Here is a 114,270-nt window from a genome sequence, read left to right on the forward strand (position 1 = left end):
TGCAATTTGCACTGCTTCGGTCGCGGCTTCTCGTCGTTTCTCAATGTGTCCTCGCATTGCAGCCTCCGCAGCAGCTGGATCTCGGCCTGACAGCGCAAGGAAAATTCGGCTATGCGCTGACAATTCACCCGGCACCCGTTTGCCGGTTTTGTCGCGTAGGCGTTTGAGATCAATCAGACGGATATAGCGGATGCGATCATTCAGGTTTCTCAGCATCCTTCCCAGTTCATCATTCCCTGACAACTGCGCTAACCGTAAGTGGAATGCCTCATCCATCGCAAGTTGCTCCGCCGGATCAGAGCCGCTCTCGTAATCCGGTTCTATCTGTTCAAGATAATCTCCGAGTGCCGTGATCTCATGATCTTTTGCGCGTCGACAGGCTAGCCGTAACGCCTCACATTCAATCGCCACCCGCGCTTCATACAGGTCGAGAATGTATTTTGGCGTCAACGAGCGACAGAAGAACCCCCGGTTATTCTGAAAGGTAAGAAACCCCTCTGCGACCAGACGGTTAAGCGCCTCTCGCAATGGCGTACGACTGGCACCCAGCAGTTTGGACAACTCGCTTTCGTTTATGCGCTGATCAGGTTTGAACGCAAAATCCGCCGCCATCTGACGCAGCGCTTCATACACTCTATCCACGTTGCTTAACTGCTTGGACATTTTGCGGCTCACCTTGAGTTTAGGTAACGCTACAAGGGAATTGACATGAGCGCAAGTTTGTATTCTAAATTGTATACAATTCTGTATGCGCCACTTTCCAGAGCGCATTTTAGTCAAAGGAAATCGGAATGACATCCAAATTGAATGGCGCCGAAGCCATGGTTCAAATGCTCGAGGCGCACGGGGTAAAACATATTTTCGGGCTTTGCGGCGACACGACACTGCCCTTTTATGATGCAATGCTGCGTGGCGATCATGGCATGACACATGTGCTGACCCGCGACGAGCGGAGCGCGACATACATGGCTGATGGCTATTCGCGCGTGACCGGCCGGGTTGGTGTTGCAGAAGGTCCATCTGGCGGGGGCGCAACCTACATCCTACCCGGCCTGATTGAAGCGACTGAGAGCTCTTATGCTGTGTTGGGCATCACCACAGACATATCAGTTGGGTCGTATGGGAAGTATCCGCTGACCGAAGTCGACCAAGACAGGTTGATGCAGCCACTGACCAAGTGGAACACGGTGATCAAACAGTCGGCGCATATTCCGCGTATGGTACGCACTGCGTTTCGCGCCATGACGACCGGTCGTTCAGGGGCCGCGCATCTTGGCCTGCCCTACGACGTTCAATACGATCAGGTCGACCCGTCAGATATCTGGGCTGATCCAAAGCACCAGAGCTACCCCGCCTATCCACAGGCTCCGGAACAAGGCGCTGCTGAAGCCGCCGTGGACGCAATCTTATCCGCTAAAAATCCGCTGATCGTCTGTGGTGGTGGCGTTGTGATATCCGGCGCAATGGAGGAGTTGTCTCGCCTCGCGACCCGACTCGATATTCCTGTGGCCACCTCGATCTCCGGTCAAGGCTCGCTCGCCGAAACCCACCCCAACTGTCTGGGTGTTGTTGGCTCGAACGGCGGCACAGATCAAACCTGGGAGCTGATGGAGCAAGCCGATCTTGTGGTCTTCATGGGATGCCGTGCAGGCTCAACCACAACCTCCCGCTGGGAAGCCCCCACTGCAGCCGCTCGGATCGTACACTTTGACAATGACCCCATGGTGATTGGTGCAAACTACCGGACCGAAGTGGGTGTCGTTGGAGATTTGCGGCTGGCCCTCGCTCAGGTAAACGCAGTTTTAGATGCGGGCGATCAGGGTGCTGATACCTTCGGTGGCGCAACCGCCATTGCCGACATCAAAAAGCGCAAGTTTGACGTGTTCCGGAAATTCGCTGCCAGCGATGAAGCACCAATTCGCCCCGAGCGGGTGATCGATACCTTGATGAAGGTGCTGCCGCCTGATGCAACTGTAGTGTCAGATCCCGGCACCAGCTGCCCCTATTTCTCGGCCTACTACCAGCTGCCTCAGGCAGGGCGTCATTTCATTACCAACCGCGCACATGGGGCACTTGGGTATTCGCTATCTGCGGCTCTGGGCGCATGGTTCGGGCGACCTAGCAGCAAGGTCGTGGCCCTGATGGGGGATGGTTCGTTTGGGTTCACAGTGGGTGAACTGGAAACCGTGTGCCGGTGTCGCGCGCCAATTACATTTGTTGTGTTCTCCAACTCAAACTTTGGCTGGATCAAAGCGAGCCAGCATGCAGACAAGGATGCGCGCTATTACAACGTCGACTTCAACCGCACCGATCATGCGGCTATCGCTGCTGCCTATGGGGTGAAAAGCTGGCGGGTTGAAAACCCTGCGGATCTGGAACGAGTGATGCGGGAAGCGGTTGACCATGACGGGCCGACATTGATTGATGTGGTGACACAGCCGCTAGAAGAAACCAACGCACCTGTTCGGCGTTGGATGGGCTAAACGGTCTCTGCACCTGCAGTCCATGCCCAATAAAAAGACCGCCCCAGCCAATGGCCGGGGCGGTCCTTTTTGTTTTCGGTTTTCTGAGTTAGCTTCCAGGCCGCGAGCGGATGTTTTCTGGTAACCACGTGGCCAGTTCAGGCCAGACCACCAAGATCACAACCATCAGCAACATCAGGCCAACCATCGGGATGGCGGTTTTTGAGATGTAGGAGATTTCGTGTTTGGTCATGCCCTGCAGCACAAACAGGTTGAAACCAATCGGTGGCGTCACCTGTGCCATCTCGACGACCACAACAATGAAGATACCAAACCAGATCGGGTCAATTCCAGCCTGACGGATCATCGGCTCGATGATCGCCATCGTCAGCACAACCGAGGAAATCCCATCCAGGAACATACCAAGGAAGACATAGAATATGGTCAGCGCAACGATGAGCGCCAATGGTGACAGGTTCAAAGTATCAATCCAGTCAGCCAGCGCCCGCGGCAGGCCAGTGAAGCCCATTGACAGTGACAGGAAAAAGGCCCCCATCAGGATCAAGGAGATCATCGCCGACGTTCGTGTGGCCCCCATGAGAGACTCGGTAAACGTGCTCCAGCTAAGCGAGCCCTGCATAAAGGCAAGCGTCAGGGAGCCAAGCACACCAACAGCGGCAGCTTCTGTGGCTGTGGCAAAGCCAAGATACATCGAGCCAATGACAACCGTAACCAACATAAGTACTGGCACTAGGAAACGGCTCTCGGCCAGCATGGTTCCAAAACTCATCGGTGGTTCCGGATCTGGGCGCGGCCCCTTGGTGAAGAAATGCCAACCCATGATGTAGAGAGTGAACAGGCTTGCCAGCACCAGCCCAGGAAGGATCCCAGCCATGAACAGTTTGGTGATCGATTCATTGATCGTGACCCCATAGACGATCAAGGTCAGGGATGGCGGGATCATCAGGCCCAGTGTGGCTGCGCCAGCCAGGGTACCGATGATCATGTGCTCGGGGTAGCCGCGTTTACGCAGCTCCGGGATCGACATTTTGCCAACCGTGGTCAGGGTAGCGGCAGATGACCCGGAGACCGCAGCAAAGATCGTGCAGCCGGCAATATTGGTATGGAGCAACCCACCCGGCAACCAGCGCATCCAAGGCGCCAGTCCGCGGAACATATCCTGCGATAATCGGGTTCGATATAATATCTCCCCCATCCAGATGAATAGCGGCAGAGCGGTCAGCGTCCAGCTTGAAGAGCCAGTCCAGATGGTTGTGATCATCGCATCCCCAGGCGGGCGAGAAGTGAACATGACCATGCCAACCCAGGCCACGCCCATCAGCGCCAGCCCGATCCAAACTGAACCACCCAAAAGGGCGAACAGTACGAACAAGAAAATAATGGTAGTGTAGAGCTCGCTCATTCGACCGCCTCCGAAATAATGCTAGACTGGCGGGTGACCAGAAGCCGGGTCAGATAGTCCCAAATGGCGACAGCCAGCAGGACCGTGCCAATCGACATCGGTAGTTGTGGCAGCCAGACTGGAGTGTAGACCCACTCTGATCCGGTTTCGGCCCAAATCTGCGCCCATTTGCTGGGTGCGTTTGCGAACATGGAAAAAAAGGACAAAAGCCACTCGGGCACAAAGTCCTGCCCTTGCGTGCGATCGTTCAATAGTTTCGATAGCACGTTAGTCTTGATCGCGTAGCGCGCAAAATACGTCGCTGTGATCGCGGCAATCCACATCGCCAATGCATCCAACCAAAAACCCAAAAAACGGTTCATATTCAGGAATATAGACACCCGGATATGGGCGCCACGGGTCAGCGCATGGGCCATCGCCAAGAACGATGTGGCCGCCATCGCATAGCCTGCATACTCGGTTGATCCGGAAAATGTCACGCTACTCCAGCGGGAAATCATCTGCCCTATAATCAACAGAAGAATGGTTACCATAAAGCAGGCCGCCACCACTCCGGCGCCTAGATAGATACGATCAAGCACGCGCCAGACAGGCGTCAGCAACCGCTCCGCTGGTTTTCGATAAAGCAGACAAAACGCTGCCAATATGGTTGGAAAAATGAAAAGCCATACCCATAACGGCAGGCCCAGAAAAGGTTGCCAGTCGCGCAATACCCTATCCCCCGGTCAGATGAGACACGGCCCCACGCATAGATGCGAAGGGCCGTGAAATTTGTGTGGCTTTAGTTGGCGTTATAAGCGTCAAGGATCGCTTGACCATCTGCGCCGGTGTCCTTCAGCCAAGTGGCCTGCATGTCAGCACCGATAGCTTCCAGTTCTTTCAGGAAATCAGCGCCAGCGTTTTCAACTTTCATGCCGTTTGCTTCAAGCTGCTCAAAATACCAACCTGCAAGCTCCTCTGACTTGGCAGAACATGCAGCACCCGTTTCGTCGGCAGCCTTTTGCACAGCAGCCTGTGTGTCAGCGTCCAAGCCTTCCCAAACACCTTTGTTCACCATCACATAGTTGCGTGGCAACCAGGCGTTGACCTTGTAGTAGTTGGACAGATGTTCCCAAACTTTACGGTCGTAACCAGTAGACCCTGACGAGATGAATGCCTCGGCTACACCTGTGGCTAGGGCTTGGCTCAATTCTGCCGCTTCAACCTGAACTGGGACCATACCGAGTGCCTCAGCAAAGGTGGCAGTTGCTGTGTTGTATGAACGAAACTTGACGCCCTGGGTGTCAGCAGACGAGTTCACGTCTTTGTTGAAGTAGAAACCCTGCCCCGGCCATGGGCAGGTGTACAAAGTGACAAGATTTATATCTGCCAGCTGCCCGTTGACTGTATCCTTAGCTGCTTCCCAAAGCTTAGCGTTGTCAGCATAGGTTGTGGCAACAAACGGCAGGTTATCCCAACCCAGAAGTGGCACTTCGTTAGCGTGGGCTGCCATGAAACGTTCCCCGATTGGCACCTGTCCAGTTTGAATAGCCCGCTTGATTTCGCCGCCTTTGAATAGCGAACCACCCGGGTGCACAGTGATGTCCAGGTCACCGCTTGTGTACTCACGCACTTTGTCTGCAAACACGACACCCATTTCCGAGTGGAAATTGGTGGCCGAATAGGCCATTGGCATGTCCCATTTCTCTGCCGAGGCTGCGGTAGCGCCCAGTGCAATGGTCGAAACAGTTAGCGCGGCTTTTACTGAGTATTTCATGATCATTTTGATCTCCCTGTTGATTATTTTATTGTTCTGTTGGCCTTTTAGGCGAACCGTTTTGGCTCGTAAGGCTTCATATCCATATTGTTGCGCTGGCCGCAGATCATATCCGCCACCATGCGTCCGGTTTTAGGTCCGCCCGTCAACCCGATGTGATGGTGACCAAAGGCAGCGTAGACCCCGGAAGTCCCCACTTCGCCGATCAACGGCAGGCTGTCAGACGGGGCTGGCCGAAAGCCCAGCCACTCTTCTTCGCTGCTGGCCGTCATGTTAGGAAACACTTCCCGAACCTTTTTGCGCATCAGCTTAAGTGGTGCCTTTGACGGAGTATCCTGTAACCCACCAAATTCAACAACACCTGCGCACCTTAGCCCCTGATCCATTGAAGTCGCAACGAATTTCCCAGACGTTAGCATCAGCGGGTTGTTGGGGGTCTGTGAAGGATCTTTGAACAAGATGTGATACCCTCGTTCAGCTTCGAGTGGAACATTAAGGCCCAGCTTCTGCATCAGAGGTTTTGACCAGACCCCTGTTGCAAGCACCGCTTGATCGCAATCAAACCGCCCCTGCGTGGTTTCAACCGCACTGATACGCCCGCCACTTAGGTCAAAATCTTTGACCTCGGCCTGAACAAATTGTCCGCCCAACTGCTTCAACAGCTTGACCAGATCCTGGACATAGTGGCCGGGATTATGGATAAACCCATGGTTCTTGTTCACAGCCAGCAGTTTAACGGTCTTCGCCAGAATTGGTTCTTTTTCCTGAACGGCGGCCCCTTCGATCAATTCAGGCACAAAACCAGCTTCGCGCCGCAGCTCCCATGTGTAAGCATCTGCTTCAAAGGCAGCCCGATCTGCATAGGCAATATTGTATTCGCTTTCCTGCACCCATCTGGCCGCTTCGGTACCCGCAGTGAGCGCTTGGTGCTGTTCCAGGCTATCTCCAACGATATGGGTAAGCCCTTGGGCAATGCGACGGGTGTCACTGTCATTGGCATTTGACAGGTAGCGTAGCAGCCAAGGCAGCAGTTTGGGCGTGTAACCCCAGCGCAAAAACAGTGGGAAATTTGGGTCCGCCAGATACTTGGGGCCCTTGGTGATCAGGCCCGGAGCAGTCACTGGCACCATGGAGCATGCAGCCAGGATGCAGCCATTTCCATAAGACGCGCCCATACCCGGCTCGCCTTTATCGATTAGCGTCACTTGGTGCCCAGCGCGGGCTAGCCAGATCGCAGTGGCAGCACCAACAATACCTGCTCCAACAATTATTGTATGCGATTGGGTCATTTACAGGCTCCGGCAGGTTTTCCGGTCAGGGGTTTGATTAGTCGTGGCACATTGATTTCCATAATTTTTTGCTACCATGCCCGCAGGGATGTATCATTTCAAATATGAATTTCTGGCCATGCCATCATTTTTTATGATATATATGTGTCATGCACCTTAGATTTCGCCAATTACAGGCCTTTCACGCCACCATCGAAACCGGCACCGTTACCGGCGCGGCCTCTATACTTGGGGTATCGCAACCTGCGATTTCCAACTTGCTGCACCAGCTAGAACGCCAGACCCGTTTCAAGCTATTCGAGCGTATCAAAGGCCGACTGGTCGCGACCCCAGAGGCCAGTCTTCTTTATCAGGAAATTGACACCGTTGTGCGGGGTTTTGATCATGTAAGTCAGGCGGTTATCGATCTGCAAAACAAGCAAGCTGGACAGCTCCAGGTGGCCTCACAACACTCGATGTCATTTGGTTTTATGCCCAAACTGATCGCTCGGTTTGCTCATGGCCGACCGGATATGACAATTTCTTTTCAGTCGCAATATTCAGCCAAGATCCAAGAGTGGGTAATGTCGGGGCTATTTGAAATCGGCGTCTGCGAAATTCCTGTCCTGCATGACACCCTGGAAGTGCATCCGATCACCGTCGAAACCCTGATCGCGATGCCAGAAGATAGTCCGTTGGCGCAGCACCAAGTCTTGACCCCAGAGCTATTGGATGGCGTGCCATTTATCGTCATGGGGCCTGATCATATGACCCACCGCCGTACACGAGAAGCCTTTCACAGTGCAGGTATCCCATTGAAAACAAGGGTTCACTCTCATTTATTCAAAAACCTGCTGAGTTTTGTCAAAGAAGGTATGGGCGTATCAATCCTCGATCCCTTTGTGTTGGACTTTGATTTTGAGGGCGGCTTTATCACCCGCCCCTTTCGTCCCTCTATCATGATGGAAATGGCAGTAATTACTTCCAAAACACGCCCTCTGTCTGCAATTGGACAGGACTTTCTATCTTTGCTTCTATCTGAATTAGAGACCTATTCGCCACCTGTCCGATAGCCCACACTCCCCTTTAGCAAAGCCGAAAAGTTAAGGTCTTACGCATCAGATCTTGGCAAGTCTGCGATACTGTAAGACTTGTTTGTACTGAGCCCGGCCAAGTGTGGATAGAAAATGAGCTTTACCACATTCCCAGATGACATTTTTGCAAGATAAGAACTCATGTGGAGTTTCGCGCTGGCTCAATCCCCCTCAGTCCAAACCCACCAAACGCCCATACCCTTTCGCCGAATACCTTCTAACTGCACCCACTAGCGTAAAATCAAATGCGTGATGGATTGTTACGTTGGGCGGCATTGATGTAGGTATGAACAATTAGAACCTGCTTGATACTTGGTAATTAGGATGGGTAACGGAAATGAATCCAGTTGTGGCAGCACTCCGTACGGCAGCATCGCCCAGAATACGTCTTTCAGATCTTGCGACACAATCGTGTCCATGCTGTCGAAGAAAAGCCACCTCAGTCTCTCGCTATCCTGCATTTGTCAGCAAATTTTTTTCTGGATTGCTACTCGCTCATTGCGACAATTGCGGGACCGGATGGGTACCGATCCCAAATCTCGATCTCGATACCTACTATGAAAAACACTACGCGAAAGAGGTTCGTAAAGATCGATTGTTCGAAGGGAAGTTTTACGGGCCGGACAATCCGGTCTGGTCAAAAGAAAAACACGCAGTGCGCGACCGTGCAAAGCGACACGCTGATATACTTCACCGAATTGCCCCAAACGCGCAGGACGTGCTCGATATTGGCTGCGGCGAAGGTTACTTGCTCCACAATATTAACGTGCCGCGAAAATTTGCGCTGGAGTCAGACGAGAACGTCCAGGGTATTTTGCAAGAAGAAGTGGGCGCAACAATGATCGGACAGCTACCAGAGAAACCCACGTTTGACGTGATCGTGGCATCCCATGTTGTGGAGCATTTTACCTATGACACTGTGCGCGATTATATGTTGGGTTTTATTGCAGCGCTAAAACCAAATGGCGTTGTTTTAATAGAAGTACCGCCGGGTGCCTGGCAACTAGAGGAGTTCGCGGCCGGAAATCGCCCTCCCAACCAAAGGCTTGAACCGCATACGTTGTTTTTCTCCTCTTACGCCATGAATATGATGCTGCTGGATTCAGGCTTCGAGATCGTGCAATCGATACGCTGCCCATGGACTAAAAATCATATGAATGATTTCAAAATTAAGAAACAAGTGCCCGAAAATGTTTACAACGATGCCGACTATGTTTTTGTTGGACGCAAACCAGCAGGACAGACAGTTTGGCCAGGGTTGGTTAGAAAGTTACGGGCCTTGACCTGAACCACCTTGGCTTGGGTATCAAACACACAGATCACAGCACTACTTGTACAATGGTCCTAGTAGTCAGCAATTTTGCCCATCCCCGCAGACCGAAAATCCGTAGAACCGACGCGCAAAGAGATTGAGGGAATGGAAATCCCACAACAAATATCATTTATCAAGAACAGGGAAAGTAGTTGGTGCGGTCGAGAAGACTCGAACTTCCACGGGTGTTACCCCACAGCGACCTCAACGCTGCGCGTCTACCAATTCCGCCACGACCGCACTGTCAGGCTTGGTAGGGCGGCGTATAGACGAGGTCTGCAATGAAGTGAAGTCGAAAGTTGCCTCCATTGGAAAATTGTTTTCCAACAGCCCATTCACTGAACTCAAATTTGCATGCCCGTTCTAGAACTATAGTCAGAACATTGAATTAAAACACAAATCCAGACCAAGAAAGTGGTCCGGATTTGCAATTCTTCGCCCTCTTACAAATAGATCATCAATTGCCAGATCCCTGCGCTGTGCGGGCCAGAAACAGATCACCGGACATCTGATCGTAGTAGGCTGGAAACTGGTCGTGATTGACCTCAGACGCCAGAACCTGAACATCTCGGCGAACCTGCTTGGCCAACTGATGCAGCGTCATGCTTGGGTCCTGCAACCGGGGCAGCAGCGCTCGGGTAAACACCGAGTTTGGATTGGCATCATTGTCAGACAGGCGATCAAGTGCGGTCTGCCCTGCCCCGGCGGAGTAAAGAATAAACGCTCCTTCAGGCGGATCCATCCGTACCAGTCCCCGGCTTCCACCCACCGAACGTTTGCCATCGGATGGGAAGGGATTGTTGCGACATGCATCAAGAATCATAACAGTGGTGCGTGCGCCTCTTTTTTGAAATGTCTCAAGAACGCGATCAGCTGCAATACTTTCTCCAGTCAGAAAGCTCTCATCTCCCAAATTGATCACTGGCACATCAGATGGCAGCAAAAAATTTCGCCCTTCAACTTCAACGCCGTGCCCCGCGAAGTAAAACAGAACTTCGTCTCCGGGATCGATTTTATTGGCCATAGTGGATACAGCACCATTTATGTCTCGACGACCGGCATCGTACAATGTGCTCACTTCAAAGCCCAGACCAACCAATGTCTGGCTGATTGCCTGGGCGTCATTGCGAGCTTTTTGCAAAGCTGTAACATTATCATAGTTGTCTACACCGATGACCAACGCCCACCGCTTGTTCTGAGGCACAACAGCCGGCTGCGTTTGCTGAGGCGTGGCAGAGGCTGTTACGATCTCTCCGGAATTTGGCAATGCGGCAACAACAGTACCCAATGGTGCGGCCTGTGTTTGTCCATTTTGGAAGACTTGACCTTGTGGGGCAGTCTGTCCCTGAGCCGCAAACTGTGCCTGTGGAACAAATTGCCCTTGAGGTGACTGCTGCACTTGCGGTGCGTATTGACCTTGAGGCGCGGTGTATTGCCCCTGCCCTGCATACTGCCCTTGAGGAGCATATTGACCCTGAGGCGCTTGCTGTCCCTGCAGTACGTATTGTCCTTGCGGGGCATATTGTCCTTGCGCGCCATAGGTCTGCACGTTTGCCTGGGCACCTGCGTTATAGTTCGGCTGCTGCCCTGACTGTCCATACTGCTGTGGAGCGCCATATATGTTTGGGTTTGGGTTGGTGTTCACCATCATCGTTTGAGGTTGATTAAACTGTTGCTGGTTTTGCATCGGCATATTTGGCTGCGGCACCATGCGTTCTGACAGATAGATCTTCAACAACCCTCGTGGTCCGTCCGGATGAGCCATCGCTTGTTGCGAAGCCAAATAGCCGCTGGAAACCGCTCGCTTGTACGAACTGATCAAGAGTTCCTGCCCGTAAGGGCTAAGCTGGCCCGAGACAGGATATCCGAGATAAGCTTGATATTGAGAAACCGCCGTTTTGGTCTTTCGTCCAAGCTGACCGTCAACCGATCCTGCATCAAATCCAAAATAATTGAGAGAGGTTTGAATCTCTTTCCCTTCCTGAGTGGAGGGTAACCTCGATCTCTGCGTTCCACCTCGTTGGCGACGTTTACCGCCATTGGAAAGCGCACCGCCAATCAATCCACCAATAAGAGCCCCGGCGGCAAAATCACCGGCATCTGCTGATACCCGCTCTACGGGTGCTAATACCAAAGCACAGGAAAATATTGCTGTAGTTAAGAATTTAAGTTGCATTTCAATCTCCAAAATCACTCGCGTACCAACAACTGACTTAACAATAACTGATAAACACATCTTGAAAAGGCTGGAATTCACCACCCCAAAACACCTATGAAGGCATAAATGGCAATAACGAGATTAAATATGGTTGAATGGATCACCAGCGACGGGCTGACCGACTATGATGAAGCCGTGACTTTTATGGAAAATCGGGTCGCAGCCATAGCATCCGGCAAAGCCGAAGAATGCATCTGGTTGGTCGAGCATCCACCGCTTTACACTGCCGGGACCTCTGCCAAGCGTGAAGACCTGACCGATCCAGACCGGTTCCCTGTCTATGAGAGCAAACGCGGCGGCCAATATACCTATCACGGCCCGGGCCAACGGGTTGTCTATGTGATGCTGGATGTTGGCAAGCGCGGTCGGGATGTGCGGCGTTTCGTGCAACAGCTAGAACAGTGGGTGATCTTGACCTTGGAGCAGTTCAATATCACCGGGCACATCCGCGAAGGTCGCGTCGGCGTTTGGGTAGAGCGAGACGACAAGCCGCTGACTGCCTTGGGTGCAAAAGCCGAGGACAAGATAGCAGCAATAGGAATCCGGCTACGAAAATGGATCAGTTTTCACGGCATTTCTATCAATCTCGACCCTGATCTCAGCCATTTTGACGGCATTGTGCCCTGTGGCATCACTGAGCATGGGGTTACAAGCCTCGTTGATTTGGGCCTGCCCGTCAGCATGCCTGATGTTGACGTCGCTCTGCATCATGGCTTTGGACAAGTTTTCGAAACGGACTGAGCGAGCCCCCCCTACCTGTCCGCCAATTCCTCTAACGCTGAGAATACCAATTCCGGGCGGGTGTATAACAGCAACCCTCCGCCGCCATGGCACAGCCGGACCTGTACATTACTTCGCCCTATCATTGCTCGCTGCAGGCGCTCAGTCGAAGTGACCTGATCGCCTTCACCATGCAGGTAGATTACCGGCGCTGTAGGGCCATCAATGTGACGTCGCCAATCGTTAACAATCCAATGAAAGTCGGCCATTAGCCCCGTACACTGCTGTATCAAAGACATGTCATGACTGGACTGAAGAAGCGCCGTCATCGTTGGGCTTTCCAACAGATCATTTGCGTCGCCATCAATTCCAGACTGCGATCGAGCGAGTGTCATTAAACCATTCTGGCGAATTGACCTTGCCCAGTGCTTAACCACTAAGGGCATAATCTTTGGGCTATAGCTTGCAGTCAGCGCCATCATCCGCAGATGCCCTGTCAGGCTGGACAACTCTCGCAGGTTCTGTGTTGGCCCCATGCCTGAAACAATTACAGCCCCGGCGACCCGGTCGCGCAGTCGACGTGCTGCTATATGTGCAAATGAGGAGCCCCCCCTGTGCCCCAACAGAATCGGACGCTGCAGGTTCTCCTGTTCCAGCAACCCTTCGAGCTGGTCAATGAAAATGTCAAAACTGCGTTCTGGCATTGGCGTAGGGCCGGAACACCCATAGCCACAGCGCAGCGGAGCATACACACGAAACCCGCGTTTCCTGAACTGTGATTGCAGCCGTTGCACCCCAGCAATGCCATCCAATAGGCCGTGCAGAAAGATAACCGGTTGCCCGGTGTCCGCGCCTATCTTGTAAAACTGTAGCGGATGATTGCTCGAACGCACCAACCTTCCTTCTGGGGGTGGTTCGACACCGCTTGCAATCCGATCATCCGTAGCAAGCTCGTCAATGAGAAAGCAGAACAGGCGGAGCATTTCAGCCAACCCCGGGGCGCCGGTCTTGGCAATGATCACTTGTAGCTGTGCATCAATGTCAGCCAACCCGCCTCGGGTGGTTTGGGCTAAATCCTCGAGGCTTACCCCCTCGAATACCTTACCTAACAACTCCAGTTCTTGTAGATGCAGCCCAAACGTCGCCCCTAACATTTCTTTCGCACGTTTTGTCCAATCAAAATCCAAGGCTTCTATCATCACACCAAAAGAGGCCTGTAGACCGTATCCGCTGCTGACAGATCTGCACAGCAACCTGCGCGTCCCATCGAGCCTTAGCAAAACCTCAGGACCTTCTCGGCTGTAGGCAGGCAGCCCCAAATGTGACAATCGGCGTTTGATACTGGCTTGACCCGCCAGGTTAAGATCTAACGCTGTCAGCACATCAGCATCACGCTTTTGCAAGAAGACCCTTGCGACGCGACTGGCACGGGAAACTTTTCCGTCTACGTCCAATAGTATCCAAAAATTATCGCCTCCTTCGAAAAATTGCGTAGGCTTTGGGCGACCGGATCTACTCCACTGTTGTTCCAGGATCTCGACAGCACGGGCAAAATGCAACGCAAGATCCCGATCTGCTCCTGGCTTTTGCAGCTGTGAGTGTGGAGTAACTTCAGCGGGCCTAGAAACGTCTTCTTCCGTCGGCTTCAAAAAGAAATCGCACAACTCAGATCGAATTACGGTTTCATATATAGCAGCAATAGTCTGATGCTGAGACAAGGCATGTACACGCTGTAACAATGTCACATCGCTCCTCAAAGAAGTCTTCGAATCAATTATTAACTGGCCAATACGGCAAGCCTGATAAGCAATATTTGAACGTAAAAAGCTATCAGCATTATATGAATAAACTATTTATCAAGAAATTGCATTATCGAATGTCAACTCAACGTATAAATGTACGTAACACCAGCAGAAGCCAAAAGGACTTCCGCGCCGCGAAATTCAGATCAACGCTTTTCGAGCAATGATTTTTACAACTCTAGCAACGTGTTGCGAATTTTTTCCGCATTTTTCTGAATAACACCTTGATCGCCCATCGTTCCTGGCGCCCTAAGGTGATCACCAGCCTGCCGTGGGAGCAAATGGAAATGCAAATGGAAGACTTCCTGTCCACCGGCGGCTTCGTTGAATTGTTGCAACGTGATTCCGTCAGCGTCAAAACACGACATTAGCGCACGGGACATTTTCTGAACGGTCTTCATCACCGCCGTTAGCTGGTCAGGTGTTGCATCAAGAACATTACGGCAAGGTGTCTTGGGAATAACAAGAATATGTCCATCAGCACGCGGCATAATATCCATAAACACCAGCGTTTCACTGTCCTCGTAGACCCGAGTAGCTGGAATTTCCCCACGTAGGATTTTGGCAAAAATGTTGTCCGTATCGTAGTTCATGGTGCGTCCTTGCAAGATTGCGAGCTGAATTGACCCTTTTAGGTTCCACATTCAGACCGTCAAGACCTGGTCCTTTAGATGACCGCGCAGACGACAGCCTGTTCGCAGTACGTACCAATGCACTACGAAAACTCCCATTCCTTAATTCCGGCCGGTCAGTTTTCAACCAATACAGAGGGGGGCGCGTCAATTTATCTTGATCCAGATCAAACTCCGCCATTGAAGGCACAGCCTTGCCACTCTAAAAACCCTATGAATCAAGGTGCCCGGAGTCCGCTCTCGGGGCCTTTCTATATATAACAGGAGGCACCAAATGGCAGACGCAGCCATTCATGGTCACGATCACGTGGACGAGCGGAGCTTTTTTACCCGCTGGTTCATGAGTACGAACCATAAAGATATCGGCATTCTCTACCTGATCGTTTCGGCACTTGTCGGTCTGATCTCTGTCACGTTCACCGTTTACATGCGGCTAGAGCTGATGGATCCGGGCGTTCAGTATATGTGTGCCGAAGGCGCACGGTTGTTTGCTGATGCTTCAGCGGAATGTACCCCGAACGGCCACCTCTGGAACGTTCTGATCACGGCCCACGGCATCCTGATGATGTTCTTTGTGGTCATCCCAGCTCTGTTCGGTGGTTTCGGCAACTACTTCATGCCGCTGCAAATTGGTGCGCCAGACATGGCCTTCCCGCGGATGAACAACCTGTCATTCTGGCTCTATGTAGCTGGTACCTCGCTGGCAGTTGCTTCGGTACTGTCACCTGGTGGTAACGACCAGCTTGGTTCAGGTGTTGGCTGGGTTCTGTACCCTCCGCTGTCGGTGAACGAAGGTGGTCTTTCGATGGACCTGGCGATTTTCGCTGTTCACGTCTCGGGTGCCTCTTCGATCCTTGGTGCAATCAACATGATCACCACATTCCTGAACATGCGTGCCCCTGGCATGACCCTGTTTAAGGTGCCGCTGTTTTCATGGTCGATCTTTGTCACGTCTTGGCTAATCCTGCTGTCGTTGCCTGTTCTGGCTGGCGCTATCACCATGCTGCTGATGGACCGCAACTTTGGTTTCGCCTTCTTTGACGCTGCCGGTGGCGGGGATCCAATCCTGTATCAGCACATCCTTTGGTTCTTTGGACACCCCGAAGTGTACATCGTGATCTTGCCTGGCTTTGGTATCATCTCTCACGTCATCGCGACCTTTGCGCGCAAGCCAGTCTTTGGTTACCTGCCAATGGTTTGGGCGATCATCGCAATTGGTGTTCTGGGCTTCGTCGTTTGGGCGCACCACATGTACACAGTTGGCATGTCGCTGAACCAACAGGCCTACTTCATGCTGGCAACGATGGTCATCGCGGTTCCAACCGGTGTTAAAGTGTTCTCTTGGATTGCCACCATGTGGGGCGGTTCCATCGAATTCAAAGCCCCTATGATGTTTGCCTTTGGCTTCCTGTTCCTGTTCACCGTTGGCGGTGTAACCGGTGTGGTTCTGTCGCAGGCTGCCGTGGATCGCTTTTATCACGACACCTACTATGTTGTGGCGCACTTCCACTACGTGATGTCCTTGGGTGCGGTCTTCGCTATCTTTGCTGGGGTTTACTACTACTTCGGCAAGATGACTGGCCGTCAGTACTCTGAGAAGCTTGCACATGTGCACTTCTGGATGTTCTTCATCGGTGCAAACGTGACCTTCTTCCCACAGCACTTCCTGGGTCGTCAGGGCATGCCACGTCGTTACATCGACTATCCTGAGGCCTTTGCCTACTGGAACTATGTTTCGTCAATCGGCGCATTCATCTCGTTTGCTTCCTTCCTGCTGTTCTTTGGTATCGTGATCTACGCTATGATGCGTGGAGCCCGTATCACCCAGAACAACTACTGGAACGAATACGCTGACACGCTGGAGTGGACCCTGCCGTCACCTCCACCAGAGCACACCTTTGAAATCCTGCCAAAGCAGGAAGACTGGGACAAAAGCCACTCCCACTAAGGACGGGCAATGTTAGAAAAGGCCCCGAAGCAGACTGCTTCGGGGCCTTTTTCGTTTTCGCAGTATCCTTGCTTTCTCACTCACTACTCAATTGGCAAAACAAACCAGCGCATTCTGCAAAGGCTGGGTTGGCTGCGGATAAAGTGTGTAAAAAGCACTCCCACTAATGATGCGGCGCTTTATGATGAACGAAAACGCCGCAACACAGATTGATCTCTCAATGCCATACAACTGGATCACTCCTGCCACCACCGACGACGGTGAACTACACCTTTGGCCCCATCAGTCTCTCCCTGTTAGGGGCTATGTAAATATTCTGGCCATGGCGGCCGTTCTGATCTGCGCTCCTCTGCTGCCAGTACTAGGCAGTGTCATCTTGTGGGGGGTGTTGCCGTTCCTGCTGGCCGCCCTGTTTGGATTAAAATGGGCGTTGGACCGCAACCGACGCGACCAGCAGATACTGGAGATCCTGACCTTGGATTCCGAAACTGCGCGCCTGATACGCAATTCTCCGCGCCAAGAGGAACAGTCTTGGAACTGCAATCGATATTGGACTTCAGTCCAGTTACATAAAGAAGGCGGCCCGGTCCCCAACTATGTCACCCTGCGCGGCAACGGTCGTGAAGTCGAAATTGGTGCCTTTTTGTCTGAGGACGAGCGCAAGTCACTCTACCAAGAACTAGCGACATATTTACCAGTCCATGCCCCACCGCCAGCAGCCCCGTCAAATGAACTTTGACAGGCCGAACAACTTGGACTACTCAAACCCTATGCAAATGCTGACCAACCACCTTCTAACCAGCTATTATCCGCCCTTCACATAACGGCGGTCCCTTCATCTATTTCATGTTCAACCGCCGCGTACCGGCGGCAGAACACACACTCTTGGCTTGGTATCGCGGCCCACTGGAGCGAACCAATGCCCCCTGTCCCAAATATCAAAACCATAGGCCTGTTTGGTTTTGGCCAGTTTGGCCGCTTGATCGCCAAGCATTTGTCCCCGCATTTTCAAATGACGGTGCATGACCCTCATCCCATCGCATCAGAGACAAAGGCATATCATTTTGACACGGAAGCCAAGACCGCAAATAGCGACTTGGTGATCCTTGCTGTCCCCGTCAGCAGCATAGCCAGTACCTGTCAGTCCATTCGCAGTCACCTGAAACCCGGCTGCATCGTGATGGATGTTGGCTCCGTCAAAATGACAACTGCAAAGGCGATGCAAGACCACTTGCCCGCCGATGTCGACCTGATTGGAACCCACCCTCTGTTTGGTCCACAAAGCGCAACTGGATCTCTGGCCGGGCGCAAAATCGCACTCTGCAATATCCGTGGTCAGGCAGATCGTTCTATAGGTGCCTTCTTGCGGCGAGTTCTGCATCTTCAGGTCTACAACCTGAGCCCGGAAGATCACGATCGTGAGGCCGCAGTCACTCAGGGTTTGACCCACCTGATCGCCAAGGTGTTGACCCAGATGGGCCCCTTACCCACCAGGATGACAACGGTTAGTTTTGATCTATTGCTTCAGGCTACATCTATGGTGCGTCATGATCCGCCGAATGTGTTTTCCGCAATTGAGGAAGAGAACCCTTTTGCGGCAGACGTACGAAACGAATTCCTTGCCCTTGTAGCAGACTTGGGTGCCAATCTTAGGGTAACATCGCCTGAGCAATAACGTTCTCAACGCACAGAAAAGGCGGCCTCAATTGGGCCGCCTTATTCAACGTATCACACGCTATTCTCCGAAAGCTCCCTCAAAGGGAGATTTCAGCAGTCTCCACCCGAACAAAGCTGATCCTTGACCAATGGGCCAACTTTACCAAAGTCCATTTGGCCAGTGTACTTTGCCTTCAGTGCTCCCATCACTTTACCCATGTCGCGAATCGAACTGGCGCCTGTTTGGGTAACGGCCGCTCGAACCGCTTCAACCACTTCACTGTCAGCCAACTGCTTGGGCAAAAATTCTTCAATAATGGCAATTTCTTCAAGCTCTCGCTCGGCCAGATCCAACCGCCCACCTTCTTCGTAGGCGCGGGCGCTTTCATTGCGTTGCTTTGTCATTTTGCTAAGAATCGCCAATACATCGTCATCTGCAACGACAATCTCTTCACCGTCGCCGCGGGCTGCGATTTCCTTGTCCTTGATCGCAGCATTGATCAGACGCAAAGTGGCCAAGCGACTGGCGGCCCGATCTTTCATCGCCTGTTTCAGGGCCGTGTTGACCCGTGTGCGCATATCCATTTTACTTCCATCCCCATGGCATTGGAAATCACAGCCTTACCCAATGAACTGTCGCGAGACAAGACCGCACAGTCCAGCCCGGCGTGATAGGGCGTTCCGCATGGGCAATAAGTGGCCGGGCTTGACCCGCTCCCGCCCTCCCCTTAAGTACCCCTGAATTTATCCCACATGGAGACTCGCGCAATGGCCGATACTGCCCCGTCCAAGCCCACCGCATGCCTGGCAATGGCTGATGGTACCGTGTTTTACGGCGTTGGCTTTGGTGCCACCGGACAAACCGTAGCCGAGCTCTGCTTTAACACCGCAATGACTGGCTATCAGGAAATCATGACTGACCCATCTTATGCGGGCCAGATCGTGACCTTCACCTTCCCACATATCGGCAACACCGGTGTTACCCCCGAAGATGATGAAACAGCTAACCCAGTGGCTGCGGGCATGGTGGTCAAATGGGATCCAACTCTTGCCAGCAATTGGCGTAGCACAGAAGAGCTGAAAAGCTGGCTGACCCGGACCGGCCGCATTGCCATTGGCGGTATCGACACCCGTCGCCTGACACGCGTCATTCGTCAGCAAGGGGCTCCACATGTCGCGATGGCCCATGATCCCGATGGCAATTTCGACGTCGATGCACTGGTGGCTGCCGCCCGTGCCTGGTCTGGCCTGGAAGGGATGGATTTGGCCAAAGAGGTCACCTGTGCCCAAAGCTACCGCTGGGATGAAATGCGGTGGGCTTGGCCTGATGGATATCCACGTCAGGACGCCCCCAAGCACAAAGTTGTCGCCATCGACTATGGTGCCAAACGCAACATCCTGCGCTGCCTCGCGTCTGCGGGCTGTGATGTCACCGTGTTGCCCGCCACAGCCACCGCCGAAGAGGTTTTGGCCCACAACCCGGATGGGGTCTTTCTTTCCAATGGTCCCGGCGACCCGGCAGCGACGGGCGTATATGCCGTACCGATGATCAAAACCATTCTGGACACCACTGACTTGCCGGTCTTTGGTATCTGCCTCGGACACCAGATGCTGGCGCTAGCGCTGGGTGCAAAAACCATCAAGATGAACCATGGCCACCATGGCGCCAACCACCCAGTAAAAGAGCTGGAAACCGGCAAGGTCGAGATCACATCAATGAACCACGGCTTTGCCGTCGATGCACAGTCCCTGCCAGAAGGTGTGACTCAGACACATGTGTCGCTGTTCGACGGATCTAACTGTGGTATTCGCTTGTCCGGCCGCCCTGTTTTCTCGGTACAGCAGCACCCCGAAGCCAGCCCTGGCCCACAAGACAGTTTTTACCTGTTTGAGCGGTTTGCCGAAGCTATGGAAGCCCGCAAAACAGTCGACGCGTAAGCTTAGAGTAAAACCCAGCCACCAAGCCATTTGGTTAATGGGCTGTTAACCACCGTTCGCCACGCTGCCCTATGAGCTAAATGGCAAACGGTGGGGATATGCAGGATCGTTCAGCAGGGATTCTTCATCATCGCCCTAAGCGACCCCCCCCCTATCCACGCCTACCGCTTGGCCGCCACCTTTTAGACATTCAAGCGATCCAAGACACTGACTTGTTGCGGGCACTGGTTCTACAGCGGCACCAGAAAGCCCCGCTAGGCCATATTCTGATCAGTCAGGGTTGGGCCAACAAGGATCAGGTTCTACATGCCCTGTCCCGTCAACACGGAATCCAACAAGTAGACCTGTCCAAACACACACCAGATCCCCGACTATTGGGCCGCAAACCGGCGCAATTCTGGATTGGACATAATGCCCTGCCCTGGCTGCAACTTGGGCCAGTTACCGTAATCGCCATCGCCCACCCGGAACACTTTCACGCGTTGAAGCAGTCGTTGAAAGGCAGCTTCGACCAGATCCGGCCGGTTTTGGCTGCTGAGGATCAGATTACAGCCCTGCTTACCGCATATTTCCGCGAGGAACTGGCTCTGGCTGCCAACACCCGGGTACCCCTGCACAACAGCATCCGCCATTGGCAAACCTCAAACCAGCACCACTTACCTCTGATTTTAGTTACAACTCTCACTGGGTTGATGTGGTGTGCGCCAGTTCTGACATTCACCTTTTTCTGCGCTCTGTCAGTCCTCCTTCTCAGCCTGTTCGTCGGGTTGAAGATGTGTGGGTTCATCACCCACCTAAGCCACGAAGGACAGGTAGCAACCACGCCGCTGTCACATGAACTCCCCCATACACCACAACGACTGCCCCGGATCTCAATGCTGGTTCCCTTGTTCCACGAACCCGAAATCAGTCGAAAATTGGTGCATCGCCTCCAAAAGCTGACCTACCCCCGTTCGTTAGTCGAGGTGGTTTTGGTGCTTGAAGAACATGACATCGTGACCCGTGCTGCGCTGAAGGCTGCGTCCCTGCCGCGTTGGATGCATATCATCGAGGTCCCGCATTTAGGAACGCTTACAACAAAACCCCGGGCCATGAACTACGCGCTAAATTTCTGTCAGGGCGACATCATTGGGGTTTGGGATGCCGAGGACGCACCAGTACCCGATCAACTGGAAAGGGTCGCCCGCAGTTTTGAACAAACTGCTGACAATGTGGCCTGCCTGCAAGGCGTACTAGACTATTACAACCCCCGCACAAACTGGCTGTCACGGTGTTTTACACTGGAGTATGCCAGCTGGTTCCGTGTTGTCTTACCCGGTTTGGCCCGACTGGGGATGGTGTTGCCGCTTGGTGGCACCACCCTATTTGTGAAGCGCGCTGCATTAGAAAGCCTGGGCGGTTGGGATGCTCATAATGTCACCGAAGATGCGGATCTGGGTGTCCGTCTGGCCCGGTCTGGCTATCTGACCGAAATGATAGACACGGCAACGTTTGAAGAGGCCAACTGCCACCTCTGGTCATGGATCCGGCAGCGTTCTCGCTGGCTCAAAGGCTTCATGGTGACGTATCTCGTGCATATGCGACGACCACGCTTATTGTTGGACGAGCTGGGCTGGAAACGGTTCCTGGGGTTTCAGGCTTTCTTTCTTGGTACAGTAGGTCAATTCCTACTGGCACCATTCTTATGGTCGTTCTGGCTGATGCTATTGGGGGTGCCACACCCTAGTGCAAGCATACTCCCAATGAACGTCCTTTATGGCACCGCAGCATCGCTGATGCTCTTCGAGCTGCTAGGGATCAGCATTGCCATCACAGCGTCTTTTGCTTCAAACCGGCCCAGCTTGGCTTTCTGGGCGCCGAGTATGATCTTATACTTCCCACTGGGCTGTATTGCCGCATTCAAGGCCCTGCATGAACTGGTTTGGCGTCCCTATTACTGGGATAAAACGACCCATGGTCACAGCGATGCTGAATCGCAGACGCCACACCAGCAACATTAATTGTTGCTGCGCTTTCCGGCATCCTGTTTTAGCCGCGTCATAAAGGCGACTGAGATGTGATCGTTGAGGGCTTGCCCAGCGGCCTCTTCATCGCGTTTCTCGATGGCACTGACGATTTTCTTGTGTTCACTTTGTGCAATCTCTCCTCGACCGTGAGCCGCAAGAGAGGTTGTCGCCATAAGAGCCATCGTCCGGTGCACAAGGTTCAGTTGCTGAACAAGATATCGGTTGTGAGACGCAAGGTGGATTTGCTCGTGAAACCGGCGGTTGGCCTTGGCCAGCGCCACCGGGTCGTCAACCAGCGCATCATCAGCCGCCACCATATCGCGCAGCACTTGGATCTCTTCTTCCGTCGCATGACGCGCTGCCAACTGCGCTGCCAGCCCCTCCAACTCACGACGGACCACATATAGCTCTGCCATTTGGTTGTGGTCTAACGAAGCAACGATGAGTGAACGGCCGTCGCGTTCCAGCAAGGATTGGGTCTCAAGGCGCTGAAGCGCTTCGCGGATTGGCGTGCGTGAGACGCCAAACCGTTCTGCCAGGTCACTTTCAACGAGGCGGTCACCGGGTTTATAAACACCGACATCGATCGCTTCGAGGATCAGGCTATAGGCATCTTTCTGATTGTGTCGGCTCTGGCTCATGATCACTCTCGATTTGGGTTATGCCTGTTTACATGGCCCGTTGCCTCTCAATCAAGCCCACGGCGAACTTGCGGGGCAAATCGACACAGCAGCCTACGCTTTTGTTTGCAAATCAATCACGTGCTGCCTAAGCCTGCGCTATGGTCAAAGATAACTTCTCACATGTCACTCATTGGGTATTCGATCTCGACAATACCCTATATCCGCCATCCGACCGTCTGTTCGATCAGATCGAGGTCAAAATGACGCGTTACGTGATGGACGCGCTGAAGGTGGATCAAGCTGAAGCCAATCGCCTACGCAGCCTGTACTGGCGCGAACACGGAACAACCTTGGCGGGGTTGATGCGTGAACATGATCTGGACCCAGTGCCCTATATGATCGAAGTGCATGACATTTCGATGGACCATATGAAGAAAGACCCCGCTCTTGCGTCCAGAATCAGCGGCCTACCTGGACAAAAAATCGTCTATACCAATGGCAGTGCCCCCTATGCGGAACGTGTACTGGCGGCGCGTGGACTGAACGGATTGTTTGACGGGATCTATGGTGTTGAGCATGCAGGCTATCTGCCAAAACCAGAGCGCAGCGCGTTTGATCGCGTGTTCTCCCAGGCGGGTGTTGTCCCTGAAAAGGCGGCAATGTTCGAAGATGATCCGCGTAATCTGGCAGCACCACACCAGATGGGTATGCGCACCATACATGTCGCACCGGATCCGCTTGATGCGGGTCACATTCAGTATCACACCGACGATCTGACAGAGTTCCTGCGGCATTTCGACTAACATCAATGCTTTGAGGTAAGCGTCACTTTTCCTCGTCACACAAATACATATATCACAGTCATCTTTCACCCATTTCAGGACTGCACGATGACCGACACCACCGTTGCCAAACCTCTTTTGCCAACCGCTAAGAGATCACTATCTCCTGACGCCAAGATGTTTCTGGCCATCGCAGTTTTTTTGCTTCTTTGGGCGCTGTCTGTCGTCACTTGGGGTATTCCCGGCCTATACATGCCTGCAGTTGCCATGGTCCCGGTGATTTTTGCCATTCTCATGCTGATCACACGCGGTTGATCACAATCCCTGCGACCGCTTGGCGCTTGCCATTTCCCTGTTCTCAGGCCTAGATCAGCCCATAAACAGAGGGCTGAAAAATGGCTGATACCTGCGACATCCTGATTTCTGGCGGCGGCATTGCGGGTCTCACCGCAGCCGCTGCTTTTGGCTCGGCTGGTTTTGACGTGATCTGCGTTGATCCTACTGCACCTGTGACCGAACGCGACGCCGAAGGGTCAGATCTGCGCACAACCGCCTTTTTACAGCCAGCACAAGAGTTATTGCAGCGCTGTGGATTGTGGGATCGGCTGGCCGATCACGCCTCCGCCCTGCAAATCATGCGTATTGTGGATGCCGGTGGTGAAGTGCCCGAACCTCGGGTGGTCAAGGATTTTGACGCCGCTGACCTCTCGGACAAACCCTTTGGCTGGAACCTGCCCAACTGGTTGCTGCGACGCGAGATATTGGCACGATTGGACAAGCTGCCCAATGTCGATTTCCGCCCTGGTGTTGCCACCACCAGCCTGTTCACACGCACTGCCGAAGCCCGTGTTGGCCTCAGCGATGGCAGCAGGGTCACAACTAAATTGGTCATCGCCTGTGACGGCCGCAGCTCTCCGATGCGCGAAGCTGCCGGAATTGCGGTAAGCACCACCCGCTACGGCCAAAAAGCGTTGGCTTTTGCGGTCACTCACCCAACGCCACACGACAATGTGTCGACAGAAGTGCATCGGTCCGGTGGGCCATTTACAATGGTCCCCCTGCCCGACCACAACGGACTGCCAAGCTCGGCAATTGTCTGGATGGAACGCGGCCCAAAGGCGCAAGAACTGCAAGCCCTGCCAACCGAAGAATTCGAAGCCGCGATGACACGGCGTTCTTGTGGTCAGTTGGGTGATCTGAAACTGGCTTCGCGTCGCACCATATGGCCGATCATCAGCCAAGCCGCCGAACGGCTGAATGGCGAGCGCCTGGCATTGATGGCCGAAGCCGCCCATGTGGTGCCGCCCATTGGTGCGCAGGGCTTGAACATGTCGTTGGGCGATCTCGCCAGCCTGCTGGAATTTGCCGAAGCCCGCCGTGACGGGCTGGGGGATACTCAGATGCTAGAGGCCTATCACAAGGCGCGCCACACTGAGATCAAGTTACGGGTCAAGGGCATTGATATGCTGAACCGGGCCTCGATGCTGGAAGCGCGCCCCTTGCGGGATATGCGGGCAGCCGCACTGAACGCTTTTTACTCCATCGCACCAGTTCGCAAGACGCTCATGCGTACCGGGCTGGGCACGAAGTGAGCCTGCGCCGGGTCAAACGGTTTTGCACCGGTCACTGGCAGTTGATGCTGCTGACTGCGCTGATCTTTGCGTTTTGGTCAACGCCCGTAGTTGTGCCGCTAAAAATCCTGATCGTGCTGCTACACGAGCTGTCCCACGCTGCAATGACACTGCTGACCGGCGGCTCCGTCGAAAGCCTGACAATCGACCCACAACAAGGCGGAATGGTCATTTCTCGCGGAGGTAGCCGCTTCCTGACGCTGAGCGCAGGCTACTGCGGCTCACTGCTGATTGGAGTGACACTGTTCCTGATTGCGGTGCGTGCAAATTGGGACCGTTTTGTCATGGGGTTGCTTGCGGCAGTGATCCTTACCGCTGCTGCCCTATACGTGCGCGACCTTTTCGCCCTGTCATTCTGCATCATCGCCGGCCTGCTGATGTTGGGCAGTTCCAAATATCTGTCGCACGGATTCAACGATCTGGTGTTGCGGGTGATCGGACTTAGCAGCATGATTTTTGTGCCCTATGACATCTTCAGCGACACGATTGCCCGATCCTACCTGCGCTCTGACGCCCGGATGTTGGCCGAGGAATTCGGCGGCCCCACTCTGTTCTGGGGCGGAGCCTGGTTGATTATCTCGGGTCTGATCATCATGCGCTGTTTGCGCCGTGGCCTTGGCGCAAACAGCAACATGTCATTGCGTCAACTCAAACGCATTCGACGTCAGAGAACCTGATCCAGCGCCGTCTTGAGACGAGCCATAGTGGCATCCACATCATAGAGCTTGTCCAGACCAAACAGGCCCAGTCGGAAAGTCTGGAAATCCCCGGGCTCGTCACATTGCAGCGGCACACCGGCGGCGATCTGCATACCCAAAGCGGCGAACTTCTTGCCGGTGCTGATCTCCGGATCACTGGTATAGCTAACCACCACACCCGGTGCGCCAACCCCATCAGCAGCAACCGAGGTCACGCCTTTTTCCTTAAGCATGGCCCGCACGCCATTGCCTAGATCCCATTGCGCATCACGCAGCTTGTCGAACCCATATTCCTTGGTCTCGGCCATGGTATCGCGGAAATCCTTGAGCGCATCAGTCGGCATGGTGGCGTGATAGGCATGGCCGCCGTTTTCATAGGCCTGCATGATGGTGCGCCACTGTTTCAGGTTGATGGCAAAACTGTCAGACTGTGTCTCGGCCATCCGGGCCTCTGCCCGTTCTGACAACATCACCAGACCAGCACAGGGTGATGCCGACCAGCCCTTTTGCGGGGCCGAGATCAACACATCCACTCCGGTGCCTTTCATGTCAATCCAGGCGCAGCCCGAAGCGATGCAGTCCAGAACCATCAGCGCGCCAACTTCATGCGCAGCCTTGGCCATAGCTTTGACGTAAGTATCCGTCAGGATGACCCCAGCCGCCGTTTCCACATGCGGCGCAAACACAATGCTCGGTTTCTTTTCTTTAATGGCCGCAATGACCTCGCCAATGGGTGCAGGAGCAAACGGTGACGGGCTAGTATTGCCGGTCTGACGCGCCTTCATCACTGTGGCAGATGAGGTCAGACCACCTGTTTCGAAGATCTGGCTCCAGCGATAGGAAAACCAACCATTGCGCACCACCAGCACGTCTTCGCCGCGTGCAAATTGACGGGCAACGGCCTCCATCGCATAGGTGCCCCCCCCTGGGATCACAGCCACGGCCTCGGCCTTGTAGACCTCTCTGAGCATGGAATTGATATCCAGCATTACCTTCTGAAAGGTTTTAGACATGTGATTAAGCGAGCGGTCCGTGAAAACGACCGAAAATTCATCCATCCCATCCGGGTCGACAGTTTGCAAAAGTGCCATTTCTGATCCTCCAAATAGCGTTGCACAATGGCTATCCTTCTGGGGGCAACTTAGCAAAGCCTTCTTTGGTCGGTACTGTTTGAAAGTGTATTTGCGAACAGCGGATTACCCCAAAGGCCCCGGCCGCCTTTCTTCACTTAGCAGGACATTGGCCTCAACATCCCCCACCCCCGGCAAGGTCATCACCCGGCGGCGCAGCACTCGCTCAAAATCAGTAATGTCACGAGCAGTGACGCGCAGACGGTAGTCATACATGCCCAATACGTGCTCCACCGTCTGCACTTCGGGAATTGCGCTGACCGCGCGTTCAAAGTCATCCAGACTGACCCGCCCCTTGGTGGCCAATTTGATACCCAGAAACACAGTGACGCCAAAGCCAAGCTTTTCACGATCCAGATCCAGACGACGCCCGGCAATCACACCGCTGTCTTGCAACCGCTTAATTCGTCGCCATGTAGCGGGTTGGCTGAGCCCCAATTGGCGTCCTAAGGCCCCAGCCGACAAGTTAGCGTCCTGCGTCAATGCCAGCAGCAGTTTTTGATCGAACTCGTCGAGATCATTCATAGCGGCAGCCCTTCATCACTTTTGATCCGGGCCACATGCATCAGAGCCTCGATGTCAGCGATATGCGGTAGGGTCAGGATCCCCGCACGATAGATCTGCTGATAATGGGCCATATCCCGCGCTATGACGGACAGGCGCACATCCACCCGGCCCAGAAAGGTTTGGATTTCGATCACTTCGGGAATGCCGCGTGCTGCCTCGATAAAATCATCAAAAGCGCGCGTCTGAGTCTTGTCCAGTGTCACCCGCAGGCTGACCTCGACTGCGTAACCAAGCGCCCGCCAGTTGATAACCGCCTGCTGGCCGCGCAGCACACCTGTTTCACGCAGCTTGTCCAACCGGCGGGTCAGGCGCGAGGTTGAGACACCCAAACGGTCCCCAAGTTCGGGAATCGACTGGGCGGGATCACTTTGTAGGTTGCGCAGAATTCGTCGATCCAGGTCATCAAGCATGATTCAGTCGATATACCGACAATTAGCGGATGAATAGTGCAAAAATTCCCACTAATACCTCAACAATGCTCTCGAACCTTGTGGGCATATCACTATGATCGCCGCAGACATCAAACAAAGAGGACGTGGACATGCGCGTTTATTACGATCGCGATTGCGACATCAACCTGATCAAAGACAAAAAAGTAGCCATCCTGGGCTACGGTTCGCAAGGCCACGCGCACGCGCTGAACCTGCGTGACTCAGGTGCCAAAAACCTCGTCGTGGCTCTGCGCGAAGGTTCCGCATCCGCCAAGAAAGCCGAAGGCGAAGGCCTGAAGGTTATGGGCATTGCAGAAGCTGCTGCCTGGTGTGACGTGATCATGTTCACCATGCCCGACGAGCTGCAGGCTGAAACCTACAAGAAATACGTCCACGACAACATCAAGCCGGGTTCGGCAATTGCGTTCGCCCACGGCCTGAACGTTCACTTTGGTCTGATCGAGCCTAAAGAAGGCGTTGACGTGATCATGATGGCGCCAAAAGGCCCAGGTCACACCGTACGCGGCGAATACACCAAAGGCGGCGGCGTGCCTTGCCTTGTTGCAGTGGACAACGATGCAACTGGCAAAGCGCTGGAAATCGGTCTGTCCTACTGTTCCGCAATCGGTGGCGGTCGTTCCGGCATCATCGAAACCAACTTCCGCGAAGAGTGTGAAACCGACCTGTTCGGCGAGCAGGCTGTTCTGTGTGGTGGTCTGGTAGAACTGATCCGCTGTGGCTTTGAAACTCTGGTCGAAGCTGGTTACGCACCAGAAATGGCCTATTTCGAGTGTCTGCACGAAGTGAAGCTGATCGTTGACCTGATCTATGAAGGCGGCATCGCCAACATGGACTACTCGATCTCGAACACTGCTGAGTACGGCCAGTACGTCACCGGCCCACGCATCCTGAACTACGACGAAACCAAAGCCCGCATGAAAGACGTTCTGTCTGACATCCAGTCCGGTAAGTTCGTTCGTGACTTCATGCTGGAAAATGCCGTTGGTCAGCCAACTATCAAAGCATCGCGTCGTGCCAACGACGAGCACCAGATCGAAGAAACCGGCGCCAAGCTGCGTGGCATGATGCCGTGGATCTCTGCTGGCAAAATGGTCGACAAAGAAAAGAACTAAGGATTGCGGGTCTAGGCCCGCATTCAACTTGAATACCCAGGGCGTCCCCGACCGGGGCGCCCTTTTTCTCTGGAGAACCAAATATGACTGCGCCTGTTGGAATGATGAACTGGGTCAAGCTGTTGAGCCTTGGCCTGATTTGGGGCGCGTCTTTCATGTTTATTTCGGTGGCGCTGCGCGACTTGGGACCTCTGACCATCGTGGCTGGACGTGTTGGACTGGGTGCAATTGTCCTGCTGATCATCGTTCAACTCAAGGGCATTGGCCTGCCTGACTGGCGCAACAACACAGGACAACGTGTTTGGGCTGCAGCTCTTGCCATGGGTTTTTTCTCCAGCGCCATGCCGTTTGCCCTGCTGAGTTGGGGGCAAAAATACGTCGCCAGCGGGTTCGCGGGGGTTTGCATGGCCGTGGTGCCTCTATTTGTCCTGCCATTGGCGCATTTTCTGGTGCCAGGCGAACGGTTGACCTTACAACGCGGCATCAGCTTCCTGGTTGGCTTTGCTGGAGTTGTTGTGCTGATTGGACTGGATGCTTTTAAACTGGTTGGCAGCGATTTTGAGGCCCTGGCTAGAGTTGCCTGCCTTGGTGCAGCTCTTTGTTATGCCTTCGGGGCAATCATAACCCGATTGTGCCCCAAAACAGATATGCTTTCCCTCTCTGCCGCTGCTCTGCTTTCGGCAACAGTTATGATCCTGCCTTTTGCACTGATCCTCGAAGGTGTCCCACAAATGCCATCTGCACTGTCTTTGGCGGCTATTTTGTATTTGGGTCTGCTCCCAACTGCCTTGGCACAGGTTTTGCTGGTACAGGTTATTCGGGACGCAGGCCCGAGTTTTATGTCCTTGGTGAACTATCAGTTGCCCGTTTGGTCGGTGCTGTTTGGTGTTGTGCTGTTGAATGAAATCCTGCCACCTCAGCTCTATGTGTCACTCGCGCTGATCTTAGGTGGGTTACTCCTCAGCAAGAAACGCCGCAGAGCCATCGTCGCCACCTGAAAAAGCCAACACTTCGACCCAGCACGAAGGGATGGCAATTGACCCTGCCCACACTTTGACCTCATGTACCTGCACACCCGCGAGGAGCACACATGACTGATATCACTGGGCGACATTGGCTAATGGTCGCTATTCTGGGCCTGACCTGGGGTGGGACATTTCTGGTGATTGAGATCGCGCTGCGCGGCATCACACCGTTTTGGCTGGCCGCGGCCCGGATTACCCTTGGTGCGCTCTTTACCACTGCTATTTGGCAGTTTCGCGGTGGCAAGCTGTTTTCTGCGCCCCCTGCCCCGTCCAACAAAATTGCTCTATGCGCCCTTGGACTTCTCAGTTCAGCACTTCCGTTCATTCTGCTGAACTGGGGACAGCAATATGTTACCTCTGGTTTCGCCGGGGTGTCGATGGCCTCAGTGGCCCTGATCGTGCTTCCCTTGGCACATTTCTTTGTTCCGGGGGAACGGCTGACATGGCGCCGGGCCCTGGGGTTTATCATTGGCTTTGTTGGGGTTGGCATCCTGATCGGTGGTCAGGCCTTTAGCTCGAATGGAGCTGAGCTAGAACTGTTCGGACGAATTGCCTGCATGAGTGCAGCCTGTTGCTACGCCTTCAGCTCAATTTTGATACGGCGGATGCCCAAAATCGATCCTATTGGAATGACAGCCGTTCTTTTGATCATTGGCGCCATGGTGGTCATCCCCTTGGCGCTGCTCGTCGAAGGCCTGCCACCAATGGTAGATGGGAAGACATTGATCGCAACAGCCTTTCTCGGCCTGATCCCGACCGCAGCGGCCAGTATTTTGCGGGTTTCGGTCGTGCGCAGCGCAGGACCGGTGTTCATGTCCTTGGTAAGCTATCAGGTGCCGGTTTGGTCGGTGCTGTTGGGCACCCTATTCCTAGCAGAACCGTTGCCCAGTGCAATGGTATGGGCGCTGGCGCTGATCCTGTGCGGAATGGGGCTCAGCCAATACGGCGCACTGATGCGACTGTTTGGGCGCACACAACCAACAGCCAGCGTTACCCAACATATTGAGCGGAAAAGCCTCTAGGTCGTCACCGCAGAGGTGACCGCATCGACAACTGAATCCACAGTTTTGCTCAGCAAAGCTTCGTCCTCGCATTCAGCCATCACCCGGATCAGCGGCTCGGTCCCCGACTTGCGGATCAGCAATCGCCCCTGCCCGTTCAACACCTGTTCAGCGGTCTGGATGGCGTCTTGCACCAGTTCCGCCTCAAGTGGGGTTTGCCCCGCTTTGAAACGGACATTCTTCAGCAGCTGCGGCACTGGCTGGAACTGTTCTGCCAACAGCGAGGCCTTCTGCTCAGAGCGCACCATCTCAGCCAGGAAATGCAGCCCGGCCATCAACCCATCTCCAGTGGTCGCATAATCGGACATCACGATATGGCCGGATTGCTCGCCGCCCAGATTAAAGCCGCCGCTGCGCATTCGCTCGACCACATAGCGGTCGCCTACAGCTGAACGTTCCAACCCAATTCCTTGATCATTCAGGAATCGCTCAAGACCCAGGTTGGACATCACGGTGGAGACCAGTGCACCGCCCGTCAACAAACCCTGTTCGGCCCAACGCGAAGCCAAAAGCCCCATCAACTGATCACCGTCCGCCACTTTCCCGTTTTCGTCGATCAGAATGACCCGATCGGCATCCCCATCAAGACAGATCCCAACGTGGGCACCATGGGCAACCACGGCCTCGGCGGCGGTTTGCGGCTTGGTGGACCCACAGCCATCATTGATATTCACACCATCCGGCGAAACTCCGATTGGCACCACTTCGGCGCCCAGTTCCCACAGGATTTCAGGCGCAGCACGATAGGCTGCACCATTGGCGCAATCGATCACCACCTTCAGCCCATCAAAGCGGATATCCTTGGGCAGTGAGCTTTTGACCCGTTCACCGTAGCGAAAGCGCGCATCATCAATCCGCTTGGCCCGGCCAATATTTTCGGTTTGAGCGGGCTCAACCCCGGCTTCTATCAGCGCCTCCAATTCCAGTTCCGCACTGTCCGATAATTTGAACCCATCCGGGCCAAAAAACTTGATGCCGTTGTCTTCAGCCGGGTTGTGACTGGCTGAAATCATCACCCCAAGATCGGCCCGCATGGACCGTGTCATCAAACCCACAGCCGGGGTTGGTACCGGCCCCATCAACAGTACATTCATGCCCGTTGATGTCAGCCCTGCGGTCAATGCACTTTCGAACATATAGCCAGACAACCGCGTATCTTTTCCGATCACCACTCGGTGCACACCCGAGGCATCTCTGCGGAAATAACGCCCAACAGCGGCGCCGATACGCAGCGCCATTTCAGCGGTCATGGGGTGAATATTGGCGGTGCCACGCACGCCGTCAGTACCGAATAGTTTGCGCATATTGGTCTTTCTTTTCAGGTCTTAACGAACAGCTTGCCAAAGGCGAATGGCCTGCGCTGTTGCCGCGACATCATGCACCCGTAGGAATTGCACGCCTTGGGCCAGTGCCGCAAGCCCCACCGCAATTGACCCCGGCGCCCGCGCGGTCGCCTGCGGTTCTTTGCCGATTGTGCCGATAAATCCCTTACGCGACACACCTAGTAGAATGGGACAGCCTAGCCCATGAAACAAAGCAATACCCTGCAGCAGAGCTTGGTTATGCTCAAGTGTTTTGCCAAACCCGATACCCGGATCAATAACAATCTGATCACGCAAGACGCCAATGGCTTCCAACCGCTCTATCTGGGCAGACAAAAAGTCATAAACGTCGAGCAGGACGTTTTCATAGCTGGGATCCTGCTGCATCGTCGCCGGATCGCCCTGTGCGTGCATCACACAGACGGGCACCCCTGCTGCAGCCGCGACCGGTCCCAACTCCGGGTCAAAAGTGAACCCGGAAACGTCATTCACCAGATTAGCGCCCGCCTCCAACGTTGCAGCTGCAACGCCAGACTTTCTTGTATCGATCGAGATTGGTACGTCGCTGACCTCACGCAGAGCTCGAATTACGGGTGCGGTACGAGTGATCTCTTCACTTTCGGGAACAAGAACCGCCCCGGGACGTGTAGATTCACCGCCAATATCTATTAGGTCAGCACCTTGCTCAACCATTTGCAGCGCGGCTTGAACTGCTACACTTGGATCATCATGATCACCGCCATCAGAGAAACTGTCGGGCGTCACGTTGAGAATTCCCACAACTTGTGGCTGGCTCAGATCCAATCCGGCAAAGGTAGGGCGATGGCCAGACAGGCGGCGCAGAACAACGTCAGGTACCAACCCAGCTGGTATGATATGAGATGGTGTGTCACGGCTAAGCACTTCAGCATGACTGAACCACAGTGTTCCCCCGGCCAGCTCAACCGCGCCTTCTGGACGGGCCTCGCCATGTTGAACAAGGGGACGGTAATAGGTCATAGCTCGACCTGTGTCTCAGCAATCGCGCGCACTGGTACGCCCGAGGTTCCGGGCAATTCTGCACCAATCACCATCATTTCTCCGGCCTCTAGCAGGGTGGCGAACCACGCCGCAAGCTCTACTGGCTCAGAGGGCGGCACTGACGGGCCATCCACCGCATCAAGAACAATTTTGGACGGTGCCCAGACACTGATCTGGCCATTCTTCATTGCCCAGTCCAGCTCGGTACGGGTCGCCACAACGACACAGCGGTCATCGCGCGCGGCCAGACGCCAGGCATTTTGTTCAATGGCCAACAAATCAATCCGCCGTTCCGTCATCCCATGCCCGGTGCGTGGCACCGCGAGTTCATGCGCACCAACACAAAGGATCAGTGGTCGCTCGCGCGATTGCATCTGGTCGATCCAACCACGCAGATTACCGCTATCCACCGCAGCATTCCCTAGGTACAACAACCTCGGGTGTGGGCGCTCCTCAACTTCGGTGTTGTGCAGCAATTGATGCCGTGCGCGGACAATCTCAACGCCCAACGCACCCGAGCCGCGATCCAGTTTCTCAATCCGAACAAAAACCCGCACGGCCTGAGGTTCCAGTAAAATTCGATCGGCGATCCGTTCAGCAAGTGTTTCCAGAAGATTCAGACGTTCTTCTGACAGTTCATGGGCGATGGCCTCGGTTACTTTGTCGTAGGATAGAATACGATCAACGTCATCGTCGACGTCATCGGGCAATGGTTCAACTTCGACCACGACATTAAAGCTGATACGCTGTGTATTTCCGCGCTCCGCTTGAAAGGCACCAATTTCGACCTCAACGATGTGGTCGCGCAGGGAAATTCGGTCTAACGCCTGATCAGTTGCTGTTGCCGCAGCCCTCTCGGAAGGATGTGCAAAAGCAAGGGGGATTTCTGAATTCATAGGGTCGCGCCTTTGGCTGGCAGTGGGAGAGCTAGGTCTCACAGTCTAGAACATACGCCCACTGATAACAGCCCGACATACGCCACACCAGTGTCCAAAAACGGCGATGGAAAAAGGTTAGTCGCTAGACGCGGTACGATAACGCTCATCACGATAGAACAGATGCACTCCAATTTGCGCAGTATTCGTAAACGTTCGGCTCCAACGTGGCCGAACTGCTGTGGTGTGATAGTAGGTGGCGCCTTCTGTCAGCTCCTGCGCGTTTCCGTCCAATACGGCTCGGGCAACCTTGGCAACCCGTTCGTAGGACTGGCGCTCACCAATCGCTTCTGAACGACCGTCGCATGTGTAACTGAACTGGCACTGATGACGACGGCCAGTTCCTTGCTTGATAACACCGCAAACACTGTTGGGGAACTGCGCACTCGCGACCCTGTTCATGACCACTTCGGCAACCGCAAATTGCCCTTTTACGGTTTCTCCGCGTGCTTCAAAATACAGGGTTTGGGCAAGACATTCAAAATTAGCATCACCACTGGCTGCAGGCTGGGAATCCAGCCAAGCCGTTGTGTAGGTTATGGGTTCAACCTTGGCAGGTTTCCTGCCAAAAAATAGAAACCCACGCTGACGCCGTTTAGGCGCAGCAGCCGACGCCGACTGATCCCTCTGGAACAGGCGAGCAAACCCCGTTTCTGCGGGGGTAACGTCGGGCATTGCCAAAGATGCCACTAGAAAAGCGGCAAAAGCAAAAGTTCTCATGTCAGATACCCCAGGTACCAAATGGTCGCGCCAACCAGCTAAATTCTGCGCGCTGATGGTCTACCCCAGAACAGCGCAAAGGTCCAGTTTTCGCGAATTTTGCAACCCTAATCTGAGAGTTAAGGGACTGTTTATCAGCAAAACTGCCCTTTAACCTTTGACGCAACCGCAAGATCTAGGTGACTTCAGCAACCGCTTGCCCAATGTTATGTGCAATCGCCAATTGAGCAGCAGCCAGCCGCGCAACGGGTACCCGAAACGGAGAACACGACACATAGTCAAACCCAGCATCCCGGCAAAAGGCGATTGATTCGGGGTTACCGCCGTGTTCCCCACAAATGGATAGGGTCACACCTGGGTTGGTCTTTCGGCCTCGTTGCACCCCAAGTTTCAATAATTCACCGACGCCTTCGATATCCAGCACATGAAAAGGATCCTCGGGAAACACCCCTTGGCGCACATAATCGGACATGAACCGCCCCGCATCATCGCGAGAAAGACCATAGGTCATTTGAGTGAGATCATTGGTCCCAAAACTTAGAAATGCGGTGTGCGGCGCGATATCATCTGCACGCAGCGCAGCGCGCGGTGTCTCGACCATGACCCCCAGGCGATACTCAAATTCAATACCACGTTCGGATTTCACTGCGGCTGCAACCGCGTCAATGCGGGCCTTCACCAGCTCGACTTCTCGCTTAGCCGAGACCAGGGGGATCATGATTTCAGGCACCACTGGAGTCCCGCCCTTTGAAACATCCAATGCCGCTTCAAAAATGGCACGCGCCTGCATGTCATAGATTTCAGGCACCGTTACACCCAACCGAACACCACGGAGTCCCAACATGGGGTTATACTCGCCCATCTCCTCGACGCGACGGGTAACATCGCGAACAGGAATACCCAGTGCCTCGGACAGCTCCCGCTGACCGACCTTGGTAGCAGGCAGGAATTCGTGCAATGGCGGATCAAAAAGGCGGATGCAAACCGGCATCCCTGCCATGATGCGGAATAGCTCGCAGAAATCGCCACGTTGCATCGGCAGCAGCCGCGCCAGCACCGCAGCACGCCCAGACGAGGTTTCCGCAAAGATCATCTCACGCATTACGATAAGGCGGCTGGGATCGAAAAACATGTGCTCGGTGCGGCAAAGCCCGATACCCTGAGCGTTAAAATTTCGCGCAACCTGCGCATCAGCCGGCGTATCCGCATTGGCGCGGATACCAATGTCGCGCTCAGCATCCGCCCAGCCCATCAATGTCTGAAAGGCATCATCCAACGCCGCTTCCAGCATTGCGGGCTGCCCGGCCAAAACCTGCCCCGAGCTGCCATCTATGGTGACGATCTCGCCAGCTTTGAAGACACGGCCTTCTGCCGTAACCAGTTGTTTTTCCTTGCTCAGAAACTTCAACGTCGACGCGCCTACGATGCACGGCAACCCTAAACCACGGCCAATCACAGCCGCATGGCTGGTCATGCCGCCTTTTTCGGTCAGAACCGCAACCGCGGCATGCATGCCGCGAATATCTTCGGGGGAGGTTTCGCGGCGCACCAGAATACAAGGCTCACGCCGTGCCGCGCTGGCCTGTGCCTCCGCGGCTGTAAACACCAGCCGTCCGGTTGCAGCACCAGGACTGGCAGCAATACCCGTGCCGATCACTTCACGGTCCGCTTCTGGGTCAACCTGACGGTGCAGCAGCTCATTCAGGGCATGTGGATTGATCCGCATCACTGCTTCTTGCGGAGATATAATGTTGTCCTCCGCTAGTGCCACTGCAATGCGAACCGCAGCCCGCGCCGAGCGTGCCACCCGCACCCCATCCAAAATATGAACGCGGCCGTTCTCAATGACAAATTCAACCTGCATCGCTTCACGCAAACGCTGGCGCATCAGGGCTGCATGGGCCTTCAGTTCGGCAAACGCCTCAGGTGCGACATCAGCCAGCGCTGTCCCACGCGGATCCTGCTCCAGATACAACGCCGCCGCTCCGGCCCCAAGTGCATCGCGCCCCTGCGACTGGCTCAGATACCGTCCGGTAATCTGCGGCTGCCCGGTTTGTGAGTTGATCAGCTGCAAAACACCAGAGCCACATTCGCCCTGCCCCAGCCCGGGTATCATTTCCTGTACCACCAGCCCAAGCCCGGCATCAACCGGTGCACCTTTGGCTTGGCGCAACAGACGCGCCGATGTGCCATCCCAGGCCCGCGCCATTGACCGCAGCACAGCGGCCAGCTGCTCGCCACGATCTTGTGGGAACACCTCATCCGTTTCAGCTTCGTAGGCCTGCAAAATGCCACTCAAAGCCTCTGGGCCGTCGTCGCCTGTCTCATCAAAGACATCCGGGTCCAATCGCGCAACATGCACCGCATAAGACTGAACAAAGCGCAGATACAGCGCCGCAGCCGCCGGAGCACCCAGGCTGTCGCACAGGTCAACATAACGGGCATCGTTCATGCCCACATTCAGCACCGCACCGGGGCCACCCCAATCGGGGTCTTCCGAAGATGGGCGCACACAGAGCAGCGCATCTTCCGGGAACTCCCCCAGAACAGCCGCCAATTCCGGCATCTGACCTTCGGCAATGGCCTGTACCGCATCAAATGACAGCGCAACGGTGCGCGGTACCGGTAAATCCAGTCGCACCAGCCGTTGCAGGCATTTGGCACGCCCGCCATGGCTTTGCGCTGCAATTGGGGCGTTTGGCGTGATCAGTGCGGCAAACGGGGTCTCTGATGGTTGTTTCTGCACTGCAGCACCTTTCCTTTGCCCTGCAGCATAAGGCCAAGCCGCTATGGCGCAAGCATCTTGTCGCTATCAACAAGGATCACCTCGCAGTATTCAACGAAAAAGGGGCTTTCCAATAGGAAAGCCCCTGCCTCCGGCGGGAGTATTTTTAGCAAAAAGAAGCGGCTTGTCAGCCTTCCACTTTGGTCAAATCCGCGACCTGGCCACATATCTGGCGAATTTGGTGCAGCAGGTTCAACCGGTTGCGGCGGACCACGTCATTGTCAGAGTTCACCTGCACCGCTTCAAAAAACGCATCAATCGGCGCCCGCATCGCTGCCATGCTGCCCATGGCAGCCGCGAAATCTTCGGCCTCGATGGCCGACGAGATCGCCCCCTCGGAGGCTGCTAGCGCCTCGAACAAGGCAATCTCTGAGGGTTCCTCGGCAAATTTCACATCACCGCCATAGGAATATTCCACCCCGTCCTTTTCCTCGGCTTGGGTCAGGATATTGTTGGCGCGCTTATAGCCCTGCAGCAGGTTGGTGCCGTCGTCGGATGTCATGAAATCCTCCAAAGCACGGGCGCGTTTGACCAGCAGGGTCAGATCGTCGTTGCCGTCCATGGCGATACAGGCGTCGATGACATCGTGGCGGATACCTTGATCACGCAAGAAGACCTTGAGGCGGTCGTGGAAAAAGGAAAGGAGATCTTCGACATCCGTACCTTCATATCCTTTAGCCATTGCATCCCGCATTGCTGGACGCAAATCATTCTCCAAAACCAACCGAATAACACCCAGCGCAGCGCGGCGCAGCGCAAAGGGATCCTTCGACCCGGTCGGCTTTTCATCAATCGCCCAAAACCCGGTCAGCGTGTCCAGCTTATCGGCCAGTGCGACCGCAACCGAAACCGGCTCTGTTGGCACATCATCCGATGGGCCCAGCGGCGAGTAGTGGTTTTCGCAAGCATTGGCAACTTCTTGCGGCAGGCCTGCGGCCTCGGCGTAGTAGCGGCCCATCAGGCCCTGCAGCTCGGGGAATTCATATACCATTTCCGAGGACAGATCGGCTTTGGCAACCCGTGCCGCCTGCTCGGCCAAATCAGCGTCAGCACCCACAACCGGGGCTATCTCGCGCGCCAGTGCAGCGATGCGGTCAATCCGTTCGGCCTGAGAGCCCAGCTTGTTGTGGAAGGTGACGTTTGACAGCGCCTCGGTCCAGACCTCCATGCCTTCTTTGGCAGTGCGCAGGTCGTTCTCCCAGAAGAATTTCGCATCTGCCAAACGGGCGCTCAGAACCTTTTGGTTGCCCGCCAGAATGGTTGCACCATTGTCGGCAGTGTCACGGTTGGCAACGGTAACGAACTTTTCAATACGCTTGGTCTTGGGGTTGCGAACCGAGAAGAACTTTTGGTGTTCCTTCATCGAGGTTTGCAACACTTCAGGTGGTAGGCTCAGGAATTCGTCGTCGATGGATCCCAACAGCACAACTGGCCATTCGACCAGACCCGCGACTTCAGCCAGCAGGCCCTTATCTTCGACCACTTCCAACCCATTGGCAAAGGCCTGATTGGTGGCGTCCTGCCAAATCGCATCGGCACGCTCCGCCGGGTCCAACACCACATTGGCGCGTTTCAGCTTGGCAGCGTAGTCGTCAAAGCCACTCACTGTAATCTCATCCGGTGCCATGAAACGGTGTCCATGGGTGGTATTGCCCGACTTGATACCGTCGATGTCCAACGGGACAACTTCTGATCCGGCCTCATCCGACAGCAGGCACAGGATCGAATGCAGCGGGCGCACCCACTTCAGGCTGCCCGATCCCCAACGCATGGATTTTGGCCATGGAAAGTTGCGGATTGTAGCTTCCAGAACTTCGGCAATGATGTCCGCCGCCGGTCGACCCGGCTTTTCGATCGAGGCAAAATAGACCGCGCCTTTTGGGGTCTCACGCTCTTCCAACTGTTCACGGGTCAGACCTGCACCGCGCAGGAAACCCTCGATGGCTTTATCAGGCGCACCGACCTTTGGTCCTTTGCGCTCTTCGCGCACGGTGGGCGACGCCGCCAACAAACCGTCGATGGCCAGTGTCAGGCGACGGGGTGTAGTCAGGGCGTGCGCCCCAGCATAAGTCAGACCTGCTTCGACCAAGCCATCGGTCATTCGCTTTTTCAGATCCTCACCTGCGCGGCGTTGCATGCGGGCGGGAATTTCCTCGGAAAACAGTTCAATCAGCAGGTCGGGCATCTGGGGGTCCTCAGAAATTCACTATCATCTGGATGACGATGGCGTTGGCGATGTCTACAAAGAAGGCGGATACAAGGGGCAGCACAACAAAGGCAATAGGCGATGGGCCATAGCGTTTGGTGACGGCGGTCATATTAGCGATGGCTGTGGGGGTTGCGCCCAGCGCAAACCCACCAAATCCAGCCGCCAAAACCGCACCGCGATAACCACTGCCCAGCAGCGGAAACAGAACATAAAGAACAAAGACGACGGCAAAGGCGGTCTGAGCGGTCATGATCACAGCAATCGCCAGGCCAAGTTCTGCAATAGTCCACAGTTGCAGCGCCATCAGCGACATGGCCAGAAAGGCCCCCAACGAGAACTCCGACACCAGCGCCAGCGCGGGCGTGCGTGACACCGCGGGCGCATTGGGGCGAAGCCATGCGCGTAGATTGGCTATCAGGATACCCGCGATCAGACAGGGGACAAACAGCGGCAGTTTCAACCCGGCGGCCTCGATCAACTGTGACCCAATGTAGCCCAAGATGATGGCAAAGTTCAAAAACAGCATCACCCGCATCAGGCTCAGGTGATCGATTTGCGCAGCAGGGGCAACGTCCGCATCCGGCAACCCGACAGTGGCCCCTTCGTCCGGGCGCGCAGGGGCCAGATTGTTGCGCGTGATCAGAATGCGCGCCACGGGTCCACCAACCAACGCCGCCAAAACCAAGCCCAGCGTCGCAACCGCAACACCCAGCTCGGTTGCACCATTCAGACCCGTTGCCTCGGCAACATCGGGGGCCCAGGCAATCGCGGTGCCATGTCCACCGATCAGCGAAGCAGAGCCAAACAACACCCCGGCCTGCGCAGGATATCCAAACAGCACGGCACCAGCGGCGCCAATTATGTTTTGCGCGATAATGGTCATCAGGGTTAGCACCAGCAGGATCGCTAATGGTTTCCCCCCAGCAATCAGGTCGCTGAGGCGTGCGTTGAGACCAATCCCAGCAAAAAACAACACCAGAAAGAAATCGCGACTGGCCATTTCGAACTCAACAGCACGACCGGAAAACAGATAGACCGCCAACACCACCAGTGCTGCCAGCAAACCACCCGTCACCGGTTCAGGGATATTAAAACGGCGCAGCACCTCGACGCGGGCATTCAACCGCGCGCCCATCAAAAACACCGCAAACCCAAGGGTCACGGTGATGAACTCCGGGATGATGAAGGCTGCACTCATATCACTCTCCGTCACACTACAGGGCCAAGTTTACTGACTTGCCGCAGGCAATTCAGGGCAAGTTTCACCGATCACAGTGCCGTCATAAGCCTTTTTGCCGCAGTTGTTAGAGTCATGCCAGACGTATCCCATGCCTTCATCAGTGACGGCGACAATGCGATCATAGCCATGTTTAATGTTTTTGACCGAGAGAAAGGCCGTAGCAGTACCGGCCTCAAGTGCTGCACCAATAGCCTGGGCATCAAAACAGTCGAACCATCCCGGCGCGATGCGGGGCTGATGCTGATCGGAAACGGTGTAGATCTGCGCCAGTTCTTCACGGCTCAGCGAGCTTGTGAAACAGGCCCGGTAGCGGATTGGCGAACTACTGGCATCAATCGCCTGAAAGTCACTATAGGCAATTGCCACGCCCTCGTCGCCGCCTTGCGGCACCAGTACCACGTCCTGGCCTGGCGTCAGCTCCACCTCTTCGTAGTAGTGGTAGACTTGCAGATAGTACATTCCAGCACCCGCGCCCACTGCGCAAACGAGGATTAGCATGGCAAGAAACTTACCCATTTTGGTCTTGGTCCTTTTGGCCGGTCCTGAGGCGCATCGCCCCTTTAGTTTCAAACGTCACTGGGGCAATGTCCTGCCATTGAATAGGGGAATTTCAAATGGACAGCAGTTTTGCCATCACTTTTTTCGGCGCCTTGTTTGCAATCATGAACCCGGTGACCAATTTGCCGATCTTTCTGAGCGTAACCGAACAAGCCCCCCTTGAGGTCCAGCGCAAGATTGCGGTGAAAACCGCGATATACAGCCTTATTCTTGGTGGCAGTTTTGCAGTGGTCGGAACCCAGGTTCTCAACCTGTTTGGCATCAGTGTTGATGACTTCCGCTTGGCGGGCGGGCTTGTACTGCTGTTGATCGCGCTCAACATGCTGAATGGCGAGCAGAGCAGTTCGCACCACGGCACCACGGGCGAGCAGAACGCGTTTCCTTCGGCTGAAAGTGTGGCGTTCTATCCGCTGACGTTTCCGATCATTGTCGGACCCGGCACCATCACCACACTGATCATATTCAGCCACAAGGCCCAGACCGCCACACAAATGATTGCCTTTGCTGGTGTCTTTGCCGGGCTGGTCGCCTTGCTGGGGCTGGTGTTTTACAACGCTCCAACCTTTGCCAAACATCTGTCGGGCACCGCGCGGGTGATCATGAGTCGCCTGATGGGGATGATTCTGGCCGCTATTGCGGTTGGCATGCTGACCGACGGGTTGAAGGCGCTGTTGCCCGGATTGGCATAACGGAAAACAGCGCCCTTTCCCGAGCAACCCACTGGCAGGTACGGCAGGAGGCATCAGGCCGCCCAGCCGCCCGCCTCAGTCTGAACAAAGGCATCAGCACATTGTTTGGCCAGTGCCCGAACACGGCCGATATAGGCCTGGCGCTCGGTCACAGAAATCACACCACGCGCATCCAGCAGGTTGAACAGATGGCTGGCCTTGATGCACTGATCATAAGCCGGATGCGCCATTACGATGCGCTTGCCAGTCTTGGGATCTTCAGCGGGTTGCGACAGAATCGCTGCGCATTCCGCTTCGGCTTCTTCGAACTGTCGTAGCAACACTTCCGTATTGGCGGTGTCAAAGTTCCAGCGGGCATATTCTTCTTCGGTCTGTTTGAAGATATCACCGTAGGTCATCGGGATTGGCGCGTCCGGGTCGTTGAATGGCATATCCATCACATGGTCAACGCCAAGGATATACATCGCCAACCGCTCCAGACCATAGGTCAACTCGCCCGAAACCGGCGCACAATCGTAGCCACCAACCTGCTGAAAATAGGTGAACTGGCTGACTTCCATGCCGTCACACCAAACCTCCCAGCCTAGCCCCCAGGCACCCAGTGTCGGGCTTTCCCAGTCGTCCTCGACAAAGCGGATGTCGTGCAGATCCATATCCACACCAATTGCAGCAAGCGAGCCAAGATACAGCTCTTGCAGGTTGGGCGGGCTTGGCTTGATCAACACCTGATACTGATAATAGTGCTGCAAACGGTTGGGGTTCTCACCATAGCGGCCATCTGTCGGACGACGCGAGGGCTGAACATAAGCAGCGGCCCAGGGTTTCGATCCCAGTGAACGCAGCGTGGTTGCCGGGTGAAACGTCCCCGCGCCAACTTCCATGTCATAGGGCTGCAGCATCGCGCAGCCCTTGCTGGCCCAGTAGCTCTGGAGCCGCAGGATGATCTCTTGGAACGAGCGCGGGGCGCCATTGGTCTGGGTCATGTCTTTTTCCCTGTTGGGGCTGCAAATGCGGGTCTTTCCTATGCAAGCCCCCGGTCAGGGTCAACGACCCATATGATCTCAGGCCGGGTTGGAGCACAAAAACGCCAGAATGGAGGGCAATTGGACAAAACAACCCATATTGCATCGTCAAGGTACGAATTCCCCCCATCAATAGGCATTCCCTTTGAGGCGCTAAAATGCTTAATTGCCCAAAATTTTGACTCCTCAGGGATAAAGGAACCGCAATGAAGACTTTCTTTGCTTCGATGGCGCTGACGCTGATGGCATTGGCCGCAACTTTGCCGAAAGCGGCAACAGCACAGCAGGTCTCCCCAGACTCGGTCTGGATCCAGGTTGCAGCACATGCTTCGCTGACCGAAGCCCAGGGACGCGCTTCAAGTCTGGCAGCACAATTGCCGGACGTCAGTGGCTATGCTCTTGGTGGCGGCTGGTATGGCGTCGTACTGGGACCTTACAGCCGCGCCGATGCAGAACGCGCGTTGCAGGTTTATCGCCGCGAGGGAAACATCCCACGTGACAGTTTCATTGCCTTTGGCCGCAACCTTGGCCAACAATTCTGGCCACAAGGGGCGACCTCAGCCAACGTTGGCGTGACAACACTGCCTGCAACAATTGCCACCGAAACCGCACAGGTAGACACATCAACAGCCCAGCCCGTACCAACACCACAGGTTCCTGATGAAACACCTGCACAGGCACGGCGCAGCGAACGCGCACTGACAGCGGATGAACGCAAGGCGCTTCAGATTGCTCTCAAAGCCGCCGGGTTTTACAACTCCGCTATCGATGGCTCATTTGGTCGAGGCACCCGTGCATCCATGAACGACTGGCAGGCAGCCAATGGTTATGAGCTGACAGGCATTCTGACCACACGCCAGCGCCAGGCTCTGCTCGATGAATATAACGCACCGCTGATTTCGGTTGGTATGGCTGAAATGACCAACGCAAGCGCCGGTATTTCTATGCAAATCCCCGCTCGCGAAGTAGGCTTTTCCCGTTACGAGCCGCCGTTTGCCCATTTTGACGCCAAGGGCGACATTGGCGCACGCGTCCTGCTGATCTCGCAACCTGGCGACCAACGCACTCTGTTTGGTCTTTATGACATTCTGCAAACGCTTGAGATCGTGCCTCTGGTTGGCCCGCGTGAACGCGGCAATGACAGCTTCACCATCGAAGGTCGCGGCAATGGTATCGTTTCGTTCACTCAGGCCAGCCTGAAGAATGGAGAGATCAAAGGCTTCACTCTGATCTGGCCCGCAGGAGATGAAAACCGCCGGTCCCGCGTGCTCACCGAAATGCAATCCAGCTTTGCCCGCCTTGATGGGGTTCTCGATCCTGCCGCCGGTGGCGACGCTCAGCAGAGCATCGATCTTTTGGCTGGCCTGCAGATCCGCCAACCCCGCATGTCTCGTTCAGGGTTCTACGTAGATGCTCAAGGGACAGTGTTGACCACTTCGGATGTGGTGGCCAATTGCACGCGCCTGACCCTTGACCACGACTACCCTGCTGAGCTGCAGCACAATGATGCCGCCAATGGTCTGGCTGTGTTGCGTCCAACGACACCACTGGCACCGATGGCTTTGGCAGAGTTCAGCGCCTCCACACCACGCCTGCAATCCGAAGTGGCTGTCTCTGGGTTCTCCTACGAAGGCCTACTTGGCGCTCCCAGCCTGACCTGGGGAACGCTTGCAGACATCAAAAGCCTGGACGGGAATTCTGGCGTCGCGCGTTTGGAACTGCCAGCACAGCCCGGCGATGTCGGGGGACCTGTCCTAGATGGGACTGGCGCGGTTCTGGGCATGTTGTTGCCGCAAAAAATTGGCGCACAGCAGTTGCCACAAGGTGTTAGCTTTGCTGCAAATGCCGAGGCCATCCGCCTGACATTGAGCGAAGCGGGCGTGACCGCCAGCGATCGTGGCGCTGACGCTACCACGTTGTCGAATGCCGCGATGAACCGCGTGGTCAATGGTATGACAGTATTGGTCAGCTGCTGGAATTGATTGACCAATCGCACCACTAAAATTGAAAACGCCGATACCCGGGTATCGGCGTTTTTTTTCATGCTAGGGTCTGTGCGTCTAAGGAAGCTACAGATTAGTCCTTCCCCGTCTGTAGACCTTCGTAGGGTGTGTGCTTGCACGCACCATTTCAGTCAAAACGCGTGCACACGTCCATCCCAGGTATGAAAACAACCGGTGGTCGCAACGTTCAGGACGTCGAACTCATTCAACAGCCCTTCGGCCGAATCCTGCACCGAGATATCCCCCTGATCCCCCCCCATATCCGTGCGCACCCAACCCGGATGGTAAATCCCTACGGCGATGCCTTCAGGCTTTAAGTCCGTCGCCAGATTGCGCCCGATGTTCAGCGCTGCGGCTTTTGACGCGCGATAGGCATAGCTGCCCCCCGGCGCCAGCGCATGGCTGGCCATCTGCGACGAGATGATTGCAATCTTAGGCTCAGTTGCAAGCCGCAGGTTGGGCAGCAGGGCCTGAACCGTCAGAAAGACGCCAGTAACATTGGTGGCCAGCGAGGTGGCCCAGACCTCTGCGGTGTAATCTTCCACCGCCATTCCCTTATCGAGAAAAACCCCCGCATTGCAGATCAGCAAATCCACGGGCTTATCTTTCATCTGAGCAGCGAGTCGCGCCTGCTGACCCGGATCAGAAACGTTCAGCCGGGTATCGGTGGAGTGATCCCGCGCAGTGCCAGTGACCTCATGCCCGGCAGCCCGAAGCCGCGCTACCATTTCACGGCCAATGCCGCGGCTGGACCCCGTCACTACAACATGCATTTGCCATCTACTCCTAAATATTCAGGTCGTCAGTTTGTTTTGCGGTTGGGCATGAACGGCAGCGGCACAACGGGTATACCCTCGTCGATCAGGGCCTTTGCCTCATCCAGTTTGGCCTCACCGTGAATCGCTCTCCCGGGGGCGTCACCCTCGTGCATCGCCCGCGCTTGCGACACAAAATCCTTACCCACATAGTCCGAATTATCTTCAACTTTACGCCGCAGGTCTGCCATAGCCTGCTCCTGCGCATTGGCGGGAGTGCTGAGCGCCCCCGCCCCCGGCTCTTGCGGCAGGGCCGCTTGCGATGATGGTGCTGCTCCTGCAGCCTGCGCCGTTTCAGCACTGGCTGCCTTTTCCTGTGTCGGAACTTCAGGTTCCCCGCGTCCAGATACGGCCTTTCGTCCGGGCCGGACCCGAGGCGTCATGATCGCCTTTTCAACCGATCCATGTCCACAAACGGCACAGGACACCATCCCCGCCCCCGCCAGCTTGTCAAAAGCTGAGGCGGACTGAAACCAACTGTCGAAGGTATGGCCGTCGGCACATTTCAGGGCGTATTGTATCATGAATTATTCTCACGTTGCGCAGCCTGAATAAAGCTCAGACTTAGGCAAGATCAAGGGCAATGCGTCGATCCGCGCAAGACATCAGGACGAAACCCCGACAAAATGCGCGCCAGCTCCGGTTCCTGCACCTTTCTGGCGGCGCGGGCGGGTGAAAACCACTTTCGTACTCTCTGGCCTTGCTCGGGGAATTCTACTGCCAATTCGGAGACCTTCACTGGATAGACCGCAACCATGATGGGTTGCGATACACGGCGGCTGCGCCATTTCTGATAGGAATACAGCCCCAGGCATTCACTTGCTGCTGTACCATGCACACCGGCTTCTTCCCAGGCTTCCTGCGCCGCTGATCCGGCAGGCGTGCAGCCATTGATTGGCCACCCTTTTGGAAGAACCCAGCGCCCAGTGCCGCGCGAGGTCACCAACAGGATTTTTGGATTCCCCTTCTTGCTGATGCGGTAGCACAGGGCAGCAAACTGATTGAGCACCGCACCTTCATTTGGCACCTTGGCAGCAATCGACATTTGAGTGATCATCGGTTCAATCCTCAGAATTGCCAACAGGCTACACCGACACGACAGCCAACTCACGTAAATTATTTATGACAACCAGCTCAGTAACCAACCAGCGCAGGATCGCTTCATCGACCAAAGGTAGCAGCTTCACCCTTTGGAGACTGCAGGTTGCAATCGCAGTTGTAGCTGATGAACCATATCCTCGTGTGGGACATCCGCATCAATCGCCAGACGACGCAGCCCAAAATGCACCTGAGCCATCTGCTGGTAATATCCGGAAAACACATAGTTGGTGGTCGCCCCAGCAACCGCACCTAAAACAGGAACAGCCTGTGCCGCCAGTTTTTGCCCCATGACCACACCCAGCTTGGGTGCAACCTGAGCAATCAGTTTTTGCAGCGCCCCGCCTGACAGACTTAGGCGCAGCGAGAGAAACCCCAGATCTGCCCCATCATCATGGGCCAATGGGCCTGCTGCGGCAAACACCCGAATACAGTCGAAGGTGACACTTTCGGCCTCGGGATCAAACCCATGTTCGGCGGCGACACCTTGAATAGTGCGCAACAGGAACGCCGTCGTCGCGGGAAGTTCAACCAGCGCCCCCGGCAATCCACCAACACCTCCGGCAGCGCCCATGGCTGCGCTCATCATTCGGTTGGCCTGTGGGCTCTGATCCGGCACGGCACGGCGCGAGCGGGTGGCAGCGCCCATGGCCAGTCGTAAGGCCTGTTCAGTTGCACTTCCAAGACCCGAGCGAACAGAGTCGGGCAATCGATCCAGCAGGTTTTCTGCCTTACCACCAACCATGTTCAACAATTGCAGCCCAGTTCCAGCCGCATTGCGGTACCGCTCAGCCAAGGCATCCAGCTCCGCTTCGGTCTGCTGTGGGCTCAATCTCTGCACCGGGGATAAAATCTCTGTCAAAACCGCCTCCTCTATCCCATAGACATTGGTCAGCCTGCCCCGGTTTTCAACCCTTCCAGCGGCTCACCTCACCCTGAACCCCATCCCAGGCACCGTCCTGTAGCGCAAAGCCCAGCACCCGGTCCGGGTTGGTGGGGGGGGGCATTTCTACCCCGCTCAGGCGTTCAAAACCAAATCGCCGGTAATAAGGCGCATCGCCTACAAGCAGCACACGTGCCCAACCGCTGCTCTCAGCTTTAGCCAGAGAATCGCGGATCAACGAGCCGCCCAGCCCCTCGCCCTGATGGGTCGGGTGAACAGCAACAGGGCCCAGCAACAGGGCATCCGCAGATCCGATGTGCACCGGCCAAAATCGAATTGCACCCGCCAGAATGCCCAGTTCATCACGCGCAACCTGACTTAACCCCAGCACCGGGGGAATATCATCACGCAACCGGTAAGACGACAACGCCTCACGCCCGGGCGCAAAGCACAGGTCATACAACGCCTCGACCTCCCAACGGTCCTGCGGCTGTTCCGCTATCAGCTCGATCACGGCGCATGGCCTCCCAAACTCAGACTGGCAATCGCCCTAACACGGGTCTAAGCCTTGGGCAAACATTTGGAGACACGCATGTTCTATCGCCCCGAAGACGGCCACGGCCTGCCACACAACCCATTCAACGCCATCATCACCCCACGCCCCATTGGCTGGATCTCTACCCGGTCGGCCGAGGGCGTGAATAACCTCGCCCCCTATTCCTTTTTCAACGCGGTCGCCTATGAACCGCCACAGGTGATGTTTGCCTCAACCGGGTCCAAGCCGGACCAGAATGGAACCAAGGACAGTGTGGCCAATATCATCGAGACCGGCGTGTTCTGCGTCAATATTGTGGAATATGCGATGCGCGATGCGATGAACGCATCCTCGGCTGCCCTGCCCCGGGAAGCGGATGAATTCACCCATGCAGATCTGGCAATGCAAGACTGCACCACCATCCCCTGCGCCCGCGTCGCCGCAGCTCCGGCCGCGCTGGAATGCAAACTGACCAACGTTGTCACTCTGCCCGGCGAAGCCAACCGCGTGGTCTTTGGCGAGGTCCTCGGTGTTCATATGCGCGATGACTGTCTGGTGGACGGCACCTTTGACGTCACCCGTTTTGTTCCATTGGCGCGTATGGGCTACCGTGACTACTCAGCCGTCCGCGAGGTGTTCAGCCTAACCCGCCCCGATGACACCTAAGGGTAAAACCTATTCCCCACGGAGCACGATATTCGGCTCGTCCAGGCAAAACCCCAGAACAACCGTCAGCGATGTGGGGAATGCTGGGCCGTCAAACACAACCTGAGCCCGCCCCCACTGGCTGCTTGCGGGTGCGTTGCCGTGTGACATGAACGCGGTGCACGCGCCAGCGCCTTGACCGATCCAATATGCATCGTGGCTGCTGCGATTAGAGTAGTTCCCAGCCAAGCCCGGAATGATCAGTTTGGCTGGATAGGCATCCACATTGGTAAAGGAAAAAATGGCAGCACCGCCCTCTTCTGCCTCATAGACGATTTGGCCCATGTCACTTTCCCAGACTTCGTCAGCCAATACCGGCGCAGACAAAAGGGAGAAGATGGCGGCGAAATGTAATGCATTCATGGGAAACTCCTGTTCAGATCAATGCGGAAAGGGTGTCACAATTTTGGCATTGAGGATAGTTGCCAAATTGGATTGGTGCGGCGGCAAGTCAACAACGGACGTTAGCAATGGCAGGTAGACAGAGAAGCCTGCCGCTAACTACGTTTTGGTGGAAGTCCACTTTGCGTCTGTCGTAAACGGTTGCATTGACCGGTACTGAAATTGATGTACAGCTCTCATGCCAGCTTGGTAGTCTCCTGCTAGCTAAAAGGGACCAATCAAATATGGGAACATGAGGTTACAAGGTCGGAGAGGATGACGCTTTCTGCGACGTCTACAATTTCTATTTTGACATCTATAACCAAGGAGCTTCCCCAGAAGAGGCAAGCGACCGAGTGCTGGACGAAATGTCAGACTATTTTTCTGACTTTGAGGACCGATATGAAGCTTTTCTAGCTCTCGCTTTTGCCCAGTGGGAAACACAACATAAAGACATTAGGGTTTTTGAAGAGACTGAGAGATTTATCACAACGGGAGAAAGTTTAGGGATCTGGTCTGACAGAGGCGGTGATGAAACGCTGATAAAGAGACGTCGTAGTGCGTTGCACTCATTTTTGCGCAAACTCAGTAAACCAAGACGCTCGAAGAAAAGACGTGTTCATAAGGTTCCTGAGTTCAAGGAGACCATTCTGGTTGACTTGCTTGCTCCAGACAATCGCAAGGCTCTAAAAATTCAAGAGAACTACTTAGATGGAGAATTTCTTCACACCTCCGCAACAGTCATGTGGGGAGAAGGAGGGGGGAGTATTTTTCACAGTGACCGTTCTGGTCTAATGATCATCGGTGAGTGGTTGGGCCCTCAAAACCTGCGAGTGTGTTTTCTAAACGCAATTCGGGATGATTTGATATTCGGCATGGGAAATCCAAACGAAGCCTTTTTCTGCGGAGATAGCGTGACACTTGCCTATGAATTTTCGGACTGACTACACCTATTCCTGAGGGCTATGTATTCACCGGACTTCCCGTTCACAGAAGGGCGGGCGAATAGAGCTGAATTTGTATCGACTTACTTGGAAAGTGAGAGTTTCGAAAATCGCATGAGGGATCGAACTGCAAGACAGAATTGAACACAAACCTTAGAAAAAGTATGAGGATAGGACAGTCCTAAAATGAAGAAAAATGGGATTACAAACCTGCTAAAGGGGTTCTGGGTGTTCGGCGACCCCGTCTTGCAAATTCTCTGCTGTATGTTTCCGTTGATGATTGTCTGGAGAAACTACTTTCCGGAGAGTTATTACGGAACGCGGTTTACTATGTTGGGTGAGCTATCAATATTTGTTCTAATGCCTTTCGGTTTTGTTGCGTGTGTTTATGAGTTTTGGAAGCAGAAAAAAGCTTGTGGTAAGAAGTGAGAAGCTGTGTAGACTTCGAGCTCGTTTAAAACCAGTGTGACTAGATATTTTACCAGACATTCTCCAAACAGATAACCAGAAGGCAATGTCTCACGTCGGGCAGCGTCTTCTTCAACCTGGATCATACAATTGTTGATGGCGGGGCAGCTCAGAATTCGGCAAATGGACGAGTGACTGTACACAAATTGGAGGGCATGATGGACCAGCACCTGTAACACACGAAAATCCCCACATTTTCCAATACAGGAGGCTTCATGCCTTACGCCCTGCCCGACGCAACCTGCGTCCACCCCATCACCCTGCCCGATGGTCAACCCCACCTTGGCACCGTTTTTCTGCGCAATGTCGTGGATCACCCAAAGTTCAAGGTTGGCGATTTCACCTATGCCTCAGACTTTGATCCCCCCTCACAAGATGGCTGGGCCAACCATCTCGCGCCTTACCTGTTCCCAATGTCGAAGGAAACGCTGCGGATCGGGCGGTACTGTCAGATCGCCCATGGTGTCCGCTTCATCACCTCCAGTGCCAATCACGCCATGGAGGGGTTGACCTGCTATCCCTTCCCGGTGTTCGACCCAGAACAGATGATCGGTTTTCAACCTGACACCCGCGATACGGTGATCGGCCACGATGTCTGGATCGGCTACGGCGCCATGATCCTGCCCGGCACCCATATTGGCAATGGTGCCATTATCGGTGCTGGCACCGTGGTTCGCGGCACCATCCCGCCCTACGCGGTGGTCACTGGCAATCCCGGCACTGTGATCAAATACCGCTTCGACCAGAATAAAATCAATCAGCTGCAAGACCTGCAATGGTGGGACTGGCCAGCTGAGCGCGTCGCCGCTGCTCAAAACGCCCTCCTGACCGGAGACCTGAAAGCCCTGAGGTAAGATCGCTGTTTCGGAGCCGCCTTCGCCTGAAACCGCTGCGCCAGCTCAGCTGCGCCGGGCCAAGTGAAATCCCCGAGGCCCCCCGCCCGGCGGGGAGACGGTTATTTCACTTGGTGCGGGGTGGCAGAGCTGGTAGCCAGGGCTCAGGTGATGGCGGATATGACACTGCGCATCGCTGTTTTGGTGAGACCCAAGTCCCTTCTCTTACAAGCCAAAAGGCCGACCTGAAAAACAGACCGACCTCTCCGCATATTCAAATCAAACAAACCAGTGTGCGCCAGATGGCGCACTCCGTTTTGCTAGGGCTTAGTGCCCACCCAGGATCCCGGTTTTAACCGAGTAGTCCACCGCAACTGCATAGTCCGGATCATCATCACTATCGATCATCAGGTGCCCGGCTTTGGTCAGCAACTGGTGACAATCCCGGCTCAGATGGCGCAGGGACAAGGACTTGCCGGCGTCTTCATACTTGCCAGCCAGCGCCTCGATTGCCTGCAACGCAGACTGATCAACAACCCGGCTACGGGCAAAGTCGACAATCACACGGTCAGCATCGTTTTCAACGTCAAACAGCTCGATAAAGCCATCGGTCGAACCAAAGAACAGTGGTCCTTCGATCTCATAGACCCGCGCGCCTTTGTCACTTTCAGAATCCCGGACATTGGCGTGAATACGCCGCGCGTTGTTCCAGGCATAGGCCAGCGCCGATACAATCACCCCAACAACAACTGCAATCGCCAAATCGGTCATCACCGTCACAACGGTCACCAGGACGATCACAAAGGCATCCATCGGCGGCACCTTTCGCATGATCTTCAGTGAGTTCCAGGCAAAGGTGCCGATCACCACCATGAACATCACACCCACCAGCGCGGCGAGCGGTATTTGCTCGATCAAGCTCGAGGCCCAGACGATAAACAACAGCAAGAACAATGCAGCAGCAAGGCCAGCAATTCGGGTCCGGCCACCTGATTTCACGTTGATCATCGACTGACCAATCATCGCACAACCGCCCATGCCGCCAAAGAAACCAGTGACAACGTTTGAGGCGCCCTGGGCCATACATTCCTGGCTTGTTCCGCCACGTTTGCCGATGATCTCACCCACAAGGTTCAGCGTCAGAAGGCTTTCGATCAGACCAATTGCCGCCAAGATCAGCGCATAGGGCAGGATGATCTGCAGCGTTTCAAAGTTAAACGGAGCCAGCGCAGTACCATACAGCCCAACACCTTCACCAAAGGGATTGTGGAACATCGGAAAGCCACCCTGGATCGACGCCATGTCACCAACACGCGGCACATCAAGACCAAAGATGATCACCACAGCGGCCACAATACCAATCCCTGCCAAAGGCGCCGGGATCACCGAAGTGATCTTGGGGGTGCCCCAGATGATCAACATGGTCAGCCCCACCAGTCCCAGCATCAAGAACAGCGACATCCCTGACAACCATTCTTCACCACCACTGCCCGGTACTTTGAACTGTGTCATCTGGGCTAGGAAAATCACAATCGCCAGACCATTCACAAAACCCAGCATCACCGGATGCGGCACCAATCGGATAAACTTACCCCAGTGCATAACCCCAGCAATAACCTGCAGGATCCCCATCAGCACCACAGTAGCAAACAAATATTCCACACCATGCTGGGCAACCAGCGCCACCATCACAACCGCCAGCGCCCCAGTGGCGCCGGAAATCATGCCCGGGCGCCCGCCAAACAACGCGGTGATTAACCCAACCATAAACGCCGCATATAGGCCAACCAACGGGTTCACCCCAGCCACAAAAGCAAAGGCTACCGCTTCGGGCACCAGGGCTAAGGCCACTGTCAAGCCAGACAGAATCTCGGTCCGAACACGGGCCACTGACCAGCCCTCATCCTGCATGATACTTAGGTTGGGCGGTGAAATGTGGTTGGCCAGAAGGGCCATGGCGGCGCGTCTCATGTAAAATACCTGTCATCGGGGATTGGTGTTCGCTGCCTGCCCGTTAGCGGAAAATAGCCCATCACACAAGGCTTTCACGCCGCCACTGGTTTTAGTTGCCTAAAGCACACCCCCACAAAGCAGGGCACTTAAGTAGAGGCCAACCCCAAACACGAAGTGGGTCAGCAGGCTGCCCATGCGCGCCTTCCAAGGGTTCGGTGCCAGTCGCGCGGCAACACCAAGGCCAAGACCGGGTTGCAGGGTCAGCATCGGCAATACCACAGAAACGGCACCAAAACCGAGTACCAACACAGCAGGCGGCTGAAACAACCAATCCGGCCCAAGGAGCAGTGTCAGCCCGCCAGCCAAGCCGACACCAACGCTATAATGCAGCAGCCACCCCAGCACCTTTTCAGCAGCTATAGGCGCCGCCGAAGCTGGATTGGCTAACACAGCTCGTCCGCCGACAAGGTGCCCCAACCAACGCCCAACCATAGCCCAGTTCATTCCCGGTTGTCCGGTGAACCTCGCCCTAATCACCCCAAACACATCCATAAAGACCGTTGCCCCAATTCCCACCAGAACAACCGCCGTCACAACCTCGATATTCCAACTCATTGCTTCACCCTTCATTGACCTGAGTTTCAAACAGGGGCATGTCTGCAACTTAAAGCCAACTTGAGGTCAACATGAAATCGATCGACATCTCGGAAGTTGCCAAACTGTCCGGCTTCAAGGCGTCAGCTCTGCGCTATTACGAAACTCTTGGCCTAATCCAATCAGACAGCCGCAAAGGGCTGCGACGCCAGTATGACGATACAGTTCTGGATCGGCTGGCCCTCATTTCGATGGGACAGTCAGCAGGGTTTTCCCTTGAGGAGATCGGGGAGGTTTTTCAGAAAGATGAACATTTCGAGATTGATCGCCAGCGCCTGCACACTAAGGCGGATGAAGTGGAACAGCACATCCGCCAGCTCAGAATACTGGCCCGGGCCTTGCGCCACGTGGCTGATTGTACAGCCCCAAGCCACTCCGAATGTCCAACGTTCCGCAAAATGATGGCCGAGGCTCCAAAACTGGCAACGCGCCAGAAACAAAGCAAACACTAGCGCTTTCGTTCGTCGCAACGGATACCGTCATCGGACAGAACTGCAAGCAAATCAGGGCTGTCCGGCTTGAATTTCCCAGCTTGCCTTCCCTTCCCCACAACTAACGATAGAGTGCGCCACAGCTAAAGGGGCAGTGCTATGATCAAAACTTGGCAAGACATCGAAGACCGTGGCGGTCAGGCTTGGCTCACACCCGCAGAGATCTTGTTGATCGAGGCCAGCAAGTCCGGCGACCCCTGTGTCCTTGGCGATGGGCTTTGCCCCGAAGAAGGCAATGTTCAGGGCTCACTGACGGTCCGCGCCGAGGTCCTGCGGTATTTGGTTCTGGGCGGCTGCAACATCGTTCAGATTCAGGATCTTGGTGTGCATTTATGGGGGGCCTGCATCACCGGCGAACTCGACCTCAGCTTCGCCAAGGCAAAGGGGGCACTGGGCCTGCTGAATTGTCGAATTGATCAGGGGGTACAGGCCCTTCAAACCCGGTTCGAAATGCTGAATTTGAGCGGAAGTTCAATTTCCCTGCTCAATGCACAAAGCGCCTCTTTCCATGGTGACGTGTTTCTGCGTGACACAAGAACCAACGGACCCGTCAGATTGAACGGGGCGACAATCGGTGGCCAGTTGGACTTAACCGGAGCCCATATTCATGCGCCAAACCGAAATGCGCTAAACGGTCAGCGACTTCGGGTCGAACGTGGTTTCTTTTGGCGCAATGTCACCGTCAGTGCAGGCGCAGTCGACCTGAACTCAGCCCATGTCGGGGATCTGGTTGATGATGTAACAGGCTGGCCCCCAAAAGGGCGCCTGATCCTTGATGGCTTTACCTATGAACGGATTTCAGGTTCTTCCACCCGCGCCAGCAAACGTATTGCCTGGTTGGAACAGGGCAGTGAATGGAACGGCTATTTCCATCCGCAACCCTTTACCCATCTGGCACAGGTGTTCCGCGATCTTGGTCACGATACTGATGCCCGCCGTGTCTTGGCCCGCCGTGAACAACTGGCACGCAGATATGAACGCCATCATATGCGCGTGGTCCCCGATGGCAGCCTCGGGCTGGGTTTCAAAAGTATCTGGCGCGATCTCAAACGCGGGGCTCTTTTTGCCGCCGATCAGCTATTGCGGCTGACAGTTGGCTATGGGCACCACCCCTTTCGCAGTCTCTGGCTGCTGGTGGCTCTGGTCTGTGCCGCCATGCTCCCCGCGCAAAAAGCCTGGGAGGAAGGCAGCATGGCTCCAAACGCTGCGCCGGTGTTGGTGTCGCAGGACTGGAGACATCTGGCCGGCACATCGGAGAATCCGGCGCGCGACTGGTCCGCTGTCATCCCCGGCAAAGACTGGGAAACCTTTTATGCCCCTGCCTATGCCAGTGACCTGGTCATCCCACTTGTCAACCTGGGCCAGACCGACGCCTGGGCCCCCTCCACCGAACGCGGACCCTGGGGCTGGCACCTGTGGTGGCTCAGATGGCTGTTCACCACAGCCGGCTGGATTGTCACCGCACTGGGTGCAGCTGCCATCACCGGCATCATCCGCCGCGACTAACACTTGCAAGTCCGGACCCCACCGGCATTATCTGACCAAGCATTATTGAACTGGGAGCAGGACTTTGACGGACACAATGATCGGTGTGATCGGCGGCTCGGGCCTTTACGAAATTGACGGATTGCAGGCTGCCGAATGGGTCACCGTCGAAACGCCATGGGGGGATGCCTCTGACCAGATCCTGACCGGCACTTTGGACGGTGTCAAAATGGCCTTTCTGCCGCGACACGGGCGTGGCCATGTGCATTCCCCAACCGAGGTTCCCTATCGTGCCAACATCGACGCCCTGAAACGCTTGGGCGTAACCGATGTAATCTCGGTCTCCGCCTGCGGTTCGTTTCGCGAAGAAATGGCCCCCGGTGATTTTGTCATCGTAGATCAGTTCATCGACCGCACCTTTGCCCGCGAGAAAAGCTTCTTTGGGACGGGCTGTGTGGCCCATGTCAGTGCAGCCCACCCGACATGCCAACGATTGGGGGATGCCTGCCAAACTGCCGCCAAGGACGCCGGGATCAATGTTCATCGGGGCGGCACCTATCTGGCAATGGAGGGGCCTCAGTTCTCAACAGTTGCCGAATCGAAAATGTACCGAGAGTCATGGGGCGCAGATGTCATAGGTATGACCAATATGCCCGAAGCCAAACTCGCCCGCGAAGCTGAGCTTTGTTACGCCTCTGTTGCGATGGTTACCGATTATGACAGCTGGCATCCGGGTCATGGTGCCGTCGATATCAGTGCCATTTTGGCCACCCTGCAGGGAAACTCCAACAATGGGGCTGAGCTGATACGCCGTCTGCCGAAACTACTTGGCGATCAGCGCGCGACCTGTCCGCATGGCTGTGACCGTGCATTGGAATATGCAATCATGACCGCACCAGAAAAACGCGACCCCGCACTATTAGCAAAGCTGGATGCCGTGGCCGGGCGGGTTCTCGGTTGAATTCGGTTTAAAGACCGACCTCGCAACAATCGGCAAAGCGAAGCTAAATCAAAATTGATCATTGACGCTTTGCCAAAGCGATGTCTTTGCTGCCTCTGATACAGATTGATCAGGGTGAATTGCTATGGATATGAACATTTGGTTGGCGTTTGTCGCGGCTTCAGTGGCGCTGCTGATGATCCCTGGTCCAACTGTGCTGCTCGTTCTCAGCTATGCCCTGTCCAAGGGCCGACAAGTGGCCGTAGCTGCAGCCTTGGGCGTGGCCGTTGGGGATTTCATTGCCATGACCGCATCGCTGGTGGGGCTTGGCGCCCTGGTCATGGCCTCGGCCACCCTATTCACGGTTCTGAAATGGGCCGGTGCCGTCTATCTGGTCTGGTTGGGGATCAAACTGTGGCGCAGTGCTTCGGGTGAACCTGACGCTGAGGTTGAGCTGGCCGCCACCCGCGACGTGCAGGCCCGTGGCATTTTTGGCCACACGGCCATGGTCACCGCGCTGAACCCCAAGTCCATCGGCTTCTTCATCGCCTTTGTACCGCAGTTCATCCACCCCGAAGGCAGTCTGGCCCCACAGTTTGCCATTCTGATTGCAACATTTGTGATCCTGGCCGGGTTGAATGCTCTGGCCTTTGCAGTGCTGGCTGATCGCATGCGTGGCTGGATCGCACGACCTGCTGTGGTGGCCAATCTAACCCGCGGCGGCGGGGTTGCTCTAATCGGCATGGGCCTGACCACGGCATTTCTGCGCCGCCCGGTTTAAATCCTACGCCTGCACATCTGCGGCAATTGCTGCGGACCCGCGGTTGTCACTTGCAACAAGCGCCCGCATCATCCAAACCGCTTAAGGTCTGACCAACTGGTCAGACCTGATCCAATTCGAGCCGACCACCAAAGAGGCCCCGCCATGTCGAAGCGTCCCGATGTCAAAGATTACATCCGCACCATCCCTGACTTCCCGCACGAAGGGATCATGTTTCGCGATGTAACCACCCTATTTGCCGATCCGCGCGGGTTTCGGATGGCAATTGACCAGATGCTGCACCCCTATGCTGGCATGCAGATCGACAAGGTGGTCGGGCTAGAGGCCCGCGGCTTTATCCTCGGAGGCGCGATTGCACACCAGCTGGGCACCGGATTTGTACCCATTCGTAAGGCGGGCAAACTGCCCGGTGCCACGCTCAGCCAAGATTACAAGCTGGAGTATGGCGAAGCGACGGTCGAAATCCATGACGATGCAATCCAGCCCGGTGAAAAGATCCTGGTGGTCGATGACCTACTGGCCACAGGCGGCACCGCTGCGGCAGGCATCAAACTGATCGAGCGATTGGGCGGTGAGATCCTGTCCTGCTCGTTCATCATCGACTTGCCGGAATTGGGCGGCGGCAAAGTATTGGAAGACATGGGCATGGACGTGCATGTCCTGTGTGAATTCGAAGGCGAATAACGTCACGACGCTGACGCGAAATGGCTTGCACGCCGTTTCCTGTCTGACCTAGCGTGCGCACATGACCACGCCCCAAATCCACGACAGTCGATATTCCTGGCTCCGCCTGCTTGTGACTCTGGCAATCGCCACCGTTGCCAATGTCGGCATGTGGGCGGTGATTGTCATTTTACCCGCCGTCGAAGTCGAGTTTGGTGCGGGTCGAGCTGAGGCCTCCATGCCTTATACCCTGACCATGGTCGGGTTTGCCTTGGGCAATCTGATCATTGGACGGCTGGTAGACCGGGTCGGCGTTACATTGGCCCTGAACGGGGCTGCACTGGTGATTGCAGCTGGCTATGCACTGTCTGTTTTGGCTCCTTCGATTACTGTCCTCTCCCTGACCCACCTGTTGCTGGGACTTGGCACAGCTGTTGGGTTTGGCCCCCTGATCGCTGATATCTCGCACTGGTTTATCAAACGACGCGGCATTGCTGTGGCGCTGGTTGCCAGTGGCAATTACCTTTCTGGCGCGATCTGGCCCACCGCGCTTTCCGGAATTCTGGCCGAGAGCGGCTGGCGCAGCGTCTACCTGACACTGGCACTGGTCACCCTGGTTGTTCTTATGCCACTTTCCCTGCTGCTGCGCCGGCGCCTTCCAGCAACGGCGCATGAAACCTCGGCCGCAGCCTCCGCTCTGAATGCCCGGTCCTCCGGTCTGACACCGCGACAGTTGCAATGGCTATTGGGGCTGGCCGGCATTGGTTGCTGTGTCGCCATGGCGATGCCTCAGGTCCATATTGTCGCTTATTGTGTTGGCCTGGGTTATGGCCCAGCCGTGGGCGCCGAGATGCTGTCCCTGATGCTGCTGGGCGGCGTAGCCAGCCGGATCATTTCGGGCCTGCTGGCCGACCGGCTGGGTGGGGTTGTGATCTTGCTGGCTGGATCAGTCCTGCAGTGTATCGCTCTGTTTCTGTATCTGCCCTATGACGGCATGATCTCGCTTTACATGGTCAGTCTGGTGTTTGGCCTGGCGCAGGGCGGTATCGTGCCCAGCTATGCACTGGTGGTGCGCGAATACATGCCCCCGCGTGAAGCTGGAGCGCGGGTTGGCTTTGTCATGATGATGACCATCCTTGGTATGGCATTGGGTGGATGGATGTCCGGCTGGATCTATGATGTCACTGGCAGCTATCAACTGGCCTTTATCAACGGCATTCTGTGGAACGGATTAAACATCGCGATCCTGTTGCTGTTGCTGCTGCGCAGCCGTTCGGCACGAAACGCAACCACTGCCCTGTCGTAAACCTTGGTGCGTGCCAGCACGCACCCTACACTTTCAGCACAGCGCCGGGGTTCATGATTCCGTTGGGGTCTAACGCCTGTTTGATCGCCCGCATGGCCGCCAGCCGCACCGGATCCCCATAGCGTTCAACATCTTCGACCTTCAGCCGCCCGACACCGTGTTCGGCGCTGATAGAGCCGCCCATCTGGTGCACCAGATCATGTACCGCGCGCTTTACCTCGCTGCGCTGCGCATCATAGTCCTCTCGGCTTTTGCCTGATGCAGGGAACACATTGTAATGCAAGTTGCCGTCACCAAGATGGCCAAAGCAATTGATCCGAAACGCCCCAAGTGCCGCAATGGCTTCACCGCCACGCGCTATGAACTCGGGGATCGCGGACAGCGGAATAGAAATATCATGGCTGGAGACCGATCCGATCAGCCGGTTTGCTTCGGGGATTTGCTCACGCACAGTCCAGAGCTCGTTGCGCTGGGTCTCGGACTGGGCAATCACCCCGTCCAATGCGCAGCCATCCCCAACCGCTGCCTCAAACAGGTCTGCCAGAGCCTGTTCTGGGTCTTGTCCACGAGACAACCCAAGTTCGATCAATACGCACCACTCAGGGGCGCGCTCAAAAGGCTGACGCAGCTGTGGCAATGTCTCAGCCAAAAACTCAAGCCCTTGCCGGTGGATCAGCTCAAAGGCGCTGACCGCCTCGCCCAACTGGTCACGCGCAAAAGAGAGCAAATCCAACGCAGCCTGCGCAGAGGGCACAACAAACATCGCGGTGCCGCGCACCGCCGGAACCGGGGAAAGTTTCAGTGCGGCTGCGGTAATCACCCCCAATGTACCCTCTGCACCGATCAACAGCCCACGCAGATCATAGCCAGTGTTGTCCTTACGCAACCGACTCAACCCATGCCAAATCTCTCCATTGGGCAACACCGCCTCCAATCCGAGACAGAGCTCGCGGGTATTGCCATAGCGCAGGACGTTCACGCCACCTGCATTGGTGGACAGATTGCCACCAATTTGCGCCGAGCCTTCCGAGGCCAGCGAGAGCGGGAACAACCGGTTTGCCCCCTGCGCCGCAGTCTGCACATCCGCCAGTATTGCCCCGGCTTCGGCAACCAGAACATTTTCCTGCGGGTAAACACCTCGAATGGCCGCTATTCGTTCCAGAGAAATCAAGAGGGGTGCGGGACCATCTGGCATCACTTGCCCACATACCAAGCCTGTACCGCCACCGTATGGAACAACGGGCACCCTTGCTGCATTGGCAGACCGCACCAACGTCGCGACCTCATCAACAGTCTGAGGCAGAGCAAGTACGCCAGCCTGGCCATTAAACCGGCCACGTGGCTCTTCCAGATACCGCGGTTCAATGTCGCGCAGCACCCCATCTGGTAGAATTGCGCTCAATTGATTTGCGAAGTCGGGGGTGGCGGGGTTCAATGTCATGTTCAATCCATGTCCAATTGGCATCCGCTACGCAAGCCCTGTTGCACCACAACCACCTGCGTTTTGGTCGCATGGCTCGCCCAAATGAACCAGCGTTCGGATGTTTCTTTTTGCCAGAACTACTCCGGGGTTTGGGGCAGAGCCCCAGGACATCAGCACAGATCACCCTGCTTCGGTGCGTCCCCGGCGGTCACTGCGCAAAGAGGCATATAGGACATGAGTCCGCCAGCGCCCGTTGATCTGCAAATAGGACTGAGCCACACCCTCATATTTGAAACTGGTGCTTTCCAGCAAACCGCGTGAGGCGGTATTCTCTGGCAGGCAGGCGGCTTCAATTCGGCTCAGATCCAGTTGAGTAAAGGCATAATGCACCACTGCGCCAATAGCCTCGCGCATGTATCCCAGACGGGCAAACGGCATGCCGGTCCAATAGCCAAGGGTTCCAGCCTGTGCTGGACCACGCCGAATATTGTCCAGCGTAATGGCCCCAACCAGTACCTGATCTTCACGCCTGCATAAGAACAGCGGCAGTGCAGTGCCTCCATTGACCGAACGCTGCGCCCAGTAGACCCGGTTGGAAAAAGATTTCCGGCTTAGATGTTCGGGGGCCCAGCTGGGCTCCCAGGGTGTCAGATACGCCTGACTGTCTTGCCGCAATCTGGCCCAGGCGCGAAAGTCGGAATGCACCGGCGGCCGAAGTGTCAGCCGCTCGGTTTCAATTCGGACTTTACGCTTGGACAGTAACATCAGGCAGCACGCCTCTCCTGCAGTTTTGCAAGACTTGGCGCCTGTGACACCGGACCATAAAGCGCTAGAGCCGCTGGTGCCTTGATCGCCATCATCTCTGCAAACTCGCGAACATCCCCGGTGGTTACCGCGTCAATGCGTGCGATGGTGTCTTCCAGTGGCGGCACCTTATCCCAGATCTGCACCAACCGTGCCAACCGTTCGGCCCGCGTTGACGGGCTTTCAAGGCCCATCAGCATACCAGCCTTCATCTGCGCCCGTGCGCGGGCCACTTCTTCGGGGGCCATGTCTTCAGCTGCGCGCTTCATCTCATCTATAGTGATCTCAGCCAATTCGCCCAGTTGGCTGGCCGACGTGCCGGCATAGATGGTGGTCGAACCGGTATCCGCATAGGCGCCCGTCTGAGCAAAGATCGAATAGCACAACCCGCGTTTCTCGCGCACTTCCTGAAACAGGCGACTGGACATACCGCCACCTAATGCGCTCGAGTAGATCTGAGCAGTGTAAATCGCATCATCACGGTAGCCGGGGCTTTCCAGAGCCAGAGCAAAATGGGCTTGCTCCAGTGTTTTTTCATGCCGCGCCTCACCACCGGTAAAGCGCGCAGGCTCTACCAACTTGCTGGCACGGGGCTGCATATGCCCGAACAGTTTCTCAGCCGTTTTGACCAACAGATCATGATCCACAGCCCCCGCAGCAGACAGGATCATCTGGCCAGGGCCATAATGTTCGCCAACAAACCCAGCCAGATCTTCGCGGGTAAAGGCGCTGACCCGCTCGGTCGGACCTAGAATAGTCCGGCCCAATGGCTGGTTGTGATAGCTTTCTTCCTGCAACCAATCAAAAATCACATCATCTGGTGTATCCAGAGACTGCCCGATTTCCTGCAGGATCACGCCACGCTCGATCTCGATTTCAGCCGCGTCGAACACCGGGTTCAGCACGATATCACTGATCACATCCAACGCCAGTGGGACATCATCTTTCAGGACACGGGCGTAATAGGCTGTCACTTCTCGACTGGTATAGGCGTTGATGTAGCCCCCAACATCCTCGATCGACTCGGCGATTTGCAAGGCCGACCGCGTGGTTGTTCCTTTGAACGCCATATGCTCCAGAAAATGAGCAATACCATTTTGCTCAAGCCGCTCATGACGACCGCCTGCCGTTACCCAGATGCCTATGGACGCAGATTGCAGCCCTGGCATGTTTTCAGAAACGATACGGAAGCCGTTAGCCAGCTGGTCTTGTTGAACAGTCAATTCGGTATGTTCTTTCTGATGTGCTCTTCGAGAGTCGTTAGGTCGTTGGCGATCCGGGTCACCCGTTCTGATCTGTCATACAGATCCGCCATGTGTGTGGGAAGAGGTGGATGTATACCACAGGCATCTTTCACTGCAGCCGGGAACTTGGCCGGGTGCGCTGTCGCCAGAGTAATCATAGGAACCTCTGAAACGCGATGTTCTTCGGCCACCTTGACCCCAACAGCACCATGCGGACACAGCAGATCGCCACTGGCCGACAACTGGCTCTTGATAGTGGCCAGAGTTTCGTCTTCGGAACACCGGCCTGACTTGTAAGTATCGGCCAATGACTGCATCGCGCCCTGCGACACGTCAAAGCCACCGGTCTTCAGCTCGTCCATCAGCTGCGACACCGCCCCTGCATCACGCCCGTAGGCAAAATACAGCGCGCGCTCAAAGTTGGATGAGACCTGAATATCCATAGAGGGAGAAATCGACGGGATGGTTTCGCCTTTGTAGTAGCCCTTCCCGTCCAGACAGCGGTGCAGAATGTCGTTCTGGTTTGTCGCCACAACCAGATCCTCGATTGGCAGGCCCATCTGCTGGGCGATATAGCCGGCAAAGATGTCCCCAAAGTTGCCGGTTGGCACGGTAAAGCTCACCTTGCGGTGTGGCGCGCCCAGCGACACAGCAGATGAGAAGTAGTATACGACCTGTGCCAGAACACGGGCGATGTTGATTGAATTGACCCCGGCCAGCTTTACGCCATCACGGAAGTCAAAGTCGTTGAACATGTCTTTGACACGGGCCTGACAGTCGTCAAAATCCCCGTCCAGCGCTAGGGCATGGACATTGGAATCCTGCGGTGTGCTCATCTGACGGCGCTGCACCTCGGACACCCGGCCATGCGGGTAAAGGATGAACACATCCACATTGCTCAACCCCTTAAAGGCCTCGATCGCGGCAGACCCGGTATCGCCGGACGTAGCACCAACAATCGTCACCCGTTCATCTCGCTTGGCCAGCGCTGCCTGGAACAACTGACCGATCAGCTGCATGGCAAAGTCTTTGAACGCCAGTGTAGGGCCGTGGAACAGTTCCAGCAGGAAGTGGTTCGGCGCCAGCTGTTTCAGCGGGGCCTGCGCTGCGTGGTCGAAATTAGCATAGGCCTTGGCGATGATGTCGCGGAATTCGGCGTCAGTGAAGCTGTCACCCAAGAACGGCCACATCACCCGGAACGTGGTTTCTTCATAGCTGAGACCAGACAACGCAGCGATGTCATCCTGGCTCATCTGCGGGATCTCAGCCGGGACATACAGCCCGCCATCGCGTGCCAGGCCACTTAACATGGCATCTTCAAAACTCAGCTCAGGCGCTTGGCCACGGGTAGAGATGTATTTCATCACGTTAGCTCTCGGTTTTGGCGCGAACGCCACAGGAAGTAAGCAGTCATCGCAGCCCAGAGGAAGGCCAGCGAAAACCAGGTGATCGCATATTGCAAGTGGTTGTTGGGGATTGATGCTGTGTCGATTGGCATCGGTATGACGGAGCTTCCATTGATCGGGTGGTCACTTAGCACCACCATGATCGGCAAGGTTTTCAGCGCAGCGGCCATGGCCTCCACATCGCGGGCATACCAGATGTTTTTGACGGTATCAGGAGGGGGCGTGTAACCGTCGGTTTCATCCGGCCAATGCAAGTTTCCCAGAAACTCAACCTGGCCAGTGTAGCGGACAGATCCTTTATCAGCAGATCGGATGAAGCCCCGGTCCACCAGAATCCGACGACCATCGTCGGTCACAAATGGGACAATCATCCTGTAGCCCGGCCCCAGCATGGGCATTGAAACCAGTACGTGTAACTCGCCACTCGCCATTTCGCCGATCAAACGAACCGGCCTGTATTTATCGGCCTCAGGATCAGGTTGAATGGGCAAGGCCACCGGCTCGGCTGCGACACGCGTTTCAATGGTATCCAAAATATTCTGTTTCCAGGCCATTCGCTGCATCTGCCACGCGCCAAGGCTCAGCAGAACTGCCAACCCAGCAACGCCAACGATCAGAACGAATATCAGACGCCGCATAACAGCCCCTCACCAACAGAAAAGCGCGCGGAGCATCCCCCGCGCGCTGTGCTTGATACGCTGTGCTCGCAGTTTTTCAACTGCAAACATGTATCCCTTACATTCCGGCGGTACCCCAGAGGTACACGGCGAAGAACAGGAACAGCCAAACCACATCAACAAAGTGCCAGTACCATGCAGCTGTTTCAAACCCAACGTGCTGTTCCGGAGTGAAGGCCCCCTTCATCGCACGGATCAAACACACGATCAGGAAGATGGTCCCCAGCAGTACGTGGAAGCCGTGGAACCCAGTCGCCATGAAGAAGTTCGAATAGAAGATATCGCCACCGAACTCCCAGCCTTCATGGGCCAGAACTTCATAGTATTCAAACGCTTGCAGGCCCGTAAAGGCAACACCAAAGGCGATACCGATGGCCAAACCCTGCACCAGTGCTTTGCGGTCATTGCTGTGGACCAGCGCGTGGTGCGCCCAGGTCACGGCACAGCCGGACAGCAGCAGAATCAAGGTGTTGATCAGCGGCAGATGGAACGGATCCACGATATGGATCGCAGGCTGCACATACTCGGTGCCGATATAGTCCTGCATTGGGTAGATCGCATGTTTGAAGAACGACCAGAACCAAGCAAAGAAGAACATGACTTCGGACATCACAAACAGGATAAACCCGTAGCGCAGTCCAATCCGTACCACACTGGTGTGATCGCCAGTGTTGCCTTCATGGGCAACTTCGGCCCACCAGGCAAAGCTGGTGTATAGAACAGCCAACAAGCCGCCCCAGAACAGCCAGGCAGTGATACCGTGCATCCACAGCACAGCGCCAAACAGCATGGCAAAGCCACCCACTGCGCCCAGCAGCGGCCAGATCGACGGTGGTAGAATATGATAGTCGTGATTTTTAGCGTGCGCCATTTAAGTGTCCCTCACCTGCCGGCTTAGTTCATGTTTGCTTCTGCCCCGGTGTTTTCACCGGTTTCAAGGGCGGCATAACCCTCGGGCAGATCGATTTCGTAAAAAGTGTACGACAGCGTGATCGTATGTACGTACTTACCGTCCCGGTCATCAACGATTTCCGGATCGACAAAGAAGGTCACGGGCATCTGAACCCGCTCCCCTGGTTGCAAAACTTGTTCCTCAAAGCAGAAGCAAGCGATTTTTTCAAAGAAAGCACCCGCAGCATAGGGTGTCACATTATATGACGCCTGCCCTGCGATTGGCCTGTCTGTTGGATTATAAGCTTCATAGAACGCAAGACCGGTTTCGCCAATCTTGATTTCCATCTCACGAACCATGGGTTTGAACTCCCACGGCATCCCCCGGTCCTTAGAGCCATCAAAGCGCACTTTGATCGTCTTCTCCAGGATTTCATCCGAGCCCGCTGTAGCCACCCCTGTGGTGCCGCCAAACCCGGTGACACGACAGAACCAATCGTAGAAAGGGACCGAAGCCCAGGCGAGAGCGCCCATGACAACGACAACCCCAACCAGTTGGGCCGCAGTTTTTTGTGGAGCATTCAGCGCCATCAGTTTTGGTCTGCCGCTTGGTTTTGTGGGAACTTAAAGTCAGAAGATGTGACTTTGACCAAGGTCAGGGCCAGCACCAGAACTACAAAAGCTCCAAGTGAAAGGCCCACGCCCAGATTGCGACCAAAGCGGCGCTGGTGAATTTCGTGCTGCGGTTTGAAGCTCATCTTACCAGCCTCCCAATCCAAATGGTTTCAGCATGGCTTCGACCAGGATCGCGCCAAAATGCAGGAACAGATACAACAGAGACAGCTTGAAGAAGCTGCGCTCGGCTTTGAAGTTATCCTTTTCGGAGTCGTCCTCATCACGGCGCCAGATTTTCCAGGCCCCACGCAGGAACAGCGCGTTCAACACCAGCGACACCGCTAGATAAACTGGCCCGCCGACACCCGAAAACGCGGTTCCAACGGCCAGTAGTGCCAACAGAATGGTATAGACCAGAATATGCACTCGGGTGGCACGACGTCCATGGGTCACCGTCAGCATCGGTACACCTGCATCGTCGTAATCGCTACGCATGAACAGTGCCAGAGCCCAGAAATGCGGTGGCGTCCACATGAATGTCAGGGCAAACATCAACCAGGGCTCAACAGACATAGAGCCGGTGGCAGCGATCCAGCCGATTACCGGCGGAAAGGCCCCAGCGGCACCGCCAATGACGATGTTCTGCGGCGTCGCCCGCTTCAGCCACATGGTGTAGACGACAACATAAAAGAAGATGGTGAACGCCAAGAACGCACCGGCCAGCAGATTGGTTGCCAAGGCCAGCATGATCACCGACATCCCTGACAGCGCCAAGCCCAGGCTCAGCGCTTCGCCTTCCTCAACTTTACCAGCAGGGATAGGGCGGCCCTTGGTCCGCTTCATCACCTTATCAATATCTGCATCCCACCACATATTCAGCGCGCCAGATGCACCGCCACCGATGGCGATAAACAAAATGGCACAAAAGCCTATGACGGGATGCACCGACACCGGCGCAGCAAGCAGGCCAACAAAAGCGGTGAATACCACGAGTGACATCACCCGTGGCTTTAGCAGGGCAAAATAATCGCCAAAGCTTGCCTCATCCTCACGGAGTATGCTGGCGTTGATGCTTGCGTCGCTCATCTTTGGTCCATTGGTTTTCTGGCTGCGTATCATACACGTAGCGTAGGGCAGTTTAGAAATCAGGCAAGGTGCGTATTACTGCGCACCCTGCCGTGACTAAGGAGACGGGCAAAGTGCCCTTCAGATCAGATCAGTTTGAAGCAACCTGAAAGTTCTGGGGCAAACCGGCGTATTCCTCGATCGCACCTTTCAGCCATGCATCATAGACCTCTTGGCTGACCACTTTGACGGTGATCGGCATATAGGTATGGTCCTTACCGCAGAGCTCGGAACACTGACCAAAGTAAACGCCTTCTTTGTCGGCTTTGAACCACAGTTCCGCCAGACGACCCGGTACGCCATCCTGCTTAACAGCAAAGGCAGGCATCGCCCAGGAGTGGATCACGTCAGCCGCAGTCACCTGCATCACAACGGTTTTGCCAACGGGCACCACAACTGCAGTGTCAGTGGCCAGCAGGTACTCGTCTTCAGCATAGCCATTTTCAGCCAGCTCATCTTTGGCCAGCATGAAGCTTTCAAAGCCGAATTCGTGATCGACATACTCATAACCCCAGTACCACTGGTAGCCTGTAACCTTAATGGTAAGGTCAGCTTCCGGAATTTCCTGCTGATTAAACAGAGCTGGTAACGAGAATGAGCCGATGAACACCAGGATCACAATCGGGATCAGCGTCCAGGCGATTTCAATTGGTGTGTGGTGGGTAAAGCTTGACGGATTCGGGTTCGCCTTACGGTTAAAACGCAGGATTGCGTACAGCAACAAGCCAGCAACAAACAAACTAACAGCAGTAATGATCACTAGGATCATAAAGTCCAGATCTTGCGTTTGTTGGGCCAGCTCGCTTGCTGCGGGCTGGAAATTAAGTCCACCTGGAATAGGCTTACCAATGGACTCTAGTCCATCCTGAGCCATGGCAGGCAGGCTCGACAGGCCCGCAAAAAGGCCCGAAAGCTTCAAAGCATTCTTCATTTTATATCCTGATCGTTTGATCGCGTTGTTCCTCGCGTCGCTGTATCCTGCGGGGAATCACTGATTCCACAAAACACATCGACCCCGTTGTCTTTGCTGACGGTAGAAATCATATTCCAAGGATCAGATAAAGAGCTATGCTTGCGTCAAATGGGCGCTTTCTTGATTTAGATCAAAAAAAATGAGGTCCACACGATGGAAGACGCAGCCTTTCGCCCCTTTGAAACCAACCTGCCCGCGGATGATGCGTTGCAGGTCCTGAAATCGGCTCTCTCCGGAGCCGACGATGGCGAGATATTTGCCGAACGCCGAAAATCCGAGTCACTGGTTTTTGATGACGGCCGATTGCGCAGCGCCAGTTACGATGCCTCCGAAGGCTTCGGATTGCGCGCCGTCAACGGTGAGGTGGCCGGATATGCCCACTCGACCGACGTTTCGATGGCTGCGCTCAATCGTGCATCTGAAACTGCGCGGCTGGCCGTTGGCGATGGTGGCGGCACTCTGGCGGATGCCCCATCCGCGACGAATCGCAAACTGTACACAGACGCCGACCCAATTGGTGCGATGCCGTTTGCGGTGAAAATCGAAACGCTGCGCGAGATTGATGCCTTTGCGCGTGATCTGGATCAACGTGTGGTGCAGGTTTCGGCAGTTCTGGCCGCTTCCTTACAAGAAGTCGAAATTCTGCGCGCTGATGGTGTTTTGGTGCGTGATGTGCGCCCTATGACACGCCTGAATGTATCGGTCATTGTCGAACAGGATGGTCGCCGTGAAAGCGGATCCGCAGGTGGCGGCGGTCGCATCGGTCTGGACGGGCTTGTTGATCCCCGTGACTGGCAGGCCAAAGCCCGCGAAGCCCTTCGTATTGCGGTGGTCAATCTTGACGCCGTCCCTGCCCCCGCAGGTGTGATGGAGGTGGCATTGGGGCCAGGCTGGCCCGGGATTTTACTGCACGAAGCCATCGGTCACGGGTTAGAGGGCGACTTTAACCGCAAAGGCAGCTCAGCCTTTGCAGGGCTGATGGGCCAACGTGTTGCAGCCAAAGGTGTGACGGTACTGGATGATGGCACGTTGCCAGACCGCCGGGGCTCAATCACGATTGACGACGAAGGCACCCCTTCGCAGGCGACCACCCTGATCGAAGACGGAATTCTGGTTGGCTATATGCAGGACCGGCAGAACGCCCGCTTGATGGGCGTCACCCCCACAGGCAACGGTCGTCGTCAAAGCTATGCCCATGCACCGATGCCACGCATGACCAATACCTATATGCTTGGCGGAGAAGCCAACCCATCGGATCTGATCGCCGATATCAAAGATGGCATTTGGGCGGTTGGGTTTGGCGGCGGTCAAGTCGACATTACCAACGGCAAGTTTGTGTTCTCCTGCACCGAGGCCTATCGGGTCATTAATGGTAAGATTGGGGCTCCGGTTAAAGGCGCTACCCTGATTGGCGACGGTGCCACTGCGCTGCATCGTATTCGCGCCCTGGGAAATGACATGGCGCTGGACCCAGGTATGGGGAACTGCGGCAAAGCCGGACAGTGGGTACCGGTTGGCGTTGGCCAGCCAACTGTCCTGATGGACGGGCTGACAGTGGGCGGCGCCGCTGCCTAGTTACCTGTGTTAATTTAAAATCAGAAAACCCACGTAAAAACCGCATTGCGACGCCGATTTTTCGCAATGCGGATTCAAAATTTCCCTTACGTCACCATCATTTGGCAAGTTTTCGGAAAATCTTCTGAAAATCCTTACTTGTTCACTCCCTGTTAACCGTCTTAGCGTTAAACCTGTACATGCAAACAGGCGGAGCAACGGATGACCGAAGAATTCACTTCTTCCACTCACCCCCCACTCCCACCCACCACGGAAGATATTCGTTATTCCTGGCTCCGTCTGTTGCGTTCTCGCAGGGTTGGTCCGGTGACATTTCACCGCCTGATCGCCGAGTATAATTCAGCGCAGAACGCGCTGGATGCGTTGCCCGAAGTGGCGCGCGAAGCAGGCGTAAAGGGGTATAAAATATGCCCTTCACCTGTGATTGACGCCGAAATCAAGGCCGCAAAAGCCGCCAAAGCGCGGCTTTTGTGCCTTGGCGACGTCCACTACCCTTCACAGCTTGCCCAGCTCAAAGATGCGCCGCCCCTCCTCTGGGTGAAAGGGGATACCGCACGACTGCAATCTCCAATTATTGCTCTGGTCGGGGCGCGTAATGCCTCGTCACTGGGCAGCCGTATGGCCCGTGCACTGGCCCACGACCTTGGCTCGCAGGGGTACATAATAGTGTCAGGCTTGGCCCGCGGCATTGATACCGCCGCCCATCTGGCATCGCTGGACAGCGGCACAATCGCCGTCATGGCTGGCGGTGTTGACGTCATCTACCCCACACAGAACACCGGTTTGGCGCAGGATATAGCACAAAGGGGCCTGTTGTTGTCGGAACAGCCTATGGGACTCACCCCACAGGCGCGCCATTTCCCCAGCCGCAATCGCATCATTTCCGGCCTGGCCCGCGCCGTGATTGTCGTCGAAGCCGCTGCCAAATCCGGTAGCCTTATCACCGCCCGGGATGCACTTGATCAGGGCCGCGAGGTGTTGGCGGTGCCTGGACATCCCTTCGATGCCCGCGCCAGCGGCTGCAACATGCTGATCCGCGACGGTGCCCAACTGGTTCGCAACAGTGACGATGTCATCGCTGCGCTCCCACCTGTTCAACCTCCGGCGCGGGCGTCCGCCCCACAACAGATGCTCCCCCTTGATAGGCCACCACAACGGCGGAGCCTGCAGGAAACAGCAGCGCTGCACCAACAAATCCTGTCACGCCTTGGCCCCTCCCCCACGGCCGAGGACCAACTGATCCGAGACATGGCAGCACCAGCGCGTGACGTCTCACCTGCGCTGACCGATCTTGAACTGGACGGTAAGATCACCCGGCTCGCAGGCGGATTGGTGTCGCGTAAACTCCGTTAGTAACAGAACTCGGCAATCACCGGTCCCCAGCTGCTACAAAACGGCTCACCAGCGAACCAGACGTCGGTGGCCCCAATCGCATGTTCCACCGCCACCCAGGTGTTACCCTTTTTAATATACAGCGCCTGCATGTGGGTCCCGTCCATAAAATCTGGACTAAACTCACCGCGGGCAAACCCCGGTGTTGAGGCGATATCTATGGGCCTGCCGCCAGGCCGTTGTGGTTGCACCGATGCAAAGGCCCGGTGGCCAGAGACCCGCAAATCATGGACAACAAATTCAACGGGTGCCCCCAGGTCGACTTCGGCCAGTGGCCGCAACGCATTCATCAGTGCTTTTCGCTCAGCCGTACCGCGTTTTGGCTCGTACCAGTCCTGTGCCGCCAATGGGCTGGCAATCAATGCAGCCACCACTAGCCATCCTAGTTTCATGACATCCTCCAATTCGCCGCCAAATTCATCATCAAATTTGCCTGTAAAACTCTTCGATTGACAATACCCTCTTGCGCCCCACATCTTGCCCGGCCATAGAACGTGCCGTGTCCGTCCCAGAAGGTTTAGCTTAAATGCCCGTAGTTGTTGTAGAATCGCCAGCCAAAGCCAAGACGATCAATAAGTATCTCGGCTCTGACTATACAGTTCTGGCATCTTACGGCCACGTGCGCGATCTTCCGCCGAAGAATGGTTCGGTTGATCCGGACAACGATTTTGACATGACTTGGGAGATCGGAAACGACAGCCGGAAACATGTCAAAGCCATCGCAGACGCCCTGAAGGAAGACAACGCACTGATCCTCGCGACCGACCCCGACCGCGAAGGAGAGGCAATCAGCTGGCACTTACAACAGGCGCTGACCAAACGCCGGTCCATCAAAAAGGACACACCGGTCAGCCGCGTCACCTTTAACGCCATCACCAAAGTTGCGGTGCTCGAGGCCATGGCAAACCCACGTCAGGTCGACATGCCGCTGGTTGAAGCCTATCTGGCCCGCCGCGCGCTGGACTACCTGGTGGGCTTTAACCTGTCGCCCGTTCTGTGGCGTAAATTGCCCGGTGCCAGATCCGCCGGTCGGGTCCAATCGGTCTGCCTGCGTCTAATCGTCGAGCGCGAAACCGAAATCGAAGCCTTCAATCCGCAAGAATACTGGTCCGTACGCGCCCTTCTGACCACGCCGCGTGGCCAGGAATTTGAAACCCGCCTGACCGTTTTAGGCGGCGACAAGCTGGACAAATTCAGCATCGCCAATTCTACCGCTGCCGAAATGGCGGTACAGGCCGTCGCCAGCCGCGATTTGTCGGTGCAATCGGTTGAGGCAAAACCCGCCTCCCGCAATCCTTCTGCCCCCTTCATGACCTCGACCCTGCAGCAAGAGGCCAGCCGCAAATTTGGCATGGGCGCCAAACAAACCATGAGCACCGCGCAGCGTTTGTACGAGGCGGGCTACATTACTTATATGCGAACAGACGGTATCGACATGGCCCCCGAGGCCGTGACCGAGGCCCGGGCCGAAATCGACAAGCGGTATGGCGGCACCTACGTCCCAGAAAAACCGCGGGTCTACAAAAACAAAGCCAAGAACGCACAAGAAGCCCACGAATGTATTCGCCCCACCGATATGAGCCGCGATGCCGCCAGCCTCAAGGTGACCGAAGCAGATCAGCGCAAGCTCTATGACCTGATTTGGAAACGCACACTGGCCTGCCAGATGGCCAGCTCCAAGATGGAACGCACCACCGTTGACGTTGGCTCCGCTGACAAACAGGTGATGTTGCGTGCGACCGGTCAAGTGATGCTGTTTGACGGGTTCATGCGGGTCTACGAAGAAGGCCGCGATGACGTTGTGCAGGACGACGACGACAAGCGCCTGCCGCAGATCATGATGGGTGAGACCGCGAAATTCGCAGACAGCTCGCTTGTTGGCCAGTTCACCAAGGCTGGCAAAGACGGTGCCAAAACGGATAAAAGCGGTGATCTGCGCAGCAATGGCTCGGCCTTGCTGTCCAAAAATGAATCAGTACTGGCGCTGCAGCACCACACCATGCCGCCGCCCCGCTACACAGAGGCCACGCTGGTCAAACGGATGGAAGAGCTCGGCATTGGCCGTCCTTCGACCTACGCCAGCGTCATCACCACGATTCAGGACCGCGAATATGTCCGCAAGGAACAAAACCGTCTGTTCCCCGAAGACAAAGGCCGCATCGTTACCATCTTCCTGCTGAACTTCTTCCGTCAGTACGTCGGGTATGAATTCACCGCCAATCTGGAAGGGCAGCTGGATGATGTCAGCGCCGGAAATGGCGACTATAAGGACCTGTTGGCCAAGTTCTGGCGTGATTTCTCGGCAGCGATTTCCGAAACTTCTGACCTGCGTATTTCCGAAGTTCTGGACGTTCTCGATGATGCTCTGGCCCCACAGCTCTATCCACCTCGCGAAGATGGCACAGATGCACGGGCCTGCCCGAAATGTGGCCTGGGCCAATTGCACCTTAAGTCTTCGCGCACCGGTGGCTTTGTCGGCTGCGGCAATTACCCGGAATGCAATTATACCCGGCCAATTTCTGGCGAAGGCGCCGAAGGCTATGAAAAGATTTTGGGCGAAGACGCCGGCGACGAGATCCACCTGAAGTCTGGTCGCTTTGGCCCCTACGTTCAGCGTGGCGAGCCAACACCCGAAAACAAGAAGCCCCCACGTTCTTCGCTGCCAAAACAAAACCGGGATTACCTGCCCGGCTGGGGACCAAACGAAGTAACACTGGAACAGGCCGTCACCCTGCTGACCCTGCCCCGTGAAATCGGCCAGCACCCCGAAGGTGGCACCGTGGCCGCTAACTTGGGTCGATTTGGCCCTTACGTCATGCACCAGATGCCGGACGAGGAAAAACCAGTCTACGTAAACCTCAAGAATACTCTGGACGTGTTTGAAATTGGCATGAACCACGCGATGGAAATGCTAGCCGAAAAACGCGCCAACCCGGGCCGCGGTGGTCGTGCTGCCGCCAAAGCGCTCAAAGAACTGGGTGAACATCCAGATGGTGGTGGTGCTGTCAAAATCATGGACGGCAAATATGGGGCCTACATCAAATGGGAGAAGGTGAACGCCACCCTACCCAAAGATGTCGAAGTCAAAGACGTCACCATGGACATGGCCGTACAATTGATCACCGAAAAGGCCGGTAAAAAGCCGACGAAGAAGAAAGCCGCGGCAAAGAAAAAGCCCGCAGCCAAAAAGAAGACAGCTGCCAAAAAGGCGCCAGCCAAGAAAAAGGCAGCGCCTAAGAAATCAACAGAGGACAGCGCCTCTTAAGAGATCGTTGCCCGAACAAGAGCGGCCATTGCCTGTTCGTATGGTTTGGCCGCCTCACCCTGTGCAATCGCCAGGGCTGCCCGGTCATAACCGGCAGACAGGACTTTGGTCACAGCCTCCAGTTCCTCATCTGACAAATCCGAGTTTGCAGTGGCCAGACCCGTACGCAGGGCTGCCCGCCCTCCTCCTGCATCGATCTGATCCATCTCTTGAATCCCCAACACAGCCGGCCCATCAATCAGCAGCAACTGCGCCCGGCCCTGGATAGACATGGCTTCGAAATAGCCCTTGCTCCCAGTCCCGAGTGGATCATCAATCATGCCCTTGGTCGCGACCTCAATTGCCTGCCTCAGCTCCTTCGCTTCGGCGACAACAACCGCCCTAAACAGGTCCTCTTTGTCTTCAAAGTGATGGTACAGCGCGCCGCGGGTCACCTGTGCCGACTTTACGATTTCGGGTGTCGACGTTGCGGCAAACCCCTTCTCCACAAACAGTGAACGTGCGGCGTCCATGAGTTTCTTCCGCATCATCGCACGTCTGTCCGCGTTTGGTGTCCGTGTGGATTTCTCTTGCATGCATACAGCCTGTATGTTTATGAATTGCGCCACATACAAACTGTATGTTTATTTCAGGAGATGCAAGATGAAACCCACTCAGTTCTATCCCGTCATACAAACAGAAAACGTGGAAACGACCGCAACATTCTACATCGAGCACTTTGGCTTCAGGGCTGTGTTCACCTCCGATTGGTATGTCCACCTTCAATCTGAAACCGACCCTGCCGTGAACATTGCTGTACTGGATGGACATCACGAGACCATTCCACCAGCAGGTCGCGGGCTATCAAAGGGGGTTATCCTCAACTTTGAAGTGGCCGATGCAAAAGCAGACTATCAGCGCCTGACCTCCAAAGGGCTGCCGGTTCTGAAAGATCTCTGCGACGAAGATTTCGGCCAGCGTCATTTCATCACCGCCGATCCAAACGGAGTTTTGATTGATGTCATCACCCCGATCGCCCCTTCTGGCAGCTATATCGAGCAATATACCGAAGATGCTCTGCCAACCTGATCGTCTGCGCGTTAAAACGCTCGGTAGAAATACGCAACCTTCTACGTATTCTTGACTCACACCAACCGCCACGTCAGAACCACTCCCAACAGGTTGTTGTTGGGAGACTTCCATGAAAAAAGTTTATTCAAACGCCGCAGAAGCGCTCGACGGGCTGCTTCACGACGGCATGTTCATTGCAGCGGGCGGCTTTGGCCTCTGTGGCATTCCAGAATTGCTTCTGGACGCCATCAAAGACGCTGGCACCAAGGATCTGACCTTTGCGTCGAACAACGCAGGCGTTGATGATTTTGGTATCGGTATCTTGCTGCAGACCAAGCAGGTCAAAAAGATGATCTCGTCTTATGTGGGCGAAAACGCAGAATTCATGCGTCAGTATCTAAGCAAAGAGCTGGAGCTGGAATTCAACCCACAGGGCACCCTGGCCGAGCGTATGCGCGCTGGCGGCGCAGGCATCCCCGGCTTCTTCACCAAAACCGGTGTGGGCACCGTGATTGCCGAAGGCAAGTTTGAAAAGCAGTTCCCAACTGGCCCGGATGGCGCCATGGAAGATTACATCATGGAAGAAGGCATGTTTGCCGATCTTGCCATTGTCAAAGCCTGGAAGGCCGATGAAACCGGCAATCTGGTGTTCCGTAAAACCGCCCGTAACTTCAACGCGCCTGCTGCGACCTGCGGCAAGGTCTGTGTGGTCGAGGTGGAAGAGATCGTGCCAACTGGCTCTCTGGACCCTGACGCGATCCACCTGCCCGGCATCTATGTGCACCGTATCATTCAGGGCACCCACGAAAAGCGCATCGAACAGCGCACCACCCGGCCAGCGGCGTAAAGGAGAGCGAACATGTGGGATCGTAATCAAATGGCCGCACGCGCGGCACAAGAACTGCAAGACGGTTGGTATGTGAACCTCGGCATCGGCATTCCGACGCTAGTGTCCAACTATATCCCTGAAGGCGTCGAAGTGACCCTGCAGTCGGAAAACGGTATGCTGGGCATGGGCCCCTTCCCGGTTGAAGGCACCGAAGACGCCGACCTGATCAACGCAGGCAAGCAGACCATCACCGAACTGCCCCAGACCGCCTATTTCGATAGCGCGCAATCCTTCGCGATGATCCGTGGAGGCAAGATCGCCATGGCCATCCTCGGCGCTATGGAAGTGGCTGAAAACGGTGATTTGGCCAACTGGATGATTCCCAACAAGCTGGTCAAAGGTATGGGCGGCGCCATGGATCTGGTCGCCGGTGTGGGCCGTGTTGTTGTGGTCATGGACCATGCCAACAAACACGGTGTGTCCAAGGTGCTAAAGGAATGCACCCTGCCGCTGACCGGCAAAGCAGTTGTAGACCGTATCATCACCAATCTCGGCGTTCTGGATGTTGTCGAAGGCGGGTTGAAGATTGTCGAAACTGCTGACGGCGTCACCGAAGACGAGCTGCGCGCCGCAACCGAGGCGACAATTGTCGGCTAAACTGCGACTACATCGTTAAGCAAAAGGCCTGCTTCATCAGCGGGCCTTTTTCCGTTCCAGCAGGCCAAATCGATCACACTGCTGACAGACCCAGCGCCCCAACGGCAAGTTTGGCAACACGGTGCAGATCGTCGTTACCCGCGCCATCGCGTGCCTGTGTTGAAAACCCCTGCATCACCGTCGCCACCAGTTTGGCAGCCATCGTCGCAGAAACATCCCTCGGGACATCTCCCTCTTCCTGACCACGCTCAATTCGTGTTGCAATGGCAGCCTCAGTCGCTTTGCGGTATTGCTCCAGCACCAGTCTTGGCCCCTCATCCATATCCGGGCAGTGAATGGCGCCACTCACAACCAAACACCCGCGCGGTTGGGTGTCGTGGACATAGGCATCAACCGTGTCTGAAAGCAGTCGCATCACGGCCTCTGCCGCTGTTGGCTCTTTGGTCAACGCCTCCACAACATAGCCGCTATAGCGCTCCACATACCGATCAGCGCATGTCTTGAACAAGGTCTCCTTGTTGCCAAAGGCAGCATAGATGCTGGGCGGACGCAGCCCCATCACCCGTTCAAGGTCCGAGAGCGACGTGGCTTCATAGCCCCGCTCCCAGAACAGCCGCAGGGCTTTTTCCAGCACATCATCAACATCAAAGGATTTAGGGCGTCCCATCGGCTCTCTTTTTTTATCGATCACTAAAGAAAAAGCGTTGACGCTGCAATTCAAATTTGTTTTGTAGCGATCACTAATAAACCTCTTCCTCCGGGACTACCCAAAACCAAGCAAGGAACAGACTATGAAAGCCGCAGTGATCGAAACTTTTGGTGATGCCGATACCTTCCAGCTGAAGGGTATTGCCCGCCCAGCCATCGAGGCAGGGCAAGTGCTGGTTCGCATTCTTGCCTCTAGCGTTAATCCGGTAGATTTGGGCGTACGTTCGGGTGCGATTGTTCCCCCAGATGCCGCCCAGTTCCCGATGGTTCTGGGTTGGGACGCAGCAGGTGTGATCGAAGAAGTCGGTGCAGATGTCACCCTCTTTCAGCCCGGCGACCGGGTCATGGCCATCACCCAGCAGCCAGCTTCAGGTGTCGGAACCCACGCCGAATTCGCCGCCTTTCCTGCCGACCATGTCACTCACATCGCCGACAACGTGCCTTTTGACACCGCCGCAGCAACACCATTGGCCGCGACAACCGCTCTGACCGCACTCAAGGCGCTGAACTTACCTAAGGGGGCGTCGGTCCTGATCAACAACACCGAAGGCGCTGTTGGGCAGATTGCTGCTGCGATGGCAAAGGCCTTGCAATTGACCGTCGTGTCGACACGCGACCAGACCGTAGACGGCGCGCTGGATGTACGTGGCCGCGACCATGCCATACAGGCGTTTAATCGGGTCAAGGATGGGGGGAGCTATGTCACAACGGTTCCGGAATGGTGGAAACCTGGCGGTCAGTTTAGTCCTGACCGCGGCATTACCCCCGTGGTCTTGGAGCATCAGATAAATCAGTCTGATCTACAACAGATCGCCGCATGGCTGGCCGAGGGCGTGGTGACCCCGCGGATCGAGACAACATTGCCCTTGGAAGATATTGCCAAAGCACACCGCCTGATGGAACGGCCCGGCCTGACCCAGAAAATTGTATTGTCCCACGGCTAACAACTGTCACGGTGATCCGGCCGTCAAATGTCGGATCACCATCACTCCAATCATCGCGGCCTGGCTCTGCTTTACTGCATCGTCCGAAACACACAACCATCAGAAATCAATTCGGGTGGGGTCAAGCACAGCCCTTTTGCCACCTGAAACGCAGCCAGGACCTTGGGGACATAGTCTCGGGTTTCCGGATACGGTGGCACCCCCTGATGATCACGAATGGACCCTTCGCCGGCGTTGTATCCCGCCAGAACCAAAACCGGATCGCCGGCAAACTTCTCCATCAACCAATCCAGATATTTGATGCCACCCTGTATATTCTGCTGCGCCACCAATGCGTCATCCACTCCAAACCGCGCAGCCGTGTCCGGCATCAATTGCATCAACCCCTGCGCGCCAGCCGAACTGACCGCATCAGTTTGCCCTGCTGATTCCACAGCAATGACCGCCAGGATCAAAGCTGGAGATACCTCCGTGCCAATACTGGCAGTCAGGATCGGAATTCCCTGAGCCGCGGCAATGTCCTGCATCAATTGCAATCGCGGTGCCGACACACCTTCGCCGCCAGCCAACACCATCAAGGCATTGTCTAATCGGCCGGGTCCTGTCGCGGTCAGCTCGGGCGAGATCTCTTCCCAGAACCAACCATACCGCCCTACGGGCTGACCCGCCGTACCACTAGCTGGACCGGATGCATCATCAGGCAAGGTCGCAGGCGGATTCTGCTCTGGTTCGATCTGAATAGTGATGCGCTGGCGTGTACCAGGTTTTGGCGGAAGAACCCTCTTTGACTCAAAGCTGGGAAAAGGCGCTGGGGTATCCGCCTGCACCCACAATGGAACAACAGTAGTTAACACTGCCAGTGTCACAACACGGAGAAACATTAGACTGCCCTGATACTTATTTAACGATTTCCCAACATATGGGGCAAAAACACCCGCAAAGTGGCCTGAAATTTGACGGTTTCGCCACATTTCCGCTCTCTGCCGCTCTTTGGCCACGGGTATTTACAAAAATAGAAATGTATTTGTGTTTACTTTCAACACCCTAACCAAGTTCTTTCCAAAAAGTTAAACTAAGGCGCCAATTTCCGGATTTTGGCCCAAATCCTGCCACGCTCAACAGGCTATATATGTTCATACCAAGTCGGACATGAGCTTCGCAGGAGAGAGCAGGCTCAAACTGGACGGCAAGGTCGAAACACTTTTTAGATCCTTTGGAGGGACAAACTATGATCAAATTCTTCAAAAACTTCCGCAAAGACGAAGCTGGCGCCGTGACTGTTGACTGGGTTGTTCTGACCGCTGCTGTTGCTGCTCTGGCTGGTGTTGTTTACACTTCCATCGCCGATGGCGCTGCCGACCTGACAGCAGGCACAGCAACCTACATCGGCACACATGACTCGTCAGACCTCGCAACTGCTGGCTTCGGTACCACTACACCTTAAGCTGACGACGCTATAGCGATTTAAGCTCGGGGCCGCGTCTTTCATCCAAAGGCGCGGCCTCTTGCCCAGGGTAACCCCCGGCCCAACGAGGTTCGCAATGAATAAACTAAAATCATTTCTTGCCAGCGATGATGGCGCAGTGACCGTCGACTGGGTTGTTCTAACAGCTGGCATTGTAGGCCTGTGTTCAGTGATTGCATCCACCATATTTGATGGTGGGGTAGGACTGGCAAACGCAGTGGTAGCATACATGTCAAATTGGAATCTTGGTTGATCAGCAGCACCAGAAAGGTGCACCGCAGCAATGCGGTTTTTGGCTTTGACGCATTGCCACCCTATGCACACGCCCTGACGGATCCAGAAACCCGGCTGCGCCTACCAAGGGAAAGCACAGCCACAGCGAGGTAACACAATGCGTGCAGTTTTCGGATTGGTATTGATCATCGGTATCGCCTTGGCAGGCGGTGCGGTGATGATGGCCAAAAACTATATTTCAACCTATCAAAATGCCCTGGCCCAGGCAAATGCAAACCAGGTCGACGCGATCCCTACTGCAAACGTTTTTGTGGCCAACAAATCTCTGAAATATGGTGAACGCCTGACAGAAGACGCAGTTCGAATGGTACGTTGGCCGTTGGAAAGCCTCCCTGAAGGGGCATTTTCCACACTAGAAGACTTGTTTCCGCCAGCGTTTGAAGGCGAACAACGCGTTGTTCTGCGTACCATCGAGAAAAACGAAGCCATCCTGCCCGGAAAAGTCACCAAACCCGGTGAAGATGCCGGCATCACATCACGACTGCAACGTGGGATGCGGGCCTTTGCCATCAAGGTGGATGTGGCCTCTGGCGTTTCGGGCTTCCTACGCCCCGGTGACAATGTAGATATCTATTGGACTGGCAGCCTACGCGATGCAGATGACGGTCGACGTGGCGAAATCACCCGGCTGATCCAAGCGAATATTGAACTAATCGCGATCGACCAGAGCGCCGGCGGCGACATCAATGGCGCTATCATTGCCCGCACCGTCACGGTCACTGCGTTGCCCAAACAAGTTGCTGCACTGGCACAGGCACAAACCACCGGGCGATTGTCACTGTCATTGGTTGGCGCTGGAGATGATACTGTTGCCTCTTTTGTCGAGGTCGACCAGCGGTCCTTGCTTGGACTGGGTGAGCGTGTTTCCGCACCAGAAAGAGAAACCGAAAAAGTATGCACGATCCGTACGCGTCGCGGTGCCGAAGTGGTAGAAATCCCGATCCCCTGTACCAACTAAGGGGATGGGTCCGCCAAGCTGCCCCAGCTCAGAATTGCAACACGTCTGCGTGAAAGTCGCCCTTATCGGGCGGCTTTCCAGCATTTCTGTTGCCCGGGTCACACAGAAGCAGGGGCACCAAACCCATTGATTCTTGCAAAAATTAGCAAACTACCCCAAGGTAGCGCAAAAGACGGGCAAAAGACCCGACAACGAGGCGTGATCCGAGAGGCAGGTCACATGGCATTTAAAGCTATGATAGCAGCAGCCCTAACCGGGCTTGCTTTAACAAGCATTCCAATGACAGGCCCCGCTTGGGCTGAAGGCCTGCGCATTGTCAAAAAGGGCACCGAAACGCAGCTGAGTGTTCCAATGAACCGGGCTGTAGTGGTAGAAAGCGATGTTCCGTTTTCTGAACTCAGCATCGCTAACCCTGGCATCGCAGATATTTCATCTTTGTCTGACCGCACCATCTACGTGCTGGGCAAATCACCAGGATTGACCACTCTCACCCTGCTGGACGCTACCGGCAGATTGATCACCAATGTCGACGTTCGCGTCTCCGCTGATGTGAGTGAATTCAAAGAGCGGCTGCGGCAGATCTTGCCCAACGAAAAAATCGAAGTCCGTACAGCAAATGATGGCATTGTTCTGTCTGGCACCGTGTCCAGTGCCGCTCGACTTCAGCGCGCAATGGACTTGGCCGAACGCTATGCTCCCGAGCGGGTGTCAAATCTAATGTCCGTTGGTGGCGTGCAGCAAGTCATGCTCAAGGTGCGGTTTGCCGAAATGCAGCGCTCGGTGTCAAAATCACTCAGCTCTTCCGTTGCCTTAGGCGGGACCAATTTTTCAGCAGAAACCGGGACCTGGTTGCAGGGCGACAATGGCCTAAACCAACCAAGCCTTACACCCAAGGCCGACTCTCTGGGCGCCATCTTATTTGGCTTTGATGTCGGCTCGACACAGGTCGGTCTCTTGATCGAGGCCCTGGAACAAAAAGGAATGGTTCGCACACTTGCCGAACCGAACCTGTCCGCACTTTCCGGCCAAGAAGCCAAGTTTCTGGCCGGTGGCGAATACCCCGTCCCCGTTCCTCAAGACGATGGTGTCGTGACCGTCGAGTTCAAACCCTTTGGCATCGAAATGAATTTCATTCCACGGGTTATTGATGGCGACCTGATCAACCTTGAACTCAATACGGCAGTCTCAGCAATCGACCCGTCTAACTCTATCACTCTGAATGGGTCTCAAGTTGCAGCGTTTACGCGTCGTGAAGCGTCAACCACTGTTGAAATGCGCGACGGCGAGAGTTTTGCCATTGCCGGCCTGATCCAGGATGACTTTCTAGACAACAATGCACAGCTGCCATGGTTGGGCGACGTTCCGATCCTCGGTGCCCTATTCCGCAGCACCGATTACAAGCGTAGCCAGACCGAACTGGTGATCATCATCAGCGCACATCTGGTTACTCCAACTCGTGGGGAGGCCTTGAGCCTGCCAACAGACCGTGTCAAACCGCCCAGTGAAAATGATCTGTTTCTGTTTGGCCGGGTGTCACGAACCCAAAACGGCCCCGCCGCAGAAGTTGCCAGACAAGACTTCAGTGGCTCCTACGGCTATGTGATGGATTAATAAGGATGGCGCAGATGATCAAACATGCAGCGTTTTTTGGGCTCAGCCTGACCGTCGCCGCCTGCAGCATTGAAGCCGGGCACGAATTGGACCGGGGCACCTTTGGCAATTCAACGTTGAACAATGCTCAGGTAATGAGCGGCGAGCAAAACTATGCAATCCAGCTCGCGAAACGGTTTGCAGAAGAAGTTCCGTCAACAATCAACTTTGAATTCGATAGTGCCCGTCTCGACGCCAATGCCCGTGCAGTTCTGGATCAGCAAGCCGCTTGGATTAAGCAGTTCCCCGAGGTTCGCTTCCGGGTCTTTGGCCACACCGATGCTGTTGGACCGGCACATTACAACAAATCACTCGGCATGCGCCGTGCGCGCGCCGCCGTTTCATATTTGTCGACCCGTGGCATCAGTCGCTCTCGCCTAGAAGCCGTTGTTTCTTACGGAGAAACACAGCCTCTTGTTGCGACCCAGGGCCGCGAACGCCAGAATCGACGCACATTGACCGAAGTTTCCGGGTTCCTTAAGAACCATCCTTCGCTGTTAGATGGAAAATACGCGCAGGTGATCTATCGCGAATACATCGCCAGCGCGATCCCTCCATCAAACATGACCACAGAACAGTCTCTGGCCGAATAGTCTGACAAAACACCACACGTTTAGACTTTCCCAACTATTGGGGCTTTTTGGCCCCAATATCGCCAGAATTGCCCCCGACATTACTTGCAAGAGGTGACGTGCGCCGACCGAGTCGCACGTAGGGACGAACAGGTTGAACCTGTCGTCACCCGTAATGAGGATAATGGCAATGAGCAGCGAAACGCCGCACACAGATACGAACGCAATTGTTGCCTGCACCGTCAGCCGCGATGTGCAGAACTTTGATCTGTTGATCGAAGACATGGAATCCGCCATGGGTGAAAACTGGGGCGATTTAGGCTTTGCCGAAGCTCTGGCCTTTTTCAACCAACCCGAAGCCGAATCTCTGAGCTTTATTGCGCTCGCCATAGATGGGAATGACGAGGATAACTTGGTCCTGATGGGTGAAATCATCACTCAGGCAAAGACCCGTGACATCAAGGTGATTCTGATTGCAGAAGATGTCACCCCTGCCTCCTTGCATCAGTTACTGCGTCAGGGCGCCGATGAATTTGTCCCCTACCCGCTTCCCGAACAAGAGTTGCAAGCAGCGATAGAACGGGTGACCACCCCGGAACCCGAACCGGAAGAGGCCATCGCCAATCCGCATCAGCTACAGTCAGGCAGTGCCCGAGAAGGCGCAGTCATTGTGTGTCAGGGGCTGGCCGGCGGTTCTGGGTCTACCACACTTGCAGTCAACTTAGCTTGGGAGCTAGCGCTGTTGAGCGATCACGAACAACCCAGCGTATGTTTACTGGATCTCGACATGCAGCACGGCTCGGTTGCAACCTATCTGGACCTGCCTCGCCGCGAGATTGTGATGGAGATGTTGGGCCAAATTGATGAGATGGACGCCGAGATGTTCGGCCAGGCATTGCTCTCGTTTCAAGACAAGTTGCAGGTCCTAACCGCTCCGTCGGAAATGGTGCCGCTAGAATTCTTCACCCCTGACGACATCGAGCGATTAATCGCCATGGCGCGCAGCCACTTCGATTTTGTAGTCATCGATCTGCCGCGCACCCTGGTGCAATGGTCTGAATGCGTGCTCAACAGGGCACATGTCTATTTCTCCCTTATCGAACTCGATATGCGGTCGGCCCAAAACGCCCTGCGCATGAAGCGGGCGTTGCAATCCGAAGACCTGCCTTTCGAAAAGCTGCGTTTCACATTGAACCGTGCACCCAAGTTCACCGATCTAAGCGGAAAAAGCCGGGTAAAGCGGATGGCTGAATCTCTGGGCATCTCTATTGATTTGCAGTTGCCGGACGGTGGCAAACCCGTTGTCCAAAGTTGTGACCACGGCCTGCCGCTTGCGGTTTCAGCGGCCAAAAATCCGCTGCGCAAAGAAATCGCCAAGCTGGCCCTGTCGCTCCACGAACTCGGACAGCAAGACGTCGCTGCCTAACATAAAGTCATCCCTTGGGGGGGTATAAGATGTTTTCCAAGTATAAAAAGCAAGCCGCAGCTGGGGCTCCTGCCAAAGCATCCAAGCTGAAGGCGGTCAAACCAGACGCCCCCATTGCCCCCAAACCCGCCGCCAACCAAAGCGCGTCGCTGCGTCGGCCCATGCCAAAAACTTCAGCCGAAGCCGCCCCTCAGGACAAAGAGCGCAAGCGCAAAGAACGATTGAGCGACATTAAGATCCAACTTCACAAAGAACTGTTGGAACAGCTGAACCTTGCAGCCCTGGAAACCGCCAACGAAGCAGAGTTGCGCGCGGAAATCACTACGATCACCACCGAAATTCTGGAAGAAAAAGGCATCGTTCTCAATCGCGATGACCGCCAGACACTGACCAAAGAGCTGTACGACGAAGTCACCGGTCTTGGTCCTTTGGAAACGCTGCTACAGGACGAAACCGTCAACGATATCCTGGTCAATGGTCCGCAACAGGTTTTTGTCGAACGCGAAGGCAAGCTCATGTTGAGCGATGTGACCTTCAAAGATGAAAAGCACCTTCTCAGGATCATCGATAAAATTGTTTCGGCTGTTGGACGTCGCGTTGATGAATCCAACCCCTACGTGGATGCCCGCCTTGCAGATGGCTCGCGCTTCAACGCAATGGTGCCGCCCATTGCGGTGGATGGCTCTCTGGTTTCGATCCGGAAGTTTAAGAAAGACAAGCTGGGTATTGATGATCTGGTAAATTTCGGCGCCTTCAACGAGGAAATGGCGGCCTACCTGCAAGCCGCTGTTGCCACTCGACTGAATATTATCGTGTCCGGCGGTACCGGTTCTGGTAAAACAACCACCCTAAACGCGCTGTCCAGCTTCATCGACAACGCCGAACGGATCCTGACAATCGAGGATACCGCAGAACTTCAGCTGCAACAGACCCACGTAGGCCGGATGGAAAGCCGCCCGCCCAACGTCGAGGGCAAAGGTGAAGTCTCCCCGCGCGACTGTCTGAAAAACGCCCTGCGTATGCGTCCCGACCGTATCATTGTCGGCGAGACCCGTGGCGAAGAAGTGATCGACATGTTGCAGGCCATGAACACTGGCCACGACGGATCAATGACCACCATCCACGCCAACTCGGCTCGTGATGGGGTCAGCCGTTTGGAAAACATGATCGCCATGGCTGGCATTGAAATGCCGCTGAAGGCAGTGCGCAGTCAGATCTCGTCTGCGGTGAATCTGATCGTGCAGGCCTCACGTCTGCAGGACGGGTCCCGCCGCATGACGTCAATCACCGAAATCACCGGCATGGAAGGTGACGTGATATCGATGCAGGAAATTTTCCGGTATCAGCGGGTCGGCCTGACCCCAGAGAACAAAATCATCGGCCATTTCACAGCCACAGGAGTGCGCAGCCACTTCTCCGAACGATTCCGTATGTGGGGGTATGACCTGCCCGCCTCGGTTTATGAACCCACTAAGATGGAGTCACACTGATGCAACTAAGCGCAGAACCAATCATCTACGGTCTTATTTTCATTGGCGTTTTGGTACTGGTCGAAGGCCTGTACCTTGTGGCCTTTGGCAAATCCATCAGCCTGAACAGCCGCGTTAACCGCCGACTGGAGATGCTGGATAAAAGCGGAGATCGCGAACAGGTGCTGGAACAGCTGCGCAAGGAAATGCAGCAGCATATGCAGTCCCAGTCGATCCCGCTGTATTCCCTGCTAGCGGAAAAGGCGCAAAAGGCCGCAATCGCCTTCACCCCGCGACAGTTGATCATGATCATGGGCGGGTTGGCCGCATTGGCCTTTGTCGGTCTCAGCATTGGCACCGAAACCGAATTGCCAGTACGTATCATGGCGTCGGTCATCATTGGGGTTGCTGCAGTATTCATCTGGGTCAACAAAAAGGCCAAGACACGTATGGACATGATCGAGGAACAGCTGCCCGATGCTGTTGAATTGATTGTGAGAAGCCTGCGGGTTGGCCACCCTTTCTCTTCGGCTATCCAGATTGTCGCAAAAGAAGTCGACGACCCGCTCGCGACCGAGTTTGGCATGATCGCAGACGAAAGCGCCTATGGCCGAGACGTCGGTGAGGCACTGAAAGAAATGGCTGAACGACTGGAAATGCAGGATATGCGTTTCCTTGCGGTCGCCGTGACCATTCAGCAGCAATCCGGGGGGAACCTGGCCGAGGTCCTAGCTGGTCTGGCCAAGGTCATCCGTGCCCGGTTCCGTCTGTTCCGCCGTGTCAAAGCAATCACAGCCGAAGCACAATGGTCGGGCAAGTTCCTCTCCGCCTTTCCTCTGCTGGCGCTAGGGGGCATTCTGGCCAAGGACCCAAACTACTATGACACTGTCCTGGACCACCCCTACTTCATTCCCTGCTGTTTCATCGTGGGCGTGCTGTTGACCGTCAATCTGTTTGTCATGCGCGCGCTGACCAACATTAAGGTATAAGGGGCAAACACCGTGGAATTTCTCACAAGTATCAACGCCCAGATTACCAACCAACTGGGTGACTTTGGACCTCTTTTGGTGGTGGGGCTGCTGGGTCTGTTCATGATCCTGCTGACCATCCCGCTACTGTTGAACCAACGCGAAGACCCGTTGAAAAAGTTGAAAAAGCGCAACAATCCGGACGCTGGCTCAAAACCCAAGAAAGAACGGCTTCGTCAGGGCAACCGCAACGAACAATTGCAAAAATTTGCGAACTTCCTGGAACCGCAAGACGCCGAAGAGCTTTCCGCGATGGAGCTCAAACTCCGTCAGGCGGGGTATCAGTCCAAGGATTCTGTTCGCTTTTTCCACTTTGCCCAGTTTGCATTGGGCATCATCGGACTGATTGCGGGCTTGTTTTTTGTTTACGTTCTGAACGCCGATATCGAATTTGACGGGCAACAGATGATGATCCGTATTATCGGCCCCGGTGGCGCTGGCTATATGTTGCCAAAGTACTGGGTCACCCGCCGGATCGCCGAGCGCAAAGAGAACATTACAGCCGGTTTCCCCGATGCACTTGACCTGATGCTGGTCTGCGTCGAGGCGGGCCAGTCTCTGGATCAGGCCATCGTGCGCGTTGCCAAAGAGCTGCACGCCTCATACCCCGATCTGGCCGAAGAATTTGATGTCGTCGCTTACGAAATGAAAGCAGGTAAGGACAAAGACAAGGTATTGCGCGATATGGCCACCCGCTGTGGAGTTCAGGATCTATCGTCCTTCGTTACCGTGATGATCCAATCGGCCACCTTCGGCACCTCGATCGCTGATGCGTTGCGCGTCTATGCTGCTGAAATGCGTGACAAACGCGTTATGCGAGCAGAAGAGGCCGCAAACAAGTTGCCAACAAAAATGACCCTTGCCACAATGGGACTGACACTACCGCCGCTGCTGATCATTCTGGTTGGCCCTTCAATGAAAGCGATCGGTAACCTTGGTAATATGAGCAACTAATAGATGACTTCAAAAGATGGGGCTTCGCCCGCATCGCTTCGCAAGATCTTGATTGCCATCACCGCCAGTGCGGTGGTGGCCTCTTGCGGTTCAACCACTCCGGACCCCAGCAACCCCTGGGCTCCGGGTGTAGATCTTAATAAAGAAGCCGAAGATGGACTGGAAGTCGGCCATAGAATGATGACCGCAGGTCAGTACGAACTTGCCCTTGATGCGTTCACCCGCGCGGCATTGGAGCATGGAATGACCGGCGAAGTTCTCTCCAGCATGGGCTCAGCCAACCTGGGGCTGGGTCGCCTTGGTCAGGCAGAAAGCCTGTTGCGACGCGCGGTCAAGGAAGAGCCGGACTGGCCCGAGGCGATGAACAATTTGGGGGTCGTTCTGATGGAACAGGGCAATTACGCCGAGGCAGAGCAGTTTTTGCGCCGCGCTTATGCCCTGGATAATGGCGAAAGTGACCCAATCCGCGAGAATCTGCGCTTGGCCCTCGCAAATTTGGAAAATTCTGCTAATACTACTGGACAAAACCAAGACTATGAATTGGTGCAACGTGGTGGGGGCAATTTCCTGATCCGTACGACGCCATGAACAAGGCAGAGCAGTAAAGGACGCAAAAATGCGCCAAGTATTTCTTGTATCGGCATGTCTGGCTGGTGGACTATTCCTGTCTGCCTGCGCCAAAGATGATCCAGCGAGTGTCGAACGGGCGTTTCAGGACGTCAACGTGGTTGATGAAACCGACCTGAATGACGTCATGTTAAGTGCCGCTGACCCCAACGAGGCGGTCAGCTATTTCACCAGATCATTGCAGGGCAATACCAACCGTATCGACCTGCAACGAGGTCTCGCCATATCTCTGGTCCGCGCCAAGCGGAACACCGAAGCTGTCTCAGCCTGGAAAAAGGTCAATTCTCTGGACGGCGCGACCAACGACGACAAGGTAGATCTGGCTGATGCCCTGATCCGCAACGGCGATTGGAAAGCCGCCAAAGCCGCATTGGACGACGTTCCCCCAACCCACGAGACCTTCAAACGTTATCGGCTAGAGGCGATGGTTGCGGATGCCAATAAAGAATGGAAAAGGGCCGACAGCTTCTATGAAATCGCGGTTTCGCTGACCACCCGTCCAGCGGGCGTCATGAACAACTGGGGCTATTCCAAACTGACCCGCGGCGATTATACTGATGCTGAACGTCTGTTTGGCGAAGCCATCCGTCAGGATCAGGCGCTATTCACAGCCAAAAACAATCTGGTGCTGGCCCGTGGCGCACAACGCAATTACACGCTGCCTGTGATCCCAATGGGACAGATCGAACGGGCGCAGCTCTTGCATACCTTGGCGCTGACCGCGATCAAACAGGGTGATGTTTCAACCGGCGAAGGTCTGCTGCGTGACGCAATCAGCACCCACCCGCAGCATTTTGAAGAAGCTGTGCGCAGTCTGCGTGCACTGGAAAGCGCCTAATACATGCTGGCAATTCCGGCCCATGTTGCTCTGTGGTTCCTGCCATTTGTGCTGCCCATCTGTTACACCATTATGCTCACCGATCTACGTGGCATGCGGATACCAAACTGGGCAGTAGACCTTACTGCGGTAATTTTTATCGTAGTGGGGCCATTTTTGATGTCCTGGACCGACTATGGCTGGCAGCTTCTGCATCTTCCAATTGGTGTTGGCCTCGGGTTCTTGTTCTACAGTGCAGGCATGATTGGCGCCGGAGATGGGAAATTTGCAGGCGCAGCCGCGCCTCTTGTGGCCTTTGCTGATCTCAGGATCATCTTGCTGATATTTACCGCAAATTTGCTGGCCAGCTTTGTCACGCACAGGATTGCCAAGCACACTCCACTGCGCCGCTTGGCCCCCGATTGGAAAAGCTGGGACGTCGGCCAAAGCAAATTCCCCATGGGCCTGTGCCTGGGCGGAACACTGGCAATCTATCTGATCCTTGGGGCGCTCTACGGCAGCTAATACGATCCAGTTGCCTAAATCCCGAGAGACTTAACGCAGCTTGCGCATCGCACAATCGCTGAATTGCTACAGCTTTGCCCCGCTCGTGCCACAGTGCTGAATAAACTGTTCCCAAACGACACCTCTCAACTTTGTTGAGCGTGCCGCGATACAGTGACCAGATACAGGCCTCGACCAATGAACATGCAGACTTCCCACGTGACGGCCCCGCCTGCCCCAAAGGGCATGGAACAAATGCAGCTACCGCTGGTGATGATGCGTGACATCCTGCTGAAAACCATCTTCCGCAAAAATGTCGATATGGTCAGCGAAATAGCCGAGGCCATCTGTCTGCCAATGTCGGTCACCCAAGAGCTGGTGGATATTGCCCGCGAGCAAAGGCTGTTGGAAGCGACCGGCACCTTGAACGCCAACAGCGGAAATGAAATGGGCTATCAGCTGACCGACGCCGGTAAGGCCCGCGCGCTGGATGCCCTTGCCCAGTCCGAGTATTTTGGCGCTATGCCGGTGCCGCTGGATGTCTACCGCGAACAGGTCAAACGCCAGTCGATCCGCAATATCCAGGTCAATCGCAAACAGTTGACCAATGCCATGGGCCATCTGGTTCTTCCGGATAGCCTGCTGGACCACCTCGGCCCCGCCGTCAGCGCGGGTCGTTCGATCCTGATGTATGGCCCACCCGGCAATGGTAAGTCCTCTATCTCAAACGGTATTCGCGATGCCTTGGGCGATCAGGTCTACGTGCCACGGGCTATCGAATATGCCGGTCAGGTGATCACCGTCTATGACCCGATTGTTCATACCGCTGTGGAGCAGGTAGAGGACGATCCCAATGCCCTACGCCGCACCCGCCGCTTTGACAGCCGTTACGTCTGCTGCGAGCGCCCAACCGTGGTCACCGGCGGTGAACTGACCCTTTCGATGCTGGATCTGGTCTATAACCCAACCGCACGCACCTATCAGGCCCCCCTACAGCTAAAGGCAACCGGCGGCATTTTCATCGTTGATGACTTGGGACGACAGGCCGAACCTCCACAGGCCCTGATCAACCGCTGGATTGTTCCGCTGGAAGAAAGCAAAGATATCCTGGCTCTCCAATCGGGTGAGAAATTTGAGGTGCCGTTTGATACCCTTGTGATCTTCTCGACCAACTATCACCCCAACGAGATCTTTGATCAGGCGGCCCTGCGTCGGATTTTCTTCAAGATCAAGATCGACGGCCCAAGTCAGGAAAACTTCCTGAAAATCTTTGCCCTCGTCGCCCGAAAAAAGGGTTTGTCGCTGGATGAGGCTACACTGGTGCATCTTCTTAAAAACAAATACCCAACGATCGAAAACACCTACGCAAACTATCAGCCAGTGTTCCTGATCGACCAGATGATCGCCATCTGCGAATTTGAGGGCATCCCAAATCAGATGTCCCCGGACCTGATTGACCGCGCCTGGGCCAACATGTTCGTCAACGACGAAGTGATCGTGAAGTAGGCGCGTAAAACAGCGCAACGTCAGTCACCCTCCCGCCATCAATACCTCTATGCTGCTCCCAACCTCAAACTGGAGCCGCTAAATGACCGATATCGAAACCCGCATCCGCGACAGCTTTGCCCGGCAAAGCATGATGCAAACCCTCGGTGCAGAAATAGACGAGGTCAGTGAAGGTAAGGTCGTCATAACCGCCCCCATCCTGCCCTCTAGCCGCCAGCAACATGATGTTGCTCATGCTGCGCTCAGTTTTGCCATCGGCGACACCGCCGCCGGCTATGCCGCCTTGACCAAGATGCCTGATGATCAGGAAGTGATGACCGCCGAGATCAAGATCAACTTGCTAGCGCCGGGGGCTGGTGACTATCTGCGTGCAACCGGGCGTGTCATCAAACCCGGCCGCCGGCTGGTTGTCGTCACAGCCGAGGTCCACGCCATCACAGAGAGTTCTGAAAAGCTGATCGCAATTCTTCAGGGCACCATGGTCCCAGTTGCAAAGCAGGGTTAAGGTCTAGATCAAACCTGCCTGCTTTGCCGCCGCGCGAAAACTACGGCTTACCGGGACTTCACTTTCGTCCGCCATCAGCAACATGTCTCGCCCGTTCTGGCTTCGGGCGTGGCGCACCGCACCCTTCGCCACCCAGTGCGACCGGTGCACACGTTGGCCCGCACCAGAGCCCAATCGCTCGACCACATCGCCAAACCTGAGCAACAAAAGCTCTTGCCCGGCCTCTGTCACAACCAGAGTGTAGTGATCCTGCGCCTCCAACCGAACAAGGGCCCCACGTTTCTCGACGGCAAGTCTACCCATCAGCCAGTCGTCGGTTCGCGGTTCTGGTTGAGGCGCGTTTTGGACCGCTGTTGGCCCAGAGGACAAGAGCAACAAAATGCCCTCAACCCCCAGGGCAACAATCAGTATTACACTGAAAAGAAACCCAAACGCCGCCCAACTGGCTGCAACACCAAAGCAGATCTTATTGATCCAGACAATCATCACCCCAAGAACCGCAGCATAGGGCAGATGCGACGCCAGCCGCCATTGCCAGGCCCAGTCCCATCCCCCCAACAGGCGGCGCAGCGCCTCCAGTCCCATGGACAGGCCCAGCACCAGCGCCCAATAGCCCAGACGCGGGCCAAGGGGCATCAGCTCAAACGTACCAAATGGCCCAAGGGTACTGGCCAAAAGTACAAACAGCAGCCAGGCCACTCCCCAGCGCAGCCAAGCAAATTGCCAAATTTCACGAAGCGTCAGTGACATGTACGGTTTTACCCTGTTATTCGCGCAGTGTTTCCTGCCATTCACGTATCCCGCTTTGCACTGTCTGAGGTCAAGCCTGCATAGCTTTTGAAGCTATTCACCAGGACACGTCCCATGCATCTCACCCCACTGTTGTCGGCTTCTAGTGTTATCCAGATACACACCCTCGCCGCCCTGACACTTCTTCCCTTAACCGTAACGATTTTCTCTCTACCGCGCGGCGACAGGCGTCATCGCTGGCTGGGATGGTGCTGGGTTGTACTGATGACAACCGTAGCTGTGTCCAGCCTTGCCATTCACCAGGTCCAGTTGATCGGCCGTTTCAGCCCCATTCACATTCTATCGGCCCTTGCACTTGTTGGCTTGGCTCAGGCCGTAACCGCCGCACGACGCAAAGATGTCCTGCGTCACAGACGCACCATGGTGAGCATGACGTGGGGCGCCTTGGTCGTGGCTGGGCTGTTCACGCTGCTCCCGGGACGCATTCTGTTCCAGGTCCTCACTGGTGGCTAACAACAAAGGCGGCCCTCACGAGCCGCCCTTGTTTCTTTTTGCCTTAAATACTCAAATCCGGCATCACCATTGGCGCAGGATCAGGCGGTCAGCCCCTCCGGCTCAGCCAAGCCATTGGCGCGGCAGCAGGCCGTGACCGTATTGGCCAGAAGGCAGGCAATGGTCATTGGACCAACCCCGCCCGGCACCGGCGTGATGGCGCTGGCGACCTCGGCTACCTCGGCGAAATCGACATCTCCCAGCAGCTTCGTCTTACCGGGTTTTTCTGGATGTGGGATGCGGGTGATGCCAACGTCGATCACTGTGGCGCCGGGCTTCACCCAATCCCTTTTGACCATCTCGGCCCGGCCAACGGCCGCAACCAGAATATCAGCGTCGCGACAAACTGCGGCTAAGTCCTGTGTGCGCGAATGTGCGATGGTCACAGTACAGTTTTGCTGCAGCAAAAGCTGGGCCATCGGCTTACCAAACAAGTTCGAACGTCCGATCACCACAGCATTTTTGCCCGACATGTTACCCACTTGATCACGCAGCAGCATCAGGCAACCCAACGGAGTACAGGACACAAGGCCCTTTTCCCCACTTGCCAGCAGACCCGCGTTCACCACGCTCAACCCGTCCACGTCCTTCGACGGATCAATACGGGCCACCACGCGGCGTTCATCCAGATGGTCTGGCACTGGGAATTGGCAAAGGATGCCATGCACCTTCGGGTCCGCGTTCAGCTCATCGATCAGCGCAAACAGGTCTTCTTCGGAGGTATCCGCAGGCAGCTTGTGCTCGAACGAAGCCATACCAGCCTCGACCGTGCTCTTGTGTTTGGCCGCGACATAGACCTCGGACGCCGGGTCCATGCCCACCAGAACCACAGCCAGACCAGGCGTAATGCCATTCTCTTCTTTCAGGCGGGCAACATGTCCTGCCACTTTTTCACGCACGGTGGCGGCAAAGGCCTTACCGTCAATAATACTTGCTGCCATTGTTCTTTCCCTTTCCCCCGAGCTTTGAAAGAAGCCCGTTCAAATTTCCCGTATGACCCGCGCTTCTCGCGCAATTGACCAGTCAATCAGGTGCCGCCACAGTGTGTCCACCAGCTCCGGGTCCAGCCCTTCATCACCAGCTGCGTCGCGTACCTTGCTGACCACATCTTCTACCCGCTGTGGTATACGTGCTGGCAAACCGTTAATTTGCTTTAGCGCAATTGCCCGGTCGATATAAGCCGCCCGTTCACGCAACAGCGAAACCAGTGTGGCATCCAGCTTGTCGATTTCTGCCCGCACGGCGCTCATGTCCATGCATGCTTGAGGTGAAGTCAATTGGGTCATGTCTCAAACTCCTGCGGCCCGGGGATCCCCCGGGCCGCAGAAAGCGTATTTTGCAACTTAGAACAAGCCTTCGATCTCGCCTGTCTCATTCAGGCAAATACTTTTGGCTGCTGGATTACGTGGCAGGCCGGGCATAGTCATGATGTCACCACAGACCACGACGATGAACCCAGCGCCCGCCGACAGGCGCACTTCGCGAACCGGCACCGAATGGCCAACTGGCGCGCCACGCAGGGTCGGATCAGTCGAGAACGAGTACTGCGTTTTGGCCATACAGACCGGCAGATTTCCGTAGCCCTGCTCTTCCCATTCATGCAACTGCTTGCGGATCTTGGCATCAGCCAGAACTTCGTCAGCGCGGTAAATACGCTTGGCGACGGTTTCGATCTTTTCAAACAGTGGCATCTCGTCCGGATAGATCGGTGCAAAGTTGGCCGCATCGGCATCAGCGATTTCAGCGACACGGGTTGCCAGGTCTGCAGATCCTTCGGACCCCAGCTCCCAGTGACGCGACAAGATTGCTTCAGAGCCCTGCTCAACCACAAAGTCCTTGATCGCCTGAACTTCGGCATCGGTGTCCGTGACAAAGTGGTTGATCGCGACAACAACCGGAACACCAAAGCTCTTGAGGTTCTCGATGTGACGACCAAGGTTGGCACAACCCGACTGCACTGCGCCAACATTTTCGGTGCCCAGATCGGCCTTGGCTACACCACCGTTCATCTTCATCGCGCGCACAGTCGCAACCAGAACCACCACCGATGGGGCCAGTCCGGCCTTGCGGCACTTGATGTTCATGAACTTTTCGGCACCTAAGTCAGCACCAAAACCAGCTTCGGTGACAACATAGTCCGCTACTTTCAGCGCAGTCTTGGTTGCGATGACCGAGTTACAGCCGTGTGCGATGTTGGCAAATGGACCACCGTGAACAAACGCCGGGTTGTTTTCCAGCGTCTGCACCAGGTTTGGTTGCATCGCATCTTTCAGCAGCACGGTCATGGCACCATCAGCTTCGATGTCGCGGCAATAAACCGGAGTGCGATCACGGCGATAAGCAACAATGATGTCGCCCAGACGTTTTTGCAGGTCTTCCAGGTTGTTGGCCAGGCACAGGATCGCCATCACTTCGGAGGCCACAGTGATGTCAAAACCGGTTTCGCGTGGGAAACCGTTGGCCACACCGCCCAAAGACGCAGTGATCTGGCGCAGCGCGCGGTCGTTCATGTCAACCACACGACGCCAAGCCACACGACGAGTGTCGATTTCCAGCGCATTGCCCCAATAGATGTGGTTGTCGATCATGGCTGACAGCAGCGAATGGGCCGAGGTGATCGCGTGGAAGTCACCGGTGAAGTGCAGGTTCATGTCCTCCATCGGAACAACCTGTGCGTAACCGCCACCCGCAGCGCCACCCTTCATGCCAAAGTTCGGACCCAAGGACGCCTCGCGGATACAAACCATGGCGTTTTTGCCAATGCGGTTCAGACCGTCACCCAGACCAACGGTGGTCGTGGTCTTGCCTTCACCAGCTGGAGTTGGGTTGATCGCAGTCACCAGAATCAGCTTGCCGTCAGCGCGGTCCTGAACCGAATTGATGAACGACTGGCCGACTTTTGCCTTGTCGTGGCCATAAGGAACTAGGTCAGCACTGGCGATGCCCAGCTTTTCACCAATTTCCTGGATGGGACGCTTTTGCGCTTCACGCGCAATTTCGATATCGCTTTTGTAGCTCATGACCCTGACCCTTGATCTCAAGTGTTGAAACTTTTTGCGGCAGTTTTGCCGACGCTAATCAAGCCATAGCTGGCTCAGCGTCATTTCAGCATGTGATTTCCGACATTTTCAGGACGCGAAGCGGCGTCTGTTCCGCGACGAGTTTCGAATTAGATACCCCGCAAAAACACCTATTCCATTTATGGCGCCCAAGCGCGCTGATCTGGAATAAAAAGTCGCAGCGGCTGGCCAACGGTCAATTTTCCAGGCCGTTCAACCCAAGCCGTGATTCCCCTGCGGTTCTTTGCAGCGGGCTTAAATTTCGGACCAAATCCTGCGTGATCTTTTTCAATTTCCTTGGCTGGAAAAATGCAGGGTCGGTTTTCCGTATCTGTAACCACAGTCACCCCATCTGGCCCCTGCAGTCGTGACGCTGGTGGCACAAAGGTAAAATCCGGAATACCGCGCACCACAATCGACACGCCCAAATGCGCCGGGTCCACTTTCTCCATGCCCATGTCAGCGGCGATCAATGCCAGCTCCTCTTCTGACAAGATGCTCAGTTGTCGTACGTTGCGAATTTCAGTTCCCTGAGGATAAAGGTTCTTCACCCGCACACAGGACTCGCGATTGACACCTGCATGCCGTGCACCGGCATCGCCCTCAAACCCTAGATCCATAGTTGAAACTGGTTTGGCTCTTAATCCGTCATTTGCAGCAACGTGCCCGAGCCATGTAATCACACCCTGAAATTCGGTTTCGATCAACGTTGGCATGTCTTTTCCCCTAGCGCGCTCTGGTTTTCAGTTTTGCCAACACGCCCGTTCTATGTCGGAATGTCCAGCTTGAAAAAGAGCCGACGGAAAGAAAACAAAACTGATCCATCAGGCTTGCGTGGGTAAACCGTTTCGATTTCAGCATCATAAAGCTCAATCAGGTGTTTTTGCTCGGCCTGCTGCAATGTGGCTAGCACGGGCCTCGCAAACGTTGACTCTGTGAACCTGCGAACGGGATGCCCTTCATCAGCCGATGGCAGGTGTTGCAGATAGTCCGTTTCCCAAACATCAACACTGCCAAATTGTGAAAGTAACGCATGGTACTCTGTCGCTTTCAGGATCCCCGGCCCCGACTGCGCATCGAAACGCCCGGGGTAATGGCGATCAACCAGATCATGCCACAACTGGTGTGATGGCGCTTGGTTCTGATTGGGCAGTTGAACCGCAAGAATTCCGCCTGCTGGCAGCATTGCCACCAACCTTGGCAGCAACGCATCATGATCGGGTAGCCAGTGAAGAACTGCGTTGCAAAAAATAAGAGCCGGTGAGGTCTCTGGTTCCCAGTGTGCAACATCCGCTTCGACCAGATCATCATAGATATCAAGCGCGGCTGCTTTTGCCAGCATCGCCGGGGAACTGTCTACCCCAACTAACTGTCTGCCCCGAAACCGGGTTGCCAAGATCGGCCCGACGGTCCCTGCCCCACACCCCAGATCGCATATACCGCCGTCAGGCAATGATCCGATGCGCATTAGCAGATCAAGCGCAGGTCGTAGTCGAAGCCCTGCAAACTGCCCGTACAAACCCGGCTTCCAGTCAAGCTCGCTCATTGTATCTCTCCAGACAGCGACGTAATACATTGTATACCATGGTACACAATGTATTACGTCGCTGCAAACAAAAAGGCCGCGCAGAGCGCGGCCTTTTGTGAGCTTTGCCTAATTTAGGCCGAAGGTTCTGGTTCCATGTCACCCTCGGGAGGTGACTTCTTCGGCTTGGCCTTGGGAACGGCAGTGACCGAGGTATTACCTTGATCAGCATCGTCATCTTCGTCATCGCTTGCACTGGGCAAATCGCCATTCATGACGCGTTTGATCTCTTCGCCGGTCAGCGTTTCATATTCCAGCAAACCCTGCGCCAGACGTTCAAAGCCTTCGCTGTTGTCAGTCAGGATCTTACGTGCGCGCTCATAGCCTTCATCGATCAGGCGTTTAACCTCACCTTCAATCAGCTCTTTGGTTGCAGCCGAAACAGAGAACCCGCCAGCGCCGCCATTGTTCTGATACCCGGCAGCAGCCTCTTGGTAGTCAATGTTGCCAACTTTATCAGACATGCCCCATTGCATCACCATAGCCCGCGCCAGTCCGGATGCCTGCTGGATATCACCGGCAGGACCGTTGGACACTTCGCTCTCACCATATTTGATGATTTCAGCGGCCTTGCCCGCCATCGCCATGGCCAGACGCTGGTGACATTCTTCCTTGAACATATTCAACCGGTCAAACTCTGGCAGGCTCATCACCATGCCCAGTGCACCACCACGCGGAATGATGGTCGCCTTATAAACCGGGTCACACTTGGGCAGGGAAATCCCCACAACCGCGTGGCCAGCCTCGTGATAGGCAGTCATTTCCTTTTGTTCCTGGGTCATCACCATCGATCGACGCTCGGCGCCCATCATCACCTTGTCTTTGGCACTTTCAAAGTCATCCATGGTGACAAAACGACGGCCAATACGGGCCGCCATCAGGGCGGCTTCGTTCACCAGGTTGGCTAGATCCGCACCAGAGAAACCCGGTGTACCACGCGCGATGATGCGCAGATCAACATCTGGGCCCAGCGGAGTCTTACGCGCATGCACGCCCAGGATTTTTTCGCGGCCTTTGATGTCAGGATTGCCAACAGTCACGTTCCGGTCAAAACGACCCGGACGCAGCAGGGCCGGGTCCAACACGTCTTTACGGTTGGTGGCAGCCAAGATGATCACACCTTCGTTGGCTTCAAAACCATCCATCTCAACCAGCAACTGGTTCAATGTCTGCTCACGCTCGTCGTTACCACCGCCATAACCGGCACCACGGTGGCGACCTACAGCGTCGATTTCATCGATGAACACAATACACGGCGCGTTCTTCTTCGCCTGTTCAAACATGTCGCGAACACGGGATGCACCCACACCAACAAACATCTCAACAAAGTCAGAACCCGAAATCGTAAAGAACGGAACACCCGCTTCACCAGCAATCGCTCGTGCCAACAGTGTTTTACCAGTGCCCGGAGGGCCCACCAGCAGTGCACCTTTGGGGATCTTGCCGCCCAAACGGCTGAACTTCTGCGGGTTGCGCAGGAATTCTACGATCTCTTCCAGCTCTTCCTTGGCTTCGTCGATGCCAGCAACATCGTCAAACGTCACTCGACCGTGCTTTTCGGTCAGCATCTTGGCCTTGGACTTACCAAAGCCCATGGCGCCACCTTTGCCGCCACCCTGCATCCGGTTCATGAAGTAGACCCAAACGCCGATCAGCAACAGAAACGGCAGCAGCGTCAACAAGAACGCCTGGAACCCGGATTGGGCCTGCTTTTCAGCACGGACAGGGATGTTGTTCTCGATCAGCAACTTTGTCACTTCGGCATCTGATGGCTTGATGGTGACATAGGTATTGCCGTCGGAGCCGGAGAACCGAATCTGTTCGCCGTCCAGGATGACGTTGCTCACGCCACCTCCTTCAACGGCGGTGACGAAGTCGGAAAAGGTTCTTTCCTGGCTCTGCATCGTGCTGCTCGAGCCGCTGAACATATTGAACAGGGCCAAGACCAGCAGAAACAGAATAACCCAGAAGGCGATATTACGTGCGTTGCCCAAGGCAGCTCTCCTAGTTTTCGAAGCGTGCCATTCGGCGCGCCTGCTTTGACACTAAAATAAGGATCATTCGGGCAGGTTCAATGCGATAAAAGGCTTGCATAGAACTCTTCCTCAGATTTTGCCGTTTTAGCCGTCCATTTGTTGCCCATTGCCGCCAGTGGAGCAGCCACCAATTCTTGCGCGTTCCACAGGGCTGGCGTCGTTTCAAGCACCACTCCGGGACATCCCAATTGGCGCCAGTCCGGGCAAAGCAACAGGCCCGCCTTACCCAGCGACCGCACCTCAATACCCGAGGGGTCACCACCAGACAAGAGCCAGCGATTGTCCCACAGCTGACCAGGCTGGACAGCCTCATTACCTACCGCATTCAGCTCGCGACAAATCCAGACGCGTCCCGTTCGGCCCAAAATACGGCAGCCCCCAAGCGTCAGTGAACTGCCTGAACGAACCGCTTCAAGTGCCTCGCCCATAGCCCGGCGACGCAGGGGGTAAGTCGCCCCCGAAACCCACTGCAAGGCTCGCGTCAGCACCCGATGCAGAATTTCATCTGGCAGACCGCCCAGCTTGGACTGATCCAGAACCACCGCCCCCAAAACAATCTGCGCGACGTCTCGTGCTGAGATAAAGCTATAGTGTTCAAGTGCTTCCCGTGCCGTGGCCATATTCTCTGCAACCGTCGACAAGGCAGCCGTGGACAAGCCTAATGGCTCTAACAGGTCCATTGCCTGACGGATCCGAACCCGTTCGAACCTCTGATCATGATTTGAAGGATCCTCGATCCAGGTCTGATCAAGCGCGGTGAGATAGTCGCGCAACTGCGCCCGTGTCACCGCCAGTAAGGGGCGAAGCAGGGTTACCTTCTCCAATTGGCGACGGACAGGAATTGCCGACAACCCATCGACCCCAGCAGATCGCGCCAGCCGCATCAACACGGTTTCCGCCTGATCATCTGCGGTATGCCCCAGCGCCAGAACCGGGATGTCATTGCGGCTGGCCCATGCCTCCAACAGTTGGTATCGCGCTTGTCGTGCCTGGTCTTGCAGGTTGCCATCGCCCTGCCAGCCCTGCCATTGCAAAACTTCGTGATCAACGCCCAGTTTGGTGGCCATCTCGGAGACCTGCTGCGCTTCCTGCGCTGAATCCGCGCGCAGCCCATGATCGACGGTTGCGGCCAGTATTTCGACATCTTGCCCCTGAAAGCACTGCATCAGGATATGCAGCAGAGCCATCGAATCGCCCCCGCCTGACAAGGCGACCCCCAAACGGCGAGGCAGCGGCGTCATAAAATGACCCCGCACCTCCGATAGTAAATTCATATTCTGCATCTCTTAGGTCAAGAACAGCCTAGGCTCGCCCTCTCCTGCTCGGCTGCAGGAACAATCTCCGATTCGGGAAACCGGGCCTTGATCTCGGACAGTGTGATACAAGCTTGGCTGGTTTGACCCAAATTCCTAAGCGTGTAGCCAAGCTCAAGCAGCGCTTGTGGCGCCATCGGCCCAGTGGGACTGGCACTAAAGGCAGCCAGGAATGCATGTCCTGCCTCTTTGGTGACGCCCAATCCGTTTAGTGACTTGCCGCGGTTAAAGTGGGCCTCAACGGCCAGCGGGCTGCCGGGATAGGTCACATTGAAGCTGGCAAACCGCGCTGCCGCATCCTGATAGTTTTCTTCAGTCAGTGCTGCCATGGCAGCGTCAAAGTCAGCCCGCTCACCCAGTGCCAGCTCGCCCGAGGTATCAATGGTGCTCTCTCCAGTGGTTGGAAGCGTTTCGATGCCGCCGCCCAGTGTCGAAGTTTCACCAAGCTGGCTGATATCGCCGCCTTCCAGCTCGACCAGTCTGAATTCCAGATCCCCAATACGGTTGGTGCCATCCGTCACCACGCTGTTGATCCGGTGTTCCAGCTGCTCCGTCTGAGAGGTCAGGCCCTGCAAAGCATTCTCAATGGCGCCAACCCGGTCCAACACCGTGTTGCCACCCAGATTGGTGGCAGGCGCCCCTGTGGTCGACAACTCGCGTTTCAAGCGCTGGATTTCGACATGCAGAACCGTGAGTTCCTGGCGGATATCTGCCAGAGTTTGCTGATCCTGTGCCCGCAGGCCAGCAGGAAAGAAGCTAACAGCCGCAACAGCAGCAAGAACATAAAGACGCATCATTTACCCCGTCAGCCCACCAGCCAGAATAGTCACAGCCCGGCGGTTTTTCGAATAGCAGCTTTCATCCGAACAGATTTCAAGCGGGCGCTCTTTGCCATAGGTCAGAACCTTGATGCGGCTCCCGGCGACACCGCGCGACACCAGATACTCGCGCGCGGAATTGGCGCGGCGTGCTCCGAGGGCAAGGTTATACTCGCGGGTCCCCTGCTCGTCTGCATGGCCTTCGATGGTGGCATTGTAATCGGTATTGGCCAGCAACCAGTTGGCCTGCGCCAGCAGAATGCCCTGAGCCTCGGTTGTCAGCCCGGACTCATTCACCACAAACAGCACCCGGTCGCCAATTTCCTGCTGGAAATAGGCCGGGCTGGTCTGGTCCGCGACACCTGCCGCGCCACCTGAATTCAGGTCTGTTGTATTGCTGTTATCCCAGGCCGCGTTGGTACAGGCCGAAAGACCCAGTGCCGAAATAACCAGAATTGCTTTTGTTAAACCACTCATGATGTCAGCCTCATGCTGTTACTCTATATTTCGTTGACCCTATCACAGGCTATTTTGCCTTGCCATGGGGCTGATCTGCTTCTTACTTCTGCAAGGGCGACCATGCTGGGTCCGAGGCCCCATCTGGGGTTCGCACCGGTTTTAGGTTCCGCCCCGAGATATCCACCGAATACAGCAAGGCCCGCCCGTTGGCGCCCTGAGTTTCACGGGTGAACATGATCACCCGCCCATTTGGAGACCAGGTCGGCCCTTCATCCAGGAACGAGGCCGTCAACAGCCGTTCTTCTCCGCCATCCGTGCGCATCACGCCAATGTGGAACCGTCCTTTGTTCTGTTTGGTAAAGGCGAGCAGATCGCCGCGCGGTGACCAAACCGGGGTGCCATAGCGCCCTTTACCGTGACTGATCCGGCGTGCATCCCCGCCGGTTGCGGCCATAACATATAGTTGCTGGCTGCCCGAGCGATCACTTTCAAAGACGATCTGGCTACCATCTGGTGAAAAGGACGGCGCTGTTTCGATGGACGGCGCATTGGTCAACCGTGTACGCTTGCCGCTGGCGATATCCATTGTGAAGAGATCAGTATTGCCGCCCTGCGACTGCGAGTACACAACGGTGCGACCATCTGGGGAAAACCGCGGCGCAAAGCTCATGATCCCATCATCCGTAGACAGAACCCGTCGTTTCACCTGCCCCACATCCATCACATGGATCTGCGGAAAGCCACTTTCATAGCTGGTATAGAGCACCCGGTCACCGGTTGGTGAGAACCGCGGTGCCAGCACGATAGAGGCGCTGTTGGTCAGGTATTGAACATTGGCTCCATCGTAATCCATGATCGCCAACCGCTTACGCCGGTCGTTCTTGGGCCCATTTTCTGAGACATAGACAACCCGGCTGTCGAAGTACCCGCCCTCACCGGTAATTCTGGTGTAGATCGAATCCGCAACTTTATGGGCCATTCTGCGCCAGCCTTCGGTGGTGCCGGTGAATTGCAATCCGCCGCCATCCAACTCTTTGTCGGCAAACACATCATATCCGCGAAAACGCACTGTCAGCCGATTGCCATTGACGCTAACCGCCCCGGTGATCAGGGCCTGCGCATTCACAGCCTTCCAATCGGCATATTGCACCGGCGCGTTAAAATCTGTGACTTTGGATATATGCGCCGAGGCTGGGATTTCGCGAAACAACCCGGTGCCGCTCAGGTCGGAGGCAATCACCTGTGCAATCTGCGTCGACAACTCCGCTGCAGCGGCGGTTTCGGGGACAAAGCTGGGCACCGCGTAGGGCAGCGGTTCAATCACCCCGTCGGTGATTTCAATTCGCAAAGGCCCGTTTTGCGCTACAACGGCTCCAGCTGGAGCCATAAGCGTTGCCGCCAGCAGAACACCCGTCAGAAAAGTCCTCATTTGATCCGCATCCTTTCCGGATTGAACGTCATTTCAATATCGCGCCATTGACCATATTTTTCAGGGGGAAGTTGGAACCCCTTTGCCCCACAGCGAATAATCGCCCGTCGTGCAGCCTCGTATGCTTGTTTTGCGGCAGTCCCAGACCCGCCAGTGCTCGACAACATTCGGATCGTGCCAATGTCCGGCTTGCTTTCCTGGCTGAGGGAGAAACCAACCACAACGGTGGTCCGCAACGCTTCGCTCGACAGAGAGCCAACATTCCAGCAATTTGAAACCGCAATCCGAAACCCTGTCAGCTCGACATCCGTCAAAGGTGGCCCTGAGGGCTCGGGTGCAATCACATCCGCACCACCAGACAGGGCCTCGGCCAGAGCATCAGCAACCGCATCACTGGTTTCTTCTTGCGGCTGTTCAGGTGGTGTTTCCTGGGTCGCTGTTTCAACCGGCGGCTCGGGTGGTGTTGGCCGTCTGGGCCGCGTTTTGGGGCGCAGCGATTGGCTCGGCGCAGCGCTAACCGCCTCGTCCTGCACTTCGGCTTCGGTCACAATACGATCATTTGCAGCTTCGGGCGCAGTTGCTTCCTGCACGTCTTGTTGGGTCTCCGAGCCTTCATCTGGCACAATTTCCGGCTGCACAACGTCATCCACAGCCGTATCCGGCGCAGGCGGCGCAATTGGAACAGGGGCAACGCGGTCAGCAGGTTGTGCTGGCTGAGCCTCAGCTGTTTCAGGCAGTAGCGCAGGAATATCCGGCAGCGCAGGCGGCTCCGGGGCTTGCGGCACTGGGTCGGGGGTTGGTTCGGGCTCCGGCCGATCCACAACCTCGGGATCTGGCGCGGGGGGGGCAATGGGTTCCGGGGGCAAGGCCTCTGGTTCGACATCGCTCTGCGGTGTTAGCTCTGGTGCTGGCGCATCCTGCTGCGGCACAGTCAGGGCAGCCAGGTCATCTGCAATTTCAGGTGCGGTGTGCTGCTGGCTTAGCAGTGCAAATTCAGCCGTGCTGATCACCGAGACTTCCTGCACCTGAAACGGCAATGGCTCAGACGGAAACCAGGCGCCAAACACCACCCATCCCATCAGCCCGACATGGGCCGTCAGAGATATTTTGGTCCCGGTTTGCAAGGTACTGCTCCGCTATTGCCCGGCCGTAGCCGGATCAGCCAATTCAGGCCCGCCAATATCCGTGACCAACCCGACGTTCGAAAAACCACCGGCGTTCAACGCGCCCATGACTTTCATGACCTGCTCATATGGTAGCCCACCATCCGCCCTTAGAAACACCCGATCCGATGAGCGCTCAGCCGCGATCGCACGCAGCTTGCCCACCAGATCAGCCCGCGACACTGGTGTTGTCATGATCTGCACTTCACCCGCCAATGTCAGGGTCACCGTCAACGGCTCCTCCTGATCTCCCGGAAGGGCACTGGCGGCTGTCTTGGGTAACTCCACGGGAACACCAACAGTCATCAACGGTGCGGCAACCATGAAGATGATCAACAGGACCAGCATGACGTCCACAAACGGTGTCACGTTGATTTCAGCCATAGGCTGCGCACGGCCCCGGCGACGGCCCCGACGACGGCCACCGTCTGAGGATTGCTGTACTGCGGCCCCCATAACTCAGGAATCCAGCTGGCGGCTAAGGATGGTTGCAAACTCGTCAGCAAAGGCTTCATAGCCGCCAAGGATACGATCGCAATCCGCGCTCAACTTGTTGTAAAAAATCACGGCTGGAATGGCTGCAAGCAGGCCCAGACCCGTGGCCATCAGTGCCTCTGCAATGCCCGGCGCCACAACGGCCAGGTTGGAATTCTGTTGCTCCGCAATCTCGATGAACGCGGTCATGATACCCCAGACGGTCCCAAACAAACCTACAAAAGGTGCGGTGGATCCGACCGTTGCCAAAATCGGCAGGCCTTTTTGCAGCGCTTCGGCTTCTTTGGCGATGGCCACATCCATAGATCTGTCGATCCGGGCCTGTGCACCTGCGATCAAGCCACCATCTGTCCGGTGGCTGCGCCGCCATTCCGTCATACCAGAGGCAAAAATCTTCTTTGAGGCCTCTTCGGGCTGTGCCCCGATCTGCTCAAACAATCCATCAAGTGGCTCACCTGACCAGAACGCCTGATCAAACTGATCCGCGCCGCTTCGGGCCAGACGGTACGAGATGTGTTTTTGGATAATGATGGCCCAGGACCAGATCGAGGCCCCGATCAACATCACCATCACCAGTTTCACGGTAAGTGTGGCCCGCGCGAATAGCCCCCACATAGAGAAATCAATCTCCTGTGCCAACGCCAGAGTGTCTGCTTCCATTAGCCTGCTCGCTCATGTTGTGGCCAGTTTTCTGACCTTATCTTGCCGCAAGCTAGCCTAGATTTGTGGTAAAATCCATTCAAACAGACGTTAACGCCCAAAATCTCACAATAATGCGCGGATCTCTGCCGGAAGCCGCTGAGGCTTTCCCTGAGCTGTGACACAGGCAACCGTGACTTTGGCGCGGAATATTTCGGTTTCGTCACGCATCACCCGCTGCCCCATGATCAGCCGCGCCGGGCTGACCTTTAGCACCTCGGTCTCGATCAACAGCTCATCGTCAAACCGTGCCGGAACCCGGTAATCCGCCTCAACCCGCTGCACCACCCAGATCAACCCGGCATCGCGCATTGCATTTTGATCATTACCCAGTTTGCGCACCCAGTCACTGCGGGCCCGTTCAATGAATCGCAGGTAGTTGGCGTAATAGACCACCCCACCCATATCGGTATCTTCGTAATATACCCGGATTGGAAACTGGTGCATCTGCCGCCTTTCTTATGTGGCGCCCTGCAACCGGGCAAACAGCCTCAGCGCATGGGATTTGTCCGAAGCCACCGCGGGCATCATCCGGTCATACCCCGCCGCAATTACCCCAGCAATTTCAGGCCGCAGGATGGTTGCACCGGTTTCTGGCAACACGGCCAGTGGTGAGGTTTCCGCAAACGCCTGATCTCCCCACATAACAATCACCTGAACAGCCTGACTGAGCGCCAGGGTTTCAGCCGGGATATCCGCCATCTCACCCGTCATCCGCAAGAACACAAACGCCGCCTGAATGGCATGATCATTATCAAATCGAAATGCCCGGTACTGGCTGGCATTCGCTGCCTTCAACCGTCCAACAAGTGGTTCAAGATCAGGGATCAACCGGCCCAGATCCGGCACATCCAGCAATTCATCCCAGTCCCGAGAGAAAAAGAACATCAGGTTGGCGCCCAGTTCACCGTCCAGCTCATCCATCTGGGCCCCGGCCAGTGTCGCCACGGCCTCTACCGCACCTTTGACCACCTTCAGGGTTTCATCCTCTACCCCAAACACCACTGGTACGATCGGCCGCCCCCAACGCGCAAAAGCATACGAACCGTCTGTACGGGTGAATAGCTGTTCAATCTGTTCCGGAGTCATCTAAGCTTCCTCAATTCGGGCTTGGCTTTCTATGCCGCGCGCAGGCCGTTCAAACAAGACCCGTCGTTTCTCGTTGCCCAAAATACTCCCGCCGGAGGCTCCCGCACGTTCAACCAAACAAATCATCCGCAGTTCTGGGCGCGTCCAGCCCCAAGTGGGTCCAGGCCTTTTGCGCCAGCATCCGCCCACGTGGGGTGCGTTGGATCAACCCCTGTTGCAGCAAATATGGTTCGATCACATCCTCCAGTGAATCTCGGCTTTCAGACAGGGCCGCCGACAGAGTTTCGATCCCCACCGGACCACCGCCATAATTCTCGGCAATCAGCTTTAGATAACGTCTATCGGCCCCGTCGAGCCCGAGATGGTCCACTCCCAGTCGGGTCAATGAACTGTCGGCCAACTCACGAGTGATTTTGCCGTCTCCTTCGACCACGGCAAAGTCCACCACGCGGCGCAGCAGACGCCCGGCAATCCGCGGCGTGCCACGGGCACGGCGGGCAATCTCTCTCGCGCCTTGATCATCAGCTGGCACACCCAATTTGCGCGCGTTGCGACTGACGATCTCATGCAGCTCGTCCACCGTGTAAAATTGCAAACGTGTCGGGATGCCAAACCGGTCCCGCAGTGGCGTGGTCAGCAGCCCCATGCGTGTGGTGGCCCCCACCAGCGTAAAGGGCTGCAATTCGATCCGCACCGTGCGCGCGGCAGGTCCTTCGCCGATCACCAGATCCAATTCAAAATCTTCCATCGCCGGATAGAGAATTTCTTCAACCACCGGGTTCAACCGATGGATTTCGTCGATGAACAAGACATCGCGGGCCTCAAGATTGGTCAGGATCGCCGCCAGATCGCCAGCCTTGGCCAACACCGGACCAGAGGTCATTCGGAAGTTCACACCCAGCTCACGCGCGATGATCTGCGCCAAGGTGGTTTTGCCCAATCCCGGAGGGCCGTGGAACAGCGTGTGATCCATCGCCTCGTCCCGTTGTTTGGCCGACTGGATGAACACCCGCAAATTTGCACGCGCCTCGGCCTGGCCGATGAACTCCCCCAACCCCTGTGGCCGCAAGGCACGGTCATTGTCATCAGGCTGCGGCTCAGCGCGAAGATTTGGGTCGGCATCAATCATTTTGGTGTCCGCTTTTAGGGGCATTCAATTGGTATGGGTCATCCTTCAGCGCAGCGAAACATAGGACAGCGCTCGACCTTGGGGAGGCGTGAAGCGCCTTCCCATTTTGCCGAAGACAAACCTTCGGTTTGACGGGAAGGTCAGGCGCGGCCCGGCGTTGCCGGGCTAAAGTGCGGTTTTCGCGGTACTCCATTCCCTACCCCTTCGGCGCAAGCAACTTCAGCGCAGCCCTGATCAGGCCCGCCTCACCCAAACCTGCCTCACTCCCGGCCGCTTCGGCCACCGCCGCTGCCGCGTCACTGGGGCTGTAGCCGAGATTGGACAACGCCGACAAAGCCCCAGCCTGCGCTGCGGCATCCGTATTAGGTTTAGAAGGCTTCTTTTTAGACTTGGGCTTGGGTGCGGCTTCTACACTCTCGACCACTTCCAAATCAGGCCCATCCATAGCCTCAGAAATGGTGCCGCCCATCGCCATTACACCTGGCGCCTTATCCTTCAGGTCCAGAACAATGCGCTGTGCGATCTTGGGACCAACACCCTTCGCCGCTTTAACACTCGCCCAATCACCCAGCGCAATTGCGCGGCCAACCGCATCCGGACCCAATGTCCCCAGAATCGCCAGTGAGGCCTTGGCCCCAACACCCTGCACAGAGGTCAGCAGGTGGTGCCATTCCTTTTCGACCAGCGTGGTAAAACCAAACAGCTGCAACAGATCTTCGCGCACCAGCATCGAGGTATAGAGCGAGATCGCCTCGCCCACACCGGGCAGCGCCATCATGGTGCGGCTGGAACAGTAGACGATATAGCCGACGCCGCGCACATCGATCAACACATGGTCCTCGGCCCGGTAATCCAGCCGCCCGGTCAGCTTGCCAATCATGCCCGCACCTCGCGCAGTTGCCGGTCCGCCGTGCCACGATAGAACGCGTGGCAGATCGCAATCGCCAGCGCATCAGCGGCATCGGCGTTTTCAGGGTTACAGCCGGGCAATTGCAGTTTGACCATATGCAGGATTTGTTTCTTGTCAGCATGTCCAACGCCCACAACCGTCTTTTTCACCCGGTTCGGCGCATATTCACCCACTGAAAGCCCCGCCTTGGCCAATGTCAAAAGCGCCACGCCACGGGCCTGACCCAGCTTTAGCGTGCCAGCTCCATCCTTATTCACAAATGTTTGTTCAATCGCCGCCTGATCCGGCGCAAAGGCTGTAATCACTTCGGTGACCTGGTTATGCAGCGACAACAGCCGCTCGCCCAGATCGTCGCCGTCTGAATGGCAAACACCATTGGCAACATGGCTCAACTTGGAGCCCTGTGATTCGATCACGCCCCAGCCAAGGTTCCGCAACCCCGGATCGATCCCCAAAATCCGCATCTTTTGCCCGGTCCCTGCTTGTGCTTTGCATTTATTTTCCGTCGATTAGCACAAAACACGAACATGTCCAAACCCTTTCCCTGAACAAAAGGTTAGCAGAATTGCGACCGACAGGTCCAAAACCGACCCTTTCCCGCCCCCGTTCGACATTTTGAGACAGCTTGCCGCAGGTTACTCATAGGTCTTGTTTATATGACCAGAAGCTATGTTCTGAGCGCATATGACAGTTGCAATTTCCCGTCTTGCTCGAACCAAATCTCATCACTAAGTGCCATCCATCAAATCACGGTTTTCAACATCTCCAAACAAAGGACAAGGATATGGCTGCTTTTGACACAACCCGCACCACCTATGGCGCAACTGGCCTGATCGGCCGTATCGGCTCGACGTTTTCCGTCATTGCGGCAGCGTTGGTGCACTGGAATGAGGCGCGCGTGACACGCAACTCTCTGTCAGCCCTGAGCGAACGCGAGTTGACCGACATCGGCCTGTGCCGCGGTGACATTGAAAACATCGCAACCGGCAAATTCTAACACCCCTTTTCTACTTCGCTCCTCCCTCGGGGTAGAAAGAGAACGCCGCGCCCCAAGGGGCCGCGGCGTTTTTCATTTTAAGAGGCGCAAAATTGACCGCACATACAAAAGCCGCAGGGTGACACACCGCTGCGGCTTTTTGTATTGGTCCTTCCGCCGTCGACGATTAGCGCAAAACCGGGCCGATTTTTTCTGAAATCAACCGTGACAATGGATCTACCATCATCACATAGGCGCCACCCTGCTCCAGCACAGACCCCGCCTGCAATTTCGCGACACGATCCTGATATCCATCCAATCCAATGGAGGCGATCAGGAACCCTTTGAACAAGAGGAATGCGCCGAGAAACAGGACCACTGCACGCAGTGGCATTCGCGATTCCAGCTTCTTCTGCGGTGCCACAACAATCAGACCGTCAGACCGGATTCGGGCTGTATAGCCATGCGCCATAGCATTGTGCTTGCGCTCAAGACGACGCACACGCGACATAAATAGATGATGTTCTTCGCTCATGTGAGCCCCCCGTACTGGCCCCCACCAGCGGTTAAGTCATCATGCGACTGGATTGTGGCAAAACTGAGGCAACTACCTCAAATGCGTTATAAACTTAGCTAAACTAGCTCTGCTTCTGCAGCAATAGCGTGGTCCAGTCACCAATCTCGTCTCTGCGGACCTGATTGATGCCATTTCGTGCATAAACCTCTACCACATTTTGGGCTTGTTCATTGAGAATCCCTGACAAGATCGCATAGCCACCAGGGCAAAGATGCGCATTCATATCCGGGGCCAGTGCCACCAGCGGGCCTTTCAGGATATTGGCAAAGATCAGGTCATACGGCGCTGCTGCATGAAGGTCCGCATGATCAAAGCCAGCCGCCTCGACACAGCCCACCCGACCAGCCATGCCGTTGGCCCGCAGGTTAGCCTCGGCGACATCCACTGCCACCTGATCAATATCACTGGCCAGAATAGTACCATCCCAAATGCGGGCAGCTGCCATTGCCAGTACCGCGGTGCCACAGCCGATGTCGGCCACTTTATCCGCCTTGAACCCTTCACCGATCAGATGGTCCAACGCCCGCAGACACCCCAGTGTCGTGCCGTGGTGACCGGTGCCAAAGGCCATCGCCGCCTCAATCAGAAGTGGGATTTTACCCGCTGGCAATTTGTCAGCGTCATGACTGCCGTAGACAAAGAACCGCCCTGCCTCGACCGGGGCCAACTCGCGTCGCACATGGGCCACCCAGTCTGTGTCTGGAAGTTCGGAGACAGCAAACGGTTTGGAGCCATGCATTGCCGTCAACAGGGCCAGACCAGCCTCATCCGGGGCCTCGGTGAAATAGCCACCAACTTCCCACAGACCCGAGTCATCTTCGAGGTCGAGAATACCAACTCCGGTGGGTTCCGGTACCAGATGCTCCATCGCCTCGCCCAGCGCCTCGGCGGCGGCTTTTCCGGATAGGGTGGTAAGGGCGGTAAAGGTGGGCATCACGATCTCCTGAAACTGATCAGATGCGCCTAGGCTGGCTGGGCCGATAGGTCAAGCGAAAGGGCCACCTGCGCAGCCCTCTCTGGTTTCCTTACTCCGCCGGAGCAGGCATCCGGTATTTACTGAGTACTGTCTCATTGCCCGGCTCAGGGTGGCGCGGGATCAGCAGTGACAACCCCAGTGAAGTCAG

Annotated in this window: 116 protein-coding genes and 1 tRNA gene (2 of these 117 cut by a window edge); 50 read left to right on the top strand and 67 right to left on the bottom strand. The window is 55.6% G+C overall.

Translation table 11 applies throughout. The annotated features are described in order from the left end of the window. Positions 1 to 663, bottom strand: partial view of a GntR family transcriptional regulator gene (locus tag GO984_RS12755; RefSeq protein ID WP_157022906.1) — the 5' portion only. The gene continues 30 nt to the left of window position 1, outside the view; the window shows 663 of its 693 coding nt (coding positions 1-663); its start codon is at positions 661 to 663; its stop codon lies beyond the left edge, outside the window. 128 nt (positions 664 to 791) lie between these two features. Here GO984_RS12755 and GO984_RS12760 point away from each other — a divergent pair, with 128 nt between their 5' ends. Continuing rightward, a complete protein-coding gene (locus GO984_RS12760) occupies positions 792 to 2,483 on the top strand; it encodes a thiamine pyrophosphate-binding protein (RefSeq protein ID WP_157022907.1) in 1,692 nt (563 codons plus the stop codon). A gap of 88 nt (positions 2,484 to 2,571) precedes the next feature. Here GO984_RS12760 and GO984_RS12765 read toward each other — a convergent pair whose 3' ends face one another. From GO984_RS12765 to GO984_RS12780, 4 genes are all read right to left on the bottom strand, one after another. After that, entirely contained in the window at positions 2,572 to 3,885 is a 1,314-nt protein-coding gene (locus tag GO984_RS12765) for a TRAP transporter large permease (RefSeq protein WP_138162114.1), read from the bottom strand. Next, positions 3,882 to 4,595 (bottom strand): TRAP transporter small permease, encoded by a 714-nt coding sequence (locus GO984_RS12770; RefSeq protein WP_157022908.1) that lies wholly within the window; start codon positions 4,593 to 4,595, stop codon positions 3,882 to 3,884. Before GO984_RS12770 ends, GO984_RS12765 begins: the two co-directional genes overlap by 4 nt. 71 nt (positions 4,596 to 4,666) lie before the next feature. Further along, on the bottom strand, positions 4,667 to 5,641 hold the full coding sequence (locus GO984_RS12775; RefSeq protein ID WP_425339652.1) for a TRAP transporter substrate-binding protein: 975 nt from the start codon (positions 5,639 to 5,641) through the stop codon (positions 4,667 to 4,669). A 47-nt stretch (positions 5,642 to 5,688) separates the two neighbouring features. After that, entirely contained in the window at positions 5,689 to 6,930 is a 1,242-nt protein-coding gene (locus GO984_RS12780; protein WP_157022910.1) for an NAD(P)/FAD-dependent oxidoreductase, read from the bottom strand. 149 nt (positions 6,931 to 7,079) lie between these two features. Here GO984_RS12780 and GO984_RS12785 point away from each other — a divergent pair, with 149 nt between their 5' ends. Both GO984_RS12785 and GO984_RS12790 read left to right on the top strand, forming a co-directional pair. After that, positions 7,080 to 7,982: a LysR family transcriptional regulator gene (locus GO984_RS12785; RefSeq protein WP_157022911.1), complete on the top strand. Its 903-nt coding sequence runs from the start codon at positions 7,080 to 7,082 to the stop codon at positions 7,980 to 7,982. Between the two features lie 358 nt (positions 7,983 to 8,340). Beyond that, positions 8,341 to 9,291: a class I SAM-dependent methyltransferase gene (locus GO984_RS12790; protein WP_157022912.1), complete on the top strand. Its 951-nt coding sequence runs from the start codon at positions 8,341 to 8,343 to the stop codon at positions 9,289 to 9,291. A gap of 177 nt (positions 9,292 to 9,468) precedes the next feature. On the opposite strand, the gene GO984_RS12795 is transcribed toward GO984_RS12790, so the two are convergent. Together GO984_RS12795 and GO984_RS12800 are read right to left on the bottom strand one after the other, a co-directional pair. Next, positions 9,469 to 9,555: transfer RNA gene (locus tag GO984_RS12795), tRNA-Leu, on the bottom strand. A gap of 217 nt (positions 9,556 to 9,772) precedes the next feature. Beyond that, a complete protein-coding gene (locus GO984_RS12800; RefSeq protein WP_157022913.1) occupies positions 9,773 to 11,491 on the bottom strand; it encodes a caspase family protein in 1,719 nt (572 codons plus the stop codon). 129 nt (positions 11,492 to 11,620) lie between these two features. On the opposite strand from GO984_RS12800, the gene lipB reads away from it, so the two are divergent. Next, positions 11,621 to 12,274 (top strand): lipoyl(octanoyl) transferase LipB, encoded by a 654-nt coding sequence (lipB, locus tag GO984_RS12805; RefSeq protein WP_157022914.1) that lies wholly within the window; start codon positions 11,621 to 11,623, stop codon positions 12,272 to 12,274. Between the two features lie 11 nt (positions 12,275 to 12,285). Here lipB and GO984_RS12810 read toward each other — a convergent pair whose 3' ends face one another. Then, entirely contained in the window at positions 12,286 to 13,992 is a 1,707-nt protein-coding gene (locus GO984_RS12810) for an alpha/beta hydrolase (protein ID WP_157022915.1), read from the bottom strand. Positions 13,993 to 14,225: 233 nt separating this feature from the next. After that, the gene (locus GO984_RS12815; RefSeq protein WP_157022916.1) at positions 14,226 to 14,648 is read right to left on the bottom strand and encodes an HIT family protein; all 423 of its coding nucleotides are present in this window, start codon (positions 14,646 to 14,648) and stop codon (positions 14,226 to 14,228) included. A 313-nt stretch (positions 14,649 to 14,961) separates the two neighbouring features. On the opposite strand from GO984_RS12815, the gene ctaD reads away from it, so the two are divergent. The 3 genes from ctaD to GO984_RS12830 all read left to right on the top strand — a co-directional run bounded on the left by ctaD (position 14,962) and on the right by GO984_RS12830 (position 18,310). After that, positions 14,962 to 16,635, top strand: a complete 1,674-nt coding sequence (gene ctaD, locus GO984_RS12820) for a cytochrome c oxidase subunit I (protein ID WP_157022917.1) — start codon at positions 14,962 to 14,964, stop codon at positions 16,633 to 16,635. Between the two features lie 220 nt (positions 16,636 to 16,855). Next, positions 16,856 to 17,374, top strand: a complete 519-nt coding sequence (locus tag GO984_RS12825) for a DUF2244 domain-containing protein (RefSeq protein WP_157023039.1) — start codon at positions 16,856 to 16,858, stop codon at positions 17,372 to 17,374. 102 nt (positions 17,375 to 17,476) lie between these two features. Further along, positions 17,477 to 18,310 (top strand): prephenate dehydrogenase/arogenate dehydrogenase family protein, encoded by an 834-nt coding sequence (locus GO984_RS12830; RefSeq protein ID WP_167740332.1) that lies wholly within the window; start codon positions 17,477 to 17,479, stop codon positions 18,308 to 18,310. Between the two features lie 92 nt (positions 18,311 to 18,402). Here the strand turns inward: GO984_RS12830 and GO984_RS12835 are convergent, their stop codons facing one another. Next, positions 18,403 to 18,876 (bottom strand): GatB/YqeY domain-containing protein, encoded by a 474-nt coding sequence (locus GO984_RS12835; RefSeq protein ID WP_157022918.1) that lies wholly within the window; start codon positions 18,874 to 18,876, stop codon positions 18,403 to 18,405. A gap of 183 nt (positions 18,877 to 19,059) precedes the next feature. Here GO984_RS12835 and carA point away from each other — a divergent pair, with 183 nt between their 5' ends. After that, positions 19,060 to 20,229 carry a glutamine-hydrolyzing carbamoyl-phosphate synthase small subunit gene (carA, locus tag GO984_RS12840; protein ID WP_157022919.1) on the top strand — a complete coding sequence of 390 codons (1,170 nt, stop codon included), beginning with the start codon at positions 19,060 to 19,062 and terminating at the stop codon, positions 20,227 to 20,229. 98 nt (positions 20,230 to 20,327) lie between these two features. After that, positions 20,328 to 22,229, top strand: a complete 1,902-nt coding sequence (locus GO984_RS12845; protein WP_157022920.1) for a glycosyltransferase family 2 protein — start codon at positions 20,328 to 20,330, stop codon at positions 22,227 to 22,229. Here the strand turns inward: GO984_RS12845 and GO984_RS12850 are convergent. Further along, on the bottom strand, positions 22,226 to 22,876 hold the full coding sequence (locus tag GO984_RS12850) for a GntR family transcriptional regulator (protein WP_157022921.1): 651 nt from the start codon (positions 22,874 to 22,876) through the stop codon (positions 22,226 to 22,228). The genes GO984_RS12845 and GO984_RS12850 overlap by 4 nt on opposite strands. Before the next feature lie 140 nt (positions 22,877 to 23,016). Between GO984_RS12850 and GO984_RS12855 the strand changes: the two genes are divergently transcribed. The 4 genes from GO984_RS12855 (at position 23,017) to GO984_RS12870 (ending at position 25,948) form a co-directional block, all read left to right on the top strand. Beyond that, complete coding sequence (locus GO984_RS12855; protein ID WP_157022922.1) at positions 23,017 to 23,661, top strand: pyrimidine 5'-nucleotidase; 645 nt, start codon at positions 23,017 to 23,019, stop codon at positions 23,659 to 23,661. A gap of 87 nt (positions 23,662 to 23,748) precedes the next feature. Further along, the gene (locus GO984_RS12860) at positions 23,749 to 23,955 is read left to right on the top strand and encodes a hypothetical protein (protein ID WP_138164500.1); all 207 of its coding nucleotides are present in this window, start codon (positions 23,749 to 23,751) and stop codon (positions 23,953 to 23,955) included. 80 nt (positions 23,956 to 24,035) lie between these two features. Continuing rightward, positions 24,036 to 25,232, top strand: coding sequence for a UbiH/UbiF family hydroxylase (locus GO984_RS12865; RefSeq protein WP_157022923.1), 1,197 nt, complete (start codon positions 24,036 to 24,038; stop codon positions 25,230 to 25,232). After that, positions 25,229 to 25,948 (top strand): M50 family metallopeptidase, encoded by a 720-nt coding sequence (locus GO984_RS12870; RefSeq protein ID WP_342448086.1) that lies wholly within the window; start codon positions 25,229 to 25,231, stop codon positions 25,946 to 25,948. The genes GO984_RS12865 and GO984_RS12870 overlap by 4 nt, the downstream gene beginning before the upstream one ends. On the opposite strand, the gene GO984_RS12875 is transcribed toward GO984_RS12870, so the two are convergent. The 3 genes from GO984_RS12875 to GO984_RS12885 form a co-directional block, all read right to left on the bottom strand. Continuing rightward, positions 25,936 to 27,060, bottom strand: a complete 1,125-nt coding sequence (locus tag GO984_RS12875) for an aminotransferase class V-fold PLP-dependent enzyme (protein WP_157022924.1) — start codon at positions 27,058 to 27,060, stop codon at positions 25,936 to 25,938. The genes GO984_RS12870 and GO984_RS12875 overlap by 13 nt on opposite strands. 105 nt (positions 27,061 to 27,165) lie before the next feature. Further along, complete coding sequence (locus GO984_RS12880) at positions 27,166 to 27,624, bottom strand: Lrp/AsnC family transcriptional regulator (RefSeq protein ID WP_157022925.1); 459 nt, start codon at positions 27,622 to 27,624, stop codon at positions 27,166 to 27,168. After that, positions 27,621 to 28,076 (bottom strand): Lrp/AsnC family transcriptional regulator, encoded by a 456-nt coding sequence (locus GO984_RS12885; protein WP_157022926.1) that lies wholly within the window; start codon positions 28,074 to 28,076, stop codon positions 27,621 to 27,623. The genes GO984_RS12880 and GO984_RS12885 overlap by 4 nt, the downstream gene beginning before the upstream one ends. Before the next feature lie 131 nt (positions 28,077 to 28,207). On the opposite strand from GO984_RS12885, the gene ilvC reads away from it, so the two are divergent. The 3 genes from ilvC (at position 28,208) to GO984_RS12900 (ending at position 31,277) form a co-directional block, all read left to right on the top strand. Next, entirely contained in the window at positions 28,208 to 29,230 is a 1,023-nt protein-coding gene (ilvC, locus tag GO984_RS12890) for a ketol-acid reductoisomerase (RefSeq protein ID WP_157022927.1), read from the top strand. An 83-nt stretch (positions 29,231 to 29,313) separates the two neighbouring features. Next, the gene (locus GO984_RS12895; protein WP_157022928.1) at positions 29,314 to 30,228 is read left to right on the top strand and encodes a DMT family transporter; all 915 of its coding nucleotides are present in this window, start codon (positions 29,314 to 29,316) and stop codon (positions 30,226 to 30,228) included. 92 nt (positions 30,229 to 30,320) lie between these two features. After that, positions 30,321 to 31,277 carry a DMT family transporter gene (locus tag GO984_RS12900; protein ID WP_157022929.1) on the top strand — a complete coding sequence of 319 codons (957 nt, stop codon included), beginning with the start codon at positions 30,321 to 30,323 and terminating at the stop codon, positions 31,275 to 31,277. On the opposite strand, the gene glmM is transcribed toward GO984_RS12900, so the two are convergent. From glmM to GO984_RS12940, 8 genes are all read right to left on the bottom strand, one after another. Beyond that, complete coding sequence (gene glmM, locus GO984_RS12905; RefSeq protein WP_157022930.1) at positions 31,274 to 32,620, bottom strand: phosphoglucosamine mutase; 1,347 nt, start codon at positions 32,618 to 32,620, stop codon at positions 31,274 to 31,276. The two genes, GO984_RS12900 and glmM, sit on opposite strands and share 4 nt — an antisense overlap. Positions 32,621 to 32,641: 21 nt before the next feature. Next, entirely contained in the window at positions 32,642 to 33,637 is a 996-nt protein-coding gene (folP, locus tag GO984_RS12910; protein ID WP_157022931.1) for a dihydropteroate synthase, read from the bottom strand. After that, positions 33,634 to 34,554, bottom strand: coding sequence for a dihydroneopterin aldolase (locus GO984_RS12915; protein ID WP_157022932.1), 921 nt, complete (start codon positions 34,552 to 34,554; stop codon positions 33,634 to 33,636). The genes folP and GO984_RS12915 overlap by 4 nt, the downstream gene beginning before the upstream one ends. A 117-nt stretch (positions 34,555 to 34,671) precedes the next feature. Continuing rightward, positions 34,672 to 35,268: a cell wall hydrolase gene (locus GO984_RS12920; protein WP_245231098.1), complete on the bottom strand. Its 597-nt coding sequence runs from the start codon at positions 35,266 to 35,268 to the stop codon at positions 34,672 to 34,674. 220 nt (positions 35,269 to 35,488) lie between these two features. Then, complete coding sequence (locus tag GO984_RS12925; RefSeq protein ID WP_167740323.1) at positions 35,489 to 38,059, bottom strand: putative PEP-binding protein; 2,571 nt, start codon at positions 38,057 to 38,059, stop codon at positions 35,489 to 35,491. 166 nt (positions 38,060 to 38,225) lie between these two features. Next, positions 38,226 to 40,283: a glycine--tRNA ligase subunit beta gene (gene glyS / locus GO984_RS12930; protein ID WP_157022934.1), complete on the bottom strand. Its 2,058-nt coding sequence runs from the start codon at positions 40,281 to 40,283 to the stop codon at positions 38,226 to 38,228. 10 nt (positions 40,284 to 40,293) lie between these two features. Continuing rightward, entirely contained in the window at positions 40,294 to 41,505 is a 1,212-nt protein-coding gene (gltS, locus tag GO984_RS12935; protein ID WP_157022935.1) for a sodium/glutamate symporter, read from the bottom strand. A 30-nt stretch (positions 41,506 to 41,535) separates the two neighbouring features. Continuing rightward, complete coding sequence (locus GO984_RS12940) at positions 41,536 to 42,063, bottom strand: DUF6446 family protein (protein ID WP_157022936.1); 528 nt, start codon at positions 42,061 to 42,063, stop codon at positions 41,536 to 41,538. 98 nt (positions 42,064 to 42,161) lie between these two features. Between GO984_RS12940 and GO984_RS12945 the strand changes: the two genes are divergently transcribed. Further along, positions 42,162 to 42,794 carry a MarC family protein gene (locus GO984_RS12945; RefSeq protein WP_157022937.1) on the top strand — a complete coding sequence of 211 codons (633 nt, stop codon included), beginning with the start codon at positions 42,162 to 42,164 and terminating at the stop codon, positions 42,792 to 42,794. A 53-nt stretch (positions 42,795 to 42,847) separates the two neighbouring features. Here the strand turns inward: GO984_RS12945 and GO984_RS12950 are convergent, their stop codons facing one another. After that, positions 42,848 to 43,777 (bottom strand): glycine--tRNA ligase subunit alpha, encoded by a 930-nt coding sequence (locus GO984_RS12950; RefSeq protein WP_157022938.1) that lies wholly within the window; start codon positions 43,775 to 43,777, stop codon positions 42,848 to 42,850. Between the two features lie 245 nt (positions 43,778 to 44,022). On the opposite strand from GO984_RS12950, the gene GO984_RS12955 reads away from it, so the two are divergent. After that, complete coding sequence (locus GO984_RS12955; RefSeq protein WP_157022939.1) at positions 44,023 to 45,798, top strand: trypsin-like peptidase domain-containing protein; 1,776 nt, start codon at positions 44,023 to 44,025, stop codon at positions 45,796 to 45,798. A 152-nt stretch (positions 45,799 to 45,950) separates the two neighbouring features. Here GO984_RS12955 and GO984_RS12960 read toward each other — a convergent pair whose 3' ends face one another. The 5 genes from GO984_RS12960 to GO984_RS12980 form a co-directional block, all read right to left on the bottom strand. Next, complete coding sequence (locus GO984_RS12960) at positions 45,951 to 46,592, bottom strand: SDR family oxidoreductase (RefSeq protein ID WP_157022940.1); 642 nt, start codon at positions 46,590 to 46,592, stop codon at positions 45,951 to 45,953. 29 nt (positions 46,593 to 46,621) lie between these two features. Beyond that, entirely contained in the window at positions 46,622 to 47,158 is a 537-nt protein-coding gene (locus tag GO984_RS12965; protein WP_157022941.1) for a DUF1178 family protein, read from the bottom strand. Positions 47,159 to 47,208: 50 nt separating this feature from the next. Further along, positions 47,209 to 47,691 (bottom strand): NUDIX hydrolase, encoded by a 483-nt coding sequence (locus tag GO984_RS12970; RefSeq protein WP_157022942.1) that lies wholly within the window; start codon positions 47,689 to 47,691, stop codon positions 47,209 to 47,211. Positions 47,692 to 47,817: 126 nt separating this feature from the next. Further along, positions 47,818 to 48,594, bottom strand: coding sequence for an EcsC family protein (locus GO984_RS12975; protein WP_245231101.1), 777 nt, complete (start codon positions 48,592 to 48,594; stop codon positions 47,818 to 47,820). 46 nt (positions 48,595 to 48,640) lie between these two features. Next, the gene (locus GO984_RS12980; RefSeq protein ID WP_167740324.1) at positions 48,641 to 49,129 is read right to left on the bottom strand and encodes a GNAT family N-acetyltransferase; all 489 of its coding nucleotides are present in this window, start codon (positions 49,127 to 49,129) and stop codon (positions 48,641 to 48,643) included. Positions 49,130 to 49,207: 78 nt separating this feature from the next. On the opposite strand from GO984_RS12980, the gene GO984_RS12985 reads away from it, so the two are divergent. Further along, positions 49,208 to 49,816, top strand: coding sequence for a flavin reductase family protein (locus GO984_RS12985; RefSeq protein ID WP_157022943.1), 609 nt, complete (start codon positions 49,208 to 49,210; stop codon positions 49,814 to 49,816). A gap of 9 nt (positions 49,817 to 49,825) precedes the next feature. Here the strand turns inward: GO984_RS12985 and GO984_RS12990 are convergent, their stop codons facing one another. After that, on the bottom strand, positions 49,826 to 50,218 hold the full coding sequence (locus GO984_RS12990) for a hypothetical protein (RefSeq protein ID WP_157022944.1): 393 nt from the start codon (positions 50,216 to 50,218) through the stop codon (positions 49,826 to 49,828). A gap of 386 nt (positions 50,219 to 50,604) precedes the next feature. On the opposite strand from GO984_RS12990, the gene GO984_RS12995 reads away from it, so the two are divergent. Next, the gene (locus GO984_RS12995; RefSeq protein WP_157022945.1) at positions 50,605 to 51,180 is read left to right on the top strand and encodes a hypothetical protein; all 576 of its coding nucleotides are present in this window, start codon (positions 50,605 to 50,607) and stop codon (positions 51,178 to 51,180) included. A 683-nt stretch (positions 51,181 to 51,863) separates the two neighbouring features. Then, a complete protein-coding gene (locus GO984_RS13000) occupies positions 51,864 to 52,502 on the top strand; it encodes a CatB-related O-acetyltransferase (RefSeq protein ID WP_157022946.1) in 639 nt (212 codons plus the stop codon). 306 nt (positions 52,503 to 52,808) lie between these two features. Here GO984_RS13000 and GO984_RS13005 read toward each other — a convergent pair whose 3' ends face one another. Beyond that, on the bottom strand, positions 52,809 to 54,452 hold the full coding sequence (locus GO984_RS13005) for a SulP family inorganic anion transporter (RefSeq protein ID WP_157022947.1): 1,644 nt from the start codon (positions 54,450 to 54,452) through the stop codon (positions 52,809 to 52,811). 99 nt (positions 54,453 to 54,551) lie between these two features. Beyond that, complete coding sequence (locus GO984_RS13010) at positions 54,552 to 55,049, bottom strand: DUF2938 family protein (protein ID WP_157022948.1); 498 nt, start codon at positions 55,047 to 55,049, stop codon at positions 54,552 to 54,554. 71 nt (positions 55,050 to 55,120) lie between these two features. Here GO984_RS13010 and GO984_RS13015 point away from each other — a divergent pair, with 71 nt between their 5' ends. The 6 genes from GO984_RS13015 to GO984_RS13040 all read left to right on the top strand — a co-directional run bounded on the left by GO984_RS13015 (position 55,121) and on the right by GO984_RS13040 (position 60,754). Continuing rightward, positions 55,121 to 55,540 carry a helix-turn-helix domain-containing protein gene (locus GO984_RS13015; protein WP_157022949.1) on the top strand — a complete coding sequence of 140 codons (420 nt, stop codon included), beginning with the start codon at positions 55,121 to 55,123 and terminating at the stop codon, positions 55,538 to 55,540. Positions 55,541 to 55,678: 138 nt separating this feature from the next. Beyond that, a complete protein-coding gene (locus GO984_RS13020) occupies positions 55,679 to 57,085 on the top strand; it encodes a hypothetical protein (RefSeq protein WP_157022950.1) in 1,407 nt (468 codons plus the stop codon). A 64-nt stretch (positions 57,086 to 57,149) separates the two neighbouring features. Next, positions 57,150 to 58,025: an S-methyl-5'-thioadenosine phosphorylase gene (locus GO984_RS13025; RefSeq protein WP_157022951.1), complete on the top strand. Its 876-nt coding sequence runs from the start codon at positions 57,150 to 57,152 to the stop codon at positions 58,023 to 58,025. Positions 58,026 to 58,149: 124 nt separating this feature from the next. Further along, positions 58,150 to 58,785, top strand: coding sequence for a LysE family translocator (locus GO984_RS13030; protein ID WP_157022952.1), 636 nt, complete (start codon positions 58,150 to 58,152; stop codon positions 58,783 to 58,785). Positions 58,786 to 58,929: 144 nt separating this feature from the next. After that, entirely contained in the window at positions 58,930 to 59,469 is a 540-nt protein-coding gene (locus GO984_RS13035) for an adenine phosphoribosyltransferase (protein WP_157022953.1), read from the top strand. Positions 59,470 to 59,530: 61 nt separating this feature from the next. Beyond that, positions 59,531 to 60,754, top strand: coding sequence for an MFS transporter (locus GO984_RS13040; RefSeq protein WP_157022954.1), 1,224 nt, complete (start codon positions 59,531 to 59,533; stop codon positions 60,752 to 60,754). A gap of 25 nt (positions 60,755 to 60,779) precedes the next feature. Here GO984_RS13040 and GO984_RS13045 read toward each other — a convergent pair whose 3' ends face one another. The 10 genes from GO984_RS13045 to coxB form a co-directional block, all read right to left on the bottom strand. Further along, complete coding sequence (locus tag GO984_RS13045) at positions 60,780 to 62,195, bottom strand: FAD-binding oxidoreductase (RefSeq protein WP_157022955.1); 1,416 nt, start codon at positions 62,193 to 62,195, stop codon at positions 60,780 to 60,782. 162 nt (positions 62,196 to 62,357) lie between these two features. Further along, entirely contained in the window at positions 62,358 to 62,942 is a 585-nt protein-coding gene (locus GO984_RS13050; RefSeq protein WP_157022956.1) for a GNAT family N-acetyltransferase, read from the bottom strand. Next, complete coding sequence (locus tag GO984_RS13055) at positions 62,942 to 64,204, bottom strand: M16 family metallopeptidase (RefSeq protein WP_157022957.1); 1,263 nt, start codon at positions 64,202 to 64,204, stop codon at positions 62,942 to 62,944. The genes GO984_RS13050 and GO984_RS13055 overlap by 1 nt, the downstream gene beginning before the upstream one ends. Beyond that, the gene (thrC, locus tag GO984_RS13060) at positions 64,201 to 65,589 is read right to left on the bottom strand and encodes a threonine synthase (protein WP_157022958.1); all 1,389 of its coding nucleotides are present in this window, start codon (positions 65,587 to 65,589) and stop codon (positions 64,201 to 64,203) included. Before thrC ends, GO984_RS13055 begins: the two co-directional genes overlap by 4 nt. After that, positions 65,589 to 66,269, bottom strand: coding sequence for an SURF1 family protein (locus tag GO984_RS13065; protein WP_157022959.1), 681 nt, complete (start codon positions 66,267 to 66,269; stop codon positions 65,589 to 65,591). Before GO984_RS13065 ends, thrC begins: the two co-directional genes overlap by 1 nt. 97 nt (positions 66,270 to 66,366) lie before the next feature. Beyond that, the gene (locus tag GO984_RS13070; protein ID WP_157022960.1) at positions 66,367 to 67,179 is read right to left on the bottom strand and encodes a cytochrome c oxidase subunit 3; all 813 of its coding nucleotides are present in this window, start codon (positions 67,177 to 67,179) and stop codon (positions 66,367 to 66,369) included. A gap of 23 nt (positions 67,180 to 67,202) precedes the next feature. Beyond that, positions 67,203 to 67,790, bottom strand: coding sequence for a cytochrome c oxidase assembly protein (locus tag GO984_RS13075; RefSeq protein WP_157022961.1), 588 nt, complete (start codon positions 67,788 to 67,790; stop codon positions 67,203 to 67,205). After that, positions 67,790 to 67,957 carry a cytochrome C oxidase assembly protein gene (locus tag GO984_RS13080; protein ID WP_157022962.1) on the bottom strand — a complete coding sequence of 56 codons (168 nt, stop codon included), beginning with the start codon at positions 67,955 to 67,957 and terminating at the stop codon, positions 67,790 to 67,792. The genes GO984_RS13075 and GO984_RS13080 overlap by 1 nt, the downstream gene beginning before the upstream one ends. A gap of 1 nt (position 67,958) precedes the next feature. Then, a complete protein-coding gene (gene cyoE, locus GO984_RS13085; RefSeq protein ID WP_157022963.1) occupies positions 67,959 to 68,900 on the bottom strand; it encodes a heme o synthase in 942 nt (313 codons plus the stop codon). A gap of 130 nt (positions 68,901 to 69,030) precedes the next feature. Continuing rightward, positions 69,031 to 69,870, bottom strand: a complete 840-nt coding sequence (coxB, locus tag GO984_RS13090) for a cytochrome c oxidase subunit II (protein WP_138164546.1) — start codon at positions 69,868 to 69,870, stop codon at positions 69,031 to 69,033. A 195-nt stretch (positions 69,871 to 70,065) separates the two neighbouring features. Here coxB and tldD point away from each other — a divergent pair, with 195 nt between their 5' ends. Both tldD and dprA read left to right on the top strand, forming a co-directional pair. Next, on the top strand, positions 70,066 to 71,487 hold the full coding sequence (gene tldD, locus GO984_RS13095; protein ID WP_157022964.1) for a metalloprotease TldD: 1,422 nt from the start codon (positions 70,066 to 70,068) through the stop codon (positions 71,485 to 71,487). Between the two features lie 201 nt (positions 71,488 to 71,688). Beyond that, on the top strand, positions 71,689 to 72,840 hold the full coding sequence (gene dprA, locus GO984_RS13100) for a DNA-processing protein DprA (protein ID WP_157022965.1): 1,152 nt from the start codon (positions 71,689 to 71,691) through the stop codon (positions 72,838 to 72,840). Here dprA and GO984_RS13105 read toward each other — a convergent pair. After that, a complete protein-coding gene (locus GO984_RS13105; protein ID WP_157022966.1) occupies positions 72,837 to 73,271 on the bottom strand; it encodes a hypothetical protein in 435 nt (144 codons plus the stop codon). The genes dprA and GO984_RS13105 overlap by 4 nt on opposite strands. Positions 73,272 to 73,405: 134 nt before the next feature. On the opposite strand from GO984_RS13105, the gene topA reads away from it, so the two are divergent. Beyond that, complete coding sequence (gene topA, locus GO984_RS13110; RefSeq protein WP_157022967.1) at positions 73,406 to 76,144, top strand: type I DNA topoisomerase; 2,739 nt, start codon at positions 73,406 to 73,408, stop codon at positions 76,142 to 76,144. Here topA and GO984_RS13115 read toward each other — a convergent pair. Then, positions 76,141 to 76,656, bottom strand: a complete 516-nt coding sequence (locus GO984_RS13115) for a helix-turn-helix domain-containing protein (protein ID WP_245231102.1) — start codon at positions 76,654 to 76,656, stop codon at positions 76,141 to 76,143. The two genes, topA and GO984_RS13115, sit on opposite strands and share 4 nt — an antisense overlap. A gap of 130 nt (positions 76,657 to 76,786) precedes the next feature. Between GO984_RS13115 and GO984_RS13120 the strand changes: the two genes are divergently transcribed. The 3 genes from GO984_RS13120 (at position 76,787) to GO984_RS13130 (ending at position 78,680) form a co-directional block, all read left to right on the top strand. Then, positions 76,787 to 77,212, top strand: a complete 426-nt coding sequence (locus tag GO984_RS13120; RefSeq protein ID WP_157022969.1) for a VOC family protein — start codon at positions 76,787 to 76,789, stop codon at positions 77,210 to 77,212. Positions 77,213 to 77,324: 112 nt separating this feature from the next. Further along, positions 77,325 to 78,041, top strand: a complete 717-nt coding sequence (locus tag GO984_RS13125; RefSeq protein ID WP_157022970.1) for a CoA transferase subunit A — start codon at positions 77,325 to 77,327, stop codon at positions 78,039 to 78,041. Between the two features lie 12 nt (positions 78,042 to 78,053). After that, positions 78,054 to 78,680, top strand: a complete 627-nt coding sequence (locus tag GO984_RS13130; RefSeq protein WP_138164554.1) for a 3-oxoacid CoA-transferase subunit B — start codon at positions 78,054 to 78,056, stop codon at positions 78,678 to 78,680. 73 nt (positions 78,681 to 78,753) lie between these two features. Here the strand turns inward: GO984_RS13130 and GO984_RS13135 are convergent, their stop codons facing one another. After that, on the bottom strand, positions 78,754 to 79,347 hold the full coding sequence (locus GO984_RS13135; protein ID WP_157022971.1) for a TetR/AcrR family transcriptional regulator: 594 nt from the start codon (positions 79,345 to 79,347) through the stop codon (positions 78,754 to 78,756). A 124-nt stretch (positions 79,348 to 79,471) separates the two neighbouring features. Here GO984_RS13135 and GO984_RS13140 point away from each other — a divergent pair, with 124 nt between their 5' ends. Further along, the gene (locus GO984_RS13140) at positions 79,472 to 80,332 is read left to right on the top strand and encodes a quinone oxidoreductase family protein (RefSeq protein WP_157022972.1); all 861 of its coding nucleotides are present in this window, start codon (positions 79,472 to 79,474) and stop codon (positions 80,330 to 80,332) included. Positions 80,333 to 80,403: 71 nt separating this feature from the next. Here the strand turns inward: GO984_RS13140 and GO984_RS13145 are convergent, their stop codons facing one another. Beyond that, the gene (locus tag GO984_RS13145) at positions 80,404 to 81,213 is read right to left on the bottom strand and encodes a lytic transglycosylase domain-containing protein (RefSeq protein ID WP_157022973.1); all 810 of its coding nucleotides are present in this window, start codon (positions 81,211 to 81,213) and stop codon (positions 80,404 to 80,406) included. A 347-nt stretch (positions 81,214 to 81,560) separates the two neighbouring features. On the opposite strand from GO984_RS13145, the gene GO984_RS13150 reads away from it, so the two are divergent. The 14 genes from GO984_RS13150 (at position 81,561) to GO984_RS13210 (ending at position 94,107) form a co-directional block, all read left to right on the top strand. Further along, positions 81,561 to 81,776 carry a hypothetical protein gene (locus tag GO984_RS13150; protein WP_157022974.1) on the top strand — a complete coding sequence of 72 codons (216 nt, stop codon included), beginning with the start codon at positions 81,561 to 81,563 and terminating at the stop codon, positions 81,774 to 81,776. A gap of 97 nt (positions 81,777 to 81,873) precedes the next feature. After that, on the top strand, positions 81,874 to 82,050 hold the full coding sequence (locus GO984_RS23365) for a hypothetical protein (protein WP_167740325.1): 177 nt from the start codon (positions 81,874 to 81,876) through the stop codon (positions 82,048 to 82,050). A gap of 138 nt (positions 82,051 to 82,188) precedes the next feature. Next, complete coding sequence (gene cpaB, locus GO984_RS13155; RefSeq protein WP_157022975.1) at positions 82,189 to 83,049, top strand: Flp pilus assembly protein CpaB; 861 nt, start codon at positions 82,189 to 82,191, stop codon at positions 83,047 to 83,049. 219 nt (positions 83,050 to 83,268) lie between these two features. After that, complete coding sequence (locus GO984_RS13160; protein ID WP_157022976.1) at positions 83,269 to 84,660, top strand: type II and III secretion system protein family protein; 1,392 nt, start codon at positions 83,269 to 83,271, stop codon at positions 84,658 to 84,660. A gap of 14 nt (positions 84,661 to 84,674) precedes the next feature. Further along, positions 84,675 to 85,292, top strand: coding sequence for an OmpA family protein (locus GO984_RS13165; protein ID WP_157022977.1), 618 nt, complete (start codon positions 84,675 to 84,677; stop codon positions 85,290 to 85,292). Positions 85,293 to 85,461: 169 nt separating this feature from the next. Beyond that, the gene (locus tag GO984_RS13170; RefSeq protein WP_157022978.1) at positions 85,462 to 86,697 is read left to right on the top strand and encodes a CpaE/TadZ family protein; all 1,236 of its coding nucleotides are present in this window, start codon (positions 85,462 to 85,464) and stop codon (positions 86,695 to 86,697) included. A 29-nt stretch (positions 86,698 to 86,726) separates the two neighbouring features. Further along, positions 86,727 to 88,187: a TadA family conjugal transfer-associated ATPase gene (locus tag GO984_RS13175; protein ID WP_157022979.1), complete on the top strand. Its 1,461-nt coding sequence runs from the start codon at positions 86,727 to 86,729 to the stop codon at positions 88,185 to 88,187. Beyond that, positions 88,187 to 89,155, top strand: a complete 969-nt coding sequence (locus GO984_RS13180) for a type II secretion system F family protein (RefSeq protein WP_157022980.1) — start codon at positions 88,187 to 88,189, stop codon at positions 89,153 to 89,155. The genes GO984_RS13175 and GO984_RS13180 overlap by 1 nt, the downstream gene beginning before the upstream one ends. A 12-nt stretch (positions 89,156 to 89,167) precedes the next feature. After that, positions 89,168 to 90,148, top strand: a complete 981-nt coding sequence (locus GO984_RS13185; protein ID WP_342448087.1) for a type II secretion system F family protein — start codon at positions 89,168 to 89,170, stop codon at positions 90,146 to 90,148. A gap of 3 nt (positions 90,149 to 90,151) precedes the next feature. Beyond that, on the top strand, positions 90,152 to 90,736 hold the full coding sequence (locus tag GO984_RS13190; protein WP_157022981.1) for a tetratricopeptide repeat protein: 585 nt from the start codon (positions 90,152 to 90,154) through the stop codon (positions 90,734 to 90,736). Positions 90,737 to 90,764: 28 nt separating this feature from the next. Next, on the top strand, positions 90,765 to 91,613 hold the full coding sequence (locus tag GO984_RS13195) for a tetratricopeptide repeat protein (protein WP_157022982.1): 849 nt from the start codon (positions 90,765 to 90,767) through the stop codon (positions 91,611 to 91,613). A 6-nt stretch (positions 91,614 to 91,619) separates the two neighbouring features. Continuing rightward, on the top strand, positions 91,620 to 92,117 hold the full coding sequence (locus tag GO984_RS13200) for a prepilin peptidase (RefSeq protein ID WP_138164708.1): 498 nt from the start codon (positions 91,620 to 91,622) through the stop codon (positions 92,115 to 92,117). Between the two features lie 177 nt (positions 92,118 to 92,294). Then, complete coding sequence (locus GO984_RS13205; RefSeq protein WP_157022983.1) at positions 92,295 to 93,602, top strand: P-loop NTPase family protein; 1,308 nt, start codon at positions 92,295 to 92,297, stop codon at positions 93,600 to 93,602. Between the two features lie 82 nt (positions 93,603 to 93,684). Continuing rightward, positions 93,685 to 94,107 carry a PaaI family thioesterase gene (locus GO984_RS13210; RefSeq protein WP_157022984.1) on the top strand — a complete coding sequence of 141 codons (423 nt, stop codon included), beginning with the start codon at positions 93,685 to 93,687 and terminating at the stop codon, positions 94,105 to 94,107. Positions 94,108 to 94,110: 3 nt separating this feature from the next. On the opposite strand, the gene GO984_RS13215 is transcribed toward GO984_RS13210, so the two are convergent. Next, positions 94,111 to 94,857 carry a LytTR family DNA-binding domain-containing protein gene (locus GO984_RS13215; RefSeq protein WP_157022985.1) on the bottom strand — a complete coding sequence of 249 codons (747 nt, stop codon included), beginning with the start codon at positions 94,855 to 94,857 and terminating at the stop codon, positions 94,111 to 94,113. A 114-nt stretch (positions 94,858 to 94,971) separates the two neighbouring features. On the opposite strand from GO984_RS13215, the gene GO984_RS13220 reads away from it, so the two are divergent. Next, positions 94,972 to 95,370 carry a DUF2306 domain-containing protein gene (locus GO984_RS13220; protein ID WP_157022986.1) on the top strand — a complete coding sequence of 133 codons (399 nt, stop codon included), beginning with the start codon at positions 94,972 to 94,974 and terminating at the stop codon, positions 95,368 to 95,370. An 80-nt stretch (positions 95,371 to 95,450) separates the two neighbouring features. Here GO984_RS13220 and folD read toward each other — a convergent pair whose 3' ends face one another. The 18 genes from folD to ruvC all read right to left on the bottom strand — a co-directional run bounded on the left by folD (position 95,451) and on the right by ruvC (position 112,057). After that, a complete protein-coding gene (gene folD, locus GO984_RS13225) occupies positions 95,451 to 96,350 on the bottom strand; it encodes a bifunctional methylenetetrahydrofolate dehydrogenase/methenyltetrahydrofolate cyclohydrolase FolD (protein WP_157022987.1) in 900 nt (299 codons plus the stop codon). Positions 96,351 to 96,389: 39 nt separating this feature from the next. Further along, positions 96,390 to 96,695, bottom strand: a complete 306-nt coding sequence (locus GO984_RS13230) for a chorismate mutase (RefSeq protein WP_157022988.1) — start codon at positions 96,693 to 96,695, stop codon at positions 96,390 to 96,392. Positions 96,696 to 96,752: 57 nt separating this feature from the next. Continuing rightward, positions 96,753 to 98,429, bottom strand: a complete 1,677-nt coding sequence (locus GO984_RS13235; RefSeq protein WP_157022989.1) for a formate--tetrahydrofolate ligase — start codon at positions 98,427 to 98,429, stop codon at positions 96,753 to 96,755. A gap of 179 nt (positions 98,430 to 98,608) precedes the next feature. After that, a complete protein-coding gene (locus tag GO984_RS13240) occupies positions 98,609 to 99,184 on the bottom strand; it encodes an MOSC domain-containing protein (RefSeq protein ID WP_157022990.1) in 576 nt (191 codons plus the stop codon). A gap of 50 nt (positions 99,185 to 99,234) precedes the next feature. Then, positions 99,235 to 100,014 (bottom strand): methyltransferase domain-containing protein, encoded by a 780-nt coding sequence (locus GO984_RS13245; RefSeq protein WP_167740326.1) that lies wholly within the window; start codon positions 100,012 to 100,014, stop codon positions 99,235 to 99,237. A 113-nt stretch (positions 100,015 to 100,127) separates the two neighbouring features. Next, positions 100,128 to 102,047 (bottom strand): ATP-dependent zinc metalloprotease FtsH, encoded by a 1,920-nt coding sequence (gene ftsH, locus GO984_RS13250; protein ID WP_157022992.1) that lies wholly within the window; start codon positions 102,045 to 102,047, stop codon positions 100,128 to 100,130. A 77-nt stretch (positions 102,048 to 102,124) separates the two neighbouring features. Beyond that, positions 102,125 to 103,330 (bottom strand): tRNA lysidine(34) synthetase TilS, encoded by a 1,206-nt coding sequence (tilS, locus tag GO984_RS13255; protein ID WP_245231103.1) that lies wholly within the window; start codon positions 103,328 to 103,330, stop codon positions 102,125 to 102,127. 50 nt (positions 103,331 to 103,380) lie between these two features. Then, positions 103,381 to 104,196 (bottom strand): tol-pal system protein YbgF, encoded by an 816-nt coding sequence (gene ybgF / locus GO984_RS13260; protein ID WP_425339653.1) that lies wholly within the window; start codon positions 104,194 to 104,196, stop codon positions 103,381 to 103,383. A 3-nt stretch (positions 104,197 to 104,199) separates the two neighbouring features. Next, positions 104,200 to 104,697, bottom strand: coding sequence for a peptidoglycan-associated lipoprotein Pal (gene pal / locus GO984_RS13265; protein ID WP_138164581.1), 498 nt, complete (start codon positions 104,695 to 104,697; stop codon positions 104,200 to 104,202). Between the two features lie 82 nt (positions 104,698 to 104,779). Further along, on the bottom strand, positions 104,780 to 106,108 hold the full coding sequence (gene tolB, locus GO984_RS13270; protein WP_157022995.1) for a Tol-Pal system beta propeller repeat protein TolB: 1,329 nt from the start codon (positions 106,106 to 106,108) through the stop codon (positions 104,780 to 104,782). Further along, positions 106,105 to 107,232, bottom strand: a complete 1,128-nt coding sequence (locus tag GO984_RS13275; protein WP_157022996.1) for an energy transducer TonB — start codon at positions 107,230 to 107,232, stop codon at positions 106,105 to 106,107. Before GO984_RS13275 ends, tolB begins: the two co-directional genes overlap by 4 nt. Before the next feature lie 12 nt (positions 107,233 to 107,244). Continuing rightward, positions 107,245 to 107,727 carry a protein TolR gene (tolR, locus tag GO984_RS13280; protein ID WP_157022997.1) on the bottom strand — a complete coding sequence of 161 codons (483 nt, stop codon included), beginning with the start codon at positions 107,725 to 107,727 and terminating at the stop codon, positions 107,245 to 107,247. Between the two features lie 3 nt (positions 107,728 to 107,730). Continuing rightward, on the bottom strand, positions 107,731 to 108,426 hold the full coding sequence (tolQ, locus tag GO984_RS13285) for a protein TolQ (RefSeq protein ID WP_138164585.1): 696 nt from the start codon (positions 108,424 to 108,426) through the stop codon (positions 107,731 to 107,733). 105 nt (positions 108,427 to 108,531) lie between these two features. Then, entirely contained in the window at positions 108,532 to 108,912 is a 381-nt protein-coding gene (ybgC, locus tag GO984_RS13290; protein WP_157022998.1) for a tol-pal system-associated acyl-CoA thioesterase, read from the bottom strand. A gap of 12 nt (positions 108,913 to 108,924) precedes the next feature. Further along, the gene (locus GO984_RS13295; RefSeq protein ID WP_157022999.1) at positions 108,925 to 109,554 is read right to left on the bottom strand and encodes a hypothetical protein; all 630 of its coding nucleotides are present in this window, start codon (positions 109,552 to 109,554) and stop codon (positions 108,925 to 108,927) included. Between the two features lie 109 nt (positions 109,555 to 109,663). After that, positions 109,664 to 110,683 carry a Holliday junction branch migration DNA helicase RuvB gene (gene ruvB / locus GO984_RS13300; protein WP_157023000.1) on the bottom strand — a complete coding sequence of 340 codons (1,020 nt, stop codon included), beginning with the start codon at positions 110,681 to 110,683 and terminating at the stop codon, positions 109,664 to 109,666. A gap of 196 nt (positions 110,684 to 110,879) precedes the next feature. After that, the gene (gene ruvA, locus GO984_RS13305; protein WP_157023001.1) at positions 110,880 to 111,563 is read right to left on the bottom strand and encodes a Holliday junction branch migration protein RuvA; all 684 of its coding nucleotides are present in this window, start codon (positions 111,561 to 111,563) and stop codon (positions 110,880 to 110,882) included. After that, positions 111,560 to 112,057, bottom strand: a complete 498-nt coding sequence (gene ruvC / locus GO984_RS13310) for a crossover junction endodeoxyribonuclease RuvC (RefSeq protein WP_157023002.1) — start codon at positions 112,055 to 112,057, stop codon at positions 111,560 to 111,562. Before ruvC ends, ruvA begins: the two co-directional genes overlap by 4 nt. A 320-nt stretch (positions 112,058 to 112,377) precedes the next feature. Between ruvC and GO984_RS13315 the strand changes: the two genes are divergently transcribed. Next, the gene (locus tag GO984_RS13315) at positions 112,378 to 112,590 is read left to right on the top strand and encodes a DUF1127 domain-containing protein (protein ID WP_157023003.1); all 213 of its coding nucleotides are present in this window, start codon (positions 112,378 to 112,380) and stop codon (positions 112,588 to 112,590) included. 166 nt (positions 112,591 to 112,756) lie between these two features. Here GO984_RS13315 and GO984_RS13320 read toward each other — a convergent pair whose 3' ends face one another. The 3 genes from GO984_RS13320 to GO984_RS13330 form a co-directional block, all read right to left on the bottom strand. Continuing rightward, complete coding sequence (locus tag GO984_RS13320) at positions 112,757 to 113,104, bottom strand: hypothetical protein (protein ID WP_157023004.1); 348 nt, start codon at positions 113,102 to 113,104, stop codon at positions 112,757 to 112,759. 103 nt (positions 113,105 to 113,207) lie between these two features. After that, on the bottom strand, positions 113,208 to 114,080 hold the full coding sequence (locus GO984_RS13325) for a 50S ribosomal protein L11 methyltransferase (RefSeq protein ID WP_157023005.1): 873 nt from the start codon (positions 114,078 to 114,080) through the stop codon (positions 113,208 to 113,210). A gap of 91 nt (positions 114,081 to 114,171) precedes the next feature. After that, positions 114,172 to 114,270, bottom strand: the final stretch of a protein-coding gene (locus tag GO984_RS13330) for an MFS transporter (protein ID WP_157023006.1). It continues 1,137 nt past the right edge of the window; the window shows 99 of its 1,236 coding nt (coding positions 1,138-1,236); its start codon lies beyond the right edge, outside the window; its stop codon occupies positions 114,172 to 114,174.

Source organism: Parasedimentitalea huanghaiensis, assembly GCF_009753675.1.
Classification (GTDB): Bacteria; Pseudomonadota; Alphaproteobacteria; order Rhodobacterales; family Rhodobacteraceae; genus Parasedimentitalea; species Parasedimentitalea huanghaiensis.

Coding starts and splice junctions, on each gene's coding strand:
- GO984_RS13175 (WP_157022979.1), top strand. CDS start 86,727: ATGTTTTCCAAGTATAAAAAGCAAGCCGCAGCTGGGGCTCCTGCCAAA.
- GO984_RS12815 (WP_157022916.1), bottom strand. CDS start 14,648: ATGAACTACGATACGGACAACATTTTTGCCAAAATCCTACGTGGGGAA.
- GO984_RS12780 (WP_157022910.1), bottom strand. CDS start 6,930: ATGACCCAATCGCATACAATAATTGTTGGAGCAGGTATTGTTGGTGCT.
- GO984_RS13040 (WP_157022954.1), top strand. CDS start 59,531: ATGACCACGCCCCAAATCCACGACAGTCGATATTCCTGGCTCCGCCTG.
- GO984_RS13235 (WP_157022989.1), bottom strand. CDS start 98,429: ATGAGCTACAAAAGCGATATCGAAATTGCGCGTGAAGCGCAAAAGCGT.
- GO984_RS13245 (WP_167740326.1), bottom strand. CDS start 100,014: ATGAGCGAGCTTGACTGGAAGCCGGGTTTGTACGGGCAGTTTGCAGGG.
- GO984_RS12895 (WP_157022928.1), top strand. CDS start 29,314: ATGACTGCGCCTGTTGGAATGATGAACTGGGTCAAGCTGTTGAGCCTT.
- GO984_RS12765 (WP_138162114.1), bottom strand. CDS start 3,885: ATGAGCGAGCTCTACACTACCATTATTTTCTTGTTCGTACTGTTCGCC.
- GO984_RS13215 (WP_157022985.1), bottom strand. CDS start 94,857: ATGTCACTGACGCTTCGTGAAATTTGGCAATTTGCTTGGCTGCGCTGG.
- GO984_RS12885 (WP_157022926.1), bottom strand. CDS start 28,076: ATGCTTGATGACCTGGATCGACGAATTCTGCGCAACCTACAAAGTGAT.
- tldD (WP_157022964.1), top strand. CDS start 70,066: ATGGAAGACGCAGCCTTTCGCCCCTTTGAAACCAACCTGCCCGCGGAT.
- GO984_RS13190 (WP_157022981.1), top strand. CDS start 90,152: ATGACTTCAAAAGATGGGGCTTCGCCCGCATCGCTTCGCAAGATCTTG.
- glyS (WP_157022934.1), bottom strand. CDS start 40,283: ATGCCCGACCTGCTGATTGAACTGTTTTCCGAGGAAATTCCCGCCCGC.
- GO984_RS12970 (WP_157022942.1), bottom strand. CDS start 47,691: ATGATCACTCAAATGTCGATTGCTGCCAAGGTGCCAAATGAAGGTGCG.
- GO984_RS13015 (WP_157022949.1), top strand. CDS start 55,121: ATGAAATCGATCGACATCTCGGAAGTTGCCAAACTGTCCGGCTTCAAG.
- GO984_RS12920 (WP_245231098.1), bottom strand. CDS start 35,268: ATGCCCGACGTTACCCCCGCAGAAACGGGGTTTGCTCGCCTGTTCCAG.
- cpaB (WP_157022975.1), top strand. CDS start 82,189: ATGCGTGCAGTTTTCGGATTGGTATTGATCATCGGTATCGCCTTGGCA.
- GO984_RS13320 (WP_157023004.1), bottom strand. CDS start 113,104: ATGAGCGAAGAACATCATCTATTTATGTCGCGTGTGCGTCGTCTTGAG.
- folP (WP_157022931.1), bottom strand. CDS start 33,637: ATGACCTATTACCGTCCCCTTGTTCAACATGGCGAGGCCCGTCCAGAA.
- GO984_RS12985 (WP_157022943.1), top strand. CDS start 49,208: ATGTTCTATCGCCCCGAAGACGGCCACGGCCTGCCACACAACCCATTC.
- GO984_RS12900 (WP_157022929.1), top strand. CDS start 30,321: ATGACTGATATCACTGGGCGACATTGGCTAATGGTCGCTATTCTGGGC.
- lipB (WP_157022914.1), top strand. CDS start 11,621: ATGGTTGAATGGATCACCAGCGACGGGCTGACCGACTATGATGAAGCC.
- ruvC (WP_157023002.1), bottom strand. CDS start 112,057: ATGCGGATTTTGGGGATCGATCCGGGGTTGCGGAACCTTGGCTGGGGC.
- GO984_RS13160 (WP_157022976.1), top strand. CDS start 83,269: ATGGCATTTAAAGCTATGATAGCAGCAGCCCTAACCGGGCTTGCTTTA.
- GO984_RS12845 (WP_157022920.1), top strand. CDS start 20,328: ATGCAGGATCGTTCAGCAGGGATTCTTCATCATCGCCCTAAGCGACCC.
- GO984_RS12965 (WP_157022941.1), bottom strand. CDS start 47,158: ATGATACAATACGCCCTGAAATGTGCCGACGGCCATACCTTCGACAGT.
- GO984_RS13035 (WP_157022953.1), top strand. CDS start 58,930: ATGTCGAAGCGTCCCGATGTCAAAGATTACATCCGCACCATCCCTGAC.
- thrC (WP_157022958.1), bottom strand. CDS start 65,589: ATGAAATACATCTCTACCCGTGGCCAAGCGCCTGAGCTGAGTTTTGAA.
- GO984_RS13020 (WP_157022950.1), top strand. CDS start 55,679: ATGATCAAAACTTGGCAAGACATCGAAGACCGTGGCGGTCAGGCTTGG.
- GO984_RS12835 (WP_157022918.1), bottom strand. CDS start 18,876: ATGGATATGCGCACACGGGTCAACACGGCCCTGAAACAGGCGATGAAA.
- coxB (WP_138164546.1), bottom strand. CDS start 69,870: ATGAAGAATGCTTTGAAGCTTTCGGGCCTTTTTGCGGGCCTGTCGAGC.
- GO984_RS12760 (WP_157022907.1), top strand. CDS start 792: ATGACATCCAAATTGAATGGCGCCGAAGCCATGGTTCAAATGCTCGAG.
- GO984_RS12855 (WP_157022922.1), top strand. CDS start 23,017: ATGGTCAAAGATAACTTCTCACATGTCACTCATTGGGTATTCGATCTC.
- GO984_RS13220 (WP_157022986.1), top strand. CDS start 94,972: ATGCATCTCACCCCACTGTTGTCGGCTTCTAGTGTTATCCAGATACAC.
- GO984_RS13180 (WP_157022980.1), top strand. CDS start 88,187: ATGCAACTAAGCGCAGAACCAATCATCTACGGTCTTATTTTCATTGGC.
- tolR (WP_157022997.1), bottom strand. CDS start 107,727: ATGGGGGCCGCAGTACAGCAATCCTCAGACGGTGGCCGTCGTCGGGGC.
- tilS (WP_245231103.1), bottom strand. CDS start 103,330: ATGACGCCGCTGCCTCGCCGTTTGGGGGTCGCCTTGTCAGGCGGGGGC.
- GO984_RS13195 (WP_157022982.1), top strand. CDS start 90,765: ATGCGCCAAGTATTTCTTGTATCGGCATGTCTGGCTGGTGGACTATTC.
- tolB (WP_157022995.1), bottom strand. CDS start 106,108: ATGAGGACTTTTCTGACGGGTGTTCTGCTGGCGGCAACGCTTATGGCT.
- tolQ (WP_138164585.1), bottom strand. CDS start 108,426: ATGGAAGCAGACACTCTGGCGTTGGCACAGGAGATTGATTTCTCTATG.
- GO984_RS12875 (WP_157022924.1), bottom strand. CDS start 27,060: ATGGCACTTTTGCAAACTGTCGACCCGGATGGGATGGATGAATTTTCG.
- GO984_RS12785 (WP_157022911.1), top strand. CDS start 7,080: ATGCACCTTAGATTTCGCCAATTACAGGCCTTTCACGCCACCATCGAA.
- GO984_RS13045 (WP_157022955.1), bottom strand. CDS start 62,195: ATGACATTGAACCCCGCCACCCCCGACTTCGCAAATCAATTGAGCGCA.
- GO984_RS13120 (WP_157022969.1), top strand. CDS start 76,787: ATGAAACCCACTCAGTTCTATCCCGTCATACAAACAGAAAACGTGGAA.
- GO984_RS12995 (WP_157022945.1), top strand. CDS start 50,605: ATGTCAGACTATTTTTCTGACTTTGAGGACCGATATGAAGCTTTTCTA.
- GO984_RS13010 (WP_157022948.1), bottom strand. CDS start 55,049: ATGAGTTGGAATATCGAGGTTGTGACGGCGGTTGTTCTGGTGGGAATT.
- GO984_RS13050 (WP_157022956.1), bottom strand. CDS start 62,942: ATGTTACTGTCCAAGCGTAAAGTCCGAATTGAAACCGAGCGGCTGACA.
- GO984_RS12960 (WP_157022940.1), bottom strand. CDS start 46,592: ATGCATGTTGTAGTGACGGGGTCCAGCCGCGGCATTGGCCGTGAAATG.
- GO984_RS13115 (WP_245231102.1), bottom strand. CDS start 76,656: ATGGACGCCGCACGTTCACTGTTTGTGGAGAAGGGGTTTGCCGCAACG.
- GO984_RS12800 (WP_157022913.1), bottom strand. CDS start 11,491: ATGCAACTTAAATTCTTAACTACAGCAATATTTTCCTGTGCTTTGGTA.
- GO984_RS13000 (WP_157022946.1), top strand. CDS start 51,864: ATGCCTTACGCCCTGCCCGACGCAACCTGCGTCCACCCCATCACCCTG.
- pal (WP_138164581.1), bottom strand. CDS start 104,697: ATGAGTGGTTTAACAAAAGCAATTCTGGTTATTTCGGCACTGGGTCTT.
- GO984_RS13030 (WP_157022952.1), top strand. CDS start 58,150: ATGGATATGAACATTTGGTTGGCGTTTGTCGCGGCTTCAGTGGCGCTG.
- glmM (WP_157022930.1), bottom strand. CDS start 32,620: ATGCGCAAACTATTCGGTACTGACGGCGTGCGTGGCACCGCCAATATT.
- GO984_RS12880 (WP_157022925.1), bottom strand. CDS start 27,624: ATGAATGATCTCGACGAGTTCGATCAAAAACTGCTGCTGGCATTGACG.
- GO984_RS12945 (WP_157022937.1), top strand. CDS start 42,162: ATGGACAGCAGTTTTGCCATCACTTTTTTCGGCGCCTTGTTTGCAATC.
- GO984_RS12915 (WP_157022932.1), bottom strand. CDS start 34,554: ATGAATTCAGAAATCCCCCTTGCTTTTGCACATCCTTCCGAGAGGGCT.
- GO984_RS12775 (WP_425339652.1), bottom strand. CDS start 5,641: ATGAAATACTCAGTAAAAGCCGCGCTAACTGTTTCGACCATTGCACTG.
- GO984_RS12940 (WP_157022936.1), bottom strand. CDS start 42,063: ATGGGTAAGTTTCTTGCCATGCTAATCCTCGTTTGCGCAGTGGGCGCG.
- GO984_RS13325 (WP_157023005.1), bottom strand. CDS start 114,080: ATGCCCACCTTTACCGCCCTTACCACCCTATCCGGAAAAGCCGCCGCC.
- ctaD (WP_157022917.1), top strand. CDS start 14,962: ATGGCAGACGCAGCCATTCATGGTCACGATCACGTGGACGAGCGGAGC.
- GO984_RS23365 (WP_167740325.1), top strand. CDS start 81,874: ATGAATAAACTAAAATCATTTCTTGCCAGCGATGATGGCGCAGTGACC.
- GO984_RS13205 (WP_157022983.1), top strand. CDS start 92,295: ATGAACATGCAGACTTCCCACGTGACGGCCCCGCCTGCCCCAAAGGGC.
- GO984_RS13170 (WP_157022978.1), top strand. CDS start 85,462: ATGAGCAGCGAAACGCCGCACACAGATACGAACGCAATTGTTGCCTGC.
- GO984_RS13140 (WP_157022972.1), top strand. CDS start 79,472: ATGAAAGCCGCAGTGATCGAAACTTTTGGTGATGCCGATACCTTCCAG.
- GO984_RS12860 (WP_138164500.1), top strand. CDS start 23,749: ATGACCGACACCACCGTTGCCAAACCTCTTTTGCCAACCGCTAAGAGA.
- dprA (WP_157022965.1), top strand. CDS start 71,689: ATGACCGAAGAATTCACTTCTTCCACTCACCCCCCACTCCCACCCACC.
- gltS (WP_157022935.1), bottom strand. CDS start 41,505: ATGAGTGCAGCCTTCATCATCCCGGAGTTCATCACCGTGACCCTTGGG.
- GO984_RS13130 (WP_138164554.1), top strand. CDS start 78,054: ATGTGGGATCGTAATCAAATGGCCGCACGCGCGGCACAAGAACTGCAA.
- GO984_RS13065 (WP_157022959.1), bottom strand. CDS start 66,269: ATGCGGCGTCTGATATTCGTTCTGATCGTTGGCGTTGCTGGGTTGGCA.
- GO984_RS13165 (WP_157022977.1), top strand. CDS start 84,675: ATGATCAAACATGCAGCGTTTTTTGGGCTCAGCCTGACCGTCGCCGCC.
- GO984_RS12955 (WP_157022939.1), top strand. CDS start 44,023: ATGAAGACTTTCTTTGCTTCGATGGCGCTGACGCTGATGGCATTGGCC.
- GO984_RS13210 (WP_157022984.1), top strand. CDS start 93,685: ATGACCGATATCGAAACCCGCATCCGCGACAGCTTTGCCCGGCAAAGC.
- GO984_RS13070 (WP_157022960.1), bottom strand. CDS start 67,179: ATGGCGCACGCTAAAAATCACGACTATCATATTCTACCACCGTCGATC.
- GO984_RS13105 (WP_157022966.1), bottom strand. CDS start 73,271: ATGAAACTAGGATGGCTAGTGGTGGCTGCATTGATTGCCAGCCCATTG.
- GO984_RS12950 (WP_157022938.1), bottom strand. CDS start 43,777: ATGACCCAGACCAATGGCGCCCCGCGCTCGTTCCAAGAGATCATCCTG.
- GO984_RS13150 (WP_157022974.1), top strand. CDS start 81,561: ATGATCAAATTCTTCAAAAACTTCCGCAAAGACGAAGCTGGCGCCGTG.
- ruvB (WP_157023000.1), bottom strand. CDS start 110,683: ATGATTGATGCCGACCCAAATCTTCGCGCTGAGCCGCAGCCTGATGAC.
- ruvA (WP_157023001.1), bottom strand. CDS start 111,563: ATGATTGGCAAGCTGACCGGGCGGCTGGATTACCGGGCCGAGGACCAT.
- carA (WP_157022919.1), top strand. CDS start 19,060: ATGGCCGATACTGCCCCGTCCAAGCCCACCGCATGCCTGGCAATGGCT.
- GO984_RS12990 (WP_157022944.1), bottom strand. CDS start 50,218: ATGAATGCATTACATTTCGCCGCCATCTTCTCCCTTTTGTCTGCGCCG.
- GO984_RS13295 (WP_157022999.1), bottom strand. CDS start 109,554: ATGACTCCGGAACAGATTGAACAGCTATTCACCCGTACAGACGGTTCG.
- GO984_RS13005 (WP_157022947.1), bottom strand. CDS start 54,452: ATGAGACGCGCCGCCATGGCCCTTCTGGCCAACCACATTTCACCGCCC.
- GO984_RS12790 (WP_157022912.1), top strand. CDS start 8,341: ATGAATCCAGTTGTGGCAGCACTCCGTACGGCAGCATCGCCCAGAATA.
- GO984_RS13075 (WP_157022961.1), bottom strand. CDS start 67,790: ATGGCGCTGAATGCTCCACAAAAAACTGCGGCCCAACTGGTTGGGGTT.
- GO984_RS13240 (WP_157022990.1), bottom strand. CDS start 99,184: ATGCCAACGTTGATCGAAACCGAATTTCAGGGTGTGATTACATGGCTC.
- folD (WP_157022987.1), bottom strand. CDS start 96,350: ATGGCAGCAAGTATTATTGACGGTAAGGCCTTTGCCGCCACCGTGCGT.
- GO984_RS12850 (WP_157022921.1), bottom strand. CDS start 22,876: ATGAGCCAGAGCCGACACAATCAGAAAGATGCCTATAGCCTGATCCTC.
- ilvC (WP_157022927.1), top strand. CDS start 28,208: ATGCGCGTTTATTACGATCGCGATTGCGACATCAACCTGATCAAAGAC.
- GO984_RS12865 (WP_157022923.1), top strand. CDS start 24,036: ATGGCTGATACCTGCGACATCCTGATTTCTGGCGGCGGCATTGCGGGT.
- GO984_RS13145 (WP_157022973.1), bottom strand. CDS start 81,213: ATGTTTCTCCGTGTTGTGACACTGGCAGTGTTAACTACTGTTGTTCCA.
- cyoE (WP_157022963.1), bottom strand. CDS start 68,900: ATGAGCGACGCAAGCATCAACGCCAGCATACTCCGTGAGGATGAGGCA.
- GO984_RS13080 (WP_157022962.1), bottom strand. CDS start 67,957: ATGAGCTTCAAACCGCAGCACGAAATTCACCAGCGCCGCTTTGGTCGC.
- GO984_RS12825 (WP_157023039.1), top strand. CDS start 16,856: ATGCCATACAACTGGATCACTCCTGCCACCACCGACGACGGTGAACTA.
- GO984_RS13315 (WP_157023003.1), top strand. CDS start 112,378: ATGGCTGCTTTTGACACAACCCGCACCACCTATGGCGCAACTGGCCTG.
- GO984_RS13125 (WP_157022970.1), top strand. CDS start 77,325: ATGAAAAAAGTTTATTCAAACGCCGCAGAAGCGCTCGACGGGCTGCTT.
- ybgF (WP_425339653.1), bottom strand. CDS start 104,196: ATGCGTCTTTATGTTCTTGCTGCTGTTGCGGCTGTTAGCTTCTTTCCT.
- GO984_RS13135 (WP_157022971.1), bottom strand. CDS start 79,347: ATGGGACGCCCTAAATCCTTTGATGTTGATGATGTGCTGGAAAAAGCC.
- GO984_RS13230 (WP_157022988.1), bottom strand. CDS start 96,695: ATGACCCAATTGACTTCACCTCAAGCATGCATGGACATGAGCGCCGTG.
- topA (WP_157022967.1), top strand. CDS start 73,406: ATGCCCGTAGTTGTTGTAGAATCGCCAGCCAAAGCCAAGACGATCAAT.
- ybgC (WP_157022998.1), bottom strand. CDS start 108,912: ATGCACCAGTTTCCAATCCGGGTATATTACGAAGATACCGATATGGGT.